The organism is Streptomyces sp. NPDC001220 (assembly GCF_053597895.1).
In genome coordinates, this window is record NZ_JBSFJE010000012.1 from 114690 (window position 1) to 226888 (window position 112199).

At 72.8% G+C, this 112199-nt stretch carries 106 protein-coding genes and 2 pseudogenes (1 of these 108 only partly in view); 57 read left to right on the forward strand and 51 right to left on the reverse strand.

The genetic code is table 11. The features are described 5' to 3' along the window. The 6 genes in view from ACWDGI_RS27580 to ACWDGI_RS27605 are tightly spaced (at most 2 nt apart) and all read left to right on the forward strand, a layout consistent with a single transcriptional unit that may run on beyond the window. Window positions 1-2153 carry the 3' portion of an SDR family NAD(P)-dependent oxidoreductase gene (locus ACWDGI_RS27580; protein ID WP_450763386.1) on the forward strand. The gene continues 4906 nt to the left of window position 1, outside the view, so the window shows 2153 of its 7059 coding nt (coding positions 4907-7059); the start codon falls outside the window, past its left edge; the stop codon is at window positions 2151-2153. 1 nt (window position 2154) lies between these two features. Beyond that, window positions 2155-6804 carry a beta-ketoacyl synthase N-terminal-like domain-containing protein gene (locus ACWDGI_RS27585; RefSeq protein ID WP_450763388.1) on the forward strand — a complete coding sequence of 1550 codons (4650 nt, stop codon included), beginning with the start codon at window positions 2155-2157 and terminating at the stop codon, window positions 6802-6804. Next, window positions 6801-7118: an acyl carrier protein gene (locus tag ACWDGI_RS27590; RefSeq protein WP_450763390.1), complete on the forward strand. Its 318-nt coding sequence runs from the start codon at window positions 6801-6803 to the stop codon at window positions 7116-7118. Before ACWDGI_RS27585 ends, ACWDGI_RS27590 begins: the two co-directional genes overlap by 4 nt. A gap of 2 nt (window positions 7119-7120) precedes the next feature. Continuing rightward, window positions 7121-7936 (forward strand): alpha/beta fold hydrolase, encoded by an 816-nt coding sequence (locus ACWDGI_RS27595; RefSeq protein ID WP_450763392.1) that lies wholly within the window; start codon window positions 7121-7123, stop codon window positions 7934-7936. Then, window positions 7933-9123 carry a glycosyltransferase gene (locus tag ACWDGI_RS27600; protein WP_450763394.1) on the forward strand — a complete coding sequence of 397 codons (1191 nt, stop codon included), beginning with the start codon at window positions 7933-7935 and terminating at the stop codon, window positions 9121-9123. Before ACWDGI_RS27595 ends, ACWDGI_RS27600 begins: the two co-directional genes overlap by 4 nt. Beyond that, the gene (locus tag ACWDGI_RS27605) at window positions 9107-10162 is read left to right on the forward strand and encodes a class I SAM-dependent methyltransferase (RefSeq protein WP_450763396.1); all 1056 of its coding nucleotides are present in this window, start codon (window positions 9107-9109) and stop codon (window positions 10160-10162) included. Before ACWDGI_RS27600 ends, ACWDGI_RS27605 begins: the two co-directional genes overlap by 17 nt. A 4-nt stretch (window positions 10163-10166) precedes the next feature. On the opposite strand, the gene ACWDGI_RS27610 is transcribed toward ACWDGI_RS27605, so the two are convergent. After that, window positions 10167-11165 carry a lysylphosphatidylglycerol synthase transmembrane domain-containing protein gene (locus tag ACWDGI_RS27610; protein ID WP_450763398.1) on the reverse strand — a complete coding sequence of 333 codons (999 nt, stop codon included), beginning with the start codon at window positions 11163-11165 and terminating at the stop codon, window positions 10167-10169. A 218-nt stretch (window positions 11166-11383) separates the two neighbouring features. Between ACWDGI_RS27610 and ACWDGI_RS27615 the strand changes: the two genes are divergently transcribed. Continuing rightward, complete coding sequence (locus ACWDGI_RS27615) at window positions 11384-12028, forward strand: DedA family protein (protein ID WP_450763400.1); 645 nt, start codon at window positions 11384-11386, stop codon at window positions 12026-12028. An 88-nt stretch (window positions 12029-12116) separates the two neighbouring features. On the opposite strand, the gene ACWDGI_RS27620 is transcribed toward ACWDGI_RS27615, so the two are convergent. Continuing rightward, window positions 12117-12644, reverse strand: coding sequence for a gamma carbonic anhydrase family protein (locus ACWDGI_RS27620; protein WP_450763402.1), 528 nt, complete (start codon window positions 12642-12644; stop codon window positions 12117-12119). 134 nt (window positions 12645-12778) lie between these two features. Between ACWDGI_RS27620 and ACWDGI_RS27625 the strand changes: the two genes are divergently transcribed. Next, window positions 12779-13543, forward strand: a complete 765-nt coding sequence (locus ACWDGI_RS27625; protein WP_450763404.1) for an acyltransferase — start codon at window positions 12779-12781, stop codon at window positions 13541-13543. 1 nt (window position 13544) lies between these two features. Here ACWDGI_RS27625 and ACWDGI_RS27630 read toward each other — a convergent pair whose 3' ends face one another. Further along, on the reverse strand, window positions 13545-14402 hold the full coding sequence (locus ACWDGI_RS27630) for an EamA family transporter (RefSeq protein WP_450763406.1): 858 nt from the start codon (window positions 14400-14402) through the stop codon (window positions 13545-13547). A gap of 115 nt (window positions 14403-14517) precedes the next feature. Between ACWDGI_RS27630 and ACWDGI_RS27635 the strand changes: the two genes are divergently transcribed. Next, window positions 14518-15090, forward strand: a complete 573-nt coding sequence (locus ACWDGI_RS27635) for an XRE family transcriptional regulator (RefSeq protein WP_450763408.1) — start codon at window positions 14518-14520, stop codon at window positions 15088-15090. A 32-nt stretch (window positions 15091-15122) separates the two neighbouring features. Continuing rightward, a complete protein-coding gene (locus ACWDGI_RS27640; protein ID WP_450763410.1) occupies window positions 15123-15677 on the forward strand; it encodes a YbaK/EbsC family protein in 555 nt (184 codons plus the stop codon). Here the strand turns inward: ACWDGI_RS27640 and ACWDGI_RS27645 are convergent. Beyond that, window positions 15674-16750, reverse strand: coding sequence for a cation diffusion facilitator family transporter (locus tag ACWDGI_RS27645; protein ID WP_450763764.1), 1077 nt, complete (start codon window positions 16748-16750; stop codon window positions 15674-15676). The two genes, ACWDGI_RS27640 and ACWDGI_RS27645, sit on opposite strands and share 4 nt — an antisense overlap. A gap of 327 nt (window positions 16751-17077) precedes the next feature. On the opposite strand from ACWDGI_RS27645, the gene ACWDGI_RS27650 reads away from it, so the two are divergent. Beyond that, on the forward strand, window positions 17078-17455 hold the full coding sequence (locus ACWDGI_RS27650) for an ArsR/SmtB family transcription factor (protein WP_450763412.1): 378 nt from the start codon (window positions 17078-17080) through the stop codon (window positions 17453-17455). A 72-nt stretch (window positions 17456-17527) separates the two neighbouring features. Here ACWDGI_RS27650 and ACWDGI_RS27655 read toward each other — a convergent pair whose 3' ends face one another. The 3 genes from ACWDGI_RS27655 to ACWDGI_RS27665 all read right to left on the reverse strand — a co-directional run bounded on the left by ACWDGI_RS27655 (window position 17528) and on the right by ACWDGI_RS27665 (window position 21117). After that, window positions 17528-18751, reverse strand: coding sequence for a 4-hydroxybenzoate 3-monooxygenase (locus ACWDGI_RS27655; RefSeq protein WP_450763414.1), 1224 nt, complete (start codon window positions 18749-18751; stop codon window positions 17528-17530). 74 nt (window positions 18752-18825) lie between these two features. Continuing rightward, window positions 18826-20463 (reverse strand): APC family permease, encoded by a 1638-nt coding sequence (locus ACWDGI_RS27660; RefSeq protein WP_450763416.1) that lies wholly within the window; start codon window positions 20461-20463, stop codon window positions 18826-18828. Window positions 20464-20703: 240 nt separating this feature from the next. Next, window positions 20704-21117: a CoA-binding protein gene (locus ACWDGI_RS27665; RefSeq protein ID WP_450763418.1), complete on the reverse strand. Its 414-nt coding sequence runs from the start codon at window positions 21115-21117 to the stop codon at window positions 20704-20706. Window positions 21118-21405: 288 nt separating this feature from the next. Between ACWDGI_RS27665 and ACWDGI_RS27670 the strand changes: the two genes are divergently transcribed. The 5 genes from ACWDGI_RS27670 to ACWDGI_RS27690 all read left to right on the forward strand — a co-directional run bounded on the left by ACWDGI_RS27670 (window position 21406) and on the right by ACWDGI_RS27690 (window position 27675). Then, window positions 21406-22137 (forward strand): hypothetical protein, encoded by a 732-nt coding sequence (locus ACWDGI_RS27670; RefSeq protein WP_450763420.1) that lies wholly within the window; start codon window positions 21406-21408, stop codon window positions 22135-22137. Beyond that, window positions 22134-22676 (forward strand): SixA phosphatase family protein, encoded by a 543-nt coding sequence (locus tag ACWDGI_RS27675; protein ID WP_450763422.1) that lies wholly within the window; start codon window positions 22134-22136, stop codon window positions 22674-22676. Before ACWDGI_RS27670 ends, ACWDGI_RS27675 begins: the two co-directional genes overlap by 4 nt. Window positions 22677-22752: 76 nt before the next feature. Then, window positions 22753-23379, forward strand: coding sequence for a YigZ family protein (locus ACWDGI_RS27680; RefSeq protein ID WP_450763423.1), 627 nt, complete (start codon window positions 22753-22755; stop codon window positions 23377-23379). 107 nt (window positions 23380-23486) lie between these two features. After that, complete coding sequence (locus ACWDGI_RS27685; protein WP_450763425.1) at window positions 23487-24650, forward strand: exonuclease SbcCD subunit D; 1164 nt, start codon at window positions 23487-23489, stop codon at window positions 24648-24650. A gap of 34 nt (window positions 24651-24684) precedes the next feature. Then, a complete protein-coding gene (locus tag ACWDGI_RS27690) occupies window positions 24685-27675 on the forward strand; it encodes an AAA family ATPase (protein ID WP_450763427.1) in 2991 nt (996 codons plus the stop codon). Here ACWDGI_RS27690 and ACWDGI_RS27695 read toward each other — a convergent pair. Then, window positions 27672-28118, reverse strand: a complete 447-nt coding sequence (locus tag ACWDGI_RS27695; RefSeq protein ID WP_450763429.1) for an Lrp/AsnC family transcriptional regulator — start codon at window positions 28116-28118, stop codon at window positions 27672-27674. The genes ACWDGI_RS27690 and ACWDGI_RS27695 overlap by 4 nt on opposite strands. 134 nt (window positions 28119-28252) lie before the next feature. Between ACWDGI_RS27695 and ACWDGI_RS27700 the strand changes: the two genes are divergently transcribed. Together ACWDGI_RS27700 and ACWDGI_RS27705 are read left to right on the forward strand one after the other, a co-directional pair. Beyond that, window positions 28253-28726: a rhodanese-like domain-containing protein gene (locus tag ACWDGI_RS27700; protein WP_450763431.1), complete on the forward strand. Its 474-nt coding sequence runs from the start codon at window positions 28253-28255 to the stop codon at window positions 28724-28726. A gap of 48 nt (window positions 28727-28774) precedes the next feature. Continuing rightward, window positions 28775-29290, forward strand: coding sequence for an immunity 21 family protein (locus ACWDGI_RS27705; RefSeq protein ID WP_450763433.1), 516 nt, complete (start codon window positions 28775-28777; stop codon window positions 29288-29290). 7 nt (window positions 29291-29297) lie between these two features. Here ACWDGI_RS27705 and ACWDGI_RS27710 read toward each other — a convergent pair whose 3' ends face one another. The 6 genes from ACWDGI_RS27710 to ACWDGI_RS27735 all read right to left on the reverse strand — a co-directional run bounded on the left by ACWDGI_RS27710 (window position 29298) and on the right by ACWDGI_RS27735 (window position 35485). After that, the gene (locus ACWDGI_RS27710) at window positions 29298-30530 is read right to left on the reverse strand and encodes a cytochrome P450 (protein ID WP_450763435.1); all 1233 of its coding nucleotides are present in this window, start codon (window positions 30528-30530) and stop codon (window positions 29298-29300) included. 34 nt (window positions 30531-30564) lie between these two features. Continuing rightward, window positions 30565-31959, reverse strand: a complete 1395-nt coding sequence (locus tag ACWDGI_RS27715) for an NAD(P)/FAD-dependent oxidoreductase (RefSeq protein ID WP_450763437.1) — start codon at window positions 31957-31959, stop codon at window positions 30565-30567. Beyond that, complete coding sequence (locus ACWDGI_RS27720) at window positions 31946-32173, reverse strand: ferredoxin (protein WP_450763766.1); 228 nt, start codon at window positions 32171-32173, stop codon at window positions 31946-31948. The genes ACWDGI_RS27715 and ACWDGI_RS27720 overlap by 14 nt, the downstream gene beginning before the upstream one ends. A 143-nt stretch (window positions 32174-32316) precedes the next feature. Then, window positions 32317-32988: a hypothetical protein gene (locus ACWDGI_RS27725; protein ID WP_450763439.1), complete on the reverse strand. Its 672-nt coding sequence runs from the start codon at window positions 32986-32988 to the stop codon at window positions 32317-32319. Between the two features lie 283 nt (window positions 32989-33271). Continuing rightward, entirely contained in the window at window positions 33272-34960 is a 1689-nt protein-coding gene (locus ACWDGI_RS27730) for a DUF885 domain-containing protein (RefSeq protein ID WP_450763441.1), read from the reverse strand. A 33-nt stretch (window positions 34961-34993) separates the two neighbouring features. Next, entirely contained in the window at window positions 34994-35485 is a 492-nt protein-coding gene (locus ACWDGI_RS27735) for an Lrp/AsnC family transcriptional regulator (protein ID WP_362561907.1), read from the reverse strand. A gap of 59 nt (window positions 35486-35544) precedes the next feature. Between ACWDGI_RS27735 and ACWDGI_RS27740 the strand changes: the two genes are divergently transcribed. Beyond that, window positions 35545-36753 (forward strand): trans-sulfuration enzyme family protein, encoded by a 1209-nt coding sequence (locus ACWDGI_RS27740; RefSeq protein WP_450763444.1) that lies wholly within the window; start codon window positions 35545-35547, stop codon window positions 36751-36753. Window positions 36754-36851: 98 nt separating this feature from the next. On the opposite strand, the gene ACWDGI_RS27745 is transcribed toward ACWDGI_RS27740, so the two are convergent. The 5 genes from ACWDGI_RS27745 to pdxR all read right to left on the reverse strand — a co-directional run bounded on the left by ACWDGI_RS27745 (window position 36852) and on the right by pdxR (window position 45810). Next, window positions 36852-38264, reverse strand: a complete 1413-nt coding sequence (locus tag ACWDGI_RS27745) for a GNAT family N-acetyltransferase (RefSeq protein WP_450763446.1) — start codon at window positions 38262-38264, stop codon at window positions 36852-36854. A gap of 181 nt (window positions 38265-38445) precedes the next feature. Then, window positions 38446-41112, reverse strand: coding sequence for a DUF7825 domain-containing protein (locus ACWDGI_RS27750; protein WP_450763448.1), 2667 nt, complete (start codon window positions 41110-41112; stop codon window positions 38446-38448). Further along, window positions 41109-42518, reverse strand: coding sequence for an SWIM zinc finger family protein (locus ACWDGI_RS27755; RefSeq protein ID WP_450763449.1), 1410 nt, complete (start codon window positions 42516-42518; stop codon window positions 41109-41111). Before ACWDGI_RS27755 ends, ACWDGI_RS27750 begins: the two co-directional genes overlap by 4 nt. Window positions 42519-42692: 174 nt before the next feature. Beyond that, on the reverse strand, window positions 42693-44273 hold the full coding sequence (locus ACWDGI_RS27760) for an alkaline phosphatase D family protein (protein WP_450763451.1): 1581 nt from the start codon (window positions 44271-44273) through the stop codon (window positions 42693-42695). Between the two features lie 106 nt (window positions 44274-44379). Next, the gene (pdxR, locus tag ACWDGI_RS27765; protein WP_450763453.1) at window positions 44380-45810 is read right to left on the reverse strand and encodes a MocR-like pyridoxine biosynthesis transcription factor PdxR; all 1431 of its coding nucleotides are present in this window, start codon (window positions 45808-45810) and stop codon (window positions 44380-44382) included. Window positions 45811-45857: 47 nt separating this feature from the next. Between pdxR and ACWDGI_RS27770 the strand changes: the two are divergent. Then, a pseudogene (locus ACWDGI_RS27770) lies at window positions 45858-46214 on the forward strand (EamA family transporter); the annotation flags it as partial. A gap of 600 nt (window positions 46215-46814) precedes the next feature. Here the strand turns inward: ACWDGI_RS27770 and ACWDGI_RS27775 are convergent. After that, window positions 46815-47645, reverse strand: a complete 831-nt coding sequence (locus ACWDGI_RS27775; RefSeq protein WP_450763455.1) for an alpha/beta fold hydrolase — start codon at window positions 47643-47645, stop codon at window positions 46815-46817. 614 nt (window positions 47646-48259) lie between these two features. Here ACWDGI_RS27775 and ACWDGI_RS27780 point away from each other — a divergent pair. Beyond that, window positions 48260-49021, forward strand: a complete 762-nt coding sequence (locus ACWDGI_RS27780) for a GntR family transcriptional regulator (protein ID WP_450763456.1) — start codon at window positions 48260-48262, stop codon at window positions 49019-49021. Window positions 49022-49286: 265 nt separating this feature from the next. Here ACWDGI_RS27780 and ACWDGI_RS27785 read toward each other — a convergent pair whose 3' ends face one another. The 3 genes from ACWDGI_RS27785 to ACWDGI_RS27795 form a co-directional block, all read right to left on the reverse strand. Next, window positions 49287-50444 (reverse strand): ROK family transcriptional regulator, encoded by a 1158-nt coding sequence (locus tag ACWDGI_RS27785; protein WP_450763458.1) that lies wholly within the window; start codon window positions 50442-50444, stop codon window positions 49287-49289. Window positions 50445-50545: 101 nt separating this feature from the next. Continuing rightward, window positions 50546-51196 carry a response regulator transcription factor gene (locus tag ACWDGI_RS27790; protein WP_450763460.1) on the reverse strand — a complete coding sequence of 217 codons (651 nt, stop codon included), beginning with the start codon at window positions 51194-51196 and terminating at the stop codon, window positions 50546-50548. A 14-nt stretch (window positions 51197-51210) separates the two neighbouring features. After that, window positions 51211-52365 carry a sensor histidine kinase gene (locus tag ACWDGI_RS27795; RefSeq protein WP_450763462.1) on the reverse strand — a complete coding sequence of 385 codons (1155 nt, stop codon included), beginning with the start codon at window positions 52363-52365 and terminating at the stop codon, window positions 51211-51213. Between the two features lie 108 nt (window positions 52366-52473). Between ACWDGI_RS27795 and ACWDGI_RS27800 the strand changes: the two genes are divergently transcribed. Both ACWDGI_RS27800 and ACWDGI_RS27805 read left to right on the forward strand, forming a co-directional pair. Then, window positions 52474-53403, forward strand: a complete 930-nt coding sequence (locus ACWDGI_RS27800) for an ABC transporter ATP-binding protein (protein WP_450763464.1) — start codon at window positions 52474-52476, stop codon at window positions 53401-53403. A 2-nt stretch (window positions 53404-53405) separates the two neighbouring features. After that, on the forward strand, window positions 53406-54116 hold the full coding sequence (locus ACWDGI_RS27805) for an ABC transporter permease (RefSeq protein WP_450763466.1): 711 nt from the start codon (window positions 53406-53408) through the stop codon (window positions 54114-54116). A 134-nt stretch (window positions 54117-54250) separates the two neighbouring features. Here the strand turns inward: ACWDGI_RS27805 and mug are convergent, their stop codons facing one another. The 7 genes from mug to ACWDGI_RS27840 form a co-directional block, all read right to left on the reverse strand. Then, a complete protein-coding gene (gene mug, locus ACWDGI_RS27810; protein ID WP_450763468.1) occupies window positions 54251-54736 on the reverse strand; it encodes a G/U mismatch-specific DNA glycosylase in 486 nt (161 codons plus the stop codon). A gap of 89 nt (window positions 54737-54825) precedes the next feature. Then, entirely contained in the window at window positions 54826-56271 is a 1446-nt protein-coding gene (gene purB / locus ACWDGI_RS27815) for an adenylosuccinate lyase (RefSeq protein ID WP_450763469.1), read from the reverse strand. Window positions 56272-56384: 113 nt separating this feature from the next. Beyond that, window positions 56385-56723 (reverse strand): DUF4326 domain-containing protein, encoded by a 339-nt coding sequence (locus tag ACWDGI_RS27820; RefSeq protein ID WP_450763471.1) that lies wholly within the window; start codon window positions 56721-56723, stop codon window positions 56385-56387. A 21-nt stretch (window positions 56724-56744) separates the two neighbouring features. Beyond that, entirely contained in the window at window positions 56745-57536 is a 792-nt protein-coding gene (locus ACWDGI_RS27825) for an SGNH/GDSL hydrolase family protein (protein WP_450763473.1), read from the reverse strand. Between the two features lie 60 nt (window positions 57537-57596). Then, window positions 57597-58610 (reverse strand): hemolysin family protein, encoded by a 1014-nt coding sequence (locus ACWDGI_RS27830; protein WP_450763475.1) that lies wholly within the window; start codon window positions 58608-58610, stop codon window positions 57597-57599. Further along, window positions 58607-59947: a hemolysin family protein gene (locus tag ACWDGI_RS27835; protein WP_450763477.1), complete on the reverse strand. Its 1341-nt coding sequence runs from the start codon at window positions 59945-59947 to the stop codon at window positions 58607-58609. The genes ACWDGI_RS27830 and ACWDGI_RS27835 overlap by 4 nt, the downstream gene beginning before the upstream one ends. 262 nt (window positions 59948-60209) lie before the next feature. Beyond that, window positions 60210-60629 (reverse strand): GNAT family N-acetyltransferase, encoded by a 420-nt coding sequence (locus tag ACWDGI_RS27840; protein ID WP_450763479.1) that lies wholly within the window; start codon window positions 60627-60629, stop codon window positions 60210-60212. 236 nt (window positions 60630-60865) lie between these two features. Between ACWDGI_RS27840 and ACWDGI_RS27845 the strand changes: the two genes are divergently transcribed. After that, the gene (locus tag ACWDGI_RS27845) at window positions 60866-61417 is read left to right on the forward strand and encodes a GNAT family N-acetyltransferase (protein ID WP_450763481.1); all 552 of its coding nucleotides are present in this window, start codon (window positions 60866-60868) and stop codon (window positions 61415-61417) included. Between the two features lie 96 nt (window positions 61418-61513). Here ACWDGI_RS27845 and ACWDGI_RS27850 read toward each other — a convergent pair whose 3' ends face one another. Continuing rightward, window positions 61514-62437: an SDR family NAD(P)-dependent oxidoreductase gene (locus ACWDGI_RS27850; RefSeq protein ID WP_450763483.1), complete on the reverse strand. Its 924-nt coding sequence runs from the start codon at window positions 62435-62437 to the stop codon at window positions 61514-61516. 214 nt (window positions 62438-62651) lie between these two features. On the opposite strand from ACWDGI_RS27850, the pseudogene ACWDGI_RS27855 reads away from it, so the two are divergent. Further along, window positions 62652-63538, forward strand: a pseudogene (locus tag ACWDGI_RS27855) (helix-turn-helix transcriptional regulator). 170 nt (window positions 63539-63708) lie between these two features. On the opposite strand, the gene ACWDGI_RS27860 reads toward ACWDGI_RS27855, so the two are convergent. Genes ACWDGI_RS27860 through ACWDGI_RS27870 form a run of 3 tightly spaced genes read right to left on the reverse strand, consistent with a single transcriptional unit; the run spans window position 63709 to window position 68020 of the window. Beyond that, a complete protein-coding gene (locus ACWDGI_RS27860; RefSeq protein ID WP_450763485.1) occupies window positions 63709-64563 on the reverse strand; it encodes a TIGR03621 family F420-dependent LLM class oxidoreductase in 855 nt (284 codons plus the stop codon). Window positions 64564-64605: 42 nt separating this feature from the next. After that, window positions 64606-67173 (reverse strand): ABC transporter permease, encoded by a 2568-nt coding sequence (locus ACWDGI_RS27865; protein WP_450763487.1) that lies wholly within the window; start codon window positions 67171-67173, stop codon window positions 64606-64608. A 4-nt stretch (window positions 67174-67177) separates the two neighbouring features. Then, window positions 67178-68020 carry an ABC transporter ATP-binding protein gene (locus ACWDGI_RS27870; RefSeq protein WP_450763489.1) on the reverse strand — a complete coding sequence of 281 codons (843 nt, stop codon included), beginning with the start codon at window positions 68018-68020 and terminating at the stop codon, window positions 67178-67180. Between the two features lie 129 nt (window positions 68021-68149). On the opposite strand from ACWDGI_RS27870, the gene ACWDGI_RS27875 reads away from it, so the two are divergent. After that, a complete protein-coding gene (locus ACWDGI_RS27875) occupies window positions 68150-68401 on the forward strand; it encodes a toxin-antitoxin system HicB family antitoxin (protein ID WP_351698264.1) in 252 nt (83 codons plus the stop codon). A gap of 4 nt (window positions 68402-68405) precedes the next feature. After that, a complete protein-coding gene (locus ACWDGI_RS27880; RefSeq protein ID WP_450763491.1) occupies window positions 68406-68780 on the forward strand; it encodes a fic family toxin-antitoxin system, toxin component in 375 nt (124 codons plus the stop codon). A gap of 12 nt (window positions 68781-68792) precedes the next feature. Here ACWDGI_RS27880 and ACWDGI_RS27885 read toward each other — a convergent pair whose 3' ends face one another. After that, on the reverse strand, window positions 68793-69476 hold the full coding sequence (locus ACWDGI_RS27885) for a class I SAM-dependent methyltransferase (protein WP_450763493.1): 684 nt from the start codon (window positions 69474-69476) through the stop codon (window positions 68793-68795). 75 nt (window positions 69477-69551) lie between these two features. Then, entirely contained in the window at window positions 69552-70238 is a 687-nt protein-coding gene (locus tag ACWDGI_RS27890) for an esterase/lipase family protein (protein ID WP_450763495.1), read from the reverse strand. Between the two features lie 116 nt (window positions 70239-70354). Between ACWDGI_RS27890 and ACWDGI_RS27895 the strand changes: the two genes are divergently transcribed. Further along, a complete protein-coding gene (locus ACWDGI_RS27895; RefSeq protein ID WP_450763497.1) occupies window positions 70355-72535 on the forward strand; it encodes a LuxR C-terminal-related transcriptional regulator in 2181 nt (726 codons plus the stop codon). A 96-nt stretch (window positions 72536-72631) separates the two neighbouring features. Here ACWDGI_RS27895 and bioD read toward each other — a convergent pair whose 3' ends face one another. From bioD to bioB, 3 genes are read right to left on the reverse strand one after another with little or no spacing between them, the layout of a single operon-like run. Continuing rightward, a complete protein-coding gene (bioD, locus tag ACWDGI_RS27900) occupies window positions 72632-73348 on the reverse strand; it encodes a dethiobiotin synthase (RefSeq protein ID WP_450763499.1) in 717 nt (238 codons plus the stop codon). 2 nt (window positions 73349-73350) lie between these two features. Then, entirely contained in the window at window positions 73351-74631 is a 1281-nt protein-coding gene (locus ACWDGI_RS27905; protein ID WP_450763500.1) for an adenosylmethionine--8-amino-7-oxononanoate transaminase, read from the reverse strand. Next, the gene (bioB, locus tag ACWDGI_RS27910; protein ID WP_450763502.1) at window positions 74624-75829 is read right to left on the reverse strand and encodes a biotin synthase BioB; all 1206 of its coding nucleotides are present in this window, start codon (window positions 75827-75829) and stop codon (window positions 74624-74626) included. The genes ACWDGI_RS27905 and bioB overlap by 8 nt, the downstream gene beginning before the upstream one ends. Window positions 75830-75976: 147 nt before the next feature. Between bioB and ACWDGI_RS27915 the strand changes: the two genes are divergently transcribed. Next, a complete protein-coding gene (locus ACWDGI_RS27915) occupies window positions 75977-77104 on the forward strand; it encodes an 8-amino-7-oxononanoate synthase (RefSeq protein WP_450763504.1) in 1128 nt (375 codons plus the stop codon). Window positions 77105-77163: 59 nt separating this feature from the next. On the opposite strand, the gene ACWDGI_RS27920 is transcribed toward ACWDGI_RS27915, so the two are convergent. After that, window positions 77164-77391 carry a DUF397 domain-containing protein gene (locus ACWDGI_RS27920; protein WP_362561995.1) on the reverse strand — a complete coding sequence of 76 codons (228 nt, stop codon included), beginning with the start codon at window positions 77389-77391 and terminating at the stop codon, window positions 77164-77166. A gap of 9 nt (window positions 77392-77400) precedes the next feature. After that, window positions 77401-78261 carry a helix-turn-helix domain-containing protein gene (locus ACWDGI_RS27925; protein WP_450763506.1) on the reverse strand — a complete coding sequence of 287 codons (861 nt, stop codon included), beginning with the start codon at window positions 78259-78261 and terminating at the stop codon, window positions 77401-77403. Between the two features lie 212 nt (window positions 78262-78473). Here ACWDGI_RS27925 and ACWDGI_RS27930 point away from each other — a divergent pair, with 212 nt between their 5' ends. Further along, on the forward strand, window positions 78474-78932 hold the full coding sequence (locus ACWDGI_RS27930; RefSeq protein ID WP_450763508.1) for an ATP-binding protein: 459 nt from the start codon (window positions 78474-78476) through the stop codon (window positions 78930-78932). 33 nt (window positions 78933-78965) lie between these two features. Here the strand turns inward: ACWDGI_RS27930 and ACWDGI_RS27935 are convergent, their stop codons facing one another. The 3 genes from ACWDGI_RS27935 to ACWDGI_RS27945 form a co-directional block, all read right to left on the reverse strand. Then, window positions 78966-79439 (reverse strand): C40 family peptidase, encoded by a 474-nt coding sequence (locus ACWDGI_RS27935; protein ID WP_450763510.1) that lies wholly within the window; start codon window positions 79437-79439, stop codon window positions 78966-78968. Between the two features lie 548 nt (window positions 79440-79987). Beyond that, window positions 79988-80296 carry a hypothetical protein gene (locus tag ACWDGI_RS27940; RefSeq protein ID WP_450763512.1) on the reverse strand — a complete coding sequence of 103 codons (309 nt, stop codon included), beginning with the start codon at window positions 80294-80296 and terminating at the stop codon, window positions 79988-79990. A 7-nt stretch (window positions 80297-80303) separates the two neighbouring features. Beyond that, window positions 80304-80939 carry an ATP-dependent Clp protease proteolytic subunit gene (locus tag ACWDGI_RS27945; RefSeq protein ID WP_450763514.1) on the reverse strand — a complete coding sequence of 212 codons (636 nt, stop codon included), beginning with the start codon at window positions 80937-80939 and terminating at the stop codon, window positions 80304-80306. Between the two features lie 151 nt (window positions 80940-81090). Here ACWDGI_RS27945 and ACWDGI_RS27950 point away from each other — a divergent pair, with 151 nt between their 5' ends. The 8 genes from ACWDGI_RS27950 to ACWDGI_RS27985 all read left to right on the forward strand — a co-directional run bounded on the left by ACWDGI_RS27950 (window position 81091) and on the right by ACWDGI_RS27985 (window position 88145). Then, window positions 81091-81369, forward strand: a complete 279-nt coding sequence (locus tag ACWDGI_RS27950) for a type II toxin-antitoxin system Phd/YefM family antitoxin (RefSeq protein WP_450763516.1) — start codon at window positions 81091-81093, stop codon at window positions 81367-81369. A gap of 347 nt (window positions 81370-81716) precedes the next feature. After that, the gene (locus ACWDGI_RS27955; RefSeq protein WP_037672587.1) at window positions 81717-82019 is read left to right on the forward strand and encodes an urease subunit gamma; all 303 of its coding nucleotides are present in this window, start codon (window positions 81717-81719) and stop codon (window positions 82017-82019) included. Between the two features lie 11 nt (window positions 82020-82030). Next, the gene (locus ACWDGI_RS27960) at window positions 82031-82342 is read left to right on the forward strand and encodes an urease subunit beta (protein WP_450763518.1); all 312 of its coding nucleotides are present in this window, start codon (window positions 82031-82033) and stop codon (window positions 82340-82342) included. Then, window positions 82335-84056: an urease subunit alpha gene (locus tag ACWDGI_RS27965; protein WP_450763520.1), complete on the forward strand. Its 1722-nt coding sequence runs from the start codon at window positions 82335-82337 to the stop codon at window positions 84054-84056. Before ACWDGI_RS27960 ends, ACWDGI_RS27965 begins: the two co-directional genes overlap by 8 nt. A 15-nt stretch (window positions 84057-84071) precedes the next feature. Beyond that, the gene (locus ACWDGI_RS27970; RefSeq protein ID WP_450763522.1) at window positions 84072-84749 is read left to right on the forward strand and encodes an urease accessory protein UreF; all 678 of its coding nucleotides are present in this window, start codon (window positions 84072-84074) and stop codon (window positions 84747-84749) included. Between the two features lie 225 nt (window positions 84750-84974). After that, a complete protein-coding gene (gene ureG, locus ACWDGI_RS27975; RefSeq protein WP_450763524.1) occupies window positions 84975-85655 on the forward strand; it encodes an urease accessory protein UreG in 681 nt (226 codons plus the stop codon). Next, window positions 85652-86413, forward strand: coding sequence for an urease accessory protein UreD (locus tag ACWDGI_RS27980; protein WP_450763768.1), 762 nt, complete (start codon window positions 85652-85654; stop codon window positions 86411-86413). The genes ureG and ACWDGI_RS27980 overlap by 4 nt, the downstream gene beginning before the upstream one ends. 130 nt (window positions 86414-86543) lie before the next feature. Next, window positions 86544-88145 carry an alpha/beta hydrolase gene (locus ACWDGI_RS27985; protein ID WP_450763526.1) on the forward strand — a complete coding sequence of 534 codons (1602 nt, stop codon included), beginning with the start codon at window positions 86544-86546 and terminating at the stop codon, window positions 88143-88145. Between the two features lie 61 nt (window positions 88146-88206). Here ACWDGI_RS27985 and ACWDGI_RS27990 read toward each other — a convergent pair whose 3' ends face one another. Then, window positions 88207-88932, reverse strand: a complete 726-nt coding sequence (locus tag ACWDGI_RS27990; RefSeq protein ID WP_450763528.1) for a lysophospholipid acyltransferase family protein — start codon at window positions 88930-88932, stop codon at window positions 88207-88209. A gap of 443 nt (window positions 88933-89375) precedes the next feature. Between ACWDGI_RS27990 and ACWDGI_RS27995 the strand changes: the two genes are divergently transcribed. From ACWDGI_RS27995 to ACWDGI_RS28020, 6 genes are all read left to right on the forward strand, one after another. Beyond that, window positions 89376-90212 (forward strand): COG4705 family protein, encoded by an 837-nt coding sequence (locus ACWDGI_RS27995; RefSeq protein WP_450763530.1) that lies wholly within the window; start codon window positions 89376-89378, stop codon window positions 90210-90212. Between the two features lie 155 nt (window positions 90213-90367). Next, window positions 90368-91219, forward strand: a complete 852-nt coding sequence (locus tag ACWDGI_RS28000; RefSeq protein WP_450763532.1) for a COG4705 family protein — start codon at window positions 90368-90370, stop codon at window positions 91217-91219. Between the two features lie 251 nt (window positions 91220-91470). Then, window positions 91471-93222, forward strand: a complete 1752-nt coding sequence (locus tag ACWDGI_RS28005; protein ID WP_450763534.1) for a hypothetical protein — start codon at window positions 91471-91473, stop codon at window positions 93220-93222. A 204-nt stretch (window positions 93223-93426) separates the two neighbouring features. Beyond that, window positions 93427-94218 (forward strand): COG4705 family protein, encoded by a 792-nt coding sequence (locus ACWDGI_RS28010; protein WP_450763536.1) that lies wholly within the window; start codon window positions 93427-93429, stop codon window positions 94216-94218. A 208-nt stretch (window positions 94219-94426) separates the two neighbouring features. Continuing rightward, on the forward strand, window positions 94427-94855 hold the full coding sequence (locus ACWDGI_RS28015) for a BlaI/MecI/CopY family transcriptional regulator (RefSeq protein WP_450763537.1): 429 nt from the start codon (window positions 94427-94429) through the stop codon (window positions 94853-94855). 4 nt (window positions 94856-94859) lie between these two features. Further along, the gene (locus ACWDGI_RS28020) at window positions 94860-95897 is read left to right on the forward strand and encodes a M56 family metallopeptidase (RefSeq protein WP_450763538.1); all 1038 of its coding nucleotides are present in this window, start codon (window positions 94860-94862) and stop codon (window positions 95895-95897) included. A gap of 363 nt (window positions 95898-96260) precedes the next feature. On the opposite strand, the gene ACWDGI_RS28025 is transcribed toward ACWDGI_RS28020, so the two are convergent. Then, window positions 96261-96911 carry a phosphatase PAP2 family protein gene (locus tag ACWDGI_RS28025; RefSeq protein WP_450763540.1) on the reverse strand — a complete coding sequence of 217 codons (651 nt, stop codon included), beginning with the start codon at window positions 96909-96911 and terminating at the stop codon, window positions 96261-96263. A 618-nt stretch (window positions 96912-97529) separates the two neighbouring features. Here ACWDGI_RS28025 and ACWDGI_RS28030 point away from each other — a divergent pair. Both ACWDGI_RS28030 and ACWDGI_RS28035 read left to right on the forward strand, forming a co-directional pair. Continuing rightward, window positions 97530-98867 (forward strand): glycosyltransferase, encoded by a 1338-nt coding sequence (locus ACWDGI_RS28030; protein WP_450763542.1) that lies wholly within the window; start codon window positions 97530-97532, stop codon window positions 98865-98867. Beyond that, complete coding sequence (locus tag ACWDGI_RS28035; RefSeq protein ID WP_450763544.1) at window positions 98864-99631, forward strand: polysaccharide deacetylase family protein; 768 nt, start codon at window positions 98864-98866, stop codon at window positions 99629-99631. The genes ACWDGI_RS28030 and ACWDGI_RS28035 overlap by 4 nt, the downstream gene beginning before the upstream one ends. Before the next feature lie 71 nt (window positions 99632-99702). On the opposite strand, the gene ACWDGI_RS28040 is transcribed toward ACWDGI_RS28035, so the two are convergent. Together ACWDGI_RS28040 and ACWDGI_RS28045 are read right to left on the reverse strand one after the other, a co-directional pair. Next, entirely contained in the window at window positions 99703-99981 is a 279-nt protein-coding gene (locus tag ACWDGI_RS28040; RefSeq protein ID WP_450763546.1) for a GlsB/YeaQ/YmgE family stress response membrane protein, read from the reverse strand. Window positions 99982-100136: 155 nt separating this feature from the next. Next, window positions 100137-100625: an ATP-binding protein gene (locus tag ACWDGI_RS28045; RefSeq protein ID WP_450763547.1), complete on the reverse strand. Its 489-nt coding sequence runs from the start codon at window positions 100623-100625 to the stop codon at window positions 100137-100139. Window positions 100626-100800: 175 nt separating this feature from the next. On the opposite strand from ACWDGI_RS28045, the gene ACWDGI_RS28050 reads away from it, so the two are divergent. The 9 genes from ACWDGI_RS28050 (at window position 100801) to ACWDGI_RS28090 (ending at window position 108205) form a co-directional block, all read left to right on the forward strand. Further along, window positions 100801-101163, forward strand: a complete 363-nt coding sequence (locus tag ACWDGI_RS28050) for an STAS domain-containing protein (protein WP_450763549.1) — start codon at window positions 100801-100803, stop codon at window positions 101161-101163. 73 nt (window positions 101164-101236) lie between these two features. Continuing rightward, window positions 101237-102088, forward strand: a complete 852-nt coding sequence (locus tag ACWDGI_RS28055) for an STAS domain-containing protein (RefSeq protein WP_450763551.1) — start codon at window positions 101237-101239, stop codon at window positions 102086-102088. Beyond that, entirely contained in the window at window positions 102085-102456 is a 372-nt protein-coding gene (locus ACWDGI_RS28060; RefSeq protein ID WP_362719850.1) for an STAS domain-containing protein, read from the forward strand. Before ACWDGI_RS28055 ends, ACWDGI_RS28060 begins: the two co-directional genes overlap by 4 nt. Beyond that, window positions 102453-102875 carry an anti-sigma regulatory factor gene (locus ACWDGI_RS28065; protein ID WP_450763553.1) on the forward strand — a complete coding sequence of 141 codons (423 nt, stop codon included), beginning with the start codon at window positions 102453-102455 and terminating at the stop codon, window positions 102873-102875. Before ACWDGI_RS28060 ends, ACWDGI_RS28065 begins: the two co-directional genes overlap by 4 nt. Before the next feature lie 11 nt (window positions 102876-102886). Further along, window positions 102887-103924 carry an ATP-binding SpoIIE family protein phosphatase gene (locus ACWDGI_RS28070; RefSeq protein WP_450763770.1) on the forward strand — a complete coding sequence of 346 codons (1038 nt, stop codon included), beginning with the start codon at window positions 102887-102889 and terminating at the stop codon, window positions 103922-103924. A 69-nt stretch (window positions 103925-103993) separates the two neighbouring features. After that, complete coding sequence (locus ACWDGI_RS28075; RefSeq protein WP_450763772.1) at window positions 103994-105403, forward strand: sensor histidine kinase; 1410 nt, start codon at window positions 103994-103996, stop codon at window positions 105401-105403. Further along, window positions 105393-106997 carry a SpoIIE family protein phosphatase gene (locus ACWDGI_RS28080; RefSeq protein WP_450763555.1) on the forward strand — a complete coding sequence of 535 codons (1605 nt, stop codon included), beginning with the start codon at window positions 105393-105395 and terminating at the stop codon, window positions 106995-106997. Before ACWDGI_RS28075 ends, ACWDGI_RS28080 begins: the two co-directional genes overlap by 11 nt. A 60-nt stretch (window positions 106998-107057) precedes the next feature. Continuing rightward, window positions 107058-107486 (forward strand): DUF6153 family protein, encoded by a 429-nt coding sequence (locus ACWDGI_RS28085; RefSeq protein WP_450763557.1) that lies wholly within the window; start codon window positions 107058-107060, stop codon window positions 107484-107486. Between the two features lie 83 nt (window positions 107487-107569). Then, the gene (locus tag ACWDGI_RS28090) at window positions 107570-108205 is read left to right on the forward strand and encodes a DUF305 domain-containing protein (RefSeq protein ID WP_450763559.1); all 636 of its coding nucleotides are present in this window, start codon (window positions 107570-107572) and stop codon (window positions 108203-108205) included. Between the two features lie 46 nt (window positions 108206-108251). On the opposite strand, the gene rocD is transcribed toward ACWDGI_RS28090, so the two are convergent. From rocD to ACWDGI_RS28105, 3 genes are all read right to left on the reverse strand, one after another. Next, on the reverse strand, window positions 108252-109472 hold the full coding sequence (rocD, locus tag ACWDGI_RS28095) for an ornithine--oxo-acid transaminase (protein WP_450763561.1): 1221 nt from the start codon (window positions 109470-109472) through the stop codon (window positions 108252-108254). A 19-nt stretch (window positions 109473-109491) separates the two neighbouring features. Next, window positions 109492-110301: a dimethylargininase gene (gene ddaH / locus ACWDGI_RS28100; RefSeq protein ID WP_450763563.1), complete on the reverse strand. Its 810-nt coding sequence runs from the start codon at window positions 110299-110301 to the stop codon at window positions 109492-109494. A 166-nt stretch (window positions 110302-110467) separates the two neighbouring features. After that, window positions 110468-110953, reverse strand: a complete 486-nt coding sequence (locus ACWDGI_RS28105) for an Lrp/AsnC family transcriptional regulator (protein WP_450763565.1) — start codon at window positions 110951-110953, stop codon at window positions 110468-110470. 121 nt (window positions 110954-111074) lie between these two features. On the opposite strand from ACWDGI_RS28105, the gene ACWDGI_RS28110 reads away from it, so the two are divergent. Next, window positions 111075-111824, forward strand: a complete 750-nt coding sequence (locus ACWDGI_RS28110; RefSeq protein ID WP_450763566.1) for a LytR/AlgR family response regulator transcription factor — start codon at window positions 111075-111077, stop codon at window positions 111822-111824. Between the two features lie 2 nt (window positions 111825-111826). Next, entirely contained in the window at window positions 111827-112186 is a 360-nt protein-coding gene (locus ACWDGI_RS28115) for a hypothetical protein (protein ID WP_450763567.1), read from the forward strand. Window positions 112187-112199: the final 13 nt, after the last annotated feature.

Consider the following 112199-nt stretch of genomic DNA (forward strand, 5'->3'; position numbering starts at 1 on the left):
ACGCGCTGATCTCCGAATTCCTGCGCACCAGCCGGGAGATGATCGCCGCCCAGCGCGATGTGCTGCTCACCTACTTCGGAGCGACACCTGGGGTGGTGCCCGCCACGCCGGTGTCACCGCAGCAGCTCGCGCCCGCCCTCGCACCCACCCCCGCTGACATCGTCGTACCCCAGCCGGAGCCGGTGGCCGGGCCGGCCGCGCCCGCCGTGGAGCCGGCCGCGCGGACCGACGTCGAGCGGGTCGTCCTGGAGATCATCAGCGAGCGCACCGGCTACCCCGTCGACATGATCGAGCCCGACCTCGACCTGGAGGCGGACCTGAGCATCGACTCCATCAAACGGGCCGAGATCGCGGGGGAGCTGGCGAAGCGGCTCGGCATCGCGGGCGGGGCGGAGACCCTGGACGACGCCGAGCTGGAGGAACTGGCCAAGGCCCGGACGGCCGCGGCCGTCACCGGATGGCTGCGGGCCCGGGTCGACACCGGCGGCCGGCAGGAGGAGACGGCCACGGCCACCACCGGCGGCACCACCGAGCCGACGGGCGCCCCGGCCGAGCCGACGGCAGCGGCTGTCACGGCCGGCACCTCGGAGCCCGCACCCGGCCCGCGCGTACCGGCGTCTGCACACCGGCCCGCCACCGCCGAGGAAGTCCCCCCGGGCGAGGCGCCGAAGCGGTTCGAGATGCGCCCCGTCGCGCTGGCGGAGCCGGCCGCCACGGCCGACCCGGCCGCCCTGCTGTCCGGCAGGCGGTTCGTGATCATCGGGGACGGCGCCCGACTGGCGGACCAGCACTCCGCGCACGGCGCCCGGCTGGCGGAACGGCTCTCCGCGTACGGCGCCGAGTGCCTGACCGTCGGCCCGGACCACCGGCTCGGCGAGGCGGACGGAACCGTGGACGGCGTGCTCTACCTGGACGCGCTGCCCGGCAGTGACACGCCCGTGCTGCCGGACGCCTTCCCCGTGCTGCGGGCGGCCCTGGCGCGCGGCCCGCGCTGGCTGCTGGCCGCCCGGCCCGCCGAGGGCGAGGACGCGGCCCGCTCGGCCGGGCTGCACGGCCTGTTCCGAACCGTCGCCCGGGAGTATCCGGACACGGTCGCCCGGGTCGTGACCCTCGCGGACACCGGACCGGCCGCCGTCGCCGAAGCGCTGCTCGCCGAACTGCTCGCACCGGACCCGGCCCCCGTGGTCCTGCGCACCGCCGCCGGCCGGCAGGGACTGGAGCTGACCGAGGTACCGCTGGGCCCGCTCGGCAGCACCGGCGCCGGACCCGCGGGGGAGGGCGCCGCCGAGGCCGCCGCGCTCGGCCTGGACCGGGACTCCGTGGTGCTGCTGGTCGGCGGGGCCCGGGGCATCACCGCGAAGTTCGCGGCCGGGCTCGCCGCCGCCTGCCGCTGCCGTGTCGAACTGCTCGGCCGGACACCCGCGCCCACCGGCCCCGAGGCCCCGGACACCGCCGCCGCCGGTACCCCCGCCGAACTCCGCGCGGCCCTCGCGGCCCGGGGCGGACTCAAGCCCGCCGAGGTCAACCGGGAGACCGAACTGATCCTCGCCCAGCGGGAGATCACCGCCACCCTGGACGAACTCGCCGTGCTCGGCAGCGAGGCGCGCTACCGGGCTGTGGACTTCCGCGACCGGGACGCCGCACTCCAGGCCGTCAAGGAGATCCACGCCGACCACGGCCGCCTGGACGGGGTCGTCTTCGCGGCCGGGGTGATCGAGGACCGGCTGATCGCCGAGAAGACCCCGGAGTCCTTCCAGCGGGTCTACGGCACGAAGACGAACGGCGCCACCACCCTGCTCGCCGCCCTCGAGGAGCTGCCCAGCGGGCCGGGTTTCGCGGTGCTGTTCGGCAGCATCTCCGCCGTCCTCGGCAATCGCGGCCAGGTCGACTACGCCGCCGCCAACGACGCCCTGGAGAGCCTCGGCGCCGACTGGGCGGACCGCACCGGCAACCGGGCGCTGACCGTGCACTGGGGGCCGTGGGCGCCGACCGGCGGCCACACCGGCATGGTCAGCCCGGAGCTGGGGCGCGAGTACGCCCGGCGCGGGGTCAGGCTGATCGACCCCGACGAGGGCACCGCCGCGCTGCTGCGCGAGCTCGCCTGGGGCGCGGAGTCCGTCCGTGCCGTCGTCTACTCCGCGTCGGGCTGGTGACATGACCGACGACCGCCGGACACCGGTCGCGATCGTGGGCATGGCGGTGCTGCTGCCCGGCGCCGCAGGGCTCGACGCGTACTGGAGAAACCTGCGCGACGGCGTGGACGCGATCGGCGAGGTGCCCGCAGGGCGCTGGGACGCGGACTACTACCGGCCCGGCTCGGCGGCCGGGCCCGCCGTACCCGACCAGGTGTACTGCCGGCGCGGCGGCTTCGTGGACGGCCTCGCGGAGGTGGAGGTCACCCGGTACGGCATCATGCCGAACTCCGTCGACGGCACCGAACCCGACCAGCTGATCGCCCTCGACGTGGCCGCCGCCGCGATCGCCGACGCCGGCGGCGCGGACCGGATGCCCGACCGGCACCGGATCGGCGTGGTCCTGGGCCGGGGCGGCTATCTCACGCCCGGTCTGGTCCGGCTCGACCAGCGGGTCCGGACGGCCGGGCAACTCGTGCGCACCCTGGGGGAGTTGGTGCCCGACCTCACGCCCGGCCAACTCGCCCGGGTGCGGGCGGCGTTCACCGAACGGCTCGGGCCCGCCAGCCCCGAGTCGGCGATCGGCCTGGTCCCCAACCTCGCCGCCTCCCGGATCGCCAACCGTCTCGACCTGCGCGGCCCCGCCTACACGGTGGACGCGGCCTGCGCCTCCTCGCTGGTCGCCGTCGACCAGGCGGTCACCGAACTCACCGCCGGGCGCTGCGACCTGATGCTCGCCGGGGGAGTGCACCACTGCCACGACATCACCCTGTGGAGCGTCTTCTCCCAGCTGCGCGCGCTCTCCCCGAGCCAGCGCATCCGCCCCTTCCACCGCGAGGCCGACGGCATCCTCATCGGCGAGGGCACCGGCGTCGTCGTCCTCAAGCGTCTCGCCGACGCCGAACGCGACGGCGACCGCGTCTACGCCGTGATCCGCGGCACCGGCGTGGCCAGCGACGGTCGTACCGCCGGACTCGTCAACCCCGACCCGGGCGGCCAGAGCCATGCCGTACGCCAGGCCTGGCGGGCCGCCGGTCTCGACCCCGCCGCCCCACACTCCGTCGGGCTGCTGGAGGCGCACGGCACCGCGACCCCGGCCGGTGACGGCGCCGAACTCACCACCCTCGCCGAGGTGTTCGGACCGAGCGGCGGCGACGAGCGGGCCGTGCTGGGCTCCGTGAAGTCGATGATCGGCCACACCATGCCGGCCGCCGGAGTCGCGGGGCTGGTCAAGGCCGCCCTCGCCCTGCACCACGCCACCCTGCTGCCCACCCTGCACTGCGACGACCCGCACCCGGCCCTCGCGGCCACCCGCTTCCGCACCCTGGACCGGGCCGAGCCGTGGGAGACCACCCCCGACCAGCCGGTCCGCAGAGCCGGCGTGAACGCCTTCGGGTTCGGCGGGATCAACGCACACGTGGTGCTGGAGGAGGCACCCGGCAGGCGTGCCACCGCCGGCGCGCCCGTCACGACGGTCACCGAGCCCGAGCGCATCCTCCTCCTCGCCGCCCCCACCCCCGAGCAACTCGCCGTCGCCCTCGCCGCGGACGACTCCGCCGTCCTCGTCGCCGGCCTCGCCCCCGACCGTGCCCACCCGGAGGCCGGTCCGGCCCGTCTGGGCATCGTCGACCCCACCGCCAAACGGCTCGCCCTCGCTCGCCGCGCGGTCGGCAGGGGCCGGTCCTGGCAGGGCCGCAACGACGTGTGGTTCCGGCCCACCCCGCTCCTCGGCACCGGCAAGCTGGCCTTCGTCTTCCCCGGCCTGGAAGGCGAGTTCACTCCCCGCGTCGACGACATCGCCACGCATTTCGGCCTCCCCACCGTCACGGGCCCCGCCGATGGGCACGTACGGGTCGGTGACGTGGGCCGTCATGGGTTCGGTGTCGTCGGCGTGGGGCGGCTCCTGGACAGCGCGCTGCGCCGGATGGGCGTGGTCCCGGACGCGGTCGCCGGGCACAGCGTCGGCGAGTGGACGGCGATGGTGGCCGCCGGTCTCTACTCCGGCGACCAGGTCGACGCGTTCATGGCCGGGTTCGACCCCGACGCGGTCACCGTCCCGGGCCTCGCCTTCGCCGCCGTGGGTGCCCCCGCCGAGCGGGTCCTGTCCGCCCTGGACGACGACTGGGCGGACGCCGGGATCGTCCTCTCCCACGACAACGCGCCCGGCCAGTCGATGGTCTGCGGTCCGGACCGGGCCGTGGCCGGCTTCGTCCGCGCCTTCCGCGCCGACGGCGTGCTGTGCCAGGTGCTGCCGTTCCGGTCCGGCTTCCACACGCCGATGCTGGAGCCGTACCTGACGCCCATCAAGGAGGCCGCCGAGCGCTTCCGGCTGCACCGGCCCATCGTCCCGGTCTGGTCCGGCACCACCGCGGCACCCTTCCCGCAGGCCGAGGCGGAGGTGCGCGAGCTGTTCCTCCGGCACCTGCTGGAGCCGGTCCGGTTCCGGCAGCTGGTCGAGGCCCTGTACGCCGCGGGGCACCGCACCTTCATCCAGACCGGCCCCGGCCAGCTGGCCTCCCTCATCGCCGACACCCTCGGCGACCGCGACCACCTGGCCGTCGCCGCCAACTCCCCGCACCGCTCCGGCCTCGGCCAGCTGCGGCGGGTGGCAACGGCGTTGTGGACGGCCGGCGCGGCCGTGGCGCCGGCCGTGGCACCGGCCACCCCCGACACGGGCGGCGCGAGGGGAGCGGGTACGCCGGTACGGCACCTCCCGCCCGTCCGCCTCGACCTGGACGGCGCCCTGGTCTCCCTGGACGGCCCGGTCCTGCACCGGCTCCGCGCCGAACTGGGGCGGCCGACCGCGCGCACCGGGCCGTCCCCGCTCGACGACCTCGCCGTCCGCGTCCCGGCCGCCGCCGAACTCAGCGCGCTGTTGCGCGACACGGCGGAGACCGCGGTGACCGTCCTCACCGCACGCCGGACACCGGCCCCGCAGATCCCGCAAGCCCTGCCGGCCCTTCCAGCGCCGCAGATCCCGCAAGCCCTGCCGGCCTCTCCAGCCCCCCAGGCCCCGCCGGCCCTTTCACCCCGGCAGGCCCCACCGGTCCCACCGGCCCCGCCGATCCCGCAGCCCACACCGGTTCGGCCGACCGCACCGGTCCCGGCGGCCCCCGCGGCGCGCACCACCACCGTCCGGGTCTCCCCGGACACCATGCCCCACCTGCTCGACCACTGCTTCTACCCGCAACGCGCCGACTGGCCGGACATCGAGGACCGTTGGCCGGTGGTCCCGGCCACCACCATCGTCCGCCACCTGATGGACGCCGCCGAGGAAGCCACCGGGCTGCGGGCGGTGGCCGTGCACGGCGCCCGCTTCGACCGCTGGCTCACCGCCACGCCCCCCGTCGACGTCCCGGTCACCGTCACCCCCGAGAGCCCCGGCCGCGTCTCGGTCACCTTCGGACCCACCGCCCGAGCGATCGTCGAACTCGCCCCCGGCCACGCCCCGCCGCCCGCCGCCCCCACCGCCCCGCCGACCCCCGAACGCATCCCCGACCACACCGCCGCCCAGCTCTACTCCGAGCGCTGGATGTTCCACGGCCCGGCGTTCCAGGGCGTCACCGAACTCACCGCGATCGGCGACCGGCACGTCCGCGGGGTGATCACCACGCCCGCCGCCCCGGGCGCCCTGCTGGACAACGTCGGCCAGATCCTCGGCTACTGGATCATGGCCACCCGCACCGAACGGACCGTCGTCTTCCCGGTGGGGATGCGGGAGACCCGCTTCCACGGCCCGCATCCCGCGCCCGGCACCGAGGTCGGCTGCCTGGTGCGGATCACCTCGCTCACCGACACCGTCCTGGAGGCGGACGTGGAGCTGACCGTCGAGGACCGGGTGTGGGCCCGGATCGGCGGCTGGCAGGACCGGCGCTTCGACAACGACCCGCAGACCCGCCCCGTCGAGCGCTTCCCCGACCGCAACACCCTCTCCGAGGTGCGGCCGGGCGGCTGGGCACTCGTCCACGAGCGCTGGCCGGACCTCGCCTCCCGTGAACTGATCATGCGCAACTCCCTGGGCGGAGTGGAGCGTTCGCAGTACGCCGCGCACCCGCCGCGCGGCCGCAGGCAGTGGCTGCTCGGCCGGATCGCCGCCAAGGACGCGGTCCGGCAGTGGCTCTGGCAGCACGGCGAGGGCCCCGTCTTCCCGGCCGAACTCCGAGTGCACAACGATGAGTTGGGCCGACCGTACGTGTCCGGTGTGCACGGCCGTACGCTGCCCGCGCTGGACGTCTCGCTCGCCCACCGGGCCGAGGCGTCGGTGGCGATCGTACGACCGCACCGGCCCGGGCCCGGCCCGGGCATCGACCTCGAAGAGGTCACCGAACGGGACCCCGCCACCCTGGCGGCCGCCCTCGGCGCGGACGAACTGCGCCTGCTGCGCGAACTCTCCGGAACCGGCTCCACAGCGCTGTGGTTCACCCGGTTCTGGGCCGCCAAGGAAGCCGTCGCCAAGGCGGAGGGCACCGGATTCGACGGCCGCCCGAGGGACTTCGCCGTCCTGGAGGCGGCCCCGGACGGCAGCCGGCTGCTGGTCTCGGGCCGGCTGGAACGCGCCTACCCGGTGCACTGCGCGCCGGTCCGCAATCCCCCCGCACTGCCGGACCGCGACTACGTCGTGGCCTGGACGACCGGACCGGCAGCCGCAGACCCAGAGGAGGACCCGCGATGAATCCGACCGAGCCCGAAGTCCGCGCCGACGAGGAGGCGGTGCTCGCCGACCTCACCCGGATGCTCCGCGTCCTCCTGGAGGAATACGGCGAGGGCGACGCCGAGATCGGCATGGGCACCACCTTCAACCGCGACCTGGAGCTGGAGAGCATCGACCTGGTCACCCTCGCCGGACTCCTCGAGGAGCGGTACGGAAAACGGGTCAACTTCGCCGAGTTCCTGGCCGGGATGGAGTTCGACGAGATCATCGGGCTCACCGTCGGCCGGCTGGTGGAGTACGTCGTGTGGAGCCTGAAGGCCACGGAGGCGGGCTGACCATGGCGATCGTCGACACCGGAGACATCCGGCTGCACGTGCAGAGAATGGGCCCGGGTCAGGGCCGTACCCCGGTCGCCACCGTGGTCCTGGTCCACGGGCTGCTCACCGACAGCCTCGCCAGCTACTACTTCACCGTGGCGCCCGCCTTCGCCGCCTCCGGCCTGGACGTGGTCATGTACGACCTGCGCGGCCACGGCCGCAGCGGCCGGCCGTCCGGCGGCTACACCCTCGACCACAACATCGACGACCTGGAGGCCCTGCTCGACCAGTTGTCGATCACCGGCCCGGTCCACCTCGTCGGCAACTCCTACGGCGGCACCATCGCCTTCGGCTACGCGGCCCGCCATCCCGGACGCGCCGCCAGTCTCACTCTCATCGAGTCCGAGCCCGCCACCGCCGCCTGGGCGGACAAGCTCGGCGGCATCCTGCACCGGGTGGTCACCGAACTCGCCCACAACGAGCCGGACGCCATCGCCTGGATCACCGCGAACCGCAGCCACAACACCGCCCGCCTGGCCAGGGGCGCGGCCCGGCTGGCCCGCGAGACCTCCCTCGGCCGGGACATCCCGGCCAGCCGGGTCCTGACCGAGGACCAGATCAGCGCCGTCCGCTGCCCGGTCCTCGGGGTGTACGGCGGCGACTCGGACCTGGTGGAGGTGGTCCCGCTGAAGGAGGCCCTGCTGGCGGACTACCGGTCGGTGGTGCTGCCCGGACACGAGCACTCCGTGCTGGTCGAGGCGGCCGGCACGGTCGGCGGTCACATCATGGAGCTGATCCACTCGGTCAGCGGGGCGCGGGCGGCCGGCGTCCGGTGAGCGGCTATCTCTTCGTCGTACCTCCCCTGGTCGGGCACATCAACCCGGCCGTCGGCGTGGCCGCCGAACTCGGCGCGCGCGGGCACCGGGTGGCCTGGGTCTGCCCCGACCCCGGGCTGCTGCGCCGGCTGGCGGGAGCCCAGGCGCGGGTGTACCCGTGCGCGGGGACGGCCGAGGGCGAACGGCCCGCGGACCTGCGCGGCGCGGAGGCGCTGAAGTTCCTGTGGGAGTGGTTCCTGGTGCCGCTCGCGGAGGCGATGGCGCCCGGGGTCCGGGCGGCCGTCGACGACTTCCGCCCCGATGTGGTGGTCGCCGACCAACAGGCCTTCGCCGGCGCCCTGGTGGCCGAGCGGATCGGCCTGCCCTGGGCGACCTCCGCGACCACCTCCGCCGAGTTCGGCGGCGCCTACGACGGCATCCCCAAGGTCGCCGAGTGGCTGCGGGCCCGGCTCGCGGAGCTCCGGGACCGCATCGGCGACCCGGCGGGCACCGCCGACCCGCGCTTCTCGCCGCATCTGACGCTCGCCTTCACCACCCCCGAACTGGCGGGCAGCACAAGCCACATGTCGATCCGCCATGTCGGCCCGTCGATCTCGGAGCGGCCGGTGGCCGACGGCTTCCCCTGGGAGTGGCTGGACCCCAGCCGGGAGCGGGTCCTCGTCTCGCTCGGCACCGCCAACGCCGACGCCGGCGGCCGGTTCCTGGCCGAGTGCGTGGCCGCCGTACGCGAACGCGCCCACCGGGTGCAGGCGTTGGTGGCCGACCCCGGAGGCACCCTGCCCCCCGCCACCGACGACAAGGACATCCTGATCCTGCCCTCGCTGCCCCAGCTCCCGCTCCTGGAACGGGTCGACGCGGTCGTCTGCCACGCCGGGCACAACACCGTGTGCGAGGCCCTCTGGCACGGCGTCCCGCTGGTCGTCGCCCCCATCCGGGACGACCAGCCGGTGATCGCCGGGCAGGTCGTGGACGCGGGCGCGGGCGTCCGGGTCAGATTCGGCCGGGTCACCGCCCAGCGGCTGGGCGAGGCCCTCGACACCGTCCTGTACGAGCCCGGCCCGCGCACCGCGGCGGCCCGGATCCGCACCGCGTTCCGAGCCGCGGGCGGCGCACCGGTCGCCGCGACCCATTTGGAAGACCTGGCAGTCGACTCGCACCTCAGGAGACCCGATGAGCAAGCAGAGTGAGATCGAGGCGCTGCGCTCCGCCTACCAGCGGGACCTGGCCGACGGCGTCGACCGCTTCTTCGAACCCCGCCGCACCACCTGCCCCTGGTGCGCCTCCGACCGGCTGACCACCCGGCTGCGCACCACCGACCTGCTCCAGCACAAGCCCGGCCGCTTCCTCCTGGACCGCTGCCAGGCGTGCGGGCACACCTTCCAGAACCCGCGCCTGAACGAGACGGGCCTGGAGTTCTACTACCGCGACTTCTACGACGGCCTCGGCGAACAGAAGATGAGCGGCACCTTCGGCGGCCGCACCAAGATGTACCGGGGCCGTGCCGAGTCCATGCTCCCGCACGACGCCACCCCCAAGAACTGGCTCGACGTCGGCACCGGCCACGGCCACTTCTGCGAGGCCGCCCGCGAGGTGCTGCCCGGCACCGCCTTCGACGGCCTCGACTTCACCGACGGCGTCGAACTGGCCGCCCGCGAGGGCCGCGTGGAGCGCGCCTACCGGGGCGCCTTCCCCGAGCTGGCCCCCGACCTCGCGGCCGGCTACGACGTGGTCAGCATGTTCCACTACCTGGAGCACAGCACCGACCCCGACAGCGAACTCCGCGCCGCCCACCGGGCGGTACGCCCCGGCGGCCACCTCCTCATCGAGGTCCCCGACCCGGAGAGCCGCTACGCCCGGCTGCTCGGCCGCTGGTGGCTGCCCTGGCTCCAGCCGCAGCACCTGCACTTCGTCCCCGTCGCCAACCTCCGCGCCCGCCTCACCGAGCTGGGCTTCACGGTGGTCGCCGAACAGCACGCCGAGGCGCACGACCCCGTCGACCTGCTGGCCGCCGTCTGGCTCGCCCTGGACCACACCGCCCCGCGCGAGGACGCCCCCTGGCTGCCCCGCCCGCCGGGCGCCCTGCGCAAGACGGCACGCGCCGCCCTGCTCCTCGCCGGGATCCCGGCCCTGATCGCCGGCACCCTCGCGGACCGCTTCGCCGTACGGCCCCTCTCGCACCGGCTGCACGTCTCCAACGCCTACCGGATCGTGGCCCGCCGAGACTGAGCCCTCAGAGCACCTTGGCGCGGATCATCGCCGACAGCACCAGGGCGCCCGGCAGCAGCGGCACCCAGTCGGTCAGCACCCGGTAGCCGATCACGGTCGCGGTGGCCACCGCGACCGGGGAGCCGAACGCGGCCAGCGTGATCACCAGCGCCGCGTCCACCGCCACCCCGCCGGGTACCGGTACGGCACCCCCCGCGGTGCCCGCCGCCAGGTACGCGAAGATCACGGTGCCCCACGACAGCCCGAGCCCGAGCGCCTCCCCGGTGCAGGCCAGCACGCCGGCCTGCACCAGCGGCATCGCCGTCGCGCCGCCCCACAGGGCCAGCACCCGGGAGGGCCGGGCGTGCACCGTCCGGGCGTCGGCGAGCGCACTCCGCACCAGCCCGGTGATCGGCCGCCGCAGCGGTCGTACGACGGCCAGCGTGATGGTCACCAGAGTGAGGACGGCGGCGACCGGGACCAGCACCACGCCGTCCGGGACCAGCTCACCCAGCCGCCGCCAGGCGGACGAGGACAGCAGGAACACGATCAGCACGGCCGTCTTCGCACCCGACTTGGCCACCGAGTACAGCGCGATCGAGGAGGTGGCCCGCTCCAGGGGAACGCCCCGGGTGCGGAGAAAGCGGACGGTGACGGCGTGTGCGCCCAGGCCGGCGGGCAGCGCGTGGTTGGCGGCGCCGGCGGCGAACTGCGAGGCCAGCAGCAGCCCCGGCGGCAGCCGGTCGGGCACGGCACCCTGCCGCATACAGGCGGCCACCACCCAGGTCAGGCAGGTGAGACCGCCCGCGGCCAGCAGCCACGCGGGTTCGGCCCGGGCGAGCCGGCCGGCCCCCTCGTACAGCAGGGACCGGTTGGTGAGCCCCCAGACCGCCGCGATGAGCAGCGGGGACAGACACAGGGCGAGCCGGAGCGGCCGGCCCGCCGTCGAGGGCGTGGACAGGGCACGTACGGGCGCGTCGGAGCGGGACGACGACAGGGACGACAGGGACGACAGTGAGGACACGGGGACGTTGTCCTTCCACGGCGGGCCGCGGTGGGGAGCCGCAGGCGAGCGGGACCGCGGGCGTGCGGGACCGCTGGGGAGCCTTCCCGTCCCGTATGACACCCGGATGTCCGAAAACCGAAGGCCGGGGGGCGGGCCGGTGCCGCGGACACGGCCGTACCCGGCCGACCGGGTAGCCTTCCAGGGGTACGCAGCACGCGACAGGGGAGGATCCGGCGGTGCACGTCCAGGAATGGCTCGACTCGGTACCGGCGGTCGCCGTCTACGCCGTGGTGGCGCTGGTCATCGGGCTGGAGAGCCTGGGCATCCCGCTGCCGGGCGAGGTCGTGCTGGTCTCCGCCGCGCTGCTGTCCTCCCAGCACTCGGGCATCAACCCGTTCGTCCTCGGCGCCTGTGCCACCGCGGGCGCGGTGATCGGCGACTCCATCGGCTACGCGATCGGCCGCAAGGGCGGCCGCCCGCTGCTGGCCTGGCTGGGCCGGAAGTTCCCGAGACACTTCGGCGAGGGCCATGTCGCCACCGCCGAGCGCTCCTTCGAGAAGTGGGGCATGTGGGCGGTCTTCTTCGGCCGCTTCATCGCCCTCCTGCGCATCTTCGCGGGTCCGCTGGCGGGCGTCCTGCAGATGCCGTACTGGAAGTTCCTGACGGCGAACCTGCTCGGCGGCATCTGCTGGGCGGGCGGCACGACCGCGGTCGTCTACTACGTCGGCATCGTCGCGGAGGACTGGCTGAAGAGGTTCTCGTACGTGGGCCTGGCGCTGGCGGTGCTGGTGGGCGTGGCGTCGATGCTGATCGTGCGGCGCAAGGCGAAGAAGGTCCAGGTGACGCAGAAGGAAGCGGAACCTGTCGGCGCCGGAGACTGAATGCCTTCAGGGGCGCGGGGCTGTATCCATGTGCGGCTCCGCCGCGTGGGCGCGACCAGCCCCCACGCACCCGCACCCGCCGAACCACCTACTCGTGCACCCCGCGATGCGCCTTGGCCAACTCCGCGTACAGGGTCCCGTTGAGGGTCACCCCCTGAAGTTCCTCCTCCGAGAGACTCCGCTTGATCTTCGCCGGCACCCCGGCGACCAACGACCCCGCCGGCACCACCATGCCCTGCGGCACCAACGCCTGCGCGGCCACCAGCGACCCCGCCCCGATCACCGCCCCGTTCAGCACCGTCGCGCCCATCCCGATGAGGCAGTCGTCCCCGACCGTCGCCCCGTGCACCACCGCGTTGTGCCCGATGGACACCCGCTCACCCACACTCACCGGGAACCCCGGATCGGCGTGCAGCGTCACGTTGTCCTGCACATTCGCCTGCGCCCCCACGGTGATCTTCTCGACGTCCCCCCGCACCACCGCGCCGTACCAGACGCTCGCCCCCGCTTTCAGCGTGACGTCCCCGATGACCGAGGCGGTCGGCGCCACGAACACGTCGTCCTCGATCTTCGGCTCGCGCCCGCCGATCCCCACGATCAGCGCCTTCTGCGTCATCACGGTCTCCCATCGCCATCGCCATCGCCATCGCCATCGCCATCGACGTCCACGGCAACCTAGCTCACCCCCTGGGGCGAAGATCACAGCAGCCCACCCTCTCGTCGGCGGCCCCCTCCGCGTAGCGTGACCCCGTGCCGAAGCCCAAGAACACGTTCTCGTCCTGGTGCCGCCGCCTCGCCCAGCGCGCGGTGCACGCGGGCTGGGCCTGGGTGCAGCGCACGGGTTCCGTCACCGCCGACCACCCCGGCCGTTTCCGGTTCGGCGCGATCGGCGAGGCCACCCGCCTCGCCTTCCCGCTGGGCACGGTCTTCGGCGAACCCTGGATCCACCTCGGCTCCCACTGCATCGTCGGCGAACAGGTCACCCTCACCGCGGGCCTGATGCCCGACCTCGACCTCGGTCCCGAGCCGATCCTGCGGATCGGCGACGGGGTGGTCCTGGGCCGCGGCAGCCATGTCATCGCCGACACCACCGTCACCATCGGCAGCGACTGCTACTTCGGCCCGTACGTCTACGTCACCTCCACGAACCACTCCTACGACGACCCGCACCAGCCCATCGGCAGGCAGTGGCCCCGCATGGAGCCCGTGCAGATCGGCCCCGGCTGCTGGATCGGGACCGGCGCGGTGATCCTGCCGGGCGCGCGGATCGGCCGGAACGTGGTGGTGGCCGCCGGCGCGGTGGTCCGGGGCACGGTGCCCGACCACGCCGTGGTGGCCGGCGCGCCCGCCCGGGTGGTACGACGCTGGACCTCCGAGACCGGCTGGCAGCCGCCGCTGCGCACGCCCGCACCGGTGCCGATACCGGAGGGCATGACCCCGGAGCAGCTGCGCGCGCTGGCGGAGCTGGACGAGGAGGGCGTGGCGCGGCTCGCCGCCCTGGAGAGCGAGAACTGACTCAGCCGGTGGCCAGCAGCAGCGTCCCCACCAGCGCCAGCCCCGCCCCCGCCGCCTGGACGGCGCGCAGCCGCTCACTGAGGAAGCCGCGGGCCGCCAGCGCGGTGACCACCGGGTAGAGCGAGGCGAGCACCGCGGCGACGGTGACCGGGCCGTGCTGGGCGGCGACCGTGTAGGTGCCGTTGGCGGCGACGTCGGCGAGACCGACGAAGCCCAGCGCCGGGACCGTGGACCAGTCGAAGCCACCCTCCGGCAGCGCGGACCCGCCCTGCCGCACCGACAGCCACAGGGCCGCGCCGCCGGTCACGACGCTGGTCAGCCGCTGGACGAAGAGGGCCAGGAACAGGCCGGTGACAGTGGTGGACGCCTCCGTGATCAGGGCGAACACCGTGCCGAAGCCGACCGCCGCGACCAGCGTGACCAGGATCGTCCGGCGCTCGACGGGTGCACCGCGCAGTTGCGGGCCACCCGCCAGGACGACCCCGGTGACGGCGACCGTGATCCCCGCGAACTGGAGCAGCCCCGGGCGCTCGCCGAGTACCAGCCCGACTCCGACCGGGACGGCGACGCTCAGTGTGGCCAGTGGGGAGACCACGCCCATCGGGCCGAGGGCGAGGGCCTTGTAGAAGCAGAACAGCGCGACCGGTCCGACCAGGCCCGCCGCGAACGCGAACCAGAGCCGGGGCCCGGCCTCGCTCCAGCCGCCGGTGGCGACCACGATCACGCCGAGGACCGCCGCCGCGATGCCCTGCGAGAGCACGACCACGGTGAGCGCCGGGGTGCGTCGTGTGAGCAGCCCGCCGCCGAAGTCGGCCAGCCCCCACAGGAGACTGGTGGTCAGGGCGAAGAATGCTGTCACGGCCCGCCTCGCAGTACAGTTCGGTGAACGATCAGGTACACCCCACCGTAGTTCACGCAGTTGAACTCTGTCATTCAGAATATTGGACCGTGATGCTCTCGACGATGGACGGAACGTGTCGGACCTCGACCTGCTGACCCAGTCCCTGGCCCGCAACGTCAAGCACTGGCGCGCGGTGCGCGGCTTCACCCTCGACGTGCTCGCGGCCCGGGCCGGGGTCAGCCGTGGCATGCTCATCCAGATCGAGCAGGCCCGCACCAACCCGAGCATCGGCACGGTCGTCAAGATCGGCGACGCGCTCGGCATCAGCATCACCACGCTGCTCGACTACGAGCAGGGCCCCAAGGTCCAGATCGTCCCCGACGACAAGGCCGTACGGCTGTGGCACACCGAGGCCGGCAGCTACAACCGCCTGCTCGCCGGCACCGAGGCGCCCGGCCCGCTGGAGATGTGGGACTGGCGTCTGATGCCGGGCGAGAGCAGCCCGTCGGAACCCCATCCCACCGGCACCGTGGAGATCGTCCATGTCACCGCCGGCGAACTGACCCTCACCGTCGACGGGACCGACTATCACGTGCCGACGGGCGCCAGTGCCTCCTTCGAGGCGAACACGGCCCATGTGTACGGCAACACCGGGGACGTGCCGATGGAGATGGTCATGACGGTCTCCGTCCCGCCCGTGCCCTGAACCGCCCGCGGCCGGGCTGTTAGCGTGCGGACATGCGCGCACCCATCGGAGACTTCGACACCGCCACCCCCGCCCCCGACTGCCTCGACGAACTGACCGCGCCGGTCGCCGACGCCGTACGGCACTGGAGCGGTGCCGTCCCCGCCGAGCAGATCATCTACGTCGAGACCGACCCGCAGTGGGCGGACACCGCCGTCTTCGTCGAGCACTACGGGCGCGACCTGCTGGAGCGGTCGGCCAACTGCGTGGTGGTGGCGGCCAAGCGCGGCGGCGAGACGACGCTGGCGGCCTGCCTGGCCCTGTCCACCACCAAGGTCGACGTCAACGGCGTCGTACGCCGCCAACTCGGCGCCCGCAAGGTCTCGTTCGCCTCGATGGACACCGCGACCGGCGAGACCGGCATGGAGTACGGCGGCATCACCCCCGTCGGGCTCCCGCGCGACTGGCCCCTGCTGGTGGACTCGGCCGTCGTCGACCTGCCCTATGTCCTGGTCGGCAGCGGCCGCCGGCGCGGCAAACTCCTGGTCCCCGGCAAGGCGTTCGCCGAGCTGCCGGGCGCGGTCGTGCTGGAGGGCCTGGGCGTCTAGAGCGTCGCGTGGTGGGCCAGCGCCAGGTGCGGGTCCTGCTCGCCGGGCGCGGGCGCCGGATCGGCGTGCACCAGGGCCGCCGTCAGCCGGGGCACGGCGTGCAGCAGCGCGTGCTCCGCCGCCACCGCGACCGCGTGCGCCTGCCGTACGGTCGCCTCGCCGTCGACCACGACCGCGACCTCGGCCCGCAGCCGGTGCCCGATCCACCGCAGCCGCAGCTCACCCACCGCCCGCACCCCCGGCACCTCGCACAGCGCCTGCTCGGCCCGGTCCACCAGCTCCGGGTCCACGGCGTCCATCACCCGCCGGAACACCTCTCGGGCCGCGTCCCGCAGCACCAGCGCGATCGCCGCGGTGATCGCCAACCCCACCAGAGGGTCGGCCAGTTGCCAGCCCAGGGCCGCGCCGCCGGCGCCCAGCAGCACGGCCAGCGAGGCGAATCCGTCGGTACGGGCGTGCAGCCCGTCGGCCACCAGGGCCGCCGAGCCGATCTCCCGGCCCACCCGGATCCGGTACCGGGCCACCCACTCGTTCCCGGCGAAGCCGACCAGCGCGGCCGCCGCGACCGCCGGGAGATGCGTGACCGGCCGGGGATCCAGCAGCCGTTCGACCGCGGTCCAGGCGGCGAACGCGGCCGACGCGGTGATCGTCAGCACGATCGCGATCCCCGCCAGGTCCTCGGCCCGCCCGTAGCCGTAGGTGAAACGGCGGTTCGCCGCGCGGCGCCCCAGCACGAAGGCGATGCCGAGCGGTACGGCGGTCAGCGCGTCGGCGGCGTTGTGCACGGTGTCGCCGAGCAGGGCGACGGAGCCGGACAGGACCACGACGACCGCCTGCGCGAGCGCCGTCGCCCCGAGCACGGCCAGCGACACCCAGAGCGCCCGCATCCCGCGCACCGAGGTCTCCAGGGCGGAGTCGAGCTTGTCGGCCGTCTCGTGGGAGTGGGGGGTGAGCAGATGACCGAGCCGGTGACCGAGCCGGTGGCGGAGCCCGCCGGGGGAGGGGTTGCCGTGGTCGTGGTCGTGGCCGTGGCCGTCGCCGTGATCGTGATCGTGTTCGCCGTGCCGGTCCAGGACACGAGCGTGCTCGTGGTGGTGCCGGTGGTCCGTGGGTGGATGCTCGGGGCGGGGCCCGACGTGGGGCGTGTGCTCGTGGCGGTGCCGGTCGTGCGCGGGCGCCTGCTTCTGGTGGTGCCCGTCGTGCGCGGGTGTGTGCGCGTGGTGGTGCTGGTCGCCCGTGGGTGTGTGCTCGTGGCCGTGCTGGTCGCCCGCGGGTGTGTGCTCGTGGCGGTGCCCGTCGCCCGTGGGTGTGTGCTCGTGGTGGTGCCGGTCGCTCATGCGGCTCCCCTCTCCGGTGCGCGGGACGTGGACACGCGACGCCCCCGAGGCCATTATGTGCGTATGAGCGCACGCATGCACCTATCACCTGCACATCATGCGCATCCGCGCAGCCCGGGCGAGGAGCAGTTCGCGCTCGCCGCCGAAGTCCTCGCCCTGCTCGGCGACCGCACCAGGCTGACCCTGCTGCACGCCCTGACGGCGGGGGAGGCCGACGTCACCACGCTCACCGAGGTCTGCGGTGCCGCGCGGCCCGCCGTCAGCCAGCACCTGGCCCGGCTCCGGCTCGCGGGTCTGGTGGGCACGCGCAAGGAGGGGCGCCGGGTCGTGTACTCGCTGCGCCACGGACATCTGCGCCGGCTGGTCGAGGAGGCGCTGAAGGTGGCGGACCACCGGCTCACCGAGACGGCCGCCGAGGCGCCCGCCGAAGAAGGGGGTTGATCTTCTCCGGCGGGGCGGCACTCTGCGCGGCCCGCGCGGGACAGCCGGCGGCCGTCCCCGTCCAGCTGGTGTTCAGAAAGCGGCGGCCGAACCGAGGTACTGCTCGGCGAAGGCCGTTGCCGCCGCGGGTGAGGTGAACAGCCTGCGCAGCCGGGCCAGGCTGGTGCCCGCGAGGAACGGATCGCCGGAGGCCGTCCCGTGGTAGATGCCGGACAGGAACCCGGAGAACTCCTGGTAGTCCCAGACCCGGCGCAGACAGGCGTGGGAGTAGCCGTCCAGGCCGGCGTCGTCGCCCTTGGTGACGTGCGCGGCGAGCGCGTCGCCCAGCAGGAAGGCGTCGTGCAGGGCGAGGTTCATGCCCTTCGCGGCGATCGGCGCGGTCAGGTGCCCGGCGTCACCGGCCAGGAAGAGGCGGCCGAACACCAGGGGTTCGACCACGTAGTTGTGCATGTCCAGCACGCGCTTCTCCAGCAGCCGCCCCTCGTTGAGCGGCGGCGCCCCTTCCGCACCGAGCCGTTCACGCAGTTCGGCCCAGACCCGCTCGTGGGACCAGCTCTCCGGGTCGTCGCCCGGCGGGCACTGCAGGTAGTAGCGGGTGACCTCGGGGCTGCGCGCCATGTGTCCGGCGAAACCGTTCGGATGGACGCCGAACAGCACGCAGTCCGAGGACGGGGGCGCCTCGGCGAGCAGCGCCAGCCACCCGATGCCGTAGTCCTGCCGGGAGATCCGCACCCGCCCGTCGGGTATCGCGTCCCGGGTCACCCCGCGCGCCCCGTCGCAGCCCGCGACGAACTCACAGCGCAGGACGTGCCGCCGGCCGGTTGCGGGGTCGGCGTACGACACCGCCGGCCGGTCCGACTCCAGGTCGTGCAGCCGGACGTCCCGCACCCCGAACCTGATGTCGCCGCCGCGCACGTCCGCGTACTCCCGCACCAGGTCCGTCACCAGCAACGGCTGCGGGCAGATGTAGTGATGACGGCCCGCCAGGCCGCCGTAGTCGAACCGGAAGCGCTCGCCGCCGAACCGGAACTCGCACTCGCTGTGCACCGGCGCCCGGGCCAGCAGCTCCTCGGCCAGACCACGTTGCCGGAGGCCGCGGACCGCCCATTCCTCGATCACCCCGGCCCGGGGCCGGGTCTCGATGAACTGCCTGCTCTCGGTCTCCAGGACCACGCAGTCGACGTCGGCGGCCCGCAGGATGTTCCCGACGGTCAGCCCGGCGGGCCCGGCTCCGACGATGACGACCGTACGGCGTTCTTCGGAGGGGGAGTCGGTGTGGGGGGAGGGGTGAGTCACCCCCGCATTATGACGGTGTCCCGTCAGCCACGGCAGGGCCGCCGTGGCTGACGGGACACGGGAGTCGGGGCGGGTCAGTGCGCCGGGGCGTCGGTGACCACGACCTCGTCGATGCTGCGCTCGATGTCCTGGGCCGAGGAGGCGGTGGCCTTGGCCCAGTAGTAGATGCCGATCGAGAAGGCGGCGATGACCACGATGTCCCACCACAGCGCGATGTGACCCTGGCCGCCGAAGGTGCCCTGCCAGGAGATCAGGCCCATCCCGATCAGATAGACGGGCAGCCACTGCGCGGCCCGGAAGTCCAGCCGGGGCGCGTCCGGCAGGTTCTTGCTGTGGGCGTAGTAGGCGTAGCCGCCGAGGAGCAGGTAGCCGAGGATGATCGCGAGGCCGAGCCGCCACAGGGTGCCCCAGCCGGACCAGTAGATGATCAGGTTGGCGACCACGAACGACAGCGGGGAGACCAGCTTGCCGAGAGGCAGCCGGTACGGGCGCTCGCGCTGCGGCAGCTTGTCGGCGAAGACGCCGTAGGCCAGCGGAGCGCCGGCGTACATCAGCACGCTCGCCGAGGTGATGAAGCTGACCAGCTGCTGCCAGCTCGGGAACGGCAGGAAGCAGATCACGCCGGTCACGAAGGACATGATGAGGCCGAACCACGGCACACCGCGGGCGTCGGTGCGGGTGAAGACCTTCGGCGCGTAGCCGTTCTTCGCCAGACCGTAGGAGACGCGGGAGGTGGCGGTGGTGTAGATGAGGCCGGTGCCGCCGGGGGAGATGATCGCGTCCAGGTAGAGGACCACGGCCAGCCAGCCGAGGCCCACCAGGGTGGCGAGGCCCGCCCACGGGCCTTCGATGCCCTTGTAGTGCAGGTGGCCCCAGCCGTGCGCGAAGGTGCTGTGTGGCAGTGCGACGATGAACACGACCTGGAGCAGGACGTAGATCACGGCGCCGATCGCGACCGAGCCGAGGGTGGCGCGCGGCAGGTCCTTCTTCGGGTTGCGGCTCTCGCCGGCCAGCTGGATGGCCTGCTCGAAACCGAGCAGCGCGAAGATGATGCCGCTGGTGCTGATCGCGGTCAGTACACCCTTGGCGCCGAAGGGCGCGAAGCCCTCCGAGTGGAAGTTGCCCGGGTGGAAGTTGCCGATCGCGATGATGAAGATCGCGGCCAGTGGCACGGCGATCTTCCACCAGGTCGCGGCGCTGTTGGTGTGCGCGAGCACCCGGACGCCGAAGAAGTTGACGCCGACGAACAGGGCCATGAGTACGACGGCCGCCAGCAGACCGCTCGCGGTCAGGGTGCCGTCGGCGTGCTGGAGGTGCTGGGCCCACTTCCAGTGACCGGCGTAACCGATCATGGCCTCGACCTCGATCGGGGCCACGGTCGCGGCCTGGAGCCAGGAGAACCAGCCGAAGGACATGCCGGCCAGGCCGCCGAACGCGTAGTGCGGGTAGCGGGCTGTACCGCCGGCCACCGGGAACATGCCGCCGAGTTCGGCGTGCACCAGTGCCAGGAGCACGATCGCTATCGCGCCGATCACCCACGAGATGATCGCCGCGGGGCCGGCCACGCCGACCGCCTTCTCGGCGCCGTACAGCCAGCCGGAGCCGATGATCGAGCCTACGGAGGCCCACATCAGGCCGATCAGGCCGACGTCCCGCCTCAGACCGCCCGAAGGTGTGGTGTCCTCCGTCGCGGCTTTCTCGACACTCACCATGTCAAGTGGCCTCTCAGTTTCTGAACGCAGATTTAACGAGTAAGGGGCCACAAGGTACGGGCGCACGCCGCTCCGGTTGAAGAGTGTTTCCCAAAACTTGACCCTCGATCTTTCCTGTCTTGGCGAAAGCCTTTGCACAGGTCAGCGAGGGTCACAGAATGTCCGTATTCAACTGTGATAAGTGAGAAGAAGGTAAGACAGGCAAGCTCAGATCTTCCTCAAATCCCGTTGAGTTCCCGCTCAGTTCCGGCTCAGCCGGGGAATTTCGATGGCCGGGCAGCGGTCCATGACCATGTCCAGACCCGCGGCCCGCACCCGCTCGTACGCCGCCTCGTCGACCACCCCGAGCTGGAACCACACCGCCTTCGCGCCCCGCGCCACCGCCTCGTCCGCGACCGCACCGGCCAGCTCGCTGTTGACGAAGACGTCCACCACGTCCACGCCGAAGGGGATGTCCGCGAGCGAGGCGTAGCCCTGCTCCCCGTGTACCGTCTCCGCCTTGGGATGGACCGGTACGACCCGCTTGCCGAACCGCTGCAGCACCTGTGCCACGCCGTACGCCGCGCGTTCCCGGTTGGACGACAGACCGACCACCGCCCAGGTGTCACCCGTCTCGGTCAGGATCCTGCGGATCGTCTCTTCGTCGCCGTACATCGTCGGCCTCCTCGGCTCGGGGGAACATCTGTGGTGGCCAACAGTGCCCGCCCGGACCCTGATTCCCGGGCCGGGGCCGGACCCGCGCACTACCGTCGGCGCACTCTTCGCGACAGCGACAGCGACAGTGGCAGTGGCGGTGGCGGTGGCGGTGGCGGTGGCGGCAGTGGCGGCAGCAGTGGCAGAAACAGTGGCAGAAGGTGTGCCATGTCCCGCATGTCCCGCCACGGTGACCGGAATCGGAGCAAGGTGCCTGCATACGGCCTTCCAGCCGCCTACGCTCAGCCCGTGCTCCGCATCCTCGACGCCACGACCGGTGAGACCGTCCCCGCCGCCCCCGCCCGCCGCGCCCTGACCCGGGTCGAGGTCCATGCCTCCGGGTACGACCTGACGGCGCTGCGGGTGCTGCTCACCACCGACCTGCTCCTGCGCGCCCTGGAGATCGGCGGCACCCCGGTCCTGCCCCTGCTCACCGCCGACCACCACCAGGCCGAGCTGCACGCCGCCGCCACCACCCTCGGCATCCGCCCCTTCGAGGACGGCCGCGACCTCGCGTCGGGACTGGGCGAGGCCCAGGTCGTCCATGTGACGGCGGAGGGCGTGGTGGTGCTCGGCGCCGGGGTCACCGTCGCCGTCGCCCCCGCAGGCGGCCCCGGTGCCGGCGTCCTCAACGGGCTCGCCGACCCCGCCGCACTCCGGCTCGCCCTTCTCGACGCCCCGCGCGGCACGGCCGTCCACCTCGGCGCCGGCGCCCTCGACGCGGCAGGCCGCAGGCTCGGGCGGCTCCGGCAGGCGGTGGCCCAGTGGGCGCGCAGCCCCTCGCGGCCGGTGCCGGAGAAGGTGCGGGGGCGGCTGCGGGACGCCTGGGAGGACGACCTCGACGTACCCGGGGTGCTCGGCGTCCTGCGCTGGATGGAGAGCCAGCCCGAGATCCCCGACGGCGCCCGCTTCGAGACCTGCGCCTACGCCGACCGGCTGCTCGCCCTCGACCTCACCCGTGACCTCGGGAGCGCGGCATGACCGCCCGCCCGGGTGCGGGACCGCTGCGCCGCCTGGTCGTCCTGCGGCACGCCAAGTCGGCCTGGCCCGAGGGTGTGCCCGACCAGCTGCGCCCGCTCGCGGCCCGGGGGCGCCGTGACGCCCCCGCCGCCGGCCGCGCCCTCGCCGAGTTCGACTGCCTGCCCGACCTCGCGGTCTGTTCCACCGCGGTGCGCGCCCGGCAGACCTGGGAGCTGGCGTCCGGCCAGTGGGGCACGCCCCCGCCGGTGCGCCACGACCGGCGGGTGTACGCGGCGGGCGTACCCGAGCTCCTGGAGGTGGTGCGCGAGACCGCGCCCGAGGTGGAGACGCTGCTGCTGGTCGGGCACAACCCGGGCCTGGAGGAGCTGGTCCTGGAACTGGCCGGGGACGGCCTGGACGACACCATGGAGCAGGTGCGGAAGAAGTTCCCGACGTCCGCGATCGCCGTCCTGGCCTGGCACGGGACGGCATGGGCGGCGCTGGGCCCGGGGACGGCACTGCTGACGGAGGTGACGGTGGCGCGGGGCGGCCGCGGGTAGGCCCCCTGCCGCGCGGCGGGACGGAGGGGTTCAGCCTCGGGCCGGGTGCGCCCGCGACTCCGCATAGGCTGGGCGGATGCAGGACGAGTACCGCACAGTCGCCCGCGCGGGCACCCACGAGACCGAGGTCAACCGCTCCCGCTTCCTGTGCGCCCTCGCCCCGGCGGCCACCGAGCAGGAGGCCCAGGACTTCGTCGCGCGGGTCCGCAAGGAGCACTCCGACGCCAGCCACAACTGCTGGGCCTACGTCATCGGCGCCGACGCCGCCACCCAGAAGGCCAGTGACGACGGCGAACCGGGCGGCACCGCCGGTGTCCCCATGCTCCAGATGCTGCTGCGCCGCGACATGCGGTACGTCGTCGCCGTCGTCACCCGCTACTACGGCGGGGTCAAGCTCGGCGCCGGCGGACTCATCCGCGCGTACGGCGGCGCCGTCGGCGAGGCCCTCGACACCCTCGGCGCGATCACCCGCCGCCGCTTCCGGCTGGCCACGGTGACCGTCGACCACCAGCGGGCCGGCAAGGTCCAGAACGACCTGCGCGCCACCGGCCGCGAGGTCCGTGACGTCCGCTACGGCGAGGCGGTCACCATCGAGATCGGGCTGCCGGACGCCGACGTGGACGCCTTCCGTGCGTGGCTGGCCGACACGACGGCGGGAACGGCCGGCCTCGAACTGGGCGGGGAGGCCTACGGAGACGCGTGACGATCAGTACCAACCGGACATAACACCCGTAATTCATTCGGCTCATGACGGGCTGATACGGGAGTAACCGCCCGTGATGTCAGACCCGGCCGTTAACCTCGGGGATCATGAGACTCCTGCACACTTCCGACTGGCACCTCGGCCGGGCGTTCCACCGGGTGAACATGCTCGGCGCCCAGGCCGAGTTCATCGGTCACCTCGTGGCGACCGTGCGTGAGCACGCCGTCGACGCCGTGGTCGTGTCGGGAGACGTGTACGACCGCGCGGTCCCGCCGCTGGCCGCGGTCGAGCTGTTCGACGACGCCCTGCACCGGCTGGCCGACCTGGGCGTGCCCACGGTGATGATCTCCGGCAACCACGACTCGGCCCGCCGCCTGGGCGTCGGCGCCGGTCTCATCGACCGCGCGGGCATCCATCTGCGCACCGAGCCGTCGGCCTGCGGCACGCCCGTCGTGCTCACCGACGCCTTCGGCGACGTCGCCTTCTACGGCCTGCCGTATCTCGAACCCGCCCTGGTGAAGGACGAGTTCGCCGTCGAGAAGGCCGGGCACGAGCCGGTGCTGGTCGCCGCCATGGACCGGGTCCGCGCCGACCTCGCCGCCCGCCCTCCGGGCACGCGGTCCGTCGTCCTCGCGCACGCCTTCGTCACCGGCGGCGAAGCGAGCGAGAGCGAGCGGGACATCACCGTCGGCGGGGTGGCCGCCGTCCCGGCCGGAGTCTTCGACGGCGTCGACTACGTCGCGCTGGGCCACCTGCACGGCTGCCAGACCATCACCGAGCGCGTCCGCTACTCCGGGTCCCCGCTGGCGTACTCCTTCTCCGAGGCGGACCACCGCAAGAGCATGTGGCTCGTCGACCTGGCCGCCGACGGCGCCGTCACCGCCGAGCGCCTGGACTGCCCGGTCCCGCGCGCGCTGGCCCGTATCCGCGGCACGCTCGACGACCTGCTCGCCGACCCCGCCCTGACCCGGCACGAGGACGACTGGATCGAGGCCACCCTCACCGACGCCGTCCGCCCCGCCGACCCGATGGCCCGCCTCACCGACCGCTTCCCGCACACCCTCAGCCTGGTCTTCGCCCCCGACCGCGCCCCCGACGACCCCGACGTGACCTACGCCCGCCGCCTGGCCGGCCGCACCGACCGGCAGATCGCCGAGGACTTCGTCGCCCATGTCCGCGGCGCGGGCCCCGACCAGCGGGAGGTGATCGTGCTGGGCGACGCCTTCGACGCCGTGCACGCCGACCTCGCGGTGCGGGAGGTGGCGCGGTGAGGACGTACGCGCGACGGATCACGGAGGCCGCCCGGTGAGGCTCCACCGGCTCGACATCACCGCCTTCGGCCCCTTCGGCGCCACCCAGCGCGTCGACTTCGACGCGCTCTCCGCCGCCGGGCTCTTCCTGCTGCACGGCCCGACCGGCGCCGGAAAGACCTCCGTCCTGGACGCCGTCTGCTACGCGCTCTACGGCACCGTCCCGGGCGCCCGCCAGAGCGGCCAGGGCGCATCCCTGCGCAGCGACCACGCCGACCCGGCCACCCGCACCGAGATCCGCCTCGAACTCACCGTCGGCGGACGCCGGTTGGAGATCACCCGGCAGCCGCCCTGGGAGCGCCCCAAGAAACGCGGCTCGGGCACCACCCTCGACAAGGCCCAGACCTGGCTGCGCGAGTACGACGCCACGGGCGGCGCCTGGAAGGACCTCAGCCGCTCCCACCAGGAGATCGGCGAGGAGATCAGCCAGCTGCTCGGCATGAGCCGCGAGCAGTTCTGCCAGGTCGTCCTGCTGCCCCAAGGCGACTTCGCCCGCTTCCTGCGCGCCGACGCCGGCGCCCGCGGCCAGCTGCTCGGCCGCCTCTTCGACACTCAGCGCTTCGCCGACGTCGAGAAGCGTCTCGCCGAGCGCCGGAAGGCGACCGAGGCCCGGGTGCGGGACGGCGACTCCGCGCTGCTGGCCGACGCACATCGCATGCAGCAGGAAGCCGGCGGCGCGATGGAGCTGCCGGAGCTCTCCCCGGGCGAGCCCGGTCTCGCCGAGGCCGTCCTCACCGCCGCCGCGGTCGCCCGCAGCACCGCCCGCGAACACCTCACCGTCGCCCACTGCCGCCTCACCGCGGCCGAGTCCGCCCAGTTCGCCGCCGACCGCGCACTGGCCGGCGTCCGCGAACTGGCACGGCTGCAGGGCCGGTTCGCCGAGGCCCGGGAGCGGGCCGTACGACTGGAGGAGCGGGCCGGGGACCGCCGTGCGGTACAGGCGCGGATGGAGCGGGGGCGGCAGGCGGCGGCGGTGGCGCCGACGCTGGAGCTGCGGGACGCCGCCGAGGCCGGGCACCGGGAGGCGGCCGCCGCCGAGGCGCGCACCCGTGCGCTGCTGCCGGAGACCTTCGCGGGAGCCGGTGCGGCGGGACTCGCCACCGCTGCCCGCCGGGCGGCCGAGGAGCTGGGCGGGCTGGAGTCCGCGCGCCGGGCCGAGCGGCGGCTCGCCGAGGTCGTGGACGAGCGCGGGCGTCTTGACCGGCAGGAGCGGGACGACGAGGACGCCCTGCGCGAGGCCGCGGGCTGGCTCGCCGACTGGGACACCGTACGCGCGGGACTGGGGACCCGGATCGACTCCGCCCAGGAGGCCGCGACTCGCGCCGAGCAGCTCGCCGTCCAGCGCGATCCCGCCCGCCGACGGCTGGCGGCGGCGCGACTGCGGGACGAGCTGGGCCGGGACACGGACGAGGCCCAGCGCCTGGCCCTGGCCTCCGCGCGGCGGGCCGTCGACGCGCGCGCCCACTGGCTCGACCTCAAGGAACAGCGCCTGAACGGCATCGCCGCCGAACTGGCCGCCGATCTCACCGACGGCGCACCCTGTGCGGTCTGCGGGTCCACCCAGCATCCGGCGCCCGCACGGAAGTTCGCGGGGCACGTCGACCGGGAGGCGGAGGAGCGGGCCCTCGCCGCCTACCAGCGCGCCGACGAACAGCGCGCCGAGGACGAGCGGCGCCTCGGCACCGTCCGCGAGGCACTGGCCGCCGCCACCGCCGAGGCGACCGACACGTCCACCGGTCAACTCGCCGCCGAGGCCGATGAGTTGGAGCAGGAGTACGCGCGGGCACGGCGCGCGGCCTCCGACCTGCACGCGGCGCAGGAGGAGCTGCGGCTCGCCGAGCAGGAGCGCGAGCGCCGGCTGGCCGGCCGGCAGCAGGCCGAGGTGCGGGCCGCCGCCCGGCTGACCCGGCGGGACGGCCTCGACACGGAACTGGCCTCCCTGGAGGAGGAGCTGGCCACGGCCCGGGGCGGTGCGGTCAGTGTCGCCGCCCGGGCCGCGCAGCTGGAGCGGCAGGTGACACTGCTCACCGACGCCGCCGACACCGCCCGCGCCGCCGCCGACACCGCCCGGCATCTGAAGGACGCCGACGCACGGCTCGCCGACGCCGCCTTCCGGGCCGGCTTCGACACCCCGCAGGACGCGGCCGCCGCCCTCCTCGACGACACCGCCCACCGAGAGCTCCAACGGCGCCTGGACGACTGGCAGTCCGAGGAGACCGCGGTGCGCGCGGTGCTGGCGGAGGCCGACACCGCGGCGGCCGCCCAGCAGCCGCCCGCCGACCTCGAGGCGGCGGAGCGCGACGCCGCCACGGCGGCCCGGCGGCTGCGCGACGCCGCCTCCGCCCGGGACCGGGCCGACCGCTGCCGCGCCGAACTCGACCGCCTGTCCGCCCGCGCGACCGAGGGCGTGCGCCGGCTCGGGCCGCTGCGCGAGGAGTACGAGCGGGTCGCCCGGCTCGCCGCCCTCACCGCCGGCACCTCCGCGGACAACGAGCGCCGGATGCGGCTGGAGTCGTACGTCCTGGCGGCCCGCCTGGAACAGGTCGCCGCCGCCGCGACCGTACGCCTGCACCGCATGTCCTCCGGCCGCTACACCCTCGTCCACTCCGACGACCGCACCGGACGCGGCCGCAGCGGCCTCGGGCTGCACGTCGTCGACGCCTGGACCGGACGCGAGCGGGACACCGCCACCCTGTCCGGCGGCGAGACCTTCTTCGCCTCCCTCGCGCTCGCCCTCGGCCTCGCCGACGTCGTCACCGACGAGGCCGGCGGCGTCCGGCTCGACACCCTCTTCATCGACGAGGGCTTCGGCAGCCTCGACGACCAGACCCTGGACGAGGTCCTCGACGTCCTCGACTCGCTGCGTGAACGCGACCGCAGCGTGGGCATCGTCAGCCACGTCCCGGACCTGCGCCGCCGTATCCACGCCCAACTGGAGGTGGCGAAGGGCAGATCGGGCTCGACGCTGCACCGGCGCGGGGTCTAGGTGCCGATGGCACGGCGGGGGAGGGGCGAGGAGTAGACGACGCTCGTCGTCACCGAGCCCAGGGTGCCGATCCTGCCGGAGACCTCCTCCAGGTGACGCATCGAGCGGGCGGTGACCTTGATGACGAAGCAGTCGTCCCCCGTGACGTGGTGCGCCTCCAGGATCTCGGGGGTGGCGGCGACCAGGTCGTGGAACGGCCGGTAGTTGCCGTTCGGATAGCGCAGCCGGACGAAGGCCAGGATCGGCAGGCCCAGCCGCTCCGGGTCGACCACGGCCGCGTACCCCTGGATCACGCCCGCCTCCTCGAGGCGGCGCACCCGCTCGGTCACCGCGCTCGGGGACATCGCGACGGCACGCGCCAGCTCGGCGAAGCTGGCCCGGCCCTCGCGCTGGAGGACATCGAGGATGCGCCAGTCGGTGGCGTCCGGGGAAAACACGGTCATGGCGGATGGATAACAGGGAATCCCCGGCCGGACAAGGCCAGGGCCGGGGATCGTACCTTCAGGACGATCGGTCACCGGCCGTAGATTTCCGGGCATGGAGATCCGCCGCACCGGCGGCCAGTGAAAGGCCCCAGATGACCGCCACCACCGTGAACCCCGTCCTGCGCGTCGCCCCCGCCGCGCCCGCCGAGGCCGCCGCCCACTTCCGGGCGAGCCTCGTCTTCCACGCCGACGTCTCCGACGTGGCCGCCGCCCTCGCCGCCGACGGCGACCCCGGCTTCGTCGTCCTGGACTCCCGCTCCACCGAGTCCTGGGACCAGGGCCACATCCCCGGCGCCGTCCACCTGCCCACCGCGCTGATCCCCGAGCAGGCGGCCCGGCTCCTCGACAGGGACGTGCCCGTGGTGACGTACTGCTGGGGTCCCGGCTGCAACGGCGCGACCCGCGCCGCCCTCGCACTGGCCGAACTCGGCTACCGGGTCAAGGAGTTGCTCGGCGGGTTCGAGTACTGGGTGCGTGAGGGCTTCGAGTTCGAGACCTGGCAGGGCCGCACCCGCCGGGCTCCGGACCCTCTGACCGCACCCGTCGAGGGCGACTGCGGTTGCTGATTCCCTGAGGCGAACTTGTGCCGTCGCTGTACGTGTAGGTTCACCCCCATGACTCGTTATGCGGATCCAGGCGCGGTGGAGTGGGTGGAGTCGGGCGGCGGCCCGCTCGTGGCGGTCCCGGAGACGGTCCTGCCGTTCTGGGCCGGAGCCGACAGCGAGGAACTGGCCACCGACTACGACCGCGCCTGCGAGGTCGACGGCTACGTCGGACTGCTCCCGGTCGGGGACAGCGCGGCCCTGGTCCTCGGCGACGAACCCGCCTCGACGTCCTTCCTGCCGGACCACGGCACGTTCATACGCTGGTCCGCCGCCAACTCCGAGGACGAGCTGCTGGCCCAGGTCCCCGCCGCACTCGACAGCGCGGTGTGGGAGAACGAGATCCGCTGGCAGGTGCCGGGCCCCGTCGTCCTGTTCGACTCCGCCTGGCCGGGCGGCGAGGCGGCGGGCGGGGACCATCTGCGGGTCCCGCTGGAGCCCGGCACCTACGAGGTGCACGCCGCCTACACCAGGCCCGGCCCGGAAACCTGGCTGGGCCTGGTGCGGTTGCGCAAGGTCGACAACTGACCGTCCGTCACCTGAGCCCGTCGATGGCGATGTTGAGGTGGCGCGGACCGCGCAGCACCGCGTTCGGCCGGTAGGGCGGCGGGTCCTCGACCAGTCGCGGGTTGTCGAGCCGGCGGGCCAGCTGGGCGAGCGCGAGCTGAGCTTCGATACGGGCCAGCGGAGCGCCGAAACAACTGTGGATGCCGCTGCCGAACCCGAGGTGCTGGATGTCCTGGCGGTCCGGGTCGAACCGGTCGGGGTCCGGGAACCGCTCCGGGTCCCGGTTGCCCGCGGCCAGGACCAGCCAGATGCGCGAACCCTTGGGGATGGTCACCCCGCGCACCTCGATGTCGGCGATGCAGGTGCGCTGCGGCACGAGCTGCACCGGCGGCTCGTAACGCAGCAGTTCCTCCACGATCCGCACCGACAGGCCCGGGTCGTGGCGCAGCCGCTCCAGGACCTCCGGGTGCCGCAGCAGCGTGAGCATGCCGTTGGTGATCAGGTTGACGGTCGTCTCATGGCCGGCGATGAGCAGCAGCACCGCGGTGCTCAGTACCTCCATGGTCGTCATCGAGCCGTCCGGACCACTGCTGTGCACCAGGTCGGACAGCATGTCGTCGCGGGGTTCCTTGGCGCGCTGCTCCACCAGCCCGTTCAGGTACATGCCGAGCTGCAGCCGGGCCTCCTGCGCGGTGCGCTGGGAGTCGGCCGCCGTACGGCTGTCGGGATCCAGGCCGGCGACGATCGGGTCGACCCAGGCCCGGAAACGGGGCTCGTCCTCGCGCGGCACACCGAGCAGCCGGCAGATCGCGGTGACCGGGAAGGGGTACGCGACCTGGTCGACGAGGTCGAACTCCCGGGCGTCCCCGAGGCCGTCGACGAGACCGGTGATGATCTCCTCCAGCTGGCCCCGCATGTCGTCGATCCGGCGCGGCCGGTGCGGTGGCCCGAAGGAGCTGTTGGCGATCCTGCGCAGCCGGTCGTGCTCCGGCGGGTCCAGCCGGATGAAGCTCGGCGGCAGTCCCGTCGCCTCCGGACCGGACAGGTCGTCGTGGCCGCCGGCGGTCACGTTGGACTCGTCGGAGCTGACCCGCGGATCGTGCAGCAGGGCCTCGATGTCGTGGTAGGAGCTGATGAGGTAGGGACCGTCGTCCTCCTCGTGCAGCACCGGCGTCTTGCGGAGTTCCTCGTACACCGGGTACGGGTTGGCGCGGTTCGCGAAGTCGGTGATCTGGCGCAACAACGAGGTCTGCGTCGTCATGACAGGTCCTTCGAACGTCGGGGCCGGGGCACGGTCAGTGGCGGGCGGGGTGGAAGACCAGCTGCTGGTCGGTCGGCGAGTAGCCGCTGAGGGTCACCATGGGACCGTGCGTGGGCAGCGCGGGGTCCGGGAAGTCGGCGTCGACCGGCGCCCGGCCCTCGGGACGGCGGTCCACCGTCGGGAACTCCACCGGGAACGGCGCGCCCTTCTCGATCTGCCGCTGGTAGAACTCCAGCCACCGGGTGTTGTCGAAGCTCACCGCGGCGATCGTCCGGCCCTTGTAGCCGTACACCCCGACGAACCGGCGTTCGGCCAGCGAGCCCTGCGTGATCATGATCTGCTCGCCCATCGGCGGCACCCCGACGGACTTGATGTTCACCCCGAACTGGGACGACCAGAACGCCGGCACCCACAGATGCGGCCTGCGCTCCGCGCTCGGGCTGATCATGTTGTGCGCGGCGATCTCGGCCTGCGCGACCGCGTTGCCCCAGTGCTCCAGGGAGAGGAACTGATAGCCGAACAGGGCGTGCGGGGACCGGGCGACATCGCCGGCGACGAAGATGTCGTCGGTGACGATGCCCCGGAAGTCGAAGGCACGGCAGCCCGCGTCGCAGGCGATGCCCCGGGGGCCCGCGCCGAGACCGGATCCGGTGAGCCAGCCGGTGTTGCGGATCGCGCCGAGCGACACGATCACGACGTCCGCCTCGACGACGCTCTCGTCGGACAGATGGACGGCGCGCACCCGGCCGGCCGAGTCGCCCTCCAGCGCGGTGACCATGACCCCGGTGCGCAGGTCCACCCCGTTCTCGCGGTGCATGTCGGCCGCGACCGCGCCGATCACCCCGCCCAGGGCGCCCACCAGCGGCGCGCCCGCGCGTTCCGCCACGGTGACCTCGATCCCGTGCTCCCGGCAGGCCGAGGCGATCTCCGAACCGGTGAACCCGGCGCCGATCACGAACACCCGGCGCGGGCGGGCCTTCAGCCGCCGCAGCAGCGCGGCCGCGTCGTCCCGGGTGCGCAGGGTGAACACGCCGTCCAGCCGGGCCTCGTCCTCCCTGGGCCAGGGCCGGGCGCTCACCCCGGTCGCGATCAGCAGACGGTCGTACTCGACCTCGTCGCCGTCGGCCAGCCGGACCCGCCTGGCCTCGATGTCGAGACCGGTCGCCGCGACCCCCAGCCGCCACTTCGCGTCGATCTCCCGGCGGCGGGGCAGTTCGGTGTGGTTCGGGGACGCCTTGCCGAGCAGCACCCCCTTGGACAGCGGCGGCCGGTCGTACGGCTCGTAGGGCTCGTCGCCGATCATGGTGAGTTCCCCGGTGAAGCCCTCGGCGCGCAGCGTCTCGGCGCCACGAAGCCCGGCCAGCGAGGCACCCACGATCACGATCCGGCCCTCGCGCCGGAGCCAGTCGAGATGGTCAGCGGGCGCCATCGGACGTCCCTCCCACGGCCCCGTCCAGGCCGTCGGCGGTGATCGCCTGCACCGGGCAGGCGGCGACGGCACGGGCCAGCCGCTCCCGCTGCTCCTCCTCGGCGTGTGGGCTGTAGACGAGCGATTCCTCGCCGTGCATGGCGAAGACGTCAGGGGCGAGGAACGCGCACTGCGCGTATCCCTGACATCTGTTGAGATCGACGACAAGGCGCATCATGGCTCCGCCCTTCCGGTGGCCAGGTGTCGTGCGTACCGCCAGTCCGTGGCTTCAGTCTCGGACCGCGGAGAACTCCCCGCACGTCAGCATGGGCGCCCGCGTGTGCCACCGCGCGCCGGGGCTTCCGATCGGGTGAGTCCTCAGGACGCCGGGGCCGGGGCGGAACGCCGGAAACCCGCCACGACGATGTAGGAGCTGAGCAGCAGCGACCAGGCCGGGAACACCAGCTCCGCCCACGGCACGACCGACGACACGAACAGCAGGACCAGGGTGCAGAGGAAACCCAGCACCGTGAGCCAGCGCGGCAGGATGCCCAGTCGGTGCCCGATCACCGAGGTGGAACAGACGAAGACGGCCGCCATCCGCATCGCGTAGCCGGTCATCAGCGTGTACGCGAAGTGCTGGCCGAAGTCCCAGGTGGGCCGGGAGGGCGAGGTACCCGCCGGGTGCGCGGTGTCCAGCACGGCCGCGGCCGCCGCGGCGGCGCCGAACATCGTGGCCGTGAAGACCAGCCCGCTGCCGAGGAACACGGTGGCGATGAACCGGTCCTCGCTGTCGCCGACATGGGCGCGCACCGCGCCGGCGAACCAGAGGAAGAGGATGCCGGCGAACGGCACCAGCAGGAGGGCCGCGTGGACGGCGCTGCGCTGAGCGGGGTCCGGCGCCTGGGCGTCGACCGCGTCCGCGCCCTGCGGGACACCCAGCCGGATCAGCACGATCGCGGCGGCCAGCAGCAGAGCGAAGACGATGCCGGCCACACCGGCGGCACGGGGGGCCTCCAGCGACTGCCCCCGGGGCGTGGAGGTCTGCATGCGCGGCTCGCTTCCTGTGCGACGGCCCCCCGCACCAGCAAGCCGCCTGCGCCCGTCCACCGCCACCGGAGCACACCCGAACGGCAGACGGCGCCACCTCGGCCGCCGTCCGCCGCGCGCTGTCCGGGCGCGGGCCCGGCGAGTCCGGCGCGGCCGTGGCCGCACGGTTCCCGGCCGGACACCGGGGCCGGCCCCGACGACTCGGCGCGGCTCGTCGCACGAGGCACGCCGGGTCACCGGGCAGGTCGTCGGCTCCGCGGCGGCCACCGCCGCGGACCAGCCGTCAGAGCTGCGACAGTTCGTCCACCAGGTCGTCCAGACCCAGTGACCCCTGGGACAGGGCCGCCATGTGCCAGGCCTTGAGGTCGAAGGCCTCGCCACGCCGCTCACGGGCCTGCTCCCGGCCCAGCAGCCAGGCCCGCTCGCCCAGCTTGTAGCCGATGGCCTGTCCCGGCATGGACAGATAGCGGGTCAGCTCGCTCTCCACGAAGTCCGCCGGCCGGCTGCTGTGCGCGCCGAAGAACTCCTGCGCCAGCTCCGGCGTCCAGCGCTCCCCGGGGTGGAAGGGGGAGTCGTCCGGGATCGTCAGCTCCAGGTGCATGCCGATGTCGATGATGACCCGCGCGGCGCGCATCATCTGCGCGTCCAGGTAACCGAGCCGGCGCTCCGGGTCGGTGAGGAAGCCCAGCTCGTCCATCAGCCGCTCCGCATACAGCGCCCAGCCCTCGGCGTTGGCGCTGACCATGCCCACGCTGGCCTGGTAGCGGGAGAGGTTGTCGGCGATGTGCTTCCACTGCGCCAGCTGGAGGTGGTGGCCGGGCACACCCTCGTGGTACCAGGTCGAGACCAGGTCGTAGACCGGGAACCGGGTCTGGCCCATGGTCGGCAGCCAGGTGCAGCCCGGGCGCGAGAAGTCGTCCGACGGCGGGGTGTAGTACGGCGCCGCCGCGCTGCCGGGGGGAGCGATCCGGGACTCGACGCGGCGGACCCGCTCGGCCAGGTCGAAGTGGGTGCCGTCCAGCTCCTCGATGGCCTCGTCCATCACGGACTGCAGCCAGCGCTGGACCTCGTCGACGCCCTCGATGTGGCTGCCGTGCTCGTCCAGGTGCGCCAGCGCCACCCACGGCGTGGCCGCGCCGGGCAGGATCTTCTCGGCCTCGGTCCGCATCTCGCCGAGCAGCCGGTGGTACTCGGCCCAGCCGTACGCGTACGCCTCGTCCAGGTCGAGGTCGGTGCCGTTGTAGTAGCGGACCCAGCGGGCGTAACGCTCGCGGCCCACCACGTCCGGGGCACCCTCGACGGCCGGTGCGTACACGTCCCGCATCCACGCGCGCAGCGCCGCGACACCCTGGGTGGCGGCGCGGGCGGCCTCCTCCAGCTCGGCGCGCAGCGCCTCGGGCCCGGAGGCGGCGAACTGCTCGAACCAGCCCCGGCCGTCACCCGCGTCGGTCCATTCGCCGAGCTGTCCGACGAAGGTGGCGGTGGCGCGCGGCCCCGCGTGCAGCTTCCGCTCCAGACCGAGTTCCAGGGACTGCCGGTAGCCCTCCAGCGCGGCCGGCACGGCGCGCAGCCGCTCGGCGATGGCCGCCCAGTCCGCCTCGGTGGCCGTAGGCGTCACGGTGAACACCTGACGCACCGCGTGCGCGGCCGAGCTCAGGTTGCTCACGGAACGCAGACTCTCGTCCGCCTCGTGCACGGCGAGGGAGGCGGTGAGCCGCTCGCGCAGCAGACGCGCGCAGCGACGCTCGATGTCACTGTCCGCGCCGGGCTGCCGTTCGGCCTCGTCGAGCTTGGCGAGCGTGTCACGCTGGAGCCGGGCGAGCGCCTCGGCGCCGGCCGGCGAGGTGTCCGGCAGACGGCTCGAACTCTCTTTGACGCCGAGGAACGTACCGGTGATCGGATCGAGGGCGATGAGCTCGTCGACGAAGGTGTCGGCGACCTGGCGGGGCAGCGGGCTGTTGGTCTGTGACATGCGGTCCATCCTCGTACGGCGGGCCGCCGCACGTCACTGGGATTGAGCTGACGGCGTAGGCGGGAGCAGCGGTCCGCACTCCCACTGCTGGAAGATCAACCGGGTCTCCACCCGGGCCACTTCGCGCTGGGACGTGAACTCGTCCAGCACCAGCCGCTGCAGGTCCGTCATGTCGGCCACCGCCACATGCACGAGGTAGTCGTCGGGACCGGTCAGATGGAACACCGTCCGCGATTCCGGCAGCGCCCTGATCCGCTCCACGAACGGCCCCACCAACTCCCGCCGGTGCGGCCTCACCTGCACCGAGAGCAACGCCTCCAGACCACGCCCGAGCTTGGCCGGATCGAGCTCCAGCCGATGCCCGAGGATCACTCCGGAGCGCCGCAGCCGGGTCACCCGGTCCAGACAGGTCGACGGCGCCACGCCCACCCGGGCGGCGAGATCGCGGTAGGTGGTCCGGGCGTCGTTCTGCAGCAGCCGAAGCAGATGCAGATCGACCGGATCCAGTACGACAGATTCGGCCATACGGCGAACGTAACACGGTGTTCGCTTCCCGTACCCCGCTCGATGTTCACCCTTCGGGCATGGACTCGACGAGCACCTACGACGACTCAGTGAGCACCTACGACGACTCGGTGAACCTCCGCGCCGGCGCGACGCGACTGCCCGGCGCCTCGCGCGCCCTGGCCACCGAGGCCGTGCACGCCGGCCGCGACGACCTCGCCCGGCAGGGCCTGCACGCCCCGCCGATCGACCTGTCCACCACCTACCCGTCCTACGACAGCCGCGCCGAGGCCGCCCGCATCGACGCCTTCGCCACCGACGGCGCGGACCCGACCGGACCGCCGGTCTACGGGCGGCTCGGCAATCCGACGGTCGCCCGCTTCGAGACCGCCCTGGCCCGTCTGGAGGGCACCGAGTCGGCCGTCGCCTTCGCCAGCGGCATGGCCGCCCTGAGCGCCGTGCTGCTCGCCCGCGCGGCGACCGGCCTGCGCCATGTCGTCGCCGTACGCCCCCTGTACGGGTGCAGCGACCACCTCCTCACCGCGGGTCTCCTCGGCACCGAGGTCACCTGGACCGACCCGGCCGGCATCACCGACGCGCTGCGCCCCGACACCGGCCTGGTCCTGGTCGAGTCCCCGGCCAACCCGACCCTCGCCGAACTCGATCTGCGCGCCGTCGCCCACGCCTGCGGCACGGTCCCGTTGCTCGCCGACAACACCTTCGCCACCCCCGTCCTCCAGCGGCCCGCCGAACACGGCGCCCGGCTGGTGCTGCACAGCGCCACCAAGTACCTCGGCGGCCACGGCGACGTGCTGGCCGGGGTGGTCGCCTGCGACGAGGAGTTCGCCGGGCAGCTCAGGAAAATACGTTTCGCGACCGGGGGCGTCCTGCACCCGCTGGCCGGCTACCTGCTGCTGCGGGGCCTGTCGACCCTGCCGGTCCGGGTCCGGGCCGCCTCCGCCACCGCCGCCGAACTCGCCCGCCGTCTCACCGCCGACCCGCGCATCGCCCGCACTCACTACCCGCGCCTGGGCGGCGCGATGATCGCCTTCGAGGTGCACGGCGACCCGCACGAGGTCGTCTCCCGGGTACGGCTGGTCACCCCGGCCGTCAGCCTCGGCAGCGTCGACACCCTCATCCAGCACCCGGCCTCCATCAGCCACCGCGTCGTCGACGCCGAGGACCGCCGGGGCGCCGGGGTGAGCGACCGACTGCTGCGGCTGTCGGTGGGCCTGGAGGACGTCGACGATCTCTGGTCCGACCTGGACTGGGCACTGGGGGACAGCTGAGCGCCCCGAAAGGGGCGCCGGGCCGTAGCGATGTGCGGCTCCGCCGCGCGGGCGCGACCAGCCCCCACGCACCCGCAGCCGTGCGACGGCCCTGAGCCCTACGGCGCTTCGGCCTTCCCAGCCTCGCCCGGACCGGAAAGCCACCCCACGGCAGGCACGGCGTCCCCCGGCTCCGCCGGGACCGCCGCCAGCCGGGCCGTGATGACCAGCGTCCCCTCCTCGATCTGATAGTCCAACGGCAACTCCAGCCCCCGCATCGCCGCCACCATCCCGGTGTTGGACGCCTGCGTCACCGCGTACACGCTCTCGCAGCCCGCCTCGACGGCCATGCCCACCAGCCGGCCCAGCAACTCGCTGCCGATTCCACGCCGCTGCCAGTCGTCCTCGACGAGCAGCGCGACCTCCGTCTCGTCCCCGTCCCACAGCAGGTGCCCGAGCGCGACGATCCGGCCCGACGCGGTCTGCACGGCCAGCGTCCGGCCGAAGCGGGGGCTGAGCAGGTGGTTCAGATAGCGGTCCGCGTCCCCGACCGGGCCGTGATAGCGCAGCCCGAGGGTCCGTGCCGAGCAGCGCTCGTGCATGGCCTTCGCGGCCTCCACGTCACCGGTGTCGGCCCGGCGTACGGTGATCTCCCTGCCCTCGGACAGGGTGAGCACGTCCTGACTGCGCGGGATACGCGGCCCGAGCCGGGCGTCCAGTTCCACCAACGCGCGCGCCCGCGCGAACTCGGTCGGCGTGAACGGCAGATACGGCCGCTCCACGGTGATCACTCCACCCTCCGGTGCGCGCAGCCGCATCACGGTGTCCTCCAGCACCCCTTCGACGGGAACCGTCTCGGGGCTCCGGGCCCCGCCGACCGGATGGGCGGGGAGCGAGCGGATCGTGCACCTCCCCAACAACTGCCGGAGGGCCAGCGGAAGTTCCGCCGCGTCCAGCGCGGTTCGGGTCGCCAGGCCGAGCACCCGGGTCGGGGCGTCCACCAGATCGTGCGCGTCGGCCCGCTCGATCCAGGTCTCCCTGCCCCCGGCCAGCGCGACCGCCCGGGTGATCTCACCGGCCGTCAGCAGGCCCGGGGCCCGCAGCAGGAACTCGTCGACCGTGCCGTCGGCCAGCGGATGCGTCTGCAGGTTCAGGATGTCGACCGTGTGCCCGGCGAGCGCGGTGCACAGCGCGGCCAGCGAACCGGGCTCGTCCCGCACGGTCGTGCGCAGCCGCCACAGTGTGCTGTGCGCGCCATCGGCCGCCGGGGCCTTCGGACCGGGCCCGGCCTGCCGCGTCTCGGTGACGGCCGGCCGGGCGCCGGTATCGGTATCGGTCACCGGAGGTGCGTGACCTGGGCGCCTGGCCCACCACACGTGGAAGCCGGCCGTCGCCGCCAGCACCAGGGCCGAGATCACCAGCAGTGCCGGGCCGTCGGGCCCGTGCCCGATCAGGTTCGCCACCGCGTCCGCCACGGCGACGGCCGTGAACAGGGCGGCGAGTTCGACGACGTCCCGTCGCCAGTGGTGCACGGGACGTCCGTTTCGCGTGCGCCTCACATCAGACATGTCTCGATTCATGCATCCACTGTGAAGGAAGGGTGTTGCGTGATCACGAACGCGCTGTGACCGACGGGTAAAGTGTGCTTACGTTGATTTTGTGATGGTTTTTACCATTGCCGAGGTCTCGGAAATGACTGGTTCTGGCCCCCGGTCAAGCGGCCACCTCCACACCCAGCGCGTCCCGCAGCCGACGGGCCTGCACCACCAGACGGGACGAGCCACGCCGGGCCGCCGTCTGTGACAGGTGCGGCAACGCACCACGGGCCCCGGACCGCTCGGCGCACTCGGCCGCGACCGAGAGCAGCTCCCCGAGCCCACGGACCGGACCCGGTGTGCCCGCCCCCGCCGTCGCGAGGTCGGCGAGCAGCACGGGAAGGGTGTGCCGGAGCATCTCCCATATCGTCGTGTTGGCCCCGGTGGCCGCCGCCGTCCGGGCCGACTCGGCCAGCCGCGACGGCTTCACCGCGCCACGCCGGACCAGCTGGCCAAGGTCGGCGCCCAGCCGCTCCGCGTCGAGCTGCCCACGGGCGGCGAGCACCAGCAGCGCGTCCACCGCGGCGAGCCGGTCCTCCGGATGCCGGGCGCCCAGCCCATAGGCGACACACAGATGGGTGCCCTCGCCGGCGGCGCCGCCGGACTCGGCGAGCAGCGGAAGAGCGGCGGCCATGCCCCGCTGGTCGTCCACGGCGGCCTGGGACAGATCGTGCACCAGCCGCACGGCGACCAGCTCGCGCTGTTCCGGGAGCGTGGCCAGCCAGTGCCGGTGCTTCTCCTGGCCCCAGTGGTGGCAGTACCGTCGCTCCTCGCCGGCCGTGACCGGCCGGCCCAGCCGCCGGAACGCCTCGGGGAAGTCCGCCTGGAGTTCGAGGACCTCACCCGACTCGACCAGGATCCGCGCCCCCGAGGTCCGGCGCTGGGACGTGGGCAGAGCGGGTCCCCCGGTGGACAGCCGGTGTGCCAGCCGCCGGCCCTCCGGTGTGCCGAGCGCCGTCGCCCGCTCGGCCGCCGCCAGGGCCGCCGCCCGGTCCTCGCGGCGCACCCGCAGCAGCGCCTGCGCGAAGTCGGCGGCACCGACCCGGGCACCCAGCCGACCGTAGACCGCGAGGCGGTCGACCAGCTCGCCCGGTTCCAGCAGCCCGGTGCTCCACGACGGTGTGGCCAGCAGCAGCGGCTGCGGGTCCGTCCTTATCCGGTAGGCCAGTTCGCGCAGCCGGACGTCGAACACCCGGGAGAACCCGGTGTGCGCGCACTCGTGATCGGCCGGGCCGCGCTGCTGGGCGGCGAACAGGGTGTCCGTGCCGACGGCCCCGAACAGCGTGGCCAGCAGCAGCTCCAGGCCGTCCTGGGCACCCAGGAGGCCGTAGCGGGTGTTGCCGAAGTACTCGTCGGTGTGCCACCAGCGGCGTGCGTCGGGCTGCTTCCACCAGCGGGTGGCGGCCACCGGTTCGAGCGCCTCCCGCAGCGCGTCCCGGTCGCGGTGGGCGTGGCGGGCCAGGCCGTCCAGTACCCGCTCGAACGCCGCCACGTCCCCGTCGGACGCCAGCAGGGCGCCGACCTCCTCGGCGAGCTCCACGGCGGACTCCGGCGCCGGTGCCGGCCGGAACGGCTCCGGAGCCGGCGGCAGCATCTCCGCGTACCCCTCGGCCGCCGGTGCCGCCGGGATCCCCAGGGCATCGCCCGCCCGGGTCCGCAGGACGGGACTCAGCTGCTCGGCCGCCCCGGCGATGCCGGACCGGACCGCCGGGTCGTCGAGCCTCCTCGCGTGCCGCTCCACCAGCTTCAGCGCGCGCTCCTGCACCTGGGTGTCCTCGTGCCCGAACGCCTGGGCCACGGCCGGCAGCAGCTCCGCCACCGAGGCCGGCTCACCGGCGAGCACCTTGCCGAGCAGCACCAGCTGGGCGCGCACCAGCTTCTTCTCGGTGCGGAACAACAGCCCTTCGGAGGCCTCCGCCAACTGCCGTGCGGACAGTTCGCCGTCGAGTGCCAGGGCGGCGAGGACCGCTTGGGCGTGGGCGGCGACGGGGGAGACGGCGTCGCGGGCGAGGGCCGTCCAGTCGGCGACGCGGGCCCGCTCCTCCTCCCGGGTGAGAGCGAGCCCGACCAGTAGCGGCAGGAAGATCCGGTGGTCGGTCGGGCCGCCGCCGCGCAGCAGACGCGCGACACAGGCGTCGGCCACGGCCCCGCGGTCCAGTTCGCCCGTCCGGGTCAGCTCCGCGATCGCGCTCTGCCAGGAACCGGGACCGTCACCGAACAGCCAGCGCACCTCGCTCACCTCGGAGAACTCGAACAGGCCGTTCACCAGCGGCGCCAGGTCCTGCTCGGCCCGCAGCCGGTCGATCAGGGGCACGCGGCCCCAGCCGTGACCGATGTGCCGGACCCAGCCGACCACATAGGCGTCCGTCACCGGGACCTCGCATCCCGAGCGGCGCACCAGCCCGGCCATCAACGGGAAGGGCACGTCCGCGGAGACCGGCCGGCCGGCGAGGCGCCGGGCCACATCGGCCTGCCAGCCGGTGTCCCGGCCGGCCAGCGCCCGCAACAGCGTCTCCGCCGGCGCCTGCCGCCAGCGCATGTCCGCCCCGGCGATCCAGGTCGCGGCCGCCGCGGCCCCCGAGTGGCACATCGCCCCGGCCACCTGCAGCGCCGGATACATGCGCTCAAGCCCGTTCCGCTGCTCCCACGGCAGTGCCCGCACCTCCTTGCGCAGCCTCTTCAACTCCGGCAGCAGCGACCGCCGTTCGGTGTCCGGCATGCCCCTCAGCAGGAGCTCGGTCTCGCCCGCGCGCCCCATCCGCACCGCTTCCAGCACCGCACTCATCGCGTACCCCCGCCGATCTCCGCCATGTCCTGCCCCATCGCTCCACCGCGCCGCACCATCCGCACCGCCAGCGCGTGCTTGCACGGCCCGCGCCCGCCCCGGTACTTCGCCCACCACAGACAACTGCAGCTCAACACCCCCGCCGCATCGCGCACCCGGTGCACATGACCGTCCTCGGCCGTCACCGTGCCGACCGTGCCGTCCACGGTCACCGCGCCCGCGGCCACCAGCGCCCGCGCCGAGCGCAGCCGGGGGTTGTGCCGCTCGACGCGGCCCGCGTCGTACGGCAGTTCACGGTGGAAGTAGGCGGCCTCAGCCGTGTCGTAACCGACGCGTCCCGAGGTACCGAGGCGGATCAGGGCCGCGCGGACCCGCTCCGGGGTGAGCCCGGCGGAGGCGGCCAGGTCGGCGACGTCGACCCGGGGCTCCCAGGCCAGCAGCACCGCGATCAGCTCCGCGTCCTCGGCGGCCGCGTCGGTGGTGAGCGCGTCCAGCACGCCGCCCTCGCCGGAGAACCCGCGGGCCGCGTCGGGCGACAGGGTCAGCGTCAGCCGCATGCCCGGCAGCACGACCTCCCAGGCGGCGGCCGTACCGGAGACCGGGAGGGCGCCCTGCGGACCGTAGACCCGCAGCGCCGTCGCATGGCGCAGCACCCGCTGGAGCGCGGCCAGCCGCTCCGGTCCCGGCAGACACACCGCGCCAGGCACCGGGCGGGTCGTCGGGCGCAGCCCCCGGCCCGCGGGCACCACCCACCGGGGCCCGGCAGAGCCCCGGCGGGCCGTGCCGCCGCGGGGGAGCGAGCGCAGGAACCGCACCGCCTCGTCCGCCGGCAGCTCCGCCCGCAGATCGAACCCGGCCGCCATGACCTGCGCCTCCGCGAAGCCGCGCAGCCAGCGGTCCGGCAGCGGGACCTTCTTCTCCACCACGGGCCCGTCGAGCGTGGTGACCGCCAACTCCTCCGGACCGACGCGCAGATGGAGCGGATCGTCGGTGCCGAGCCGGGAAAGGGCCTCCCGCAGCGGGTTGTTGACGTCGACGTTCGTCGTGCCGTGGCCCACCTCGCCGCCGTCCAGGCCCGGTCCGAGCACGTCCAGCCGGGCGTACACCCCGCCGCAGCCGGAGAAGGACTCGAAGCGCAGCCGGTCGCCGTTGCCCGTCACCACCGGGTCGAGCGAGGCGCGCAGCAGCGGCTGGTGGTACCGCGCGGCCGCCACGTCGGCCACCGCGAGCAGCCCGGCGGCGGCCACCTGAGGCGAGGTCAGGAAGCCCGCGAAGAACCGCGGATGGTCCTCGATCCCGGTGGGCGTCGCACCCCGGGAGGTCTCCAGCCCGAGCTGGCGTCCGTCGGCCGCGGAGCGCAGCACGGAGGGTTGGCGATAGGCCACGGCCTGTGAAGATCGCGTCATGGAAAAACCGTAGAGGCGACCACTGACAATCGGCCCTGACCTGCGAAAACGCCCTGCCGACGGGGGAGTTCGGGCGTCGTGCCGGGTGGGGGGCGGGATCCGTGCCGGACGTGGGACAGGGCCGCGCACCGGGGGATGACGCCGGTGCGCGGCCCTGTTAAAAGCGTACGGGAGTTACTGGCCGACCCGGCCCGGCTGCAGGGTCTGGGTGAACAGCACCGTGCCGTCGTACTCGCGCAGACGGACCGTCAGCTCACCGCTGTCGCCGTCGATGTCGACCTCGCCGAAGAACTGGTAGCCCTCCGCGGGCGACACGTTCGAGGCGGTCGGTGCCTTGACGAACACCCGGTCGGGTCCGAACGTGCCGTCCAGCGCGCTGGCCGGGAAGGCGCCGGCGTTGAGCGGTCCCGAGACGAACTCCCAGAACGGCGCGAAGTCCTTGAACGCGGCCCGCGACGGGTCGTAGTGCTGGGCCGAGGTGTGGTGGAGGTCGGCCGTCAGCCACACCGTGCCGGTGATCCTGCGGTGCTTGATGCAGCGCAGCAGCTCCGCGATCTGCAGCTCACGGCCGAGCGGCGCGCCCGGGTCGCCCTGGGCGACGGCCTCGAAGTTCGCCAGGCCCTCGACCGGGTCGGGCACCACCAGACCGAGCGGCATGTCCGCGGCGATGACCTTCCACACCGCGCGCGACCGGGACAGCTCGCGCTTGAGCCACTCCAGCTGCTCGGCGCCGAGGATGCCCTGCGGGTCGGTGGTCTGGTCGTCGGGCGAGTTCGCGTTCCGGTAGGTCCGCATGTCCAGGACGAAGACGTCGAGGAGCGGGCCGTGGTGGTGGACGCGGTAGATCCGGCCGTCCGGGCGGCCGCTGACCGTGGAGACGGGGAAGTACTCGGAGAACGCCCGCCGGGAGCGCACCGCCATGTCGTCGAGCCGGGTGCCGGCCGGGTAGGGGGTGCCGGCGCCGATGACCTCGCCCGGGTACCAGTTGTTGCGGACCTCGTGGTCGTCCCACTGGATGACGTTCGGCACCTGGGCGTTGAACCGGCGCAGCGCCTCGTCCAGGAGGTTGTAGCGGAAGTTGCCGCGGAAGTCGTCCAGGGTGACCGCGACGTGCGACTTCGCCTCGCTCGTGACGTTGCGGTACAGGCTGCCGTCGGGCAGCGCCTGCGTCGCCGAGATCACGCCGTCGGCGTAGATGTTGTCACCGCTGCACAGGAAGAAGTCCGGGTCCAGCTTCGCCATCGCGTCGAAGATGCGGTAGCCGCCGATGGACTCGTTGATGCCCCAGCCCTGCCCGGCCAGGTCACCGGACCACAGGAACTTCACGCCGTGGCGCCGGCGGGCGGACGCGGTACGAAAGGTACCGGTGACCGGCTCGCCGGTGCGGCGCGGGTCGTCGGGGTCGGCGAGCAGCACCCGGTAGTGGATCTGCTCACCGGACGGCAGCCCGTGCAGCCGCGTGGTGCCGGCGAAGTCGCTGTCCGCGCCGAGCAGCGGGCCCCGCCACCTGCGCGGGTCGCGGAACGACTCGGTGGCCGAGGTCTCCACGATCATCCGGGCCGGACGGTCCGAACGGACCCACACCAGGCCGGAGTCGGCGGTCACGTCGCCCGCCTGGACACCCCAGTCCGCCCGGGGCCGTCCGGAGCGCGCGAACGCGGGGGCCGCACCGAGCGCCGTGGGCAGGGTCAGGGCCGCCGACGCGGCGAGGGAGCCGCGCAGCACACTGCGGCGGGCGGGGAACGAAAGGGACATGAAGGGCCTCCAGAACGGGGTCCGGCCAGTTGTGCACAGCCACAACTACTGGTGCGCCGCAGCGCTCACGGAAACCGCAAGTGAACAACCGACCGGCCCCGCGAGGTCACCCGTCGAGCGCCTCCGCCATCACCCGCACCCCTTCCCGGATCCGCGCCGGCGGCAGCTGCGCGTACCCCAGCACCAGCCGTACGACGGAGTCGTCGGCCGGTGCGTGCGTGCACGCGCCCAGCGGACGCACCGCGACCCCGGCCGCCGCGACCCGCGCCACGAAACGGCTCTCCGGCCCGCAGGACCGGGGCAGCTCGGCGATCGCGTGCAGCCCCGCCGCGATCCCCGACACGCGCGCGTGCGGGAAGTGTTCGGCCAGCGCGGCCACCAGGACGTCCCGGCGTTCCCGGTAGGCGCGCTGGCAGCGGCGCAGCTGCCGGTCGTAGTCGCCGCGCTCCAGGAACCGGGCGAACACCGCCTGGTCGAGGGAGGGATGACCCAGGTCCATGGTCCGCTTCCGCTCGACGACGTCGTACGCCAAGTACTCCGGCACCAGCAGCCAGCCCAGCCGCAGCCCGGGGGCGAGGGACTTGCTGACCGATCCCATGTACGCCACGCGTTCCGGGTCGAGCCCCTGGAGCGCGCCGACCGGGGCACGGTCGTAGCGGAAGTCGCCGTCGTAGTCGTCCTCCAGCAGCAGACCGTCCACCGCACGGGCCCAGTCCAGCAGCCGGGTCCGGCGCCCCGCGGAGTAGGCGATCCCGGTCGGGTACTGGTGGGCGGGCGTCGTCATCGCCGCCCTTACCCCCGAGTCGCGGAGCGGGTCCAGGGCCAGGCCCTCGGCGTCCAGGGGCAGTGGCACGGTACGCAGTCCGGCCGCCCTGTACAGGCCGTCGTGCTGGGGGCTGCCGGGGTCCTCCACACCGATCTCGCGCATCCCGCGCGCGTGCAGGACGGATCCGAGCAGCGTCGTCGCCTGCGCCACCCCGGAGACGACCACGATCCGCTCCGGGTCGGCGACCACGCCCCGGCGCCGGGCCAGCAGTTCGGCGAGGGCGGAGCGCAGCCGGGGCAGCCCGCGCGGGTCCGGGTAGCCGAGGTCGCGGTGCGGGAGCTCCGCCAGCACCTCGCGCTGCGCGGCGGCCCAGGCGGCGCGCGGGAACAGCGCCAGATCCGGTGACCCCGGCACGAAGTCCACCCGCACCCGCGGCGAGCGCGGCGCCAGATCACGCGCGCGTGCCGACGCCGCCCGTACCGCGCCGCCCACCCAGGTCCCCGCACCCCGTCCGCTGCGCAGATAGCCCTCCGCCGTCAGCTGCTCGTACGTCTCGGTGACCAGCCCGCGCGACACACCGAGGTCCTTGGCCAGCTCCCGGCTCGACGGCAGCCGGGTGCCGGGCGCGAGCCGTCCGGTACGGATCGCCTCGCGCAGGGCCGCCTGGAGGAAACGGCCACGCGCGCGTGCCGGTGCCGACGCGGCCGGCAGCAACAGCTCCCAGGCGGCGGATCCCGGCAGGCCGCCCGGATTGGTCCCCGATGACGTCATGGAAGTGGACCTTAATCCGGGCCGCCCAGGTTCCTAGCGTCGTCCTCATGAACGCGACCACCACCCGCGGCGCCCTCCTGACGGCGTTCGCCTACACGCTCGTCGGCGCCTCCTTCACCGCCAACAGCGTGCTGGGCCACTACCCCTACGCGGGCGGCCAGTTCCTGCGCTACGGGGTGGCCTGTCTGCTGCTCGTGCCCTTCGTCGGCCCGCGCGCCATGGAGCGGCTGCGTGGGCTCGGGGCGCGCGCGTGGCTGCGGCTGGCCCTGCTCGCCGCCGTCGGGATGGTCGGCTTCAATCTGGTGATCCTCGCCGCCGAACGCACCGCGGAACCGGCGGTTCCCGGTGTCTTCGTGGGCTGCGCTCCGGTGGTGGTCGCGGTCCTGGTCCCGCTCCTCGACGGGCGCGGGCCGCGACGCCGGGTCCTCCAGGGGGCGTCGCTGGTCGCCGTCGGCGCGTTCGCCGTCCAGGGCTGGGGACGTACCGACGCGCGCGGGATCGCCTTCTCGGTGTGCGCGCTGGCCGGCGAGGTCGGGTTCGCGGTGCTCGCGGGGCCGGTGCTGCGCGCGCTCGGGCCACGGCTGCTGACCGCCACGGTGTGCGCCGTCGCCGCGGCCGAGGCGGCGGTGGCCGGGGTCGTGCTCGACGGCGGGACGTGGCTGCGCCGGCCCGACGCCACGGAGACGGCCGCGCTGCTGTGGCAGGCGGCGGTCGTCACTGTCGTCGGTTTCGTCTGCTGGTACATGGGCGTGCAGCGGATCGGCACGGAGCGCGCGACGCTCCTGACGGGCCTGGTCCCCCTCACCGCCGTCGCCACCGCCCCGCTCGTCGGAACGGGTGCCTACGGCCCCGCCCAGGCCGTCGGCGGCTTTCTGGTGGGAGCGGGGGTCGCCCTGGGCTCCGGAGCCCTGCCCCGCGTCGGCCGGCGGGCGGCGGCCGCCGCGGCCAGGTCCGGTGCGACCCGGCGGCCGGGGACCGCCGCCGCACCCCGCGTCCGGCGAGGCTCAGCGGCTGCCGTCCAGGATGACCCGCGCGACCAGGGCCGGGTCGTCGCTCATCGGGCAGTGGCCGCAGCCGGGCAGCCGGACCAGGCGGGCCTTGGGGATGATCTGCTTGGCCCGCACCCCCTGACGGCGCACCAGCAACATGTCCCGGGTGCCCCAGCCCACGGTGACCGGGATGCCGGGCACGTCGTCCGTGAACTGGACGGCGGAGCCCGCCCGCAGGGTCTCGGCGAACCCGGTGGCCCGCGCGAGCGCGAGCGTCTCGGCGACCACGGCCTCGGGTGAACGGCGCGCCGGGCGGGCGTAGATGGTGCTGGTCAGGGCCGTCCGCCCGGCGGCCGTCCGGGACAGCCGCTCGACCAGCGGGAGCGGCAGCCGTTCCGCGATCCGCCGCATGGCGATGAGCACACCGAAGGCGTAGCGCCGCTCGGCCTGCGTCCAGAATCCGGCGGGGGAGAGGGCGGTGACGGTCCGTACGAGCTTCTCGCGGCCCAGCTCCAGGGCCAGCAGCCCGCCGAGGGAGTTGCCGGCCACGTGCGGCCGGTCCAGCTCGAGCGCCTCGAACAGGGCGGCGAGCACGGTGTTGGTCGTGGGCAGGTCGTAGGCGAGGCCCGCCGGAAGGCCGGGGGAGGCGCCGAAGCCGGGCAGGTCCACGGCGATCACGTCCCGCTCGGTCGCGAGGATGTCCACCACCGGGTCCCAGGCCTGCCGGTGATGCCCTATGCCGTGGATCAGGACCAGCGGCTCGCCTCGGCCCACGCGCGCGTAGGAGACGGTCACGTCCTGCTGGCCCTGCGCGGCCGGGACTCTGACGGAGACGGTGGCGGACATGGGGGCTCCTCGTCTGTGACATCGGCTGACGCGGTAGACAGCTTGTCAGCAATTGCTACTGGCGGGTAGTCCCCGGGGCGGTGTGTCGTGCCGCGGCGGACGGTCCTGCGCAACACGCCCTGGGCGGCTCCAGGTTGGAGACGGGTGCGGGGGCGCCGCCGGAGTGCCGGCCGCGGTTCCGCGGCCCGCGGGGCGGACCGTCGCCGACGGTCCGGGTTCATTCTGGGCCGAGCGGGCGCGGGACGGGGTGATTCCGCCGGGACGCGCAGGAACGTGTCGGCTGGGGAGGGTCCCGTCGGCGCCCCCGTGGTCCCGCCCGCACCATCCATCTCATCCGTAATGCCGGTAAACGGGTGCCCCTCGTCGCCCTCTGGCCCCACTCGCCCCACGTCTTCCGCCGTGCGACGGGAGCTTTGCCGTCATGTCACGAAAACACCCCCGTGCGAACGCCTCATGAACGCTTCGTGGCACCGCTTTCTATGTGCTGCCCATGGGATCGAGGATTGGTCTTGACCAAGGGTGTGCGCCGCCCTATGGTCGCAGATAAGTAAAACAACCTTTAATAAACAAGGGCGCTAAAACGCCGCCGGACCACGGCGATTGCGGAGGACAGGGTGGGGACCACGCAGCTGGAATCGGTGCCGGAACCGAAGTACTGGCATCTCAAGACCGTGCTCAGTGAGGCACTCGACTCGGAGTTCTCGGTCGGCGAGATCCTGCCCAACGAGCGCGACCTCGCCGCCCGCTTCGGCGTGGCCCGGGCCACCCTCCGTCAGGCCCTCGAACAGCTCGAACTGGAGGGTCGCCTCCAGCGTCGCCGCGGGGTCGGTACGACGGTGGCGCCCCCGCGCGTGGGCGTGGCCGTCGGCACCGACGAGGACGCCTGGCCGGGCGCCCCCGGCGATGCCTGGCAGCCGGTCGAGTGCACCCTCGCGGTGCCGCCCGCCGCCGTCGCCACCGCCCTGGAGACCGGCGCGGAGGAGCCGGTGCACACGGTGCGCCGCTCCCGTGTCTTCCACGGGCAGCCGGTCGCCGCCGAGCTGCTCTACATCCCGGCGTCCTCGGTCCCGGACCTGACGGCGATCGACGCGCCGGCCGGGTCGGCACGCGCGCGTGCGGTACTGCGCGAGCTGCAGCGCCTGGAGCTGGAGGGGCAGGACCGCGCCGTGGAGCTGGGCTCGGCCCGCGCCGACGACGCCAAGGAGCTGGACCGCCTCCCGGGCGCCCCGGTCCTCGTCGTCACCACCCGCTTCCTGGCCGCCGGCCGCACCGCCGCGCTCTCCGTCGCCACGTACCGCGCGGACACCTGCCGGCTGACCTTCGGCGACTCCGGCGGCGTGGAGATCCACCACGGACCCGAGCGGCAGGCGTCGTAACCGCAGAGCCGAAGCAGCGGCCGATCCGAAGCAGCGGCCGATCCGAAGCAGCCGCAGGCCCGAAGCGGCCATCTAGCCAGGCGGCCATCTAGCCAGGCGGCCGCCGAGCCAGGCGGCCGCCGCCCCGGGCAGCCGCCGAGCCAAGCGGCCGCCGCCCCGGGCAGCCGCCGAGCCAAGCAGTCGCAGGCCCAAGCGACCGCCGTGCCGAACAGGACGCGTCCCGGAGCTTCTCCGGGGCGCGTCGTCACGACCGCCGAGCGGCTGCTCAGCGGCGTGCGGTGACCGTTCCCTCCACCGCGAACAGCTGCTCCTCCACATGGTCGAGGGCGAGCCGCAGCGCGCCGGTCGCCACCGCGGCCTCGCCGAGGAGGGAGAGGGTCACCCTCGGCGGGCGCAGACAGTAACGGGCGAGTTCGCGGCGCAGCGGCTCCAGGACGCCGTCGAGCCCCGCCGCCCAGCCGCCGATCACCACCAGCTCGGGGTCGAGGGCCAGTGCCAGCGCGGCCACGTCGTGGACCAGCCGCTGGATGAACCGGTCGACCGCGGCCCGCGCCCGCGTGTCCCCCTTCCGGGCGAGCGCGAACACCTCGGCGACCGCCTGCTCGTCCAGCGGGTGCAGCGGTTCGTCGGTGGTGGACAGCAGCGTCTCCGGGGTCACCTCGCGACCCAGCAGATGCAGCGCGCCGATCTCCCCGGCCGCCCCGCCGTAGCCCCGGTGCAGCCGTCCGCCGATCAGCGAACCGGCGCCCGGACTGAGCCCGGCCATCACCATCACCACGTCGTCGGACTCGGTGGCCGCGCCCTTCCAGTGCTCGGCGACGGCCGCCGCGTTGGCGTCGTTCTCCACCAGCACCGGGCACTTGAAGGAGCGGCTGAGCCGCTCGCCCAGCCGCAGTCCCGTCCACTGGGGGAGCGCGGTGCCCAGCCGCACCCGGCCGTCCGCCTCGACGATGCCCGGCGTGCCGACCCCGACGGCCCGCAGCGAACTGCGCGGCACCCCGGCCCGGCGCAGCAGCTCGGCGACCGCGACGCGCAGCCGCTCCAGCCGCTCGTCCGCGTCGGCCGTCTCGTCCACGTCCTTGGCCTGCGCCCCCAGTACCCGGCCGTCCAGATCGGCCAGCAGCGCGGCGACGCGGTGCGGCCCGATCTCCAGGCCCAGCAGATGCCCGGCCTCGGCCCGGAACCGGAACCGCCGTGCGGGCCGCCCCTGCCGCCGGGTGGCGCCCTCCTCGGCCGCCGTCTCGACGACCAGGCCGGCCTCGATGAGCCCCTCGACGACCCCCTCGACGGTCGGCCGGGACAGTCCGGTCACCCGGGTGATCTCGGTCAGGGTCGCGCAGTCCGTGGCACGCAACGCGTGCAGCACCACCGCGGAGTTGATCCTCCGCAGCAGCGACGGATCACCGCCGGTCAGCCCCGCCAACGTCCGTCCTCCCAGCTAGCCCTGCGTGTTGGCCGGATCGTACTTCGGTACGGACGACCCCGGCGAGAGTCCGGCGCCCCCGACCTGCCGAAGATCCGCGATCAGTGGGGCACGACGAACCCGGACTCGTACGCCGCGATCACCGCCTGCGTACGGTCCCGTGCCCCGAGTTTGGCCAGGACGGCACCCACATGGGACTTCACGGTCTCGGTACCGACGACCAGTCGCCCGGCGATCTCGGCGTTGGACAGTCCCTGTGTCATGAGCCGCAGTACCTCGGCCTCGCGGTCGGTCAGCCGTGCCCACCGGAGCGCGTCCCGGCCGTCGGCCGCGCCGAACCGGGCGGCGAGCTGCCGTACCGAGGCCGGGAAGAGCAGCGACTCGCCCTCGGCGACCAGCCGCACCGCGTGCACGATCTCGGCCGGCCGGGCGCGCTTCAGCAGGAACCCGTCGGCGCCCGCGCGCAGCGCCTCGTACACGTATTCGTCCTCCTCGAACGTCGTCACCACCAGGATCTTCGGTGGTTCCGAGACCGTGCGCAGCACCGCGCGGGTGGCCTCGATCCCGTCCAGCAGCGGCATCCGTACGTCCATCGCCACCACGTCCGGCCGCAACTGCCGTACCAGCGGGATGACCGCCGCCCCATCGGCGGCCTCGCCGACCACCTCGATGTCGGGCTGGGCCTCCAGCACGGCGCGCAGGCCCGCCCGTACGAGGGGTTCGTCGTCGACGAGGAGAACGGTGACCGGCATCCGGCCAGGGTAGATCAGCGCGCGGGCAGCTCGGCGTGCACCTGCCAGTCGCCTCCGTCCGGTCCGGTGCGCGCGCTGCCCCCGAGCAGGGCCGCGCGCTCGCGTATCCCGCGCAGCCCGCTGCCCCGCCCGGGCCCGGGTATCGCCGCGGTGAGCGGATTGCGCACCTCCAGCCCGAGCACTCCGTCGGCCACGGTCACCCGGACCCGTACGGGCACGGCCCCCGCGTGCCGGAGCACGTTGGTGAGGGCCTCCTGGAGGATGCGATAGCCCTCCCGGGAGACCGGAGCCGGCACCGTCTCCAGCGGACCGGTCACCTCCGCGTCCACCTTCGCGCCGGAGGCGCGTGCCGACTCCAGGAGCCGGTCGGCGTCGGTCAGCGTGGGCCGCCCGTGCACCGGCTGCCGGGACTCGCGCAGGACGCCCAGCACGCGCTCCAGATCCTCCAGAGCGCTCCGGCCGGTCTCCTCGATGGCCGCCAGCGCCCGGTCGGTGAACTCCGGGCTCCTGGCCGCCCGGGCCGCCCCGGCCTGTACGACCGCCACCGTCAGGGCGTGCCCGATGGAGTCGTGCAGCTCGCGCGCGATACGGGTGCGCTCCAGCAGCTGCTCGGCGCGCTCCTCCAGAGCCGCGACCCGCTCGGCGGCGGACGGGCCGAGCAGCTGCCGGGCCAGCGCGGTGATCAGCTCCCCGAACCCCACGACCGCTCCGTACAGGGCGATCAGGGGGAGCGGGACCAGCAGGCCGTACGCCCACTGCGGCCGTGCTGTGTCGAGGAACGGAAGGCCGCCGTGTTCCTGCCCCGCCCCGAGCCGGGCGAGGTCGAACGCGATGGCGGGAAGCCATACCGTCGCCATCGCGCCCGCCGAACCGAGGATCATCCTCGCCTCCAGCCACAGCACCGTGCGCCACCGGTCCCGCCAGGTCGCCGACGGGGCCTCCGAGATCTCCGGAGTCTCCTCGCCGGGTGTGAGCAGCAGTCGCGCCTGGACGCCCTCGCCCCGGCGCACGGCGGGGATCAGCCCGACCGGAACCAGCACCAGCGCGGGCACCCACGGGGTCGACGGGTCGATGAAGAGCCACAGGGCGACGACGAGCAACGGCACCCACAGATGCAGCAGGCGCGTGTACGTCGTCCCCCGCAGCAGCGGGCGCAGAAAGCGGGCCATGCGGACATCCTGACAGTGCCCGCTGACAACGGTCCTCCCCCGGGCGGGGGAGACGACCTCCACCGGTGGGGGAGGAACCAACGCCGTTCACCCGTCAGGGTGTTGCTCATGACCAGCATCGACGTGCACGAGCTCACCAAGGAGTACGGCGGTGGCCGCCGGGCCGTGGACCGCCTCACCTTCGCCGTCCGCCCCGGCCGTGTCACCGGCTTCCTCGGCCCCAACGGCGCCGGCAAGTCGACCACTCTGCGACTCGTCCTCGGCCTCGACCGGCCCACCTCCGGAACCGCCACGATCGGCGGCCGGCCCTACTCCGAACTCCGCGAGCCTCTGCGTCGAGTGGGCGCTCTGCTCGACGCCGACGCAGCGCACGGCTCCCGCACCGGGCGCGACCATCTGCGTGCCCTCGCGGTGAGCAACCGCATCCCGGCCGGCCGGGTCGAGCGGCTGCTGGCGGAGACGGGTCTCGCGCCCGCAGCCCGGCGCCGGATACGGACGTACTCCCTGGGCATGCGCCAGCGACTCGGGATCGCCGCCGCCCTCCTCGGAGATCCCGAGGTGGTCCTCCTGGACGAGCCCGCCAACGGCCTCGACCCCCAGGGCATCGTCTGGATTCGCGAGGTGCTGCGCCGGCTGGCGGCGGAGGGGCGCACGGTGCTGGTCTCCAGCCATCTGATGAACGAGACGGCGTCCTTCGCGGACCACCTGATCGTCCTCGGCCGCGGCAGGCTCCTCGCCGACACGCCGATCCGGGAGTTCATCCACGCGCGCCTACGGCCCGCGGCGAAGGTCCGCACCACCGACGACGAACGGCTCGGTGACCTCCTCACCCGGCAGGGATACGAAGCCGACCGCGGGCCGGACGGGGCCTGGACCGTACGGCACGCGCGCGTGGACGACATCGGCCGTCTGCTGGCCGACGCACGCGTACCCGTCCTCGAACTCGCCCAGGAGGAGGCCACCCTGGAGCAGGCCTACCTCGATCTGACCTCCGCGGAGGCCGAGTTCACCGCGGACCGCCACCACCAGGAGGCCTGACCATGCCGTTCCGGCCCGTACTGCACGCCGAATTGATCAAGATCCGTACGCTGCGCGCGCTCGTCGCCGGTCTCTGCGCCGTGCCGCTCGCCACCGCTGCGTTCTCCGGCCTCACGGCCGCCGGTTCGCACGGCTCCGACCCGCTGTTCTCCGTGTTCGTCGGCGTCTCCTTCGGGCAGATCGCGGCGGTCGCCTTCGGCGCCACGGCCGTCTCGTCCGAGTTCCGCGGCGGCGCGCTGCGGCTGACCCTGTCCGCCGTGCCCGACCGGCGGCGCTGGTTCGCGGCGAAGGCCACGGCCATCGCCCTGCCGGTGCTCGCGGTCGCTCTGCTCACCGGACTCCTCACCCTCGTCCTGGGCCGGTTCCTGCTCGGGGCCGACGGGCCGACCTGGGCGGAGGGACTGCGCGGCGCACTGGGCTGCGGGGTCTATCTGACGCTGATGGCCCTGCTCGCGGCGGGACTGGCAGCCGTCCTGCGCAGCGGAACCGCGACGCTCGGCATCCTGATCCCGTTCCTGCTGATCGTGTCCTTCGTGGTCGGCGACCTGGACGCCGGCCTGGCGGACGTGCTGCCCGACCGGGCCGGTCAAGTCGTCCTGCACAGCGCCTGGGACGGGGCCCTGGGCCCGTGGACCGGGCTGGCGGTGACCGCGCTGTGGACGGCGGGCGCGCTGCTCGCCGGAGCCCGCAGCGTGCGCCGACGGGACGCCTGACGGCCCGCACGCCTCCCGTCGGCGAGCCGCTAGCCCGCCGCGCCCGCCTCCCGTCGGCGAGCGGCTGGCCGGCCGCGCACGCCTGCCGTCGGCGAGTGGCTGGCCGGCCGCGCACGCCTCCCGTCGGCGAGTGGCTAGGCCGCCGCCTCCCGCAGCCGTCCGAACTCCTGCGCCATCGTCGCCGTCGTCCAGTGCGCGTTCAGTCCGCTCGGGTTCGGCAGCACCCACACCCGGGTGTCCCCGATCGACCGCTCCTGCGGGCCCACCTGGGCCGTGCGGTCTTCGAAGGCGGCCCGGTAGGCCGTGACGCCCACCACCGCCAGCCATCCCGGCCGCGTCCGGGTCACCTTCGCCGTCAGCAGCCGCCCGCCCTCGGTGTACTCCGCGGCCGTCAGCTCGTCGGCGCGCGCGGTCGCCCGCGCCACCACGTTCGTGATACCGAGCCCGTACGAGAGCAACTCGCCCTGTTCCGCGGGCTTCAGCAGCCTCGGGGTGAACCCGGACAGGTGCAGCACCGGCCAGAAGCGGTTGCCCGGACGGGCGAAGTGATGGCCCGTGGCCGCCGTCATCAGACCGGGATTGATGCCACAGAACAGGACGTGCAGGCCGTCCGCGATCACGTCCGGGACGAGACGGTCGCGGGCGGCCTCCAGCTCCGCCTGGGTGAAGCGGGGTGACGAGGGTGACGGGGGTGAGCCGGCAGGGCGGCTCAGAGGATCGCTCCGGGGGCGTAGGCGGCCGCCTCGGGGTGCTGCTTGAGGATCTCCTCGATCCGGCCGACGACAGCCGCGACCTGGTCGGCGGCCGCGCCCGTGAAGGACAGCTTGTCGGCCATCAGGGCGGTGAGCTGCGCACGGTCGAGCGGCAGCCGCTCGTCGGCGGCGAGCTTGTCGAGCAGGTCGTTGCGCTCGGCGCCCTGCTCGCGCATCGCGAGCGCGGTGGCGACGGCGTTCTCCTTGATCGCCTCGTGCGCGACCTCACGGCCGACGCCCGCGCGCACCGCGCCCATCAGCACCTTGGTGGTGGCGAGGAACGGCAGGTAGCGGTCCAGCTCGCGGGCGACGACGGCGGGGAAGGCGCCGAACTCGTCGAGCACCGTCAGGAAGGTCTCCAGCAGACCGTCCAGCGCGAAGAACGCGTCGGGCAGGGCCACCCGGCGCACCACCGAGCAGGACACGTCGCCCTCGTTCCACTGGTCGCCCGCCAGCTCGCCGGTCATCGAGGCGTAGCCGCGCAGGATCACCATCAGGCCGTTGACGCGCTCGCAGGACCGCGTGTTCATCTTGTGCGGCATCGCCGAGGAGCCCACCTGCCCCGGCTTGAAGCCCTCGGTGACCAGCTCGTGCCCGGCCATCAGCCGGATCGTCTTGGCCAGCGACGACGGCGCGGCCGCCAGCTGCACCAGCGCGGTCACGACCTCGTAGTCCAGGGACCGCGGGTACACCTGGCCGACCGACGTGAACGCCTGTGAGAAGCCCAGGTGCCGTGCGATCCGGTTCTCCAGGTCGGCCAGCTTCGCCGCGTCCCCGCCCAGCAGGTCCAGCATGTCCTGGGCCGTGCCGACCGGGCCCTTGATGCCACGCAGCGGGTAGCGGCCGAGCAGCTCCTCGACCCGGCCGTGGGCCACCAGCAGCTCGTCGGCGGCGGTCGCGAAGCGCTTGCCGAGGGTGGTGGCCTGTGCGGCCACGTTGTGCGAGCGGCCGGCCATGACCAGCTCCGCGTACTCGCCGGCCAGCTTGCCCAGCCGCGCCAGGACGGCCACCGTACGGTCGCGCACCAGCTCCAGCGAGAGCCGGATCTGCAGCTGCTCGACGTTCTCCGTCAGGTCACGGGAGGTCATGCCCTTGTGCACGTGCTCATGCCCGGCGAGGTCGTTGAACTCCTCGATCCGCGCCTTCACGTCGTGCCGCGTGACCTTCTCGCGCTCGGCGATGGAGGCCAGGTCGACGGTGTCGAGGACCCGCTCGTAGTCGGCGATCGCCGCGTCCGGCACCTCGATACCGAGGTCCTTCTGGGCCCGCAGCACGGCGAGCCAGAGCTGCCGCTCCAGCTTCACCTTCTGCTCGGGCGACCAGAGCGTGGCGAGCTCGGCGGAGGCGTAACGTCCGGCGAGGACGTTCGGGATGCGGGGCTTGGCGGGGGCGGCAGAAGTCACGTGTACGGATTCTACTGGCGGTTTCTGCAGTCCAGCGCCGCAGGTCCGCTCGTGCGAAGCTACGAGAGCCGTGTGGTGGTGCGGGCGGAGCGACCCGGTCCGGCGCACGGGCGTCAGGAGGCCTCGGCCAGCTCCGCCAGGACGTCCGCGTGGCACGGCTCGGGCGCGCACCAGCACGCCAGTGTCCTCCCTCGCAGCTCGGCCACCAGCTCCAGCAGCTCGGGGTGTTCCAGCAGATACGCCCGGTACATGACCATCACCTCGGCCCGGGTGCCGTCCCGCTTCTTCTTCGGGGTGTCGTAGGCGAAGGGGTTGCGGAGCGGGTGGCGGGGCAGGTCCCAGCCGCCCATGGTCCAGCGGCGGCCGACGTAGACGACGTCCTCGGGAGCGTGCTCCAGCCTGGGGCCGAACTCGTGGATCCGGCCCCTGACATTGATCACCCGCGTGGACACGGCATCCAGGCTATGCCCCGGCTATGCCTCGTACGGCAGCAGCTCCGGCCGCTTCGGCGTCCGGCCGTCGCCCGAGGAGCGACCGGTCAGGCGGCGGCCTATCCACGGCAGCAGGTGCTGCCTGGTGAAGCGGGCGTCCGCGACCCGCCGCGCGGCCCAGCCGGGCGGCGGTGTGGCCGGCATCGGCGTGTGCCACTCGCTGTCCTCGGCCTCGTACCCGAGGGTCTGCCAGACCGCCTCGGCGACCCGGCGGTGCCCCTCGGCCGTCAGGTGCAGCCGGTCCACGTCCCACATCCGGGGGTCGGAGAGCGAGGGGGCGCCGTACAGGTCGACCACGACGGCGCCGTGCTGTCCGGCGAGCTCCTCGACGCAGTCGAACAGCTCCTCCATGCGCGGCCGGAACCGCTCCAGGACCGGGCCCTGGCGGCCGGGGCTGCGCATCAGCACCAGCTGCTCGCAGGCCGGCGCCAGCCGCTCCACCGCCTCGGTCAGCAGGTCCCGGACCCGGACCATGTCGCACTTGGGGCGCAGGGTGTCGTTGAGGCCGCCGACCAGGGTGATCACGTCGGGCCGCATCGCGACCGCCACGTCCACCTGCTCCTCGACGATCTGCCCGATCAGCTTGCCGCGCACCGCGAGGTTGGCGTAGCGGAAACCGGGGGTGCGGGCGGCCATCCGGGCGGCGAGGACATCGGCCCAGCCCCGGTACGAGCCGTCGGGTTGCAGGTCCGACATGCCCTCGGTGAAGGAGTCGCCGACCGCGACCAGGCTGGTGTGGGTGGGAAGCGCGGGGCGCGCAGGGTTCTTCTGCATGGCGACAGAGATGGTATCCCGAGGCGCATACCCGTCGGTCGGTCCCTCCTCGGAGGTGGCCTACGCGTGCTGCCCGAACAGCTCCCGCAGCACGTCCTCCATCGTCACCAGCCCCCCGAGCCGTCCGTCGTCGCCGAGCACGCCCGCCAGATGGGTGCGGCTGCCGCGCATCGCGGTGAGCACGTCGTCCAGCGGGGTGCTCTCCCGCACCCGCGCGATGGGCCGCATGTCCCGCAGCCGGAACGCCTCGTCCCTGGGCGAGGCGTCCAGCGCGTCCTTGACGTGCAGGTAGCCGACGATCCGCCGTCCCTCGTCGACCACCGGGAACCGCGAGAAACCCGACTCCGCCGACAGCCGCTCCAGTTCCTCCGGGGTGACGCCCACGCGCGCGTAGACGACACGTTCCAGCGGGACCACCACGTCCCGCACCGGCCGCCGGCCCAGCTCCAGGGCGTCGTGCAGCCGTTCCTGCGCCCGGTCGTCGATCAGACCCGCCTCACTGGCGTCCTTGACGATCTCGGCCAGCTCGGTGTCCGTGAAGGTCGCCGCGACCTCGTCCTTGGTCTCCACCCGCAACAGCTTGAGCAGGCCGTTCGCGAAGGCGTTCACCGTGAAGATCACCGGACGCAGCGCCCGGGACAGCGCCACCAGGGGCGGCCCGAGCAGCAGCGCGCTGCGCACGGGCTCGGCGAGCGCCACGTTCTTCGGCACCATCTCGCCGAGCAGCATGTGCAGGTAGGTCGCCAGAGCCAGCGCGATCACGAAGGACACGGCATGGCCGGCGCTCTTGGGCACGCCGACCGCGTGGAACACCGGCTCCAGCAGATGCGCGATGGCCGGCTCGGCGACCACACCCAGTACCAGCGTGCACAGGGTGATGCCGAGCTGGGCGGCCGCCAGCAGCGCCGACACGTGCTCCAACCCCCACAGCACGCTCTTGGCCCGCCGGTCGCCCGCCTCGGCGTGCGGCTCGATCTGGGAGCGGCGCACGGAGATCAGCGCGAACTCCGCGCCCACGAAGAAGGCGTTGACGACCAGCGTCGCGAAACCGATCAGCAGCTGTACGGCGGTCACCGGCGCCCCTCCTGCTTCCGCTCCTGCTCGTCGGCGAGCGGCGCGTGCAGCAGCACCCGGGCCGCCCGCCGTCCCGACGCGTCCACCACGTCGAGGCGCCACCCGGCGACCTCGACGCCGTCCCCGGTCTCGGGTATCCGCCCCAGCTCGGCCGCGACCAGCCCGGCCAGCGTCTCGTACGGCCCCTCGGGGGGCCTCAGACCGACGCGCGCGAGCTGGTCCATACGGGCCGCGCCGTCCGCCGAGTAGAGCGCGCGGCCCTGCTCGTCGGCGCCCGCGGGGGCGAGGTCGGGCGTCTCGTGCGGGTCGTGCTCGTCGCGGACCTCGCCGACGACCTCCTCGACGATGTCCTCCAGGGTGGCGACCCCGGCCGTACCGCCGTACTCGTCGATGACGACGGCCATGGTGCGCCGGCCGCCGAGGCGGTCCAGGAGGCGGTCGACCGTGAGGGACTCGGGGACCAGCAGGGGCTCGCGCATCACCTGGGCCACCCGGACCCGGGCCCGCTCCGCCACGGGCAGCGCCAGGATGTCCTTGATGTGGGCGGTGCCGACGACCGAGTCGAGGCTGTCCCGGTAGACCGGGAAGCGGGACAGCCCGGTCGCCCGGGTCGCGTTCGCCACGTCCTCGCAGGTCGCCCGGACCTCCAGGGCGACGACCTGGACGCGCGGGGTCATCACGTTCTCCGCGGTGAGGTCGGCGAGGTTCAGCGTGCGCACGAACAGCTCGGCGGTGTCCGCCTCCAGCGCGCCCTCCTTGGCGGAGTGCCGGGCCAGCGCGGCCAGCTCCTGGGGCCCGCGGGCGGAGGCCAGCTCCTCGGCGGGCTCCACGCCGAACCGTCGTACCACCCGGTTCGCGGTGTTGTTCAGGTGCGTGATGAAGGGCCGGAAGGCCGCGCTGAACCAGCGCTGGGCGTTGCCCACCCGCTTGGCCACGGCCAGCGGCGAGGAGATCGCCCAGTTCTTGGGCACCAGCTCGCCCACGACCATCAGGAACACCGTGGACAGCGCGGTGCCGATCACCAGGGCGAGCGAGCTCGCCGCCGACCGCGCGATGCCCATCGCCTCCAGCGGACCGGCCAGCAGCTTGGCGATCGACGGCTCGGCGAGCATGCCGACCACCAGATTGGTGACCGTGATGCCGAGCTGCGCCCCCGAGAGCTGGAAGGTCAGGTGCCGTACGGCCTTGAGGGCGCCCGCCGCCCCGCGCTCGCCGCGCTCCACGGCGCGCTCCAGTTCGCCGCGACCCACCGTGGTCAGCGAGAACTCGGCCGCGACGAAGGCACCGCAGGCGAGCGAGAGCAGGATCGCCACCAGCAGGAGGAGCACTTCGGTCATCGGGTCACCTCCGTCCCATGATCGGACAGGGCGGACGGGACCGCGCGGTATTGCCGGAACCGAGGACCGGGAGGCTCGCCCATGGGCGGACGCTCACACACCTTTCATCGACGAACGGGACGATCCCTCAATGGTAAAGGATCGGCAAAAGGAGCTCCCGGCGGCCTCCGCAACCGATCCTCGACGGCCGCCGGCGGCACCGGCCACCGAGGCCCGCTTGCTCCCCGACGCCGCCTCCCCGACGCCGCCTCGCCCACGTCGGCTACAGCGGTTTGACCCAGCGTCGCCAGTGGTCCTCGCGGTGGTAGCCGGCGGCGGCCCACGTGTCGTGGGCCTGTTCGTTGGCCTCCAGGACCATCGCGTCGACGCGTCGGCCGCCCAGGGCGGCGAAGCGCTGTTCCGCGGCCCGCAGCAGGGCGGTGGCGATGCCCTGCCGGCGGAGGTCGGGGTGTACGGCGAGCCGGTAGGCGGAGCATCGCCAGCCGTCGAAGCCGGCTATGAGGGTCCCGGCGAGAAGGTCGTCCCGCGTCGCGAGGAGCAGCGCTTCGGGGTCCCGGGCGATGAGTCGGGCCACGCCGTCGTGGTCGTCGCTGATGCTCGTTCCTTCCGCCGCGTCGCGCCAGAACCGCAGCACGGTGTCGATGTCCGAGAAGGTGGCGCAGCGGATGCGAAGATCGCTCATGGGCCGAGCCAAGCAGGGCGCTCGCCCGTCTGGCGAACGGTTTTCCACACAAGGGAAGCGGGCGGAGGCAGGACGGGAACCGTGGGACCCGTGACCCGTCGTGGTGACCACCCGGTGCCTGGCCGGTTTGCGACGGTGCCGGACTTGTGGGGTGGCCCCTTCGGCGTCCCACCACGTTCTGTCCCGTGGCCGACGAGTCTTGATCGCTTCCGAGTCCGCTGGCTAGGTTGGCCGCCATGACCGACTCCAGAGCTCTCGCCTGGCCGCCTGCCCCGATCAAGACCGAGCGCCTCGTGCTCCGCGAGTCCGAGGCACGGGACCGCGCGGTGGTCATCGAGCTGAACGCCTCGCCGGAGGTGGGCACCTACCTCGGTGGCCCTCAACCGCGTGCCGAACTCGAACGCACGGTGCCCGAGGTACCCGGACGGCGCCCCGGCTGGTTCGTGGTCGAGCTCGACGGAGCGATGATCGGCACGATCCAGCTCAAACCGCACGCCCCCGAGCTGCCGGGCAGCCATCACCGCCGGGAGGCCGGGGGGACCGAACTCGGCTACTTGTTCCTGCCGGAGACGTGGGGGCACGGGTACGCCACCGAGGCGTGCGCGGCGGCCCTCGACTGGTTCGCCGGCGCGCTGCCCGGGGAGCCGGTGGTGCTCTACACCCAGACCGCCAACCTCCGTTCGATGCGCCTCGCGGCGAAGCTGGGGTTCACCGAGGTGGAGCGCTTCGAGGCGTACGGCGCCGAGCAGTGGTTCGGCGTGTGGTCCCCGGTCGCGCCGCCCGCCTGAACTCGCGCCCGGCGACTCCGAGTCAGGAGACCGTCGAGCGGCGGTCGGCTTCGGCGTGCCCAACCCGCGCCGGCGGCACCCGCGTTCGGGAGCGGATCAGCGCAGGAGGCCGGCCGCCGCGGACCACAGGCGTTCGGCATGCGCCGGGTCCAGGGCATAGGGGGCCACACCGGGTACGCCGAGCTCGGCGGGCCGCTGGGAGACGCGCGGCGCTTCGTTCACGTCCTCGAAGTAGCGTCCGCCCAAGCCCTCCGCCAACGGGGACGCGGCCAGGAACACCGACGTCGCGGCGCCCTGCTCCACCGTCTTGCGGTAGGGCTCAGGGGTCTTCAGGCCGCCGGTGTGCCGCTGCAGGTTGGTCGCGATCGCGCCGGGGTGCAGGGCGTTGGCCCTGATGCCCGCACCGGCCCAGCGGCGGTCGGCTTCCACGGCCATGAGGACCTCGGCGGTCTTGGACTGGCCGTAGGCGGCCAGCGGGTCGTAGGGGCGGAAGCGGAAGTCGAGGTCGTCGAAGACGACCGGCGAGAAGAGGTGCCCGCTGGAGGACACGGTGACGACGCGGGCGCCACCGGCGGCGGCCAGCGCGTGATGCAGTCCCAGGGTGAGTGCGAAGTGGCCCAGGTAGTTCGTGGCGAACTGCTGCTCGTGCCCGGCGGTACCGCGCTCGAGTTCCGGGAGCATCATGATCCCGGCGTTGTTGACCAGGATGTGGAGAGGGCCCTGCCACCGGTCGGTGAAGGCGGCGACGGACGCCAGATCGGCGATGTCGAGGTGCCAGGCGTGGATCGCCCGGTTGCCGGTTGCCTCACGCAGGCCGGCGGCGACCTGCTCACCTGCGCGAAGGCGGCGCACGGCGAGGGTCACCTCGGCGCCGGCTGCCGCCAGGACCCGGGCGGTCTCGACCCCGATGCCGGATCCGGCGCCGGTCACGACGGCGCGCCTGCCGGCCAGGTCGACTCCGTCGATCACCTCGCCGGCGGTCGAATGGCGATCGAAGCGACTCTGAAACAGATCGGACATGGATGTCTCCTCCAGTGGGTCCGCGGAGTGGCGGGCGTGGTCCGGGGACGAGTGGTGTGACGGCCCCGCACGGCCTTCGACGGGGCACCGGCCGGACCACCGCACGGGAATCTGATCGCCACTGTGCGGCTGCGAAGAGCGGGCGGCCAGGCCCCCCGGAGACCAGGACCGGCAGGGCCACCCGGACGGCGTGCAGGCGACCTAACCTGGCGGTATGGAAAATTCCGGCGATCCGGGTGCTCTGGCCGCCTACCTGCGCGCCCGCAGAGAGCTCGTCACTCCCCAGGACGCGGGCATTCCCGATGCGGGAAACCGCCGGGTGGCCGGGCTGCGCCGGGAGGAGGTCGCCTTCCTTGCCGGCGTGAGCTCCGACTACTACGTCCGTCTGGAGCAGGGACGCGACCGACGCCCCTCCGAGCAGGTGCTGCTCAGCATCGCCCACGCCCTCCAGCTGGACGAGGAGTCCACCGCCTACATGCTCCAGCTGGCCGCCGCACCCCAGCGCCCCCGCCGGGCCCGCGCATCCCGCCCCGAGAAGGTCAGCGACTCCCTCCGCACGCTCATCGACAGCTGGCCGCTCACCCCCGCCTACGTGCACGGCCGGTACATGGACGTTCTCGCCGCCAACCGCCTGGCGGCCGCGCTGTCACCGGCCAACACACCGGGCCACAACGGCATCCTCGACGCCTTCCTCAGTCCGGAGCTGCGCGAACTGCACCAGGACTGGGAAGCCATGACCGCCAGGATCGTCCCCTATCTGCGCTCGGTGGCCGGTGCCGACACCCAGGAACCGCGCCTGATAGAGATCATCGGCGAGCTGTCCCTGCGCAGCGAGCGATTCCGTCGGCTCTGGGCCCGCCAGGCGTCAGGCACAAGTCGACCGGCACCAGCCTGATGCGCCATCCCCAGGTCGGCCCTCTCGAACTGCACTACGAGAAACTCCTGGTCCCGAGCGCTCCAGGCCAGACCATCGTCACCTACCATGCCCGCCCCGGCAGCGAGAGCGAAGACCGGCTTCGCCTGCTTGCGGCCCTGGACGTCGACGGAGGTCGTCACGACGGCGCACAGCCCTCCGCCAGTGAGACGTTCCCGGCAGAGTGACCTCACCGAACGGCTGTAGCGCCCGTGCCCGGTCGCGAGGGGCGTCGAAGGCGCAGCCCATGCCGTACTCCGGGAGCACGTCGCTGCTCAAGTCCGGCGAGGCCGGCGGGTGATCAGGATCGGCGCCGGCGTGATCGCGCCGGGGCGTAGGGCGCGGTCGGGGTGTTGCGCTATGCGGACAGCTCCGCCAGCACCGGTGCGAAGACCTCCATGTACGGCTCCAGGACGGTCAGGTACGAGAACCCGTACCGCTCGCGCAGCTCCCGCACCCGGCCGACGACCTCCGCCAGGGTGCCGACCAGGACCGTGGGCAGGGCGAGGGCCCGGGCCAGGGTCAGTTCGGGCCGTCGCGCCAGCAGCGGGCCGAGTGCGGACCGTGGGTCGTCGGTGATCGCGACGATCTGGATGAGCAGGTTCCGTTCAGCCGGTTCCGCGCGGCCCGCCGCCAACTTCGCGTAGCGGGCGACCCGTTCGTCGAGCTCCTCCGCCGGGACCGGATCCAGGCGGCCCTCCGTACTGCCCGGCGCCAGACGGGCCCCGGCGAAGGCCGCGATGTCGGCGTGCTCGGCGGTCAGCCGCAGCATCCGGTCGCCGTTGCCGCCGATCAGCAACGGCACCCGGCCGCCGTCCGACTTCAGCAACTCCTCGACCGTGCGCCGCAGATGGTCCACCCGCTCGCGCGGCGAGCCGAACGGCAGCCCGGCCCGCTCGTGCTCCGCCTGCACATAGCCGGTGCCGAGACCGAGTTCGAGACGGCCGCCGGTCAGCGCGGCGGTCGTCGCCACCTCGCGGGCCAGCAGCACCGGGTTCCAGAAACCCGCGTTGAGGACGAAGGTGCCCAGGCGCGGCCGTTCGGTCACCCCGGCCGCCGCGACCAGTGCCGGGAAGGGCGCCGGCATCCCCAGGTGATCGGGGACGAGGAGTACGTCGTACCCGAACTCCTCGGCGCGCCGGCACTTCGCGCGCCACTCGTCGGCCGACGCGGGCGTGAGCAGGTTGACCCCGAAGCGGAACGGGCGCGGCATGAACTCTCCTCAGCGGTGGGGGACTTGGGCGTCACGATGTCATCACTCGTGCGCGATGGCCGCCAGCACGTTCATGCGCGACGCGCGCAACGCCGGCAGCAGCGCCGCCACGATACCCACGACCGCCGAACCGATCACCACCGCGACGATCGTGCCCCAGGGGATCGCCAGCGCCTTCATGCCCTGGAGGGCCAGCACCTGCTGGGTGCACACGCCCCACACCAGGCCGAGCGCGAGCCCCAGCACCGCGCCGAACACCGCGATCACCACCGACTCCAGCCGGATCATCCGGCGCAACTGCCGCCGGCCCAGCCCGATCGCACGCAGCAGCCCGATCTCGCGGGTGCGCTCCACGACCGACAGGGCAAGGGTGTTGACGACGCCGAGCACGGCTATCACGATCGCCAGGCCCAGCAGCGCGTACACCAGGTAGAGCAGTACGGCGATCTGGTCGTGGACCAGCTTCTTGTAGTCGGCCTGGTCGCGGACCTGCACCTGCGGATACGGGGCCAGGGTCCGCTCCAGGTTCGCGCGGAGCCGGTCCACGCCGGTGCCCGAGGCGTGGTTGACGTACAACGACGAGTCCTGGCCGCCGGGGACGTACTTCTCCACGGTCGCGATGCCGAAGAACAACCCGCCCTGGGTGCCGAAGCCACTGCCGCTGTCCTGGTCGGTGAGGGCGCCCACCTTCATCTCGGCGCGCTTGCCGCCCTGGAACTCGACCGGGAGCACGCTGCCGAGGCGCACCTTGTGGTCCGCGGCGAAGGTGGCGTCCATGCCGATGCCGCCGTCGGCCAGCGCGGCCGCGGTGTTGCCGCCCTTGTAGGAGACATGGGCGACCTCGTCGACCTGCGGGTCGTACCCGGCGGCGGTCGTGGTGACCCGCTTGCCGTCCGGCAGCCGTACCGCCACCGGCGCGAACCGCTGCCGTACGACGAGACCGACGCCCTCGGTGCCGCGCACCTTGTCGGTGACCGCCTTGGTGAACGGCAGGAAGTTGCCGTTCTGGATGACGAAGTCGGCGCCCAGCGTCTTGTCGATCTGCTGGTCGAAGGACCTGGACATGGAGGCGCTCGCCACGGACATCCCGCCGACCAGGGCGAGCCCCACCATGAGCGCGGCGGCGGTGGCGCCGGTGCGGCGCGGGTTGCGCAGGGCGTTGCGCTGGCTCATCCGGCCGACCGAGCCGAACAGGGCGGGGAAGGCCGCGCCGAGGACCCGGATCACCGGACGTACCAGCAGCGGGCCCGCGACGACGGTCGCGAGCAGTGTCAGCACCACTCCGAGGCCCAGCAGCGAGGCGGCCGAGGCGGTCTTCGTGGCCGTCGCGCAGCCCGCGAGGGCCGCCGCCCCGAGTGCCCCGACGACGGCGCCGACGATCGCCCGCGTCTTCAGCGGCTTGCCCACCCCGGCGATCTCGGCGTCCGCGAGCGCCGCCATCGGCGACACCGTGGCGGCGCGCCGGGCGGGCAGGTAGGCGGCGACGAAGGTGACGCCGACGCCCACGACGTAGGCGGCGACGGGGGTGCCCCAGCCGATGACCATCTCGGTGGTCTTGAGGTTCATCCCGAACGCGGTCATCAGCTTGATCAGCCCGAGCGCCAGCCCGATGCCGGCCCCCAGTCCCAGGGTCGAGCCGACCAGGCCGAGCAGCACCGCCTCGGTGAGCACGGACCGCCGAACCTGACGCCGGTCGGCGCCCAGCGCGCGCAACAGACCCAGCTCGCGGGTGCGTTGGGCGATCAGCATGGAGAAGGTGTTGACGATCAGGAAGACGCCCACGAGCGTCGCGATGCCGGCGAACCCGAGCATCACGTACTTGATGACGTCGAGGAATCCGCCCAGGTCCGCGGCCGAGGACTTGGCCTGCTCGTCGGCGGTCTTCAGGTCGTACGTCCCGGTGCCGATCGCCTCGCCGACCCGGCGCTTCAGCTCGGCGTCCGGGACACCCTGCGCCGCGTCCACCGAGATGCTGGTCGCCCGGTCGGCGGAGCCCAGCAGTTCCTTCGCGGCCACCGAAGGGTCGAGGAAGACCAGGGCCGCGCCGGGGTTGGTGGCGGTGAAGGTGGCGATGCCGACGATCTCCACCGCGAAGGTGCCCGGCTGGGCCTGCACGGTCAGGGTGTCGCCGATGCGCACGTGCTTCTTGTCGGCGGTGTCGGCGTCGAGCAGCGCCTGGCCGGCGCCCTGCGGGGCGTGCCCCGAGGTGAGCTTCACGGGGCTGCGACGGGTGAGGTACCAGTCGGTGGCGATGGTCGGGGCGCCGGTGGTCGGGCCGACCGACTTGTTGTGGCTGTCGACCACCACGATGTTCTGCACGGACACGTCCGCGTGGCTGCCCGCGACCCCGTCGACCTTGGCGACCTGGTCCTCCAACGCGGCCGGCACGGTCTGCACGGCGCCGGTCGGCACCGACGACTTGAGGTCCTCCTTCGGTTCCACCGTCACGTCGGCGGAGGTGGAGGCGAACAGCCGGTCGAAGGTACGGGTGACGGTGTCGGAGAAGATCAGGCTGCCCGCGACGAACGCCACGGACAGGACGATGGCCAGCGCGGACAGCAGCAGCCGTCCCTTGTGGGCCAGGAAGCTCCGCAGGGTCGCCTTGAGCACCGGGTCAGTCCTCCTCGGGCCCCGCGGGCCCGCGTCCCACGTCGGATCCGGGGGTCTCGGGCCGCGCGGCGGAACCGCTCGTGTCAGGGCCCCCGGGGAAAAGCCGCATGCGTTCCAGTACGGCGTTCGCCGTCGGACCTTCCATCCGGTCCACCACCCGGCCGTCCGCGAGGAAGAGGACCAGGTCGGAGTGGGCGGCGGCGCCCGGGTCGTGGGTCACCATGACGACCGTCTGACCGAGCTGGTCGACCGCGTCCCGCAGAAAGCCCAGTACCTCCAGACCGGCCCGCGAGTCCAGGTTGCCGGTCGGCTCGTCGGCGAAGATCAGCTCCGGCCGGGAGGCCAGCGCCCGCGCGCAGGCCACCCGTTGCTGCTGTCCGCCGGACAGCTGGGCCGGCCGGTGCTTGAGCCGGTCCCGCAGTCCCAGCGTGTCGATGACCTGGTCCAGCCACTTCCCGTCGGGCTTCCTGCCCGCTATGTCCATGGGCAGGGTGATGTTCTCGACCGCGTTCAGCGTCGGGATCAGGTTGAACGACTGGAACATGAACCCGATCCGGTCCCGGCGCAGCCGCGTCAGCTCGCGCTCCCGCAGCCCCGTTATCTCGGTGCCGCCGAGCCAGACCTGGCCGGCCGACACGGTGTCCAGTCCCGCCAGGCAGTGCATCAGCGTGGACTTGCCGGAGCCCGACGGGCCCATGACCGCGGTGAAGCGGCCGCGTGCGATGTCCACGTCCACCGAGTCGAGTGCGAGCACGGCCGTCTCACCCGCGCCGTACGCCTTGGTCAGCCCCCGTGCCCGGGCTGCTGTCCCCTCGGCGGCGGGCGCCTCCGCAGCAGGTGTGGCCAAGACTGCCTCCTAGCTCGCGCGGCCTCTTTGTCCGCGTCGAGCGTAGTGTGACGCGTCCCACAGGCGGTATCACTTTTCGGTTCCGATGCGCGCTTGCCGGTGCTAGCGCCATCGCGCTAGCGTCTAGGTATGGCGAAGACCCAGCTGAACGTGCGCGTGGACGAGGGCACCGCCAAGGCGGCCCGTGAGCGCGCCCTCGCGCGCGGCATGAGCGTCAACCGCTACATAGAGGAACTGGTCATGCAGGACACAGGCGAAGCGGGCCGTACGTTCGTCGAGGCCGCAGCCGACTTCATGAAGCAGTACGAGTCCGTCTTCGCGGAGGAATTCGGCGAGGCGCAGGGTCCCGATACGTCTGACAAGACCGAAGGCCGTCACTGATCCCTTGAACGACCTGACCATCGATCTCGCCTGGCTCCTCATGCTCGCCGAACAGAAGACCCCGGGTGACCCCCAGGTCACCGACTGGGGTGCGCTGATCGCCGCCGTCGCCAGGCACCAGGCCGAGATATTCGACGTCCCCGTCTACGACACCCCGCAGGCCCGAGCCGCCGCCCTGCTCCAACTCCTCATCCACGTCCCGGCGCTCGAGCGCTCGAACGCCCTCTTCGCGTCCTCGGTCGCCTACGCCTACCTGGTCGCCAGCGGCCTCAAGGTCGCCACCTCGCCCGAACAGGTCCGTGATCTGGCCCGGCTGGTGAAGACCGGAGAGGCGAGCGTGTCCGACATCGCGGAGGAACTGCGCCGCTGGAGCCTGTGAACCGGGTGCCGCTCAGGACTCCGGGGGTTTGCGCGCGACGCCCAGCACACAGTACGAGGTCGGCAGCCGCAGGCCGTTCTCCGGCAGGAACACCCGCCGGTACGGGCCGAGTTCGAACCCGGCCGCGCGCAACTCGGCGATCGGGTCCCGGGACAGCCGGCAGCCGCCGTTCAGCAGTGGCCACACCGTCCGGTCCAGTGACCGCTGGGTGAACCGCATCGCCGGGCCGCCGCCCCGCCCGTGCTCGAAGAACCGCAGCTCACCGCCCGGCCGCAGCACCCGCCGTACCTCCGCGAGCGCCCGTGGCACATCCCGCACACTGCACAGCACCAGGGAGAGCACCGCCGCGTCGTACGCCTCGCTCTTCACCGGCAGCGCCTCCGCCGCGCCCGGCACCACGTCCACCGGGACCTCGGCGCGGACCGCGGCCTGAGCCGCCAACTGCCGCAGGGTGCGCTCCGGTTCGATCGCGACGACCTCCGCCACCGCCCCGGGGTACCGCGCGAAGTTGAGACCGTTGCCCGCGCCGATCTCGATCACGCGCCCGGACAGTCCGGAGAGCAGCCGGTCCCGGACGGCGGCCATCCCGAGCCTGGTCTCGGCGGTCACACTGATGCGGGCGTAGTAGCGGGCGAACAGCGGGTGGTGGACGGGATCGCGCACCGGTTTCCCGGCAGCGGTGGACATCAGCCGCATGACGATACCTCCCGACGGGAGCGGGTCTACGGTGATTGTCCCCCGTGAAGGCCCGTCGCACCCCCCGCCGCCGAATCAGGCGATGAAGTCCCGCACCTGCTGGTACACGCCGTAGTCGTCGTTCATGTCGGTGTGCGAGATGCAGCCGACACCGACGTCGGTCGCCCCGCTCAGCAGCGCCGAGGAGTCCGGGTCGATCGCCGCGTCGCAGTTCGACCAGTACGCCGCGTACGAGACGCTGCCGGGCGTCTCGTCACCGGAGTTCAGGGCGGTCAGGAAGGAGCTGCCGGTCGTCATCTCCTTGCAGGACGTGTACAGCCATCCGCACAGCGAGGCGACGCTCGTCCCGTGGTTCACCCCGGCGACCGACACGAAGTCGTCCACGTACGCGGTCCCGCCGAGGTTCTTGAGGTAGTAGCGGCTGTTCAGCGCGCCCATGGAGTGGACCACCAGGTCCACCTTCGAGGCGCCGGTCTGCGAGAGCACGGTCTGGATGTAGCTCGACAGCTGCGACGCGGTGGTGACGTTCGACTTCGTCCAGTCGTACGACCAGGCCCACAGCTGTGACGAGGTGTACCCGTCGGCCTTGAAATCCGCGATCCAGCTGTCCCAGCTGCTGGAGTCGCTGCTGAGACCGTGCACGAAGACGACCGGGTCGTGGCCGGCCGCCTGCGCGGGAGTGGCGGCCAGGGGGAGTGACAGAAGGAGCGAACCGGCTATCGCCGTCAGAGCGGTTGCGATGCGACGCTTGGCGCGTCCCATGATGCCTCCTGAAACGGGTGGGGTTGTTCAGGAGTGTCGGGACGGGTCTACGCGCGCCGCATCGGTGAAGTCGCCAGTCTTTACGAGTCAACTAACTCGCCAGTAACGTCTTTCGTGTGGTGATACCGGTGAATCCCCCACCTCTTGACCGCACTTCGCCACCGCAGACGCCCGAAGCGGTGCCATGCCCGGCTTCGGCGCTCCCCGAGGGCGTACGCGCCCGGGTGCGACGCGTCGTATACGAAGACCAGCGCGCCGTGGCCGAACTCGTGCCGCGCCTCACCGCACGGCAGACGGCGGGACTCGACCCGCTGCCGGCCGAACCGGCCGAACTCGCCCCACGGCTGCTCCATGCCCTGCGCCGGGAGATCCGTGCCCTGCCCGACGACACCCGTCGGCTGCTGCTCCTGGCCGCGGCCGACCAGTACCCGGTCGCCACCCACGCGTTCCTGCGCGCGGTCACGGCCGGCCGGCTCGACACCCGTCCGCTGGACGCCGCCGAGACCGCCGGGGTCGCCCACGCCGGTGCCGGCGGGGTGTTCTTCCGGGACGCCTGGACCCGGATCGCCGCCTACGGGACCGCCTCCCCGGCCGACCGGCGCGAAGCCCACCAACTGCTCGCCCGGGTGCTGGGCGGCAAGGACGAGACCGCCCGCCGCTCCTGGCACCGCGGCGCCGCCGCGCTCGGACCCAGCGCCCGGCTCGCGTCGGAACTCCGGGTCGCCGCCGGCCGCGCCCGCGCCGAGGGCAGACCCGCGCTCGCCCGCGCCCTCGCCGAACGCGCCGCCGACCTCTGCCCGGACCCGGTCGCGGAGGCCCGGCTGCTCGCCCTGGCCGCCGCCGACGCCTGGCGCTCCGGAGAGCCCGACCGGGCGAGACGGCTCGCCGCCCGTACCGACGACTCCGCCCTCGACGGCGTCCTCGCCCTCAGAGCCGGCAACGCCGCGGAGGCCTTCGACGCCCTGCTCACCGCCGCCGTCCGGCAGGAACGTTCCGTCGACTCCGCCGAGCTCCTCGCCCTCGCCACCGAGGCCGCCGTCTACACCGGCGACCTCGGACGCTGCCGCGAGGCCCGTGACATCGCCCGGTGGCTGGGCGTCTCCCCGCCCGGCATCCTCGCCGGACTCGCCGTCGCCGTCGAGGGCCGCTACGACGACGCCCGGATCCTCCTCAAGGGCACCGCCGGCCGCTGCGGGCCCGGCGGCGACCCCGGTCTGCTGATCCACTCCGGCATGGCGGCGCTGATGCTCGGCGACCACACCCGCGCCGCCACCGCCACCCTCCGTGCCGCCGCGTCGGCCCGCGCCCTCGGCACCCCGGCGACGGCCGCTCAGGCCATGGAGTTCCGGGCCTACGCCGACTTCTGGACCGGCCGTACCCGGGCCGCCGAGGCCGCCGTCCAGGAGGCCCTGGACCAGGCCCACGCCACCGGGCAGGACAACGGGGCCTGTCACCTCCAGGCCGCGCTCGCCATGTTCGCCGCGGTCCGGGGCGACGAGGAGGCCTGTCGCGAGCGCGCCGCCGCCGCCCGCGCGCACGCCCTGGCGCACGGGCTCGGCCTGCCCGCCGCCCTCGCCCAGTGGGCGCTCGCCTTCCTCGACCTGGCGGGGGGCCGCTTCCCCGCCGCGGCCGCCCGGCTGCGCGCCCTCGCCGGGTTCGGCCCAGGACACGGCCACCGGGCCATCCGGCACCTGGCCACCCCGCACTACGTCGAGGCCGCCGTGCGCACGGGGGACACCCGGGTCGCCCGTGCCGCGTACGCCGACTACCACCGCTGGGCCACCGCCGTCCGCAGCACCGACGACCTCGCGCTCAGCGCCCGCTGCCGGGCCCTGCTCGCCCCCGGCGCCGAGGCCGTCCAGCACTACCGTGCCGCCCTCGACCTGCACGCCCGGGGCACCCGGGACTTCGAACGCGCCCGTACCGAGCTGCTCTTCGCCGGGGCCCTGCGCCGGCTGCGGCAGCGCCCCGAGGCCCGCGACCGGCTGCACAGCGCGCTGGCCGCCTTCGAGTCCTTCGGCGCCCCGCACTGCGCCGCCCAGGCCCGTGCCGAACTACGCGCACTGGGCACGGCGTTGACACCTGCCACCACCGGCGCGCCCGACCCGGCCGCCGTCCTCACCGCCCAGCAGCACATGGTCGCCCGGATGGCCGCCGAGGGCGCCACCAACCGCGAGATAGCCGACCGCCTCAATCTCAGCCCACGCACCATCGACCACCACCTGCGGGGGGTCTTCAGCCGGTTGGGGATCCGATCCCGGATCGAACTGGTACGGCTGCTCGGCGAGTCGCCCTAGGTCCGTCGGTCGGGTGCGCCTGCGTGGGGGCTGGTCGCGCAGTTCCCCGCGCCCCTCAAGGGGCGTTCCACCCGACCGACGTGGCCTGCCCCGGTACTAAGGCGCTTCCCGCACCCGGAACGCCTCCGCGTCCCAGCCGCCGTCCAGCCGCGCCGACAGCCAACCCGGCGCCGCCGCACGGAAGTCGGCGGGCGCCAGCGCTCCGGCCCCGGCGGGCAGTGCGCCGAGCAGCGGTGCCCCGGCCACCTCCGGAAGATCGGCCACATTGCAACGTGACGCCAGATCCGGGGACCCTGGCCAGCTGCCGATCACCACACCCAGCAACTCCAGCTCGCGGGCCCGCAGTTCACGGGCGGTCAGCTCGGTGGTGTTGAGGGTGCCGAGTCCGGCCGACGCCACCACCAGCACCGGGGCGTTCAGCAGCCGGGCCGCGTCCGCCAGTGTGCCGCCGGCCGCGTCGAACCGTACGAGCAACCCGCCCGCGCCCTCGACCAGCACCAGTTCGTGCTCGGTGGCCAGCTTGGCGGCGGCCTCCGCCACCTCGTGCGGACGCACGGGGGCCATCCCGGCCCGCCGGGCCGCCGTGCCGGGCGCCAGCGGCTCGGGGAAACGGGCGAGTTCGGCCGTCGTCACCGGGCCGGCGAGCCGCGCGACCTCGTCGGCGTCCCCGCGCTCGTCCGGCCGTACCCCGGTCTGCGCGGCCTTGAGGACCGCCACCGAGCGGCCCGCCGTGAGTGCCGCGGCGGCGACCGCGGCCGTGGTGACCGTCTTGCCGACCTCGGTGCCCGTCCCCGTGATGATCAGGATCGGCATGTTCATCCCTTCCGCGCGGCGGCACACACCGCGCGCGCGATCCGTGCCACGTCCGCGTCGCCCGTGACGTACGGGGGCATCGTGTAGACCAGGTCGCGGAACGGCCGCAGCCACACACCCTCGCGTACGGCGGCCGCGGTGGCCGCCTTCATGTCCACCTCGTGGTCGAGCTGTACGACCCCGATGGCGCCGAGCACCCGGACGTCCCGTACGCCGGGGATCTCCCGGGCCGGCGCCAGGCCGTCCCGCAGTCCCGTCTCGATCCGCTTGACCTCCGCCCGCCAGTCCTGGCCCAGCAGCAGCCCGAGCGAGGCACAGGCCACGGCGGCGGCCAGCGGGTTGCCCATGAACGTCGGTCCGTGGGCCAGCACCGGCACGTCGCCCCGCGAGATGCCCTCGGCCACCCGGGGCGTGCACAGGGTCGCCGCCATCGTCAGATAGCCGCCGGTCAGCGCCTTGCCCACGCACATCACATCGGGCGTGACGGCCGCGTGGTCCGCCGCGAACAGCGCACCCGTGCGGCCGAAGCCGGTCGCGATCTCGTCGAACACCAGCAGCACGTCGTGCGCGTCGCAGGCCTCGCGCAGCACCCGCAGATAGCCGGGGGAGTGGAACCGCATCCCGCCCGCGCCCTGCACCACCGGCTCCACGATCACCGCGGCCAGTTCGTGCGCGTGCCGCTCGATCAGCGACCGCAGCCGGTCGGCGTACGACTCCTCGTACTCGGCCGGCGGCGCGTCCGCGAAGACCTGGCGGGGCAGCACCCCGGACCACAGCTCGTGCATCCCGCCCTCGGGGTCGCACACCGACATCGGCTGCCAGGTGTCCCCGTGATAGCCGCCCCGCCAGGTCAGCAGGCGCTGTTTCGCGGGGCGGCCGAGGGAACGCCAGTACTGCAGGCACATCTTGACCGCGACCTCGACCGAGACCGAGCCGGAGTCGGCGAGGAAGACATGCTCGAGACCGGCCGGCGACATGTCGACAAGGAGCTTCGCCAGGCGCACCGCGGGCTCGTGGGTGAGTCCGCCGAACATCACATGGCTCATCCGGCCGAGCTGGTCGCGCGCGGCCTCGTTGAGCACCGGGTGGTTGTAGCCGTGGATCGCCGACCACCAGGACGACATCCCGTCGATCAGTTCGCCCGAGCCGTCCGCGAGCCGCAGCCGGACCCCGCTCGCCGACTCCACGACGAGCGGTTCGGCCCGGCCCGGCATCGGTCCGTACGGATGCCAGACGTGCCGCCGGTCCAGCTCCAGCAGCTCGGGGACGCCCAGGTCAGGCATTGGGCGCGAGATCCGTTCCGGCGCCCCGGCGGCGGACGGCGACCAGGTCGGTGCGCGGCTCGCCCGTCTGGGCGGCGGCCGTACCGCAGAGGTCGGCGCCGTCGTGTCCGCCACAGCCCGAACCGCACCCGGCCTCGGCATGCGACCCGCACCCGGCCTCGGCATGCGACCCGCAGCCGCCGGCCGCGACCTCCGCCCGGTGCTGCGGCAGGGTCACCTCGCCGGCGCCCTCGACCACGAACCCGGCGTCCGCGATCATCTCCAGGTCGGCCTGGCCGGCCTGGCCCTCGGTGGTGAGGTAGTCGCCGAGGAAGATCGAGTTGGCGAGGTGCAGCGCGAGCGGCTGCATGGTGCGCAGATGGACCTCGCGGCCGCCCGCGATACGGACCTCGACGTCCGGGCAGACGAACCGCACCATGGCCAGGATCCGCAGACAGCGCTGCGGGGTGAGGTTCCACTCCTTGGCCAGCGGGGTGCCCTCGACCGGGATCAGGAAGTTGACCGGCACCGAGTCCGGGTCCAGCTCGCGCAGCGAGAAGACCACGTCGACCAGGTCCTCGTCGGTCTCACCCATACCGGCGATCAGACCGGAGCAGGCGGACAGGCCGGCCGCGTGCGCCTTGTTGACGGTGTCCACCCGATCGGCGTACGTGTGCGTGGTCGTGATGTCCCCGTACGTCCCCTCGGACGTGTTGAGGTTGTGGTTGTAGGCGTCCGCGCCCGCCTCGCGCAGCCGCTCGGCCTGGCCGTCGGAGAGCAGACCGAGGCAGGCGCACACCTCGACGCCCTCGTTCTGCTCCTTGATCGCCTTGATGGTGCCGGCCACCCGGTCGACGTCCCGGTCGGTCGGGCCGCGCCCGCTCGCCACCAGGCAGACCCGCTTGGCACCCCCGGCCAGACCGGCCGCGGCCGCCTTCGAGGCCTCGTCGGGTTTCAGCCAGCTGTACTTGAGGATCCCCGTCGAGGAGCCGAGGCGCTGCGAGCAGTAGGAGCAGTCCTCAGGACACAGGCCCGACTTGAGGTTGACCAGGTAGTTGAGTTTCACGCGCCGCCCGAACCAGTGCCGGCGCACCTTGCCGGCCGCGGCCACCACATCGAGCACGTCGTCGTCGGAGGTCGCCAGTACGGCGAGCGCTTCCTCGCGGGTCGGCAGCTCGCGCCGAAGCCCCTTGTCCACCAGCGTGTTCAGCAGGTCCATGAGAGCCGATCCTCTACTACGAGGCTGCTCCGGGCCAAGGAGAGTTTGCACAACCCTGTCAGTTCGACGTGTGGGTATTGCCACACAGTGGGTGGCTGGTGGTCCCGCTAGGGTCTGTTCACTGCCTACAAATTCACCGGAGGAGCCATGGCGTTCGGCTGGATCGACGAACAGGCGGAACTCCGCCGCCGCGCCGGACTGGTACGGACCCTGCGCCCCCGCGCCGCCGACTCCCCGCTGCTGGACCTGGCGAGCAACGACTACCTGGGCCTCGCCCACCACCCGGAGGTGGCCGAGGGCGCGGCCGGGGCGGCCCGGACCTGGGGCGGCGGCTCCACCGGCTCCCGACTGGTCACCGGCACCACCGAGCTCCACACCGAGCTGGAGCGCGAGCTGGCCGAATTCTGCGGGTTCGAGGCGGCCCTGGTCTTCTCCTCCGGCTACGCCGCCAACCTCGCCGCCGTCACCACCCTCGGCCCGCACGGCTCCCTGATCGTCTCCGACGCCCTCAACCACGCCTCGCTGATCGACGGCTGCCGGCTGGCCCGGGGCACCACGCAGGTCGTCGGACATGCCGACCCGGACGCCGTACGCAAGGCGCTCGGTACCCATGAGGGGCCCGCGGTCGTCGTCTCCGACACGGTGTTCTCGGTGGACGGCGACGCGGCACCGCTGGCCGCCCTGGCCGGGGCCTGCCGGGAGCGCGGCGCCGGGCTGCTCGTGGACGACGCCCACGGGCTCGGGGTGCTCGGGGACGGCGGGCGGGGCGCGCCCTACGCGGCCGGGCTCTCCGGCGCCGACGACGTGGTGGTCACGGCGACCCTGTCCAAGTCGCTGGGCAGCCAGGGCGGGGCCGTGCTCGGCCCGGCCCGGGTCATCGACCATCTGGTGAACGCGGCCCGGACCTTCATCTTCGACACCGGCCTGGCCCCCGCCGCGGCGGGGGCGGCCCTGGCGGCGCTACGGCTGCTGCGCCGTGAGCCCGAACGCGCGGAGCGGGCCCGGGAGGTCGCCGCGGAACTGCACGCACGGCTGACCGCCGCGGGTCTGGAAGCGGTGCGTCCGGACGCCGCGGTGGTCTCCGTGCGGGCCCCGTCCCCGGAGGGGGCCGTGCGGTGGGCGGCCGACTGCCGTACGGCAGGCCTGGCCGTGGGCTGTTTCCGTCCGCCGTCCGTGCCGGACGGCATCTCACGGCTCAGGCTCACCGCCCGTGCGGACCTCTCCGGGGCCGAGATCGAACGCGCTGTACAGGTGATCGGTGGGACACGACCATGAGTCGGCGTGACAGGGCCGGGTCCTGACCGAATGCGGATACGGAGTCGGTTACGGGCTGATCAGCCGGTGAGCGCCGACACGAAACCCGCCCAGCTCCCGGGGGAGAAGAGCAGCGCGGGTCCGGCCGGATCCTTGGAGTCGCGCACGGCGAGCAGTCCGGTCAGCCGACCGGAGCGCGGCCGTGCCGTCTCCACACAGTTGTTCGCTCCGGTGCTGTAGCTGCTGCGCAGCCACCGCAGTCCGTGCAGATCAGCACTTGAAGGAACGTTCCGAGGCAGTGCAGTCATGGTGCCTCCTTACGCGCCGTCACCTATCCCGGCGATGTAATCCAACGAGTCCTCGGGCGAAAGGGCGTGGATCTGAAGGGTGTTGAAGGCCTCCGTGTAGGCCTGGAGGTCTTCTTTCCGTTCGAGGTAGAGGCTACTCGTCAACTGGTCGAGAACAACCACGTCCAGATCAGAAGTGCTCGGAAATGAGAAGATTACGAAAGGCCCGGTGATGCCGATATGCGCCCCGGCCGAGAACGGCAGCACCTGGAGCCGTACCTGGGGCAGCCGCGCCGACTCCACCAGCCGCTCCAGCTGTCTGGCCATCACGCCCGGGCCGCCGACCTCCCGGCGCAGCACCGCCTCGTCCAGCACCGCGCTCAGCTCCAGCGGCGGACGGTTGCGCAGCACGTCCTGCCTGGCCAGACGTACCTGCACGAGGGCGTCCAGCGCCTCGTCGTCGAGCCCGTCGGCGGCCACCCGGGTCACGGCACGCGCGTACTCCGGGGTCTGCAGCAGCCCCGGTACGACCGAGGTCTCCAGCGTGCGCATCGCACTGGCCTGCGACTCCAGGCTGATGAAGTCCCGGTAGGTGGGCGGCAGCACCCCACGATAGGCGTGCCACCAGTGGTGCCGCCCGGCCGTGTCCTCCGACCCCGCCAACACCAGCAGCAACTCGCGCAGTTGCCCCTGGACCACGCCGTAGGCGTCGAGAAGTAACCGCACATCGGCCGGTTTCACACCGCTGGCGCCGGTCTCGATCCGGCTCACTTTCGACTGATGCCAGCCCACCAGACGGGCGGCTTCACCGCTCGTGAGGCCGGCGCCGGTGCGCAGTGTGCGCAGTTCGGCGCCCAGTTTCCGGCGGCGCACCGCGGGACCGTTCTGCATGGGCTACTCCTTACTCCTTCCGAGCCGCCCAAATACGCTCTGGGGTAGCAGAGTTCACCGCATCGAGCGACAGATATATGCATATCTTGGTGGATCGCTCCCCTGGCCGCCCTGGTAATGGCAGTCTGACGAAGAAGCACCAGTCCGGGACCGTACTCGAACCACACGCACCGTGTCGGACTCCGGTCCCGTGGGAAAGGGACGACGTCGCCATGGCAGACCACCTGGAAGCATCCGTCACTCTGCCGAGCGATCCCGCCTCGGTCTACGCGGCCCGCTCCTACGTGCTGAGCACCCTCGCGGAATGGGGGCTGCCACCGGAGACGGAGACCGCGGACACCATCCGCCTCATCGTCTCCGAACTCGCCACCAACGCGGTGCAGCACACCTTCGGGCAGTCACCCACCTTCACGGTGGGCCTCGTCCTCGACCGTGACGAACAGCTGTGCATCGGCGTCACGGACAGCCATCCGCGGTTCCCCAAGAGACTCCCAGCCGCGGTCCAGCAGGACAACGGGCGCGGCATGGTCATCATCCGCTGGCTCACCGCGGAGTGCGGCGGCAAGCTGCGGGTGCGCCCCACCCGGGAGGGCGGCAAGACCGTCTTCATCGAACTGCCCTGGGCAGTCCCGGCCGGTACGGTCACCGCCGCCGGCCAGCAGGAACCGTAGCCCCGAGTTCCCGCCGGCCGGCCGCTGGGTGGGTCAGCTGACCCGGCCGTACCAGACGCTTCGCGTCCAGATCTTCTGGAGCTTCACCACGTCCCCGGTCTTCGGGGCGTGCCAGATCCTTCCCTTCCCGGCGTAGATGCCGACGTGGTACACGCTGGAACCCGAGTGGAAGAAGACCAGGTCCCCGGCCTTGCGATTGCCGGCCGAGATGTGACGGGTCTTGTTGTACTGCTGGGCCGCCGTTCGCGGGAGCTTCTTGCCCGCCTTCTTGAACGAGTACAGCGTGAGCCCGGAGCAGTCGAACCGGTTCGGTCCGGTGGCACCCCACCTGTAGGGCGAGCCCTTCTTCGAGGCCGCCACCTGAAGTGCTTTCGTCCCCATCGTGGCGGCCGAGGCGTCGGAGGCGACACCAGGGATCACGATGGAGCCGCCCACGGCGGCGATGGTGAGCGCCGAGGCCGTGCCGGCCCGCGCCATCAGCGACGGGACACGATTGAGCGCAGTCATGCGCAACCCTTCGTCAGCCGCCTGTGAAGGATGACCTGTCGGATTCGGGCTGGCGAAGTTGCCCGGCCGTGTCGCCACGGCTTCACCCCAAGGGCTGCGCGGCCCGGTCATGGTGCGACCGTGCCGGCGACCCGTCGTGCTCGGGTCCTCCACTCCTGCCGATCCACTTCCGTCGACCGGGCATCCGGACGGCGGCAGGACTCGGCGTCCGCCCGGATCGCCCCGCCGTTGTGGCGGGGGCTTGTCGTCAGACAGGGATCTTCACTCACCCCTGTCCGAAAATCCCAACGGAACCGTGGATTTGTGGGGTTACTCACCACCCACCCGTTCGGGTGGACAGCCTTGTGTTCGATTAGCCGTCAACTCCCCGACGTAGCCCCGGACCTGCACCGAAGCCCTCCGCGGGCACCTTGGAGCACGCACCTTGAGCGGCTCGATCGGTCAGGTAAAACCACGCCATCCTCCGCCGAACGGCGGTAACCCCTTTGGGTCGTTTCAACTCCGGCCAGGTCGGCCGGTGGACGCGTCGCTCCGGACTCCGCCCGGCGTCACCGTACGCAGTCGGGCGGGAGTGCGACGCGCGCGGTCCGGCGCTCGCCGTCGAGCACCCGCAACGCGCGTGCCAGCGTGTCCCCGTGAAGCTCCGTCTCGCCCCGGCGATGCATCAGGGCGAGGGCGTCGCGCAGCTCGGCCGCCGCGCGCACCAGCGCCTGCGCGGCGCGCAGCCCACGATAGGTGTCCTCGTTCTGCGCCGGGTTGATCCGGCCCAGCAGGTCGACCACGTCCAGGTAACGGTCGATCAACTCGCCCTCGGCGCGGGTCAGCGCGGGCAGCGGCGGCAGCTCCGGTGGCAGCATCGGCCGTTCACCCCGCGTCCGGAAGGCCGGGCGAGGTCCGCCGGCCGGGCACGATCCGGTCCACCAGTCCGTACGCCAGCGCCGCGGGCGCGTCCAGCACCAGATCCCGCTCCAGGTCCCGGTGTACCTGGGCCGGTGTGCGCCCGGTGTGCCGGACGAGCATCTCCTCGAGCAGCGCGCGGGTCCGGTCCAACTCCGCCGCCCGGATGACCAGATCACTCGGCTGGCCCTGTACCGGTTCCGGCAGCGACGGCTGCTGGAGCACGACGCGCGCACCCGGCAGCACGGAACGCTTGCCCGGGGTGCCCGCCGCGAGCAGCACCGCGGCCGACGCCCCGGCCTGCCCCAGGCAGATCGTCTCCACGTCACAGGTGACGTACTGGACGGTGTCGTAGATCGCGGCCATCGCGCTGAACGAGCCGCCCGGAGAGTTGATGTACAGCGAGATGTCCCGCTCCGGCGCCGCGTGCTCCAGGTACATGAACTGCGCCAGCACGTCGTTGGCGGAGGTCTCGTCGACGGGCGCGCCGAGGAAGACGATCCGCTCCTCCAGCAGCTTCGAGTACGGATCCAGGGTGCGCTGCCCGGAGCCGGTGCGTTCGGTGAACTCGGGCAGGACATAGCGGGCGGACGGTCGGGTCATGGCGTACCCCTCCTCGCGGCTGAGCTGTCTCAGCGGCCGGACTCTCCGTCAGAAATGTACAGGACGTACAGAATCTCGGGAGGGTGTCATGCGGGGATTCCGCTGTCGCCGAACAAGATGTGTTGTCCGAGGTGCCCCGTAAGCTGGGGGCATGGCCTACGAGATTCCGGTGACGCAAGCCAGGGCTGAGCTCGCCGAACTGATCAACCGGGTGGTGTACGGCGGTGAGCGCGTCGTCGTGACGCGGCACGGCAAGCCTCTCGTCGCCCTCGTCTCAGCCGCCGACCTCGAGCGCCTCGAAGAGCTCTCCGAAGCCGCCGAGGGGCAGGTGGTCAGCGCGGTCTCCACGGTCCGCGAGACCGCCGCCGTACGCCCGGAGCGCGGCCGCTTCGGTATCGCGGCCGAACACCGGGGCGCCGCGGGCTCCTGACCCGACCCCTGTCGTGACATCGGCCCTCCCCCGGACGTCGGGGGAGGGCCGACGCGTGTGCCGACGGCCCCCGGCGACCCGGTGTTCACCCGTACGGGCGTGAGGGCGGCGGTGGAGTGGCAGCCGCCGGCGCGGGCGGTGCGCGCCGTGCGCCGGGACGCGCCCCCATGCACCGGTCATCAGATGATCAAGGTCCGGTTAACGTCGTCGAAACTCCGGCAAACTAGCCTGCCGATCCACGCCACCAGGGGTTTTCGTATCCGGATCGGGTTTCTGAGCCCGATCTGTCGCGGTGGCTGCGGCAACCGGGCCCCGCACGGTCCGGAGCGAGGACTGTGAGGTGGGACGTGCAACTGACCCCGCACGAGCAAGAGAGGCTGCTGATCCACGTGGCGGCCGACGTGGCCGAGAAGCGCCGGGCCCGCGGACTGCGGCTGAACCACCCGGAGGCGATCGCCCTCATCACGTCACACATCCTCGAAGGCGCCCGTGACGGCCGTACCGTCGCCGAACTCATGGCCTCCGGGCGCAAGCTCCTCACCAGGGACGACGTCATGGAGGGCATCCCCGAGATGATCCACGACGTCCAGGTCGAGGCGACCTTCCCGGACGGCACCAAGCTCGTCACCGTCCACGACCCGATCGTCTGAGGGGGCCGCCGATGATTCCCGGAGAGATCCTCTTCGCCGACGGGCCCATCGTGTACAACGAGGGCCGCGACGTCACCCGGATGACCGTCCTCAACGCCGCCGACCGGCCCGTCCAGGTCGGCTCCCACTACCACTTCGCCGAGGCCAACCCCGGACTGGAGTTCGACCGGGGTGCCGCACACGGAAAGCGGCTGAACGTCGCCGCCGGCACCGCCGTCCGCTTCGAGCCCGGCATCCCCGTCGACGTCGAACTCGTCCCCCTGGCCGGGGCCCGTGTCGTCCCCGGGCTGCGCGGGGAGACCGGAGGTGCCCTCGATGCCTGAGATCTCCCGTGCCGCCTACGCCGACCTGTTCGGACCGACGACCGGCGACCGGATCCGGCTCGCCGACACCGACCTGATCGTGGAGATCGAGGAGGACCGTTCCGGCGGCCCCGGGCTCGCCGGGGACGAGGCCGTCTTCGGCGGCGGCAAGGTCATCCGCGAATCCATGGGCCAGTCGCGCGCCACGCGCGCGGAAGGCACCCCCGACACGATCATCACCGGCGCCGTGATCATCGACCACTGGGGCATCGTCAAGGCCGACGTCGGCATCCGCGACGGCCGGATCACCGGCATCGGAAAGGCGGGCAACCCCGACACCATGGACGGGGTCCACCCGGAGCTGGTGATAGGGCCCGAGACCGAGGTCGTCGCCGGCAACGGGCGGATCCTGACCGCCGGCGGTGTCGACGCGCACGTCCACTTCATCTGCCCGCAGATCGCCGACGAGGCACTGGCCGCCGGGATCACCACGCTGGTGGGCGGGGGCACGGGACCGGCCGAGGGCTCCAAGGCCACCACCGTGACCCCGGGGCCGTGGCACCTCGCCCGGATGCTGGAGGCGATGGAGCAGTACCCGCTCAACATCGGCTTCCTCGGCAAGGGCAACACCGTCTCGCACGAGGCGATGGTCTCGCAGATCCGGGGCGGCGCACTGGGGCTGAAGCTGCACGAGGACTGGGGGTCCACCCCGGCGGTCATCGACGCGGCCCTCACCGTCGCCGACCGCACCGGCATCCAGGTGGCCATCCACACGGACACGTTGAACGAGGCCGGGTTCGTCGGCGACACCCTCGCGGCGATCGGCGGCCGCGGGATCCACGCGTACCACACCGAGGGTGCGGGTGGCGGGCACGCGCCGGACATCATGACGGTCGTCTCCGAGCCGCACGTACTGCCGAGTTCGACCAATCCGACGCGGCCGTACACGGTGAACACGGCCGAGGAACACCTCGACATGCTGATGGTGTGCCACCACCTGAACCCGGCGGTGCCGGAGGACCTGGCCTTCGCCGAGTCACGGATCCGGCCGTCGACCATCGGGGCCGAGGACATCCTGCACGACCTGGGTGCGATCTCCATCATCTCCTCGGACGCGCAGGCCATGGGGCGCGTGGGCGAGGTGATACTGCGGACCTGGCAGACCGCGCACGTGATGAAGCGGCGGCGCGGCGCGCTGCCGGGCGACGGGCGGGCCGACAACCACCGGGTGCGTCGCTATGTCGCCAAGTACACGATCAACCCGGCGCTCGCCCAGGGGCTAGCCCGCGAGATCGGGTCCGTCGAGAGCGGCAAGCTCGCCGACCTCGTGCTGTGGGAGCCCGCGTTCTTCGGGGTCAAGCCGCACCTCGTCCTCAAGGGCGGCCAGATCGCCTACGCGCAGATGGGCGACGCCAACGCGTCGATCCCCACCCCCCAGCCGATTCTGCCGCGCCCCATGTACGGGGCGATCGGGCGGGCGCCGGCCGCCAACTCCTTCAACTTCGTCGCCCCGCTGGCCGTAGAGGACGGGCTGCCGGAGCGGTTGCAGCTCGGGAAGCGGTTCGTCGCCATCGAGTCGACCCGTGGGGTGACCAAGGCGGACATGCGCGAGAACGACGCGCGTCCGACGGTGCGGGTCGACCCCGACAGCTTCGCCGTGTACATCGACGGGGAGCTGGTCGAGGCGACACCGGCCGCCGAACTGCCTATGGCCCAGCGCTACTTCCTGTTCTGAGAGCCGGTGTATGTGATGTCTCGGGCAGCGTTGCTGGTACTGGCCGACGGCCGCTTTCCCGCCGGAGGGCATGCGCACTCCGGCGGGGCGGAGGCGGCCGTCAAGGCCGGGCGGATCACCGGGGCGGCGAGTCTGGAGGAGTTCTGCCGGGGGCGGTTGCACACGGCGGGACTGGTGGCGGGTGCCCTCGCCGCGGCCGCGGTACTCGGTGTCGAAGTACGGGAGTTGGACGCTGCGGCGGACGCACGGACGCCGTCGCCCGCGCTCCGGAGTACGGCTCGCAGGCTCGGACGCCAGTTGCTGCGGGCCGCGCGGGCCACCTGGCCGGCGGCCGAACTCGACGACCTGGCAATGGGGTTCCCCAAGGGTGCTCATCAGCCGGTGGTGTTGGGAGTGGTGGCCCGGGCGGCGGGGCTCTCGGCCGAGGACGCGGCCTACTGCGCCGCGTACGAGTGCGTGAGCGGGCCGGCCACCGCGGTCGTACGGTTGCTGAGTCTGGACCCGTTCGAGGCGACGGGCGTGCTGGCCCGGCTGGCGCCCGAGGTGGACCGGGTGGTGGACCGGGCGGTGGGGGCGGCGCGGCGGGGGGCCGCGGGGGGCGGGGTGGACGAACTGCCCGCGGGTTCCGCGCCGTTGCTGGAGATCGGGGCGGAGTGGCATGCGGGGTGGGCGGTGCGGCTGTTCGCGTCCTAGCCGGCCCGTGCCCGCGCCGTGCCCGTGCCCCCGCCGTGCCCGGAACCCGGCCGTCCCGGAACCCGGGCGTCCCCGGACCCCGCCGTCTCCGGCACCCCGCCGTCTCCGGCACCCCGCCGTCCCCAAACCCCCGGCCGTCCCCAGACCCCCGCCTCTGCCTGAACGGCCTCGTCCGCAACCGCCGGACGGGCTGCGAAGTGGGCCAATCCGATGAAGGAGCCGTACATGCATCTCGACAACGACCACGACCACGGTCCTGCCGCCGTCAGCGCCGACGCCCGGCGTCCCGACGGATCACGGCGTGCCCTTCGCATCGGGCTCGGTGGGCCCGTCGGATCCGGCAAGACGGCTACCGTCGCCGCTCTGTGCCGGGCCCTGCGCGACGAGTTGTCCCTCGCCGTCGTCACCAATGACATCTACACGCGTGAGGACGCGGAGTTCCTGCTGCGCGAGGCCGTGCTGCCGCCCGAGCGGATCACCGCCGTCGAGACCGGAGCCTGCCCGCACACCGCGATCCGGGACGACATCTCGGCCAACCTCGAAGCCGTGGAGGACCTGGAGGACGAGGTCGGGCCACTGGATCTCATCCTCGTCGAGTCGGGCGGGGACAACCTCACGGCCACCTTCTCCAAGGGACTCGTGGACGCGCAGATCTTCGTGATCGACGTGGCCGGTGGCGACGACATCCCGCGGAAGGGCGGCCCCGGTGTCACCACCGCCGACCTGCTCATCGTCAACAAGACCGACCTCGCTCCCTACGTGGGTTCCGACCTCGCCCGGATGGCCGCCGACGCGAAGGCACAGCGGGCCGAACTGCCCGTCGTGTTCCAGTCGTTGCGCGGCGACACCGGTGTCGCGGACGTGGCCCGGTGGGTGCGGGAGCGGCTCGGCGCGTGGACGGCATGACCGTCACCGGGGTGCGAGCCGGCGCGCGGATCGTCGCCCGGGGTGACGGCCGGGGCGGTACCGCGCTTCCCGTGCTGGAGGGGGAGGGGCCGCTCGCGCTGCGGCGCACCCGGGGGAGCGGGGCCGAGGCCCGGGTGATGGTCGTCGGGGCGATGAGCGGGCCGCTCGGCGGGGACCGGTTCGGGATCGAGGCCCGGGTGGAGGACGGGGCCCGGCTGTGCGTGGGCTCGGCCGCGGCGACCATCGCGCTGCCGGGGCAGCTGAAGGGCGAGGCCCGGTACGACGTGCGGCTCGATGTCGCCGACGGCGGTGAACTGCGCTGGCTGCCCGAGCAGTTGATCTCAGCGAAGGGGAGCGACCTGTACGTCTCCACCCGTGTCGACGTCGGGGCGTCCGGCCGGCTGGTGCTGCGGGAGGAGCAGGTGCTCGGGCGGGTGGGGGAGGAGCCAGGGCGGCTCACCAGCCGGCTCACGGTGCGCGTCGCCGGAAGAGCGCTCCTCGACCAGGAGTTGGCCTGCGGACCCGGGGCGCCCGGCGGCTGGGACGGGCCGGCGGTACTGTCGGGACGGCGCGCGGTGGGGCAACTCGTCGTCGTCCGACCGGAGTTCGCGGAGAAGCCGGTGGTGGCCCGGATGCTGGGGGAGTGCGCGGCGCTCACTCCGCTCGCCGGCCCCGCCGTGCTCGTGAGTGCGGTGGCGGCCGATGCGCTGCTGCTCCGGCGGGTGTTGGACGAGGCGTTGGAGCACCTCGGTGGCTGATCCGCTCAGCGGGACGTGATCCTCCGGTTATCGGATTGGTAAAGACGGCTGTCACACCCTGTTCTCAGGAGGTTCACAGCCGGAAGGATCCCCCCTGACTATTCGTGACCAAGTACGGGGAGGGGCCCACTTGAGGGACAACTTCAGATCGAGGAGCCGGATACTCGCGTTCGGCACGGCCGGGGCGCTCGTCACCGCGAGCCTGATCACCGGTGCTCTCGCGGCTCCCGCTTCCGGCGCCGAGGCCCGGCACGGGCAGGACCGTGAGCAGTGGGGCGCGGCCGTCGCCGCCGCGCATGCCGCCAAGGCCGGGATCGACTGGGCCGACTGCCCGGCCGACTGGGCCCTGACGAAGCCCGTCCAGTGCGGCTGGGTCAGCGTGCCGCTGGACTACGCGAAGCCGTACGGCAAGCAGATCAGGCTCGCCGTCGACCGCATGGGCAACACGGGGACGAAGGCGGAGCGCCAGGGCGCGCTCGTCTACAACCCCGGCGGCCCGGGCGGCTCGGGAATGCGCTTCCCGCTCCGGGTCACCACCAAGAACCCCCTGTGGGTCAACACCTCGAAGGCGTACGACTTCGTGGGCTTCGACCCGCGGGGTGTCGGCCACTCGGCGCCCATCTCCTGTGAGGACCCGCAGGAGTTCGTGAAGGCTCCCAAGGCCGACCCGGTGCCGGACACCGAGGCGGACAAGACCGCGCAGCGCAAGCTCGCCAAGGAGTACGCGAAGGGCTGTGCCGAGCGCACCGGCCGGGCGATGCTCCAGCAGATGACCACCGCCAACACCGCCCGCGACCTGGACGTCATCCGGGCCGCCCTCGGCGAGAAGAAGCTCAACTACCTCGGTGTCTCCTACGGCACCTACCTCGGTGCCGTGTACGGGACGCTGTTCCCGGGGCACGTGCGCCGGATGATCGTCGACAGTGTCGTCGGCCCGTCGCGGGAGAACATCTGGTACCAGGCCAACCTGGGCCAGGACGTCGCCTTCGAGGGCCGCTGGAAGGACTGGGAGGACTGGGTCGCCGCGCACGACTCCGCCTTCCATCTGGGGACCACGCGGGACGCCGTCCAGGCCAAGTGGCTCCAGCTGCGCGCCACCGCCAAGGCGAACCCGATCGGCGGGGTCGTCGGACCGGCCGAGCTGATCGGCTTCTTCCAGAGCGCGCCCTACTACGACTCCTCGTGGGTCCCGGTCGCCACCGTGTTCGGCAAGTACTTCGCCGGTGACACCCAGGCCCTGGTCGACGCGGCCGCCCCGGACCTCTCCGACACCGCGGGCAACATCACGGCGGAGAACGGCAACGCCGTCTACACCGCCGTCGAGTGCACCGACGCCAAGTGGCCCACCAGTTGGCAGAAGTGGGACCGCGACAACACCCGGCTCAACCAGCAGTACCCCTTCATGACCTGGGCCAACGCATGGCTGAACCTCCCCTGCGCCACCTGGCCGGTCAAGCAGCAGACCCCGGTGCACGTCACCACCCACAAGGGCCTGCCGCCGGTGCTGATCGTGCAGTCCACCCGTGACGCCGCCACTCCGTACCCGGGCGCCGTCGACCTGCACAAGCGCTTCAAGGGCTCCCGCCTCATCACCGAACAGGGCGCCGGCTCGCACGGAGTGACCGGCCTGGTCAACCCGTGCATCAACAGCCGTGTCGACACCTACCTGCTCACCGGGAAACTGGACGGCGCGGACGTCACCTGCACGCCGCACGCGACACCGCAGCCGTAATCCGTCCGGAACGGCGACGGGGGGCGGCGGGAACTGTCCCGCCGCCCCTCGTTGCGCGAGGTCAACTCAAGGGTGCCCGGGGGAACTTGCGCTCCCTGGTGCTCTTCGCCGCCGCCTGCCCGGCCTTGACGACGGCCGCGTACTCGTCGACGTACTCCTGCTCGGAGAGGGTCAGGATGGCGTACATGATCTCGTCGGTGATCGCGCGCAGGACGGCCTTCTCGTTCTCCATCCCGGCGTAGCGGGAGAACTCGAGGGGCTTGCCGAAGCGGATCATCACGGGGTGGATGTTCGGGATGACCTTGCCCGGCGGCTGCGCCTCGAAGGTGCCGATCATCGCGCAGGGGATCACCGGGACACCGGCCCGCAGCGCCATCACGGCCACGCCGACCTTGCCCTTGTAGAGCCGGCCGTCGTGCGAGCGGGTGCCCTCCGGATAGATGCCCAGCAGTTCGCCCCTGCTCAGCACCCCGAGCCCCTCCCGGATCGCGGCCTGGCCGGCCTCCTTGCCCGAGCGGTCCACCGGGATCTGTCCGGCGCTGCGGAAGAAGAACGCGGTCAGCCGGCCCCGTACGCCCGGCCCCGTGAAGTACTCGGCCTTGGCGAGGAAGGTGATCCGCCGCCTGAGGACGGCCGGCATCAGGAAGTGGTCGGCGAAGGAGAGATGGTTGCCGGCCACGATGGCCGGGCCCGAGGCGGGCACATGTTCCAGACCTTCGATCCGGGGCCGGAACGCCAGCCGCAGCAGCGGCCCCAGCAGCACGTACTTGAGCAGGTAGTAGAACATGGCTCGCCCCTCACTTTGCCAGCTCCCCTGCGAGCTGGTGCTACCCCAGGTCAGTATGTGTCACACGGCAGTCGGCCCAGGTGCGCCCGTGGTCATCCGGTGCGGTGCCCAGTCGGTCTCGTGCCGACCCTTCGCCGGCTGACCTGACGGTTGGTCAGGTACCTGGTCGGTGTGGCGCGGGTCGGCACACGGCCGCTCCGCCTTGTTGTGCACATGGCTCCCTCATCCTTGCGACGTGGCTGGGCGATGGGCGGGGCTCTGACGACGGCAGTCGTGGTCCGTGCCCGCCATCGGATGCGGGCCTGTCCGAGGGATCTTCAATCTACCCGGGAGATGCGCACAGGAGTACCGGCGAGAGTCCGGTTCGCCGTCCACCCGGCGCTCGGCCGACGCGGTACGGCGGTCAGGATGTGTTCAGGTAGTCCGTGGCACGGTCGGGCCCCATGACACACGAGACGTCACATGCCCCGGTGCCCTCGTCGGCCGGCGCCGAGGCGGGCGCGGGCCGCCGGTCGCGCTGGAACAAGGTGCCCGAGGTCACCGTCTATTTCTGGATCATCAAGGTGCTCTGCACGACGGTCGGGGAGACCGCGGCCGACCTGCTCAACGAGAAGGCAGGGCTCGGCCTGACCGGTGTGTCGGTGCTGATGAGCGCCCTGCTGGCGGTCGTCCTGGTGGTCCAGTTCCGTACCCGTGCCTACCGGGCGGGCGTGTACTGGCCGGCCGTCGCTCTGATCAGCGTCGTGGGCACACTGGTCAGCGACAACCTGACCGACAACATGGGCGTCCCGCTGGAGACCAGTACCACCGTCTTCGCGATCGTCCTCGCGGTGGTCTTCGTGGTCTGGTACCGGCGCGAGCGGACGCTGTCCATCCATCACATCGACACCATCGGCCGCGAGTCCTACTACTGGCTCGCCGTACTGTTCACCTTCGCCCTCGGCACCGCCGCCGGCGACCTGGTCTCCGAGCGGATGAACCTCGGCTACTGGCTCGCCGCGGTCCTGTTCGCCCTGGCCATCGCCGCCGTCGCGCTGGCCCACTTCGCGCTCGGGCTCGACGCCGTGTGGAGCTTCTGGATCGCCTACGTCCTCACCCGCCCGCTCGGGGCCTCCATCGGCGACTACCTCTCCCAGCCCACCGGCGACGGCGGCCTGGGCCTGGGCACCGTCGTCACCAGCGCCCTCTTCCTCGCGGTCATCCTCGGCCTGGTGGTGTACCTGGCGGTGACCCGCAAGGACGTGGCGCAGCCTCAGCAGACGGCACGCCACGCGGTCTGACCAGGCATGTGACGGGTGTTCAGGAAGTCTTCAGGCCCACGCTGTCAGGGTCGGTGGTTGCGATCGCGCCGTCGCGGTCGCCCATCCGGCAGGAACGCTCGCCCCCCTCGCGAGGTGCGCGCCCCGCCGTCCGACCACACAAGGAGCCCCCCACCTTGCAGCAGCCGGAAGCCCTCACCGACCTCGACGTCGCGAGCACGACGAAATCGGTGATGAAGAAACTGCCCGAAGTCACCCTCGCCTTCTGGATCATGAAGATCGCGGCGACGACACTGGGCGAGACCGCCGGGGACCTCTTCGCGCAGACCCTGAAGCTCGGTTACTTCCTCACCACGATCGCGCTGTTCCTGATCTTCGTGGTGACGCTCGTCGTCCAGCTCCGCTCCCACCGGTACAACCCGTTCTTCTACTGGACGGTCATCCTGTCGACCAGCATGGCCGGCACCACCATGTCCGACTTCATGAACCGCGACGCCAGTACCAAGTACCTCTCCGGCGGCGCCACTTCACTCGGCTGGGGACCGCAGGGCCTCGGCCTCGGCTACCCCGTCGGCGCGGCCATCCTCATCTCGATCCTGCTGGTCATCTTCGCGGTGTGGCGGCTGAGCGGGATGACCTTCCAGATCCGCGACATCGTCACCTTCCGCGGCGAGGCCCTGTTCTGGTCGGCGATCCTCGTCTCCAACACCCTCGGCACCTCCATGGGTGACTTCCTGTCCGACAGTTCCGGGCTCGGCTACGCCGGTGGCGCGCTGCTGGTGACCGGGGCCCTCGCCCTGCTGGCCGTACTGATGAAGGTGCCGGCGGTGCCGAACGTCCTGCTGTTCTGGATCGCGTTCGTCCTCACCCGCCCGCTCGGCGCGACCGCGGGCGACCTCCTGACCAAGCCGGTCGCCAAGGGCGGACTGAACCTCGGTACCGCCGGCTCCTCGGCCGTCCTGCTGGCCGTTCTGCTCGGCCTCATGACCTACGCGCAGGTCCAGGAGCGCAGGGCCGCCACCTCGTAGCCGACGGTGCCGCCACCTCGTGGCCGACGGTGCTGCCACCTAGTGGCTGACGGAGCGGAAAGGCCGGCCGACCCCCGGCCGGGCGTGCGCCGCCGGTCAGCAGGGTGTCGCCGACGGCCGGAAGCCGAAGCCTGATTCCTGCCGCGTTCTCACCGTACGCCTACCTCTACATGATGTAGTAGCTGCTTGGTTGATCGCCCGGAGCGCCGCACACGCCCGGGCGGTCGGACGAGGTGAAGGAGGTGGGCGTCATGGCCGACGCCTACGGTGCCGGAAGCGGTACCGGGACGGTGTGGCGGAGGGTGACCGACCTGGCGGCGCCGCCCCCGGCGGCCGGCGGAGCCGGTGCCGGGCCGCAGCAGATTCACCGCGGGATGACACTCCTGGCGACGATCAGCCTGTTCATCGGGACGCGTGCCGCCTGGACCACCGCGATGAAGTCCGCCCCGGCCGTCGGCGCGGTCATCTCCGTCTGCTACGCCTCGATCCTCGTCTGCGCCGTCCTCAGCCTCCTGGTGCGCGACCGGCGCTCACTGATCCGTGTGGACGCTGCCGTCCTGGTGACCGCCGTCGCCCTGATGGCCTGCGGATACCTGCTCGACCACGCGGGCACCGACGAGGGCGTCCTGACCGCCCAGGCCGCGAGCGAGATCCTGCGCGGCCATCCTGTCTACGGCCAGCCCTGGGCCTGGCTCTTCGACACCCCGGCCGTCGGGATCACCAAGACCATGTCGGGCGGTGCCGACTACACCTACGGCTACCCGCCACTGACCGCCCTGCTCGCCGCCCCGGTGCACGCCGTCGTCCACTCGACAGCCGCCGCCACCCTGGTCACCACCGCGGCGCTCCTCGCCGCCTCGGTCCTGCTGTGGGTCCTGCTCCCGGCCCTGTGGCGGTCCGCGGCCACGGCCGTCTGCCTCGGCTTCGGTCTCCTGCCCCACTACGCCTACGCCGGCTACCCGGCCATCACGGCCCTCGCGCTGCTCGTCCCCGCGGTGGTCCGCTGGCCGGACACCGGTGCCGGCGGCCGTCTCGGTTCCCGGGGCACCCTACGGGCGGCGTGTCTGGGTGCCGCCTGCGCCGCGCAGCAGCTGGCCTGGTTCCTCGCCCCGTTTCTCCTGATCGGCCTGTACGCCGTCCGGCGCGGCGAACTCGGCGGACGGCGGGCTCTTGCGGTCACCGTCCGCTACGCGGCCACCGCCGCGCTCACCTGGTCGGCCGTCAACGCCTACTTCGCCGTCGAGGACTTCTCCGGCTGGCTGCACGGCATCCTGCTGCCCCTGGACCAGAAGGCGATCCTGCACGGCCAGGGCGTCATGGGCATCTCCTACTACTTCACCGCCGGCAGCAGCCGCCTCGACTTCTACTCCTACGGCAGCACGCTCCTCCTGCTGGGACTCCTGGCCGCCACCGTGCTGTTCGTGCGGCGACTCGGCCCCGCCCTGACCGTCCTGCCGTGGACCGCGTTCTACCTGGCCACCCGCTCCCAGGACGGCTACTTCCTGATGATGACCCCTCTGTGGCTGGCGGCCGCCGCCACGGTCCCGGCCGGTGAATTCGCCGCCGCCTGGCAGCCGCGTCTGCCCCGCTTCGCCGGCCGCCGGGCCAGGACCGCTCTGGCCACGGCGCTCCTCACGCCCGCCCTGCTGTGCGTCGTGGTCGCCGCCGCCAGTTCACCGCCGCTGCGCATGACCCTCGCGGTGCGCTTCGCGACCCACCACGCACGCGTCGGGATCACCGCCATCAAGGTGCGCGCCGTCAACACCACGGGGACGCGGCTCGTCCCGCACTTCGCCAGCCGCACCGGCCAGGGCGCCTCCAACTGGTGGACCGTCGCCGCCGGTCCCGGCGCCCTGGCCCCGCACTCCTTCGCCGACTACGTCGTCAGACCTCCGGGCGGCTTCCGCGCGGTGCGGCCGCGGACCTATCTCGTCGCGGTCACCGGCACCCCCATGACGATCACGACAGCCCGAGTGCCGGCGGACGCGCCCTCGGCCCGGTGAGCGGGCGGACGGCGAAACGTCCTCACCGAGCAGGTGAAAGCGCCCCCTTATCATCGCTCAGGCCATCCTGACCAGGGGCTTTACCGAGGCGTTCAGGTTGCTTTCAGGTTGGCGGGGGCGTTGTGAAACTCATGCACCAGAAGCCTCAAAACAATGGCAAAGGCATCTGTGGCACCGGGAGTTGATCGTGCCATCGTGCGGGCCATGACCACAGAGCGTCTCCTCGACGACCGCCGCCTCACCCCCCTGCGCACCATGGCGAACAAGGTGCCGGAAGTGACCGTCTACTTCTGGATCATCAAGGTGCTCACCACCGGGATGGGCGAGACCGCGTCCGACCTGCTGGCCCGGGTGCTGGGACCGGTGCCGGCGGTCGGGCTCGGTGGTCTCGCCCTGGCGGCCTCCCTGACCGTGCAGTTCGCGGTCCGCCGGTACATCGCCTGGGTGTACTGGACGGCGGTCGTCATGGTCAGCGTGTTCGGCACGATGGCCGCCGACGTGCTGCACGTCGGTCTCGGTGTGCCCTACACCGTGTCGACACCGCTCTTCCTCATCACGCTGGCCGCGGTCTTCGTCGTCTGGTACGCCGTCGAGCGCACCCTGTCCATCCACAGCATCGACACCCGAAGCCGCGAGTTCTTCTACTGGGCAACCGTCCTGGCCACCTTCGCCCTCGGCACGGCCGCCGGCGATCTCACCGCGACCATCGGCTTCGGCTATCTCGGCTCGGTCGTCCTCTTCGCCGTGGCGATCTGCCTGCCCGGGCTGGCCCACCGCTTCGGCGCCCTGAACGCCGTCCCCGCGTTCTGGACGGCGTACGTCATCACCCGCCCCCTCGGCGCCTCCCTCGCCGACTGGATGGCGCTCGGCCACACGCGGGGCGGCCTGGGGCTCGGGCTGGCACCGGTCACCCTGGCCTGGACCGCCGCCATCGTCTGCTTCGTCGGCTACCTCGCCGTCTCCCGCCGGGACACCTCCGGCGCGACGGCGGCCTGAGATGCGCCGACGCCCGGGTGACGGCCGCGCCAAGGAGCGGCAGCGGCTCCGGCGGACGTCCCTTCACGTCTCCCGGACCGCCGCCGTCGACGGCCGCTCGGCGCGGCGTGGCGTCGTGAGGTGTGACCTCGCTGCCCGGAATGCACCTCCTACAACTCGTAGGGGTGTCCGGGTACGCTGTGCGCACGACGGTGAGGGAAGGCGAACGGTGGCGGATCGAGACGACGAGGAAGCCCGCGAAGGATCCGGCAGGCGGGCGCGAGGCGAATTGGAGAGCAATGTGCTCGCCGCGCTCTGGGCCGCCGCGGGTCCGCAGACCGCGCGGGAGGTCCGCGAACGGCTGCCTGGCGATCTCGCCTACACGACCGTCCTGACCATCCTGTCCCGGCTGTACGAAAAGGGCATGCTCGTGCGCCACCGCGAGGGCCGCGGCTACGCCTACGAACCGGCCCGCGACGAGGCGTCCCACACCGCCCAGCGCATGCACTCCCTGCTGGCGGGCGGTTCCGACCGTGAGGCGGTGCTGGCGCGCTTCGTCTCGGAATTGTCCGAGCAGGACGAGCACCTGCTGCACCAGATCCTGTCCGGGAACGGCACCGCACCCGCCGAGAGCAAGCGCCCCCGCGGGAAGCGGTGAACCGGTGCTGATCAGCGTCTACATCCCGTTCCTCGTCACCGCCGCTCTCGCGGTCCTCGCCGCCCCCGTGGCGCGTCTGCTTCCGCCGCGCCGGGCGGCCTGGGCCCTGGCCTGCGCCGCGCTGGTGACGGCGGTCGGCTGGGCGGGATCGCTCGCTCTGCTGGCCTTCTCCGGCGTGGCGCAGGTCCCGGAGATCGCCGAGGAGGGCCGTTGGTCGGTGGCGGCGCTGCGCGCCGAGGACCCGGTGTACCTGGTCGTCGCGGCCGGCAGCGCCCTGGTGCTGGTCACCTGCGTGGTCTCGCTGGTCGTGGCCGCCGTACGACAGGTGCGTCACCTGGTCCGGGCGCGGCGGGAGTGCGCCCAGCTGCCGGGGCGGACGGAACTGGCGGTGGTCGACGACGACGTCCCGCTGGCCTTCGCGCTGCCCGGGGCGCCGGGGCGGATCGTGGTCTCACGGGGCATGCTGTGCTGCCTCGGCGACGAGGAGCGTGAGGCACTGCTCGCGCACGAACGGGCACATCTGCGGGGGCGCCATCATGTCTTCCAGAGCCTGTGGCGGCTCACGGCCGCGCTGAATCCGCTGCTGCGGCCGGTGACCGTCGCGGGTGAGTTCGTCCTGGAGCGCTGGGCCGACGAGGAGGCCGCCGAGTGTGTCGGTGACCGCAGGGTCGTCGCGCACGCTGTCGGGCGGGCCGCCCTGGCTTCCGCCGGTGCGTCCCGTCCCGCGGCGCTGGCCGTGACCGGCGGGGTGGTGCCGCAGCGGGTGCGGGCTCTGCTGGACCCGCCGCCCGCTCGCCGCAGCCTTCCCCTGCTGGCCGGCGGAGTGCTCCTGGCCGTCTGCTGCGCGAGCCTCGCCAACGCCGCGTCCGACAGCGACCGCATGCTCGACGGCGCACAGTGGGCACTGTGCGGGAAAGCCGGCGGGAGCGTCGCTACGGCAGGTGCGAATCCCGGCGGTGACGTCGCCAGGGCGCCTTCGGACCACGGGCATCGGCCGGACGCCCGTTGTGACGGCCCCGACCGTACGGAGCACGGGGAATGACGTTTCCGACCGGTTCGGGACGTGCCCTCACCCGCCCGACGGAGTAATGACCTCCCGGTCATCGGGGGGCGACCGGGAGCAGCGGGGTGAACCTGCCCCGCGCAGCCGCCTGACTGGCCCGGGCCGTCGACGCGCCGCCCGGTCCGTGCGCGCTGCCGGAGATCACCGCCCGGCGGATCACCTGGCCGACGCCGACCGCGACCGGTTGCCACTGGTCCCTCGTGTCCTGCCGGCCCCGCCGCGTCGCCGGCGCACCGGGCCGCCGCTGCACGCGGCGGTCACGGAAGTCCGGGCCGTACCCGCCCGCCACGGGCCGGCAGCGCCGATGTCACCGGCGTGGCCGGCACGGGCCGCCCGTCGAGGTCACAGGGCGGACTGCGTGGCGGCGGCCGGTGCGGCCGTCAGGAACGGGCGTAGCGCCCCATGGCTCAGGGAGTCGATCAGCGGGGTGGCCCAGCGCCGCGACGCCAGGCTGACGAGGTAGGCGACGGGCAGTGCCAGGACCGCGGAACCGAGGACGTCGTGGGGGTAGTGGGCACCGACGTAGACCCGGCTGAAGCCCTCCACCACGGCGAACACGGCGGCGATCGCGCTCAGCCGGCGGTTCAGCAGGAACAGCGCGGCGACCGAGGCGGCGGCCACCGTGCTGTGCCCGCTGGGGAAGGCGTAGTCCGAGGGCGCGGGACAGGTGTCGACGAGATAGGCGTGCGGCATCGACCGGCAGGGCCGCACCTCGGCCACGATCCTCTTGACGATCTCGGCGGCGGCGAAGGCGATCACGACGGCCACCGGCGCGGCGAGCGCGAGGGTCATCGCCTGTGCGCCGCGGCGCCGGGCGGTCCACCAGCCCGCGATCATGAGGACCGCGAAGACGCCCAGGCCGAAGTTGGTCCACACTTCCATCGGCGTGTTGAGCCACGTCGTGGCGCGGGCGAGGTCGGTGACCGAGGTGAACAGCGATCCGTCGATGCCGGATCCGTCGAATGCCAGCTGCGCGGTGGCGGCCGCGGCCATAACGGGACGTCCCTCCGTGTGAGTACGCCGACAGAGGACGGGACGAGCACGAGAGGACGTGGCTCGGGGCCGCGCAGCCGAACGGCTCCCGCCTGCGCGATGGCGCCTTGATGACATTGCGCTGATGCGAAGATGGCTGCCTGGTAAATCTACTACATCTTGTAGACGGGCGGCCGGTCGAGGCGTGCCGTGCGCGCCGGTCCGTCGGGCGGCGGAAGCGTCTGCGTGTCGGCGGGACTCCGCCGGTCGGCGGCGCCTCGGGCGTCCGGGGCCCGGTGCGGAGCGGGGTCGAGCCTCCACCGCGTGGGTGCCGCGGCCGGGTACGGCCGTCGTTCCGCCGGTGCGACGGGTGCGGAGCCGCTCGAGCATGAACCTCTACGCCTTGTAGTAGGTTCACTTGCGCTCGCCCGAGGGTGTCGAACCCGGGCGCTCGAAGGTCTCGCGCCCGGCGACCGTTCCCTAAGTTCTACATCATGTAGTAGTTTCGGTGTCCGGTGCCACCGCGATCGAGTCGTGGCCCTGGTCCGCGCGGAGGCGCGGCCTCGGCCTGCCCGCGGTGCCGTCCGGGCCGGAGCATGCCCGGCCGCGCCCCGTATCCCGTCAGGAGGCTGATCGACCGTGCCCTACCGCGACGACCTGGTGCCGGAGCCGGTGCCTTCGCCGTCCGCCGCACCGCCGCAGAACCCGGGCACCGGGCGGATCGCGATCATCTCCGCCGGTGTCGGCGCGGGACACGACGGCGCGGCCGCGGGGCTGGCCCAGAGGCTCACCGAGCACGGATTCCGGGTGGACCGGCACGACTTCCTCGACCTGCTGCCCGCTCAGGCCGGCCGCCTGCTGTGCGGTACCTATCACCGGATGCTGACCTTGATGCCGGAGGGCTATCAGCGCCTGTACGCGGCCACCGACCGGGCCGCACGCCCCGGTGTGGTGTGGCGGGCACTGTTCCGTGCCGCCGAGCGGCGCACACTGCGGGCGCTCGCGCCGGATACCCGCGCGGTCGTCTCCACCTACCCGGGAGCCAGCCAGGTCCTCGGCGCGCTCCGCCGGCGCGGCCTGCTGACCGTTCCGGCCTTCACCTACCTGACCGACTTCTCCGTCCACGCCCTGTGGGTGGCCTCCGGCATCGACGCCCATCTCGCCGTGCACCCCGTACCGGCGGCCCAGGCCCATGCGCGGGGCGCGGCCGCCGTCACCGTCGCCGGCCCCGTCACCGATCGGCGCTTCACCCCCGCCACCGCCGGACAACGGGCCGCCGCCCGCGACCGGTTCGCCCTGCCCGAGCACGGGCCCCTTGCCCTGCTCGTCGCCGGATCGTGGGGCGTGGGCCCGGTGCGACGGGCCGCCGCCGAGATACAGGAGACCGGAGTCGCGGTACCCGTGGTGGTGTGCGGGCGCAATCAGGCCCTCGCGGACCAGTTGCGCCGGGACGGTATCCAGCACGCCTTCGGCTGGGTGGACGACATGCCGGGCCTGATGCACGCCTGCGACGTCCTGGTCCAGAACGCCGGCGGACTGACGTCGCTGGAGGCGTTCGCCGCCGGGCTGCCGGTGGTCAGCTACCGCTGCATCCCCGGGCACGGCCACACCAACGCCGCCGCCCTCGACGAGGCGGGCCTGGCGGCCTGGATCCGCGATCCGGCGGCCCTCGGCCCGCTGCTGGCCGAACTCCTGCACGGACCGCGCGGCGAGGACCAGCGCGCGGCAGGACTCGCCCTGCACCGCTCAGCCCTCGGGCCGATATCCGCCATCACCGCCAGAACCGGGCCGCGGTCCACGCCGGGCACCCCGACCTCACCGCAGCGATTCCCCGCGAGACGACGGATCGCCCTGACAGCCGTCACCGTGACGGCCACGGCCTCCCTGGGCGTGGCCGCCCCACTCGCCTACGCCTACAACGAAACGCCCGCCCGCTTCAACGCCGTCGCCCACTACCTGGACGGAGACGGACGATGACGCCGGTCCGGCTGGCCCGTGCCACCGCGCTCGCCTCGGCCGTGGCACTGCCCGCGCTCGCCGCCCTGAACGCCGCGCCCGGGATCTCCACGCTCGGCCCGCTGCGGAACGCGGCCATGCCCCGCCTGGCCGGTCAGGGCCGGCCCGACCACGTGGCCCTCACCTTCGACGACGGCCCCGACCACCTCTCCACCCCGCACTTTCTCGGTCTCCTCGACGCGCGCGGGGTGCGGGCCACCTTCTTCCTGCTCGGCTCGATGCTGGTCCGCTCACCCGGGTTGGCGAAGGAAATGGCCGCCGCCGGGCACGAGATCGCCGTGCACGGCTGGCACCACCGCCCCCTGCTGATCCGCGGTCCCCGTACCACCTACGACGACCTCGCCAGGGCCCGCGATGCCGTGGGCGACGTCACCGGAAGGCCACCGACGCTCTTCCGGCCGCCGTACGGAGTGATGACCACGGCCGCCCATCTGGCCTGCCGCCGCCTCGGTCTGACCCCGGTCCTGTGGACCTGCTGGGGCGAGGACTGGCGCAGGCGGGCCAGCCCGCGGTCCGTCCAGGACACCGTCCTGCGCGACCTGCGCGGCGGTGGCACCATCCTGCTGCACGACTCCGACTGCACCTCCGCCACCGGCTCCTGGCGCACCACCCTCGGAGCGCTGCCCCGCATCCTCGACACCTGCCAGGCGCGTGGCTGGCAGGTCGGTCCCCTGCACGAACATGGTGTCCCGCCCGTTCGCGTCCGCCGGACCTCCGGGTCCTGACGCCGACGGCTCCCGTCCCGGGAACCAGGGAGGGAGCCGTTCGGGTGGTGCGAGCGGCCGGCTTCAGCGGGTCACGCGTGCCGGTGCGAGCGCCGGTTTCCGGTGACGAGGCGGTAGAGGATGAGCAGGATCAGGGAGCCGACGATCGCGGCGATCCAGGTGGACAGGTCGAAGAACCCGTCGATGGAGTCGACGCCGAAGATCACCTTGCCGAGCCAGCCGCCCAGCAGACCGCCGACGATGCCGATGAGCATGGTGACGATGATGCCGCCAGGGTCCTTGCCCGGCATCAGGGCCTTGGCGATGGCGCCGGCGAGCAGGCCGATGATGATCCACGCGATGATGCCCATGGTGCGTCTCCGCTTCCTCGGATAAAGGCTGTGTCAGCTCATCGTGTGCACCGATCGCGCCCGAACAAACGTCTCATCCGGGTCACGGCCGCACCGGTGCCCGATCCGAGGGGCAGTGGACGGCGTCATGAGGTCCGGGAACGAGCCCGCGGCGCTCAGAGGGGACCTGACGGTGAGTCGGCCCGACGCGTACCGCCGACCGGGCCGTCGGCCAGAGCGATCCGGGCGGTGACACTCTTGCCGGAGGGTTCCTGGCGGACGTGGAACGCCTGGACGACGGCCATGACGATCTCCAGCCCGTGCTGACCGACCCTTCCGGGATCTCCCCGCCGGGCGGCGGGCCGTGCGCGCGCACTGTCCCGTACGGTCACCTCCACGGCCTCGTCCGCGATGCGCAGTTCCATCCACAGCGGTCCGGGGGCGTACTTGCGGGCGTTGGTGACCAGTTCGCTGACCACCAGGCGGGTGAGGTCCACGGCCCGCGCCGACACGGCCACACCATGGTCCGTCCGGGCACGGCCGAGGAAGTCCGCGGCGAGATGGCGTGCTTCGCCGATACAGGCGTCGTCGCCGTCCAACGGGACGGCGGTGGCTATCGGACGAGGACTCGGCTCTCCTTCGCCTTCACTGCCGGCAGACTCCACGCTTCGTCACCTTCGTTCCCGTCGTCCGTCGGCACCTGACCCGCGCGCTGCGCCTCCTGCTCCTTCTTACTCCAAGTGCCCAGTCCTACGGGCGCTGTTCCCCGTAGTATCAGCGATGACTCCTCGCACAGGAGTTGGCGGCCCAGCCGCTCCAGCGAACGCAGTCGAGGACCCGGTGACAGACGCCCAGCCGGACCAGCGTGGCCAACTGACAGTCAGCGAAGCCGTCCTCGACGGCGTCAGGGTCGTCGCCCTGCGCGGCGAACTGGACCACACCACACGCGATCTCGCCCGGCAGGCGTTGAGCCCGCCCGCCACCGACGCCTTCCCGCGGACCGTCGCCGATCTCACCCGGCTGACCTTCATGGACTCGGCCGGCATCAACGCGCTCATCGCCGCTCACCGCGCGGCCACGGACGCCCAGGGCTGGCTCCGGGTGGTTGGTGCGCAACCGACCGTCCAGCGGGTACTGGAACTCGTCGGCATCGACGCCCTCATCCCCTGCCGCCCGACGGTGCGCGAAGCACTGGAAGGCTGACGTCGGAACGTGTGCCGTAAGCTGCACGCGCCATCCGTTGGCACACTTATACGAATACCGAAGGGGCATGCGCATGGCGAAGCCGGACAACACCGTTGACCTGGTGAGGCTCCTTTCGGACGGCGACCGGGACCTGGCTGCGGAGTGGGTCGCCGAGGTGTCGGCGTCGCTGGGCAGCCGCGTGAGCGCGGCCGAGGTCGACCGCGAACTCCGCGAACTCTACGAAGCCTTGGTGGCGGCGTTGCGGGAGGGCGCGGCCGACGTCCACTCGGACCAGATGTACGAGGTCCGGGCCCTGCTGACCGAACTGTCACGGAACCGGGCCCGGCAGGGATTCTCCCCGAGCGAGACAGCCATCGGTGTCTTCACGCTGAAGCGGGTCCTGGAACCCCTGCTGGCGGACGGGTCCGCCGAGGAGATCCAGGCCTATCTGCGGCTCGGTCGCATCCTGGACGGTCTGGGGCTCTTCACGATCGAGACCTACACGCAGACGCGGGAGGAGCTCATCACCGCGCAGGCGGAGCAACTCCTCGAGCTGTCCACGCCGGTGGTGCGGCTGTGGGACGGGGTCATCGCCGTACCGCTGGTCGGCACCCTGGACTCGGCGCGCACCCAGGTGGTGATGGAGAAGCTGCTGCAGGCCCTCGTGGACACCGGCTCCGAGCAGGCGATCATCGACATCACCGGGGTTCCCGCGGTGGACACCCAGGTCGCCCAGCATCTGCTCAAGACCATCGTCGCCGCCCGGCTGATGGGCGCCGAGTGCACCGTGTCCGGGATCAGCCCGCAGATCGCGCAGACCATCGTGGCGCTCGGCATCGAGTTCGACGGGATCGTGACGAAGGCCAGCCTGGCCGACGCGCTCAAGCTGGCGCTGCGCCGGTCCGGCGTGGACATGGTCGCGCACCAGAGCGCACAGCGATGAGCGAGCGCATCCCGATCCTGCGGATCGGAGACATCCTTCTGGTGTCCGTCCAGTCCGACCTGGAGGACCAGACGGTCCTGAACCTCCAGGAGGATCTGGCCGAGCAGATCGTCGCCAGGTCCGCGGGGGGTGTCGTCATCGACATCAGCGCTCTGGAGATCGTCGACTCCTTCGTGGGTCGCATGCTGGCGACGATGGCCGCCATCTCCCGCATGCTCGACGCCCGTACGGTCGTCGTGGGCATGCGCCCCGCCGTGGCCATCACCCTGGTGGAGCTCGGCCTTTCGCTCGGTGGCGTCAGTACGGCCCTGGACCTGGAGAAGGGCCTGGCGAAACTGCGCCGCTCCTCCGGTTCGGCCCCGCGATGACGGCGCTCTGGACAGCCGAAGGGGAACTCCAGGTCCATCCCATCGCGCGCAGCGGTGACCTCGTCCACGTCCGCCAGGTCATCCGGACGCTGTCCCAGCAGTGCGGTCTCTCCCTGGTCGACCAGACGAAGATGATCACCGCCGCGAGCGAACTCGCCCGTAACACGCTCACCTACGGCGGCGGAGGAACGGTCCGGACCGGCCTGGTCACCGCGCACGGCAGACGAGGTGTGGCCGCCGTCTTCGAGGACTCGGGTCCTGGTATCGCCGACGTCGAGCAGGCCATGACGGACGGCTGGACCTCCGGCAGCGGCCTTGGCCTCGGCCTCAGCGGTGCCCGCCGCCTCGTCGACGACTTCGACCTGAGCACCGTGCCAGGCGAGGGTACGGCCGTGACCATAGTCAAGTGGGTGCGGTGAGCAGCGCGACCATGCTGGACGGCGAGGACGTGGCGTGGTTCCGGGACAGCGCCTCGCTGGCCCCGGCCGCCCGGGCCGCGGCGGCCACCCTCGCCCGGCGCCTGGGGCTCAGCAGCCACCGCTGCGCCGAGGTCGCCCTCGCCGTCACCGAAGCCGCCACGAACCTGCAACGGCACGCAGTGGACGGGGCGTTGCTGCTGCGCGTGGTGCGCTCCGGCGATGCGGCCGGAGTCGAGTTCCTCACCATCGACGCGGGCCCCGGCATGACGGACGTCCCCGCCGCCCTGAGCGACGGAACGTCCAGCGCGGGCACCCTCGGGATCGGGCTGGGCGCGGTTGCCCGGCTCTCGGACCACTTCGACCTGCACTCCGTGCCGGGCCGCGGCACGGTCATGACCGCGCGGTTCTGGCCCCGCACCGCCGACGGCAGGGCCGCCCTCGCCCTGCCGCCCGCGTCTCCCACCGCCGGTGTGACCAGGCCCATCAGCGGCGAGAGCGTGTGCGGGGACGCGTGGGCCGTCCGCACCGTCGCCGCCGGGAGCGGACCGCCCGTCGTCCTGCTCATGCTGTGCGACGGTCTCGGCCACGGGCCCCTCGCGGCCCGCGCCAGCCAGGCGGCGGTCAAAGCCTTCCACGACGCGCGCGACCTGAGTCCGGAGGGCGTCCTCAACGCCGTCCACCCCGCCCTGCGCGGGACCCGTGGCGGGGCGGTGGCCGTGGCGCGGATCGAACCCGGCGCGGGCCGGGCGCTGTACTGCGGCATCGGCAACATCAGCGGTTTCCTCATCGGCGACGGCCCGCGCCGGGCGCTGCTGTCGGCTCCCGGGATCGTCGGCGCGCACATGCGGCGGCTGCGGACGTTCGAGGCACCCCTCCCGGACCACGGCGCCCTGGTGATGCACTCCGACGGCCTGACCGAACGCTGGGACCACGAAGCGCTGCCGGGCCTGCTGCACCACTCACCGCTCGTCATGGCCGGCCATCTGCTCCGCGAAGCGGGTGTACGACGGGACGACGCGAGTGTGGTGGTCGTCAAGGGGGCCTGGTGACCGAGGACGGGCGAGGTGGTCATGGCGCCCAACGGGTATGAGCCGAGTCTGCGCGGCGGCGAGCGGCGGGTGAGTCACGCGCCCGCCGCGAGCGGCCAGGTGACCCGCTTCCGTCTGTTCTCCGCCCAGGACGTCTTCGGCCTGCGCCGCAGCGCTCAACAGGCGGCCTCCGCACTGGCGTTGGACGGGCAGGACCAGGTGCGGCTGGCGACCGCCCTGAGCGAACTGGGAAGGGACCGGCTCGGGTGCCGCGACCTGGAGGTCACCTTCGGCCTGGACTCGGCGGAGCGGCCCACGGCCCTCGTCGTCACCTTCTCCTGGAGCGGCGGACCGCCGCCCGCCCGGGACACCCTCGACCTGGTCGCGAAGCTCGTGCAGGTCGACCACGAGGCCGGCACCGGCGCCGGCCGCGTCGTCATCACCCAGCCGCTCCCCACCGAAGGCCCGAAGCCGGCGGAGCGGCACAGCCGGCTGGCGGAGGCCCTCCACGACGGCCCCCGAACCACCGAGGCCGACTATCTCCGCGCCCAGACAAGGGACCTGATCGCCACCTTGGAGGAGACCCGTGCCCAGCGGGAGGAACTTCGCCGGCTCAACGAAGAGCTGGAGGAGACCAACCGCGGAGTACTCGCCCTGTACTCGGAGCTGACCCAGGAGCTCGAGACCACCAACAGCGGCGTGCTCGCGCTCCACTCCGAACTGGAGGACAAACGCCACCAGTTGCAGGAGGCGAGCGAGGCGAAGACCCGGTTCTGGACGAACATCAGCCACGAACTGCGCACCCCGGTCAACTCCGTGGTCGCTCTCTCCAGACTGCTGCTGGCCCCCGGCTCCCCGGCCCTGACCGGCGAGCAGCGGGAACAGGTCGGGCTCATCGCCTCCTCCGGCCACTCGCTCCTGTCGCTCGTGAACGACCTCCTCGACGTTGCGAAGGCCGAGGCCGGTCATCTCGACATCCATCCGGAGTCCGTCGACCTGCGCCTGCTCGTCACCCACCAGAGCAGGCTCCTGCTCAGCAGCCACGGCCGGGACGGGGTCGCCCTGCTCACCCCCGGCCTGGAACGGCCGCCGGCCCTGGTGACCGACGAGACGCTCCTGGTCCGGATCCTGCGCAACGTCCTGTCCAACGCCCTGAAGTTCACCGAGCAGGGCGAAGTGCGCCTGGTCATCACCGCGGACCCGGAACCCTCCGCCCCCGCGGTCCTGTTCACCGTCACCGATACCGGAGTCGGCATCCCTCCGGACGAACTCGACCGCGTCTTCGAGGCGTTCTACCAGGTCAGGGGCGCGCACCAGAGCAGGAGGCCGGGCACCGGACTGGGTCTGCCGTACGCCCGTACGCTCACCGAGCTCCTCGGCGGCTCCCTCACCCTCACCAGCCAGGTCGGAGCCGGCACCCGGGTGCGGATACGCCTGCCGGATCTCGGTCACGCGTACACGAAGGAACCCGACGCGGGAGGAACAAGCCGTGACCGGTAGAGCCGAGGACCTGCTGCCCGCAACCGTCCTGGTCGTCGACGACAACGAGACGAACCGCTACCTCCTCACCAGCTGGCTGCGACGCGCGGGACACACCGTCGTCGCCGTCGGCACCGGCGAGCAGGGCCTCACCCGTCTGGACTCCACACCCGGCGACGCGCTTCCGGACCTCGCGATCATCGACGTCCTCCTCCCCGACATGAGCGGCTTCGAGGTCAGCGAACGCGTCAAGGGCTCCCCGCGGACGGCCCATCTGCCGATCATTCAGATCTCCGCGGCCGCCATGAGCCCGGACGACCACGCGGAGGGCCTGCGGCGAGGCGCGGACGCCTATCTCGACCAGCCCATCGACCCCGGTGAACTCCTCGCCACCGTCACCGCCACACTGCGCTACGCCCGAGCCCGCCAACGCGCCGAACGGCTCGCGCAACGCCTGATCGCACTGAACAGCGCGACGCTGGACGTCTACAGCGCGGTCGGCTTCCACTCCTTCGCCTCCGCGGCGACCGGCGGCGCGGCGGCCGTCCTGGCCAGCGCGGCCAGCGCGGTCTTCCTCTCACCCCACGCGCAGGCCGTCCACAGCATGATCGACGGCCCGGAGAGCACCGTACGCACCCACCCGGCCCCTCCCGGCCTCCCTGACCAACTGGCGGCCCGCTGCCTGAACGAGGAGACCGGCGTCGCGGTCGTCCGCCTTCCCGCCGGACAGTGGCGCGCCCTGCTCCCCGCCGACCATCTCCACGGGGAGGTCGCCCTCGCGGTCGCCCGTACCAAGCGCGGCCGTCCCCCCGTCTGCCTGGCCGTGCCCGCCGCCGCCCTGCACGGCGCCGACGACGAACAGCTCTTCCAGCAACTGGCGAACTCCAGCGCGCTCGCGCTCGAAGCCCTGCGCACCTACAACGAGGAACACGCCCTGGGCCTCGCCCTGCAGCGTTCCTTCCTCCCCAAGGAAATGCCGACCGTGCCCGGCGTCGAACTGGCCTTCCGCTACCTGCCCGCCTCCGAACACGCGGAAATCGGCGGCGACTTCTACGAAGCGGTACCGACGGTCAACGGGCTGCTGCTCGCCATCGGGGACGTCGTCGGCCACTCGCTGACCGCCGCCACCGTCATGGGCGAGGTACGGCACGCGCTGCGCGCCTACGCCATCGAGGGCCACCCCCCGCACCACATCCTGCAGCGCCTCGAAACGCTCCTGAACCAGTCCCAGCCCGGCGTCACGGTCACGCTCTGCCTCGCCCTCATCACCCCCGACCGCCGCCTGCACATCGCCAACGCCGGCCATATCCCGCCCCTCGTGATCGACCCGCGGGAAGGACCGCGTTTCCACCATCCGCACGGTCCGCTGCTGGGCCTGGGGCTTCCCCATCCCCCGCCCGCCGTCCTCCCGGCCCCGCCCGGCACCCGCCTCCTCATGGTGACGGACGGCCTCATCGAGGTACGCACCACCAACCTCGACACCAGCCTCACCGAACTCCGCGACGCCGTGGCCGACGGCCCGGCAGGACTCGAAAGCATGTGTGATCAGCTGCTCGCTCGTTTCGGGCAGAACAAGGACGACGACATCGCCTTGATCACAGCCCTGTTCGCGTGAGCGGCGGTCGAAGACGTGTCCGTCCCGGTCCGCACTCAGGCCGTGCATAGGATGATCCCGATGCGCCCCACCGAGCAGCCCACCCCGCCCCCGCCGCACCGGCGGCGGCGAGCCCTGCTCGTGCTGGGCCTGCTGGCCGGACTGCTCGCCATGCACGGGCTGGCACCCGGCGGTGCCCTGGGCTCCGGCGGGCACGGTGGTCATGAGCGGGTCTCGCCCATGACCGCAATGACCGCCACGACCGCCGCGGTCGCCGCGTACGACGGCTGCTCCGGCGACGACGGCCACTGTGGCGGCAACCACGCGCACCACGCCGACGCGACCTGCGCCTCGGGCGCGGTGAGCGGCGGACCGGCGCTGCCGGCCCTGGTCCCGGACCCGGTATCCGTCCCCGCGGCCGCCCTCCTGGCCGGCTCCCGCCCGGCCACCCCGCCGGACGGCGCCCGCGCGCCCCCCGACCTGGCCGAACTCCAGCTCCTGCGGATCTAGAGGCACCCGAGCCGGCCGTGCGCTTACCGCGCCGCGGTCGTGCTCCCGCGTGCCCCCCTCACATCCACCGCAGGAGATCCAGCATGAGCACCACCCGTAGCCGTACCCGTGCCGTCCTCGTCGCGCTGACCGCGACCGCCGCCCTCGTCCTCGTCCTCGCCCTCACCGCGTGCGGCGGCGGCGACGGCACCGCCCACAGCGGCACACCCGCCACCGCGCACGCCGGCGCGTCCGCGTCGGGCATGGCCGCCGGCGCGCACAACGCGCAGGACGTGACCTTCGCGCAGCGCATGATCCCCCACCACCGGCAGGCCCTGGAGATGGCGGGACTCGCGGCCGGCCGGGCCTCCTCGGCCCGCGTGAAGGACCTCGCCGCCCGGATCGAGAAGGCCCAGGACCCGGAGATCAAGACCATGTCCGGGTGGCTCAAGGCCTGGGGCGAGGACGTGCCCATGGCGGGCATGGACCACAGCGGCCACACCGGCATGGCCGGGATGATGGACGACGCGGACATGACCGCGCTGAAGAAGGCCGAGGGGACGGACTTCGACACGATGTTCCTGACCATGATGGTCGAACACCACCGGGGCGCCGTGGAGATGGCCACCACCGAGCGGTCCCATGGCGCCTACGCCCCGGCCACCGGCCTGGCCGGTGACATCGTCGCCGCCCAGAACGCCGAGATCAAGCAGATGAAGCAGCTCCTCGGCAAGGGCTGACCGGGGGAGGGGCGGCCGCGCCCGGTCGGCGCGGCCGCCTCCTCGCTCAGGCCGCCAGCACCTTCTCCAACGCCCCCAGCGCCGACCGCAGTTCCTCCGCCGTGACGGTCAGCGGCGGGGCCAGCCGGATCGTCGAGCCGTGCGTGTCCTTGACGAGGACGCCCTCGCGCATCAGGCGTTCGCTGATCTCGCGCCCGGTGCCGATCGCCGGGTCCACGTCGACGCCCGCCCACAGCCCGCGCGAGCGGAAGCCGACCACGCCCCTGCCGACCAGCTCCGCCAGACCGTCCCGCAGGACCACGCCCAACTCGGCCGCCCGGCGCTGGAACTCGCCGCTCTCCAGCAGTTCGACCACGGCCGTGCCGACCGCGGCGGCGAGCGGGTTGCCGCCGAACGTCGAGCCGTGCTCGCCCGGCCGCAGCACACTCATGACCTCGCGCCGGGCCACCACCGCCGACACCGGCACGATCCCGCCGCCCAGCGCCTTGCCGAGCAGCAGCATGTCCGGGACGACGTCCTCGTGGTCGACGGCGAGGGTACGCCCGGTGCGGCCGAGGCCGGACTGGATCTCGTCGGCCACGAAGAGGCAGCCCGTCCGCCGGGTCAGTTCGCGGACCCCGGTCAGATAGCCGTCGTCGGGGATCATGACCCCGGCCTCGCCCTGGATCGGCTCGATCAGCACGGCCGCCGTCGTCTCGTCGACCGCCGCCTCCAGCGCCGCCAGGTCGTTGTACGGCACGATCCGGAACCCCGGCGTGAACGGTCCGAAGCCCGCGCGGGCGGTCTCGTCCGTGGAGAAGCTGACGATCGTGGTCGTACGGCCGTGGAAGTTGTCCGCCGCGACGACGATCGTGGCCCGGTCGGCGGGGACGCCCTTCACGTCGTAGGCCCACTTGCGGGCCACCTTGATGCCGCTCTCCACCGCCTCGGCGCCGGTGTTCATCGGCAGCACCATGTCCAGGCCGGTCAGCGCGGCCAGCCGTTCGGCGAACTCGGCGAGCCGGTCGTTGTGGAAGGCCCGGGAGGTGAGGGTCAGCCGGTCCAGCTGGCGGTGTGCGGCCTCGATCAGGGCCGGGTGGCGGTGGCCGAAGTTGAGGGCCGAGTAGCCGGCCAGCATGTCGAGATAGCGGCGGCCCTCGACGTCCTCCACCCAGGCGCCCTCGGCACCGGCGACGACCACGGGCAGCGGATGGTAGTTGTGCGCGAGGACCGGCTCCTCGGCCTCGATCAGCTCGGCGGAGGTACGGGTGTGCACGGGTGCGGTCATCGATGACTCTCCTCGGACCTCAGCGGATTTCCTGGGTGCAGCACTTGATGCCGCCGCCGGCCTTGTGGAACTCCGACAGGTCGACGGGTACCGGTTCGTAGCCCTGGTCGGCGAGCCGGGCGGCGAGCGCCTCGGCCTGCGGCGCGATGAAGACCCGGCGGCCGTCGGAGACGGAGTTCAGCCCCCATGCCATGGCGTCGTCGCGGGTGGCGAGCACCGCCTCCGGGTACAGGCGGCGCAGCACCTCGCGGCTGCCGCTGGAGAACGCCTCCGGGTAGTACACGATGTTCTCGTCGTCGAGGACGAACAGCGCGGTGTCCAGGTGGTAGAAGTACGGGTCCACCAGGGTCAGGCTGATCACCGGATGGCCGAAGAACTCCTGCGCCTCCCGGTGCGCCTCCCGGGTGGTGCGGAAGCCGGTGCCGGCGAGCAGGTACCGGCCCGTCCAGACCAGATCGCCCTCGCCCTCGACCACCGAGCCGGGGCGGTGGACGTCGTAGCCGGCGGTCTTGAACCAGAGGTCGTAGTGCGAGGACTCGGGGCGCCGCTCCGGCGCGTGGAACAGGGAGCCGAAGACACGGCCGCCGACGACGACGGCCGAGTTCGCGGCGAAGACCATGTCGGGCAGGCCGGGGACCGGCTCCAGGTGGTCGACGCTGTGGCCGTGGGCACGGTAGGCGCTGATGAGCGCGGTCCACTGCTCATGGGCCAGGTCGACGTCGACCCTGGTGTCGGGGTTCATCCAGGGATTGATCGCGTACTGCACGGCGAAGTGTCTGGGTTCGCAGACGAGGAAGCGCCGGACACGCGGCACACGGCTTTCGGGCACAGAGGTGTTCCTCCGCTTTCCTGCGGTGTCGACGAGGGTTGACACCAAGGTAGAAAGCGTCGGATACGGGCGACAAGCAATGGATGTTGCGTGTCTGCGCAGGATTGCTGCGTCTCCGATCACACAAACGCAGCATCTGTGCGTTTACTCCCACCCTGCCCCTGCTCTACTGCGGCGCCGCGTGTGTCGCGCCGGCCTCCGGGCTCTCCGGCAGCAGATGCGACAGCACCATCACGCTGATCGTCTTCCGGATGAAGGGCTCCACCCGGATCCGCTCCAGCACCTCCTCGAAGTGGTCCACGTCCCGGGCGCGGACATGCAGCAGGGCGTCCGCGCCGCCGGTCACCGTCATGGCCGCGGTGATCTCCGGATGGTTGCGGACCACCTCCGCGAGCCGCCTGGGCGGGGCCGCGCCCTCGCAGTACACCTCCACATACGCCTCGGTGCGCCAGCCGAGGGCCGACGGCTTCACGGTGGCCGTGAACCCGGTGATCACCCCGGTCTCGCGCAACCGGTCGACCCGCCGCTTGACGGCCGTCGCGGAGAGCCCGACGGCCGCGCCGATCTCGGCGAAACTGGTCCGCGCGTTCGCCATCAGCGCGGTGGTGATCTTCCGGTCGAGATCGTCGAAGGGGGCGGTGCCGCTGTTCATGTCCGCACTGTATCCACGGGGAAAGACACTTCAGGCCACGCCACTTCACACGGTTCGTCCGGCGCGAACGTCCACGTCCGGTACATGTCCAGCGCCCCGGTCCGCCGCCTACACTCCGTTCATGCTGCGCGCCCTCGCCGTCGACGACGAACGCCCCTCGCTGGAGGAACTCCTCTACCTGCTGAACGCCGATCCGCGCATCGGCAGCGTCGAGGGCGCCGGGGACGCCACCGAGGCGCTGCGCCGCATCACCCGCGCCCTGGAGTCCGGACCCCACGGCCCCGAGGCCGTCGACGTCGTCTTCCTGGACGTCCAGATGCCCGGCCTGGACGGACTGGAGATGGCCCGGCTGCTCACCGGCTTCGCCCGGCCCCCGCTGGTCGTGTTCGTCACCGCCCACGAGGACTTCGCCGTCAGGGCCTTCGACCTCAAGGCGGTCGACTACGTCCTCAAGCCGGTACGCAAGGAGCGCCTCGCGGAGGCGGTACGACGGGTCGTCGAACTGCGCGGCACCGCACCGCACATACCCGTGCACGAACCCGACCCGGACCACCTGCCGGTCGAACTCGGCGGTGTCACACGGTTCGTGGCCGTCGAGGACATCACCCATGTCGAGGCCCAGGGCGACTACGCCCGCCTGCACACCGAGCGCGGCAGCCACCTCGTGCGCATCCCGCTCTCCACCCTGGAGGAGCGCTGGCGCTCCCGCGGCTTCGTCCGCATCCACCGCCGCCACCTGGTCGCCCTCCGCCACATCGGCGAACTCCGCCTGGACGCGGGCACGGTGAGCGTCCTGGTCGGCGGCGAGGAACTCCAGGTCAGCCGGCGCCACGCGCGCGAGCTGCGGGACCTGCTGATGAGGAGGGTCTGACGGTGCCCACCGACCCCGCCGAACGCCGGGTCACCGTCACCGGCCCGCCCCGCCGCAGCCGCCGTGGCTCCGGCTACTACCGGCCGCGCACCGAGATCGACGAGCAGACCACCCTCGGCCACACCTACGTCCGCTCCCTCATGCGCTCCCAACTCCGCGTCGCCGTCGTCGTGTTCGCCGTGCTCGTGCTGCTCGTCGGCCCGCTCCCGCTGGTGTTCGCGGCCGCCCCGCAGGCCCGCCGCCTGGAGTGGCTGGTGCTCGGCTTCTGCCTGTACGCCCCGCTGATCCTGCTGGCCCGCTGGTACGTGCGGCGCGCCGAACGCAACGAGCGGGACTTCGTCCGACTCGTCGAGGACCGATGAACCCCCGTCGGGA

What these genes read in the sequence shown, in the direction of transcription:
- ACWDGI_RS27680 (WP_450763423.1), top strand. Translation starts at nt 22,753, where the DNA reads ATGCAGGACGAGTACCGCACAGTCGCCCGCGCGGGCACCCACGAGACC.
- ACWDGI_RS27995 (WP_450763530.1), top strand. Translation starts at nt 89,376, where the DNA reads ATGACACACGAGACGTCACATGCCCCGGTGCCCTCGTCGGCCGGCGCC.
- ACWDGI_RS27740 (WP_450763444.1), top strand. Translation starts at nt 35,545, where the DNA reads ATGGACTCGACGAGCACCTACGACGACTCAGTGAGCACCTACGACGAC.
- ACWDGI_RS27665 (WP_450763418.1), bottom strand. Translation starts at nt 21,117, where the DNA reads ATGTACGGCGACGAAGAGACGATCCGCAGGATCCTGACCGAGACGGGT.
- ACWDGI_RS27640 (WP_450763410.1), top strand. Translation starts at nt 15,123, where the DNA reads ATGCGCGCACCCATCGGAGACTTCGACACCGCCACCCCCGCCCCCGAC.
- ACWDGI_RS27930 (WP_450763508.1), top strand. Translation starts at nt 78,474, where the DNA reads ATGGCAGACCACCTGGAAGCATCCGTCACTCTGCCGAGCGATCCCGCC.
- ACWDGI_RS27795 (WP_450763462.1), bottom strand. Translation starts at nt 52,365, where the DNA reads ATGGCCCGCTTTCTGCGCCCGCTGCTGCGGGGGACGACGTACACGCGC.
- ACWDGI_RS27605 (WP_450763396.1), top strand. Translation starts at nt 9,107, where the DNA reads ATGAGCAAGCAGAGTGAGATCGAGGCGCTGCGCTCCGCCTACCAGCGG.
- ACWDGI_RS27850 (WP_450763483.1), bottom strand. Translation starts at nt 62,437, where the DNA reads ATGTCCGATCTGTTTCAGAGTCGCTTCGATCGCCATTCGACCGCCGGC.
- ACWDGI_RS27875 (WP_351698264.1), top strand. Translation starts at nt 68,150, where the DNA reads ATGGCGAAGACCCAGCTGAACGTGCGCGTGGACGAGGGCACCGCCAAG.
- ACWDGI_RS27905 (WP_450763500.1), bottom strand. Translation starts at nt 74,631, where the DNA reads ATGCCTGACCTGGGCGTCCCCGAGCTGCTGGAGCTGGACCGGCGGCAC.
- ACWDGI_RS27705 (WP_450763433.1), top strand. Translation starts at nt 28,775, where the DNA reads ATGACTCGTTATGCGGATCCAGGCGCGGTGGAGTGGGTGGAGTCGGGC.
- ACWDGI_RS27775 (WP_450763455.1), bottom strand. Translation starts at nt 47,645, where the DNA reads ATGTCCGCCACCGTCTCCGTCAGAGTCCCGGCCGCGCAGGGCCAGCAG.
- ACWDGI_RS28065 (WP_450763553.1), top strand. Translation starts at nt 102,453, where the DNA reads ATGACGGCGCTCTGGACAGCCGAAGGGGAACTCCAGGTCCATCCCATC.
- ACWDGI_RS27750 (WP_450763448.1), bottom strand. Translation starts at nt 41,112, where the DNA reads ATGAGTGCGGTGCTGGAAGCGGTGCGGATGGGGCGCGCGGGCGAGACC.
- ACWDGI_RS27970 (WP_450763522.1), top strand. Translation starts at nt 84,072, where the DNA reads ATGTCTCGGGCAGCGTTGCTGGTACTGGCCGACGGCCGCTTTCCCGCC.
- ACWDGI_RS27845 (WP_450763481.1), top strand. Translation starts at nt 60,866, where the DNA reads ATGACCGACTCCAGAGCTCTCGCCTGGCCGCCTGCCCCGATCAAGACC.
- ACWDGI_RS27990 (WP_450763528.1), bottom strand. Translation starts at nt 88,932, where the DNA reads ATGTTCTACTACCTGCTCAAGTACGTGCTGCTGGGGCCGCTGCTGCGG.
- ACWDGI_RS27915 (WP_450763504.1), top strand. Translation starts at nt 75,977, where the DNA reads ATGGCGTTCGGCTGGATCGACGAACAGGCGGAACTCCGCCGCCGCGCC.
- ACWDGI_RS27700 (WP_450763431.1), top strand. Translation starts at nt 28,253, where the DNA reads ATGACCGCCACCACCGTGAACCCCGTCCTGCGCGTCGCCCCCGCCGCG.
- ACWDGI_RS28070 (WP_450763770.1), top strand. Translation starts at nt 102,887, where the DNA reads ATGCTGGACGGCGAGGACGTGGCGTGGTTCCGGGACAGCGCCTCGCTG.
- ACWDGI_RS28085 (WP_450763557.1), top strand. Translation starts at nt 107,058, where the DNA reads ATGCGCCCCACCGAGCAGCCCACCCCGCCCCCGCCGCACCGGCGGCGG.
- ACWDGI_RS28060 (WP_362719850.1), top strand. Translation starts at nt 102,085, where the DNA reads ATGAGCGAGCGCATCCCGATCCTGCGGATCGGAGACATCCTTCTGGTG.
- ACWDGI_RS27695 (WP_450763429.1), bottom strand. Translation starts at nt 28,118, where the DNA reads ATGACCGTGTTTTCCCCGGACGCCACCGACTGGCGCATCCTCGATGTC.
- ACWDGI_RS27965 (WP_450763520.1), top strand. Translation starts at nt 82,335, where the DNA reads ATGCCTGAGATCTCCCGTGCCGCCTACGCCGACCTGTTCGGACCGACG.
- ureG (WP_450763524.1), top strand. Translation starts at nt 84,975, where the DNA reads ATGCATCTCGACAACGACCACGACCACGGTCCTGCCGCCGTCAGCGCC.
- ACWDGI_RS27940 (WP_450763512.1), bottom strand. Translation starts at nt 80,296, where the DNA reads ATGCTGCCACCGGAGCTGCCGCCGCTGCCCGCGCTGACCCGCGCCGAG.
- ACWDGI_RS28110 (WP_450763566.1), top strand. Translation starts at nt 111,075, where the DNA reads ATGCTGCGCGCCCTCGCCGTCGACGACGAACGCCCCTCGCTGGAGGAA.
- ACWDGI_RS27730 (WP_450763441.1), bottom strand. Translation starts at nt 34,960, where the DNA reads ATGTCACAGACCAACAGCCCGCTGCCCCGCCAGGTCGCCGACACCTTC.
- ACWDGI_RS28105 (WP_450763565.1), bottom strand. Translation starts at nt 110,953, where the DNA reads ATGAACAGCGGCACCGCCCCCTTCGACGATCTCGACCGGAAGATCACC.
- bioB (WP_450763502.1), bottom strand. Translation starts at nt 75,829, where the DNA reads ATGGACCTGCTGAACACGCTGGTGGACAAGGGGCTTCGGCGCGAGCTG.
- ACWDGI_RS27755 (WP_450763449.1), bottom strand. Translation starts at nt 42,518, where the DNA reads ATGACGCGATCTTCACAGGCCGTGGCCTATCGCCAACCCTCCGTGCTG.
- ACWDGI_RS27920 (WP_362561995.1), bottom strand. Translation starts at nt 77,391, where the DNA reads ATGACTGCACTGCCTCGGAACGTTCCTTCAAGTGCTGATCTGCACGGA.
- ACWDGI_RS27660 (WP_450763416.1), bottom strand. Translation starts at nt 20,463, where the DNA reads ATGGTGAGTGTCGAGAAAGCCGCGACGGAGGACACCACACCTTCGGGC.
- ACWDGI_RS28055 (WP_450763551.1), top strand. Translation starts at nt 101,237, where the DNA reads ATGGCGAAGCCGGACAACACCGTTGACCTGGTGAGGCTCCTTTCGGAC.
- ACWDGI_RS28005 (WP_450763534.1), top strand. Translation starts at nt 91,471, where the DNA reads ATGGCCGACGCCTACGGTGCCGGAAGCGGTACCGGGACGGTGTGGCGG.
- ACWDGI_RS27945 (WP_450763514.1), bottom strand. Translation starts at nt 80,939, where the DNA reads ATGACCCGACCGTCCGCCCGCTATGTCCTGCCCGAGTTCACCGAACGC.
- ACWDGI_RS27925 (WP_450763506.1), bottom strand. Translation starts at nt 78,261, where the DNA reads ATGCAGAACGGTCCCGCGGTGCGCCGCCGGAAACTGGGCGCCGAACTG.
- pdxR (WP_450763453.1), bottom strand. Translation starts at nt 45,810, where the DNA reads ATGACGTCATCGGGGACCAATCCGGGCGGCCTGCCGGGATCCGCCGCC.
- ACWDGI_RS27885 (WP_450763493.1), bottom strand. Translation starts at nt 69,476, where the DNA reads ATGCGGCTGATGTCCACCGCTGCCGGGAAACCGGTGCGCGATCCCGTC.
- ACWDGI_RS27735 (WP_362561907.1), bottom strand. Translation starts at nt 35,485, where the DNA reads ATGGCCGAATCTGTCGTACTGGATCCGGTCGATCTGCATCTGCTTCGG.
- ACWDGI_RS28040 (WP_450763546.1), bottom strand. Translation starts at nt 99,981, where the DNA reads ATGGGCATCATCGCGTGGATCATCATCGGCCTGCTCGCCGGCGCCATC.
- ACWDGI_RS27715 (WP_450763437.1), bottom strand. Translation starts at nt 31,959, where the DNA reads ATGGCGCCCGCTGACCATCTCGACTGGCTCCGGCGCGAGGGCCGGATC.
- ACWDGI_RS27935 (WP_450763510.1), bottom strand. Translation starts at nt 79,439, where the DNA reads ATGACTGCGCTCAATCGTGTCCCGTCGCTGATGGCGCGGGCCGGCACG.
- ACWDGI_RS27835 (WP_450763477.1), bottom strand. Translation starts at nt 59,947, where the DNA reads ATGACCGAAGTGCTCCTCCTGCTGGTGGCGATCCTGCTCTCGCTCGCC.
- ACWDGI_RS27595 (WP_450763392.1), top strand. Translation starts at nt 7,121, where the DNA reads ATGGCGATCGTCGACACCGGAGACATCCGGCTGCACGTGCAGAGAATG.
- ACWDGI_RS27710 (WP_450763435.1), bottom strand. Translation starts at nt 30,530, where the DNA reads ATGACGACGCAGACCTCGTTGTTGCGCCAGATCACCGACTTCGCGAAC.
- ACWDGI_RS27805 (WP_450763466.1), top strand. Translation starts at nt 53,406, where the DNA reads ATGCCGTTCCGGCCCGTACTGCACGCCGAATTGATCAAGATCCGTACG.
- ACWDGI_RS28025 (WP_450763540.1), bottom strand. Translation starts at nt 96,911, where the DNA reads ATGGCCGCGGCCGCCACCGCGCAGCTGGCATTCGACGGATCCGGCATC.
- ACWDGI_RS28010 (WP_450763536.1), top strand. Translation starts at nt 93,427, where the DNA reads ATGACCACAGAGCGTCTCCTCGACGACCGCCGCCTCACCCCCCTGCGC.
- ACWDGI_RS27840 (WP_450763479.1), bottom strand. Translation starts at nt 60,629, where the DNA reads ATGAGCGATCTTCGCATCCGCTGCGCCACCTTCTCGGACATCGACACC.
- ACWDGI_RS27790 (WP_450763460.1), bottom strand. Translation starts at nt 51,196, where the DNA reads ATGCCGGTCACCGTTCTCCTCGTCGACGACGAACCCCTCGTACGGGCG.
- ACWDGI_RS27890 (WP_450763495.1), bottom strand. Translation starts at nt 70,238, where the DNA reads ATGGGACGCGCCAAGCGTCGCATCGCAACCGCTCTGACGGCGATAGCC.
- rocD (WP_450763561.1), bottom strand. Translation starts at nt 109,472, where the DNA reads ATGACCGCACCCGTGCACACCCGTACCTCCGCCGAGCTGATCGAGGCC.
- ACWDGI_RS27800 (WP_450763464.1), top strand. Translation starts at nt 52,474, where the DNA reads ATGACCAGCATCGACGTGCACGAGCTCACCAAGGAGTACGGCGGTGGC.
- ACWDGI_RS27980 (WP_450763768.1), top strand. Translation starts at nt 85,652, where the DNA reads ATGACCGTCACCGGGGTGCGAGCCGGCGCGCGGATCGTCGCCCGGGGT.
- ACWDGI_RS27620 (WP_450763402.1), bottom strand. Translation starts at nt 12,644, where the DNA reads ATGACGCAGAAGGCGCTGATCGTGGGGATCGGCGGGCGCGAGCCGAAG.
- ACWDGI_RS28090 (WP_450763559.1), top strand. Translation starts at nt 107,570, where the DNA reads ATGAGCACCACCCGTAGCCGTACCCGTGCCGTCCTCGTCGCGCTGACC.
- ACWDGI_RS27650 (WP_450763412.1), top strand. Translation starts at nt 17,078, where the DNA reads ATGAGCGCACGCATGCACCTATCACCTGCACATCATGCGCATCCGCGC.
- ACWDGI_RS28035 (WP_450763544.1), top strand. Translation starts at nt 98,864, where the DNA reads ATGACGCCGGTCCGGCTGGCCCGTGCCACCGCGCTCGCCTCGGCCGTG.
- ACWDGI_RS27685 (WP_450763425.1), top strand. Translation starts at nt 23,487, where the DNA reads ATGAGACTCCTGCACACTTCCGACTGGCACCTCGGCCGGGCGTTCCAC.
- ACWDGI_RS27675 (WP_450763422.1), top strand. Translation starts at nt 22,134, where the DNA reads ATGACCGCCCGCCCGGGTGCGGGACCGCTGCGCCGCCTGGTCGTCCTG.
- ACWDGI_RS27860 (WP_450763485.1), bottom strand. Translation starts at nt 64,563, where the DNA reads ATGCCGCGCCCGTTCCGCTTCGGGGTCAACCTGCTCACGCCCGCGTCG.
- bioD (WP_450763499.1), bottom strand. Translation starts at nt 73,348, where the DNA reads ATGCCGATCCTGATCATCACGGGGACGGGCACCGAGGTCGGCAAGACG.
- ACWDGI_RS27590 (WP_450763390.1), top strand. Translation starts at nt 6,801, where the DNA reads ATGAATCCGACCGAGCCCGAAGTCCGCGCCGACGAGGAGGCGGTGCTC.
- ACWDGI_RS27950 (WP_450763516.1), top strand. Translation starts at nt 81,091, where the DNA reads ATGGCCTACGAGATTCCGGTGACGCAAGCCAGGGCTGAGCTCGCCGAA.
- ACWDGI_RS27725 (WP_450763439.1), bottom strand. Translation starts at nt 32,988, where the DNA reads ATGCAGACCTCCACGCCCCGGGGGCAGTCGCTGGAGGCCCCCCGTGCC.
- ACWDGI_RS27720 (WP_450763766.1), bottom strand. Translation starts at nt 32,173, where the DNA reads ATGCGCCTTGTCGTCGATCTCAACAGATGTCAGGGATACGCGCAGTGC.
- ACWDGI_RS27760 (WP_450763451.1), bottom strand. Translation starts at nt 44,273, where the DNA reads ATGTCCCTTTCGTTCCCCGCCCGCCGCAGTGTGCTGCGCGGCTCCCTC.
- ACWDGI_RS27585 (WP_450763388.1), top strand. Translation starts at nt 2,155, where the DNA reads ATGACCGACGACCGCCGGACACCGGTCGCGATCGTGGGCATGGCGGTG.
- ACWDGI_RS27825 (WP_450763473.1), bottom strand. Translation starts at nt 57,536, where the DNA reads ATGCAGAAGAACCCTGCGCGCCCCGCGCTTCCCACCCACACCAGCCTG.
- ACWDGI_RS27960 (WP_450763518.1), top strand. Translation starts at nt 82,031, where the DNA reads ATGATTCCCGGAGAGATCCTCTTCGCCGACGGGCCCATCGTGTACAAC.